Annotated in this window: 100 protein-coding genes and 1 tRNA gene (2 of these 101 only partly in view); 50 read left to right on the top strand and 51 right to left on the bottom strand. The window is 62.1% G+C overall.

Annotated features, from left to right (window positions below; all coding sequences use genetic code 11):
- The 4 genes from GRI55_RS00820 to GRI55_RS00835 form a co-directional block, all read right to left on the bottom strand.
- Positions 1–2,450, bottom strand: partial view of a relaxase/mobilization nuclease domain-containing protein gene (locus GRI55_RS00820; protein WP_160765885.1) — the 5' portion only. The gene continues 307 nt to the left of window position 1, outside the view; only the first 2,450 of its 2,757 coding nucleotides appear in the window; it begins with the start codon at positions 2,448–2,450; its stop codon lies off the left edge, out of view.
- Entirely contained in the window at positions 2,447–2,974 is a 528-nt protein-coding gene (locus GRI55_RS00825; protein ID WP_160765886.1) for a hypothetical protein, read from the bottom strand. The genes GRI55_RS00820 and GRI55_RS00825 overlap by 4 nt, the downstream gene beginning before the upstream one ends.
- A 121-nt stretch (positions 2,975–3,095) precedes the next feature.
- Positions 3,096–4,073: a hypothetical protein gene (locus GRI55_RS00830; protein ID WP_160765887.1), complete on the bottom strand. Its 978-nt coding sequence runs from the start codon at positions 4,071–4,073 to the stop codon at positions 3,096–3,098.
- A gap of 92 nt (positions 4,074–4,165) precedes the next feature.
- Positions 4,166–7,690 (bottom strand): class I SAM-dependent DNA methyltransferase, encoded by a 3,525-nt coding sequence (locus GRI55_RS00835; RefSeq protein ID WP_160765888.1) that lies wholly within the window; start codon positions 7,688–7,690, stop codon positions 4,166–4,168.
- Between the two features lie 211 nt (positions 7,691–7,901).
- On the opposite strand from GRI55_RS00835, the gene GRI55_RS00845 reads away from it, so the two are divergent.
- Complete coding sequence (locus GRI55_RS00845) at positions 7,902–8,903, top strand: dihydrolipoyl dehydrogenase family protein (RefSeq protein ID WP_307019689.1); 1,002 nt, start codon at positions 7,902–7,904, stop codon at positions 8,901–8,903.
- Positions 8,904–8,909: 6 nt separating this feature from the next.
- Positions 8,910–9,242: a hypothetical protein gene (locus GRI55_RS15215; protein ID WP_307019691.1), complete on the top strand. Its 333-nt coding sequence runs from the start codon at positions 8,910–8,912 to the stop codon at positions 9,240–9,242.
- Here GRI55_RS15215 and GRI55_RS00850 read toward each other — a convergent pair.
- Positions 9,239–9,643: a MerR family transcriptional regulator gene (locus GRI55_RS00850; protein WP_160765889.1), complete on the bottom strand. Its 405-nt coding sequence runs from the start codon at positions 9,641–9,643 to the stop codon at positions 9,239–9,241. The two genes, GRI55_RS15215 and GRI55_RS00850, sit on opposite strands and share 4 nt — an antisense overlap.
- Before the next feature lie 66 nt (positions 9,644–9,709).
- Here GRI55_RS00850 and GRI55_RS00855 point away from each other — a divergent pair, with 66 nt between their 5' ends.
- Positions 9,710–10,105, top strand: coding sequence for a hypothetical protein (locus GRI55_RS00855; protein WP_156787454.1), 396 nt, complete (start codon positions 9,710–9,712; stop codon positions 10,103–10,105).
- A complete protein-coding gene (locus tag GRI55_RS15120) occupies positions 10,105–10,326 on the top strand; it encodes a GDCCVxC domain-containing (seleno)protein (RefSeq protein WP_083800450.1) in 222 nt (73 codons plus the stop codon). The genes GRI55_RS00855 and GRI55_RS15120 overlap by 1 nt, the downstream gene beginning before the upstream one ends.
- A 21-nt stretch (positions 10,327–10,347) precedes the next feature.
- Here the strand turns inward: GRI55_RS15120 and GRI55_RS00860 are convergent, their stop codons facing one another.
- From GRI55_RS00860 to GRI55_RS00890, 7 genes are all read right to left on the bottom strand, one after another.
- Positions 10,348–10,797: a hypothetical protein gene (locus GRI55_RS00860; RefSeq protein ID WP_006834094.1), complete on the bottom strand. Its 450-nt coding sequence runs from the start codon at positions 10,795–10,797 to the stop codon at positions 10,348–10,350.
- On the bottom strand, positions 10,797–13,181 hold the full coding sequence (locus GRI55_RS00865) for a heavy metal translocating P-type ATPase (protein WP_160765890.1): 2,385 nt from the start codon (positions 13,179–13,181) through the stop codon (positions 10,797–10,799). The genes GRI55_RS00860 and GRI55_RS00865 overlap by 1 nt, the downstream gene beginning before the upstream one ends.
- Positions 13,182–13,299: 118 nt before the next feature.
- On the bottom strand, positions 13,300–13,773 hold the full coding sequence (locus tag GRI55_RS00870; protein WP_160765891.1) for a DUF6692 family protein: 474 nt from the start codon (positions 13,771–13,773) through the stop codon (positions 13,300–13,302).
- On the bottom strand, positions 13,770–14,288 hold the full coding sequence (locus GRI55_RS00875) for a DUF305 domain-containing protein (RefSeq protein WP_202392307.1): 519 nt from the start codon (positions 14,286–14,288) through the stop codon (positions 13,770–13,772). The genes GRI55_RS00870 and GRI55_RS00875 overlap by 4 nt, the downstream gene beginning before the upstream one ends.
- Positions 14,285–14,698 (bottom strand): potassium channel family protein, encoded by a 414-nt coding sequence (locus GRI55_RS00880; RefSeq protein ID WP_160765892.1) that lies wholly within the window; start codon positions 14,696–14,698, stop codon positions 14,285–14,287. The genes GRI55_RS00875 and GRI55_RS00880 overlap by 4 nt, the downstream gene beginning before the upstream one ends.
- Positions 14,695–14,970, bottom strand: a complete 276-nt coding sequence (locus GRI55_RS00885) for a DUF5676 family membrane protein (protein WP_160765893.1) — start codon at positions 14,968–14,970, stop codon at positions 14,695–14,697. Before GRI55_RS00885 ends, GRI55_RS00880 begins: the two co-directional genes overlap by 4 nt.
- A gap of 521 nt (positions 14,971–15,491) precedes the next feature.
- Entirely contained in the window at positions 15,492–16,142 is a 651-nt protein-coding gene (locus tag GRI55_RS00890) for a DUF2231 domain-containing protein (RefSeq protein WP_237452365.1), read from the bottom strand.
- A gap of 150 nt (positions 16,143–16,292) precedes the next feature.
- On the opposite strand from GRI55_RS00890, the gene GRI55_RS00895 reads away from it, so the two are divergent.
- From GRI55_RS00895 to GRI55_RS00930, 8 genes are all read left to right on the top strand, one after another.
- A complete protein-coding gene (locus GRI55_RS00895) occupies positions 16,293–16,574 on the top strand; it encodes a hypothetical protein (protein WP_160765894.1) in 282 nt (93 codons plus the stop codon).
- Entirely contained in the window at positions 16,571–17,011 is a 441-nt protein-coding gene (locus GRI55_RS00900; protein ID WP_160765895.1) for a periplasmic heavy metal sensor, read from the top strand. Before GRI55_RS00895 ends, GRI55_RS00900 begins: the two co-directional genes overlap by 4 nt.
- Before the next feature lie 7 nt (positions 17,012–17,018).
- Complete coding sequence (locus GRI55_RS00905; protein ID WP_307019695.1) at positions 17,019–17,579, top strand: RNA polymerase sigma factor; 561 nt, start codon at positions 17,019–17,021, stop codon at positions 17,577–17,579.
- A 55-nt stretch (positions 17,580–17,634) separates the two neighbouring features.
- The gene (locus GRI55_RS00910) at positions 17,635–19,458 is read left to right on the top strand and encodes a copper resistance system multicopper oxidase (protein ID WP_160765896.1); all 1,824 of its coding nucleotides are present in this window, start codon (positions 17,635–17,637) and stop codon (positions 19,456–19,458) included.
- Complete coding sequence (locus GRI55_RS00915; RefSeq protein WP_160765897.1) at positions 19,455–20,477, top strand: copper resistance protein B; 1,023 nt, start codon at positions 19,455–19,457, stop codon at positions 20,475–20,477. Before GRI55_RS00910 ends, GRI55_RS00915 begins: the two co-directional genes overlap by 4 nt.
- Before the next feature lie 14 nt (positions 20,478–20,491).
- Complete coding sequence (locus tag GRI55_RS00920; RefSeq protein WP_237452366.1) at positions 20,492–21,025, top strand: YybH family protein; 534 nt, start codon at positions 20,492–20,494, stop codon at positions 21,023–21,025.
- A 208-nt stretch (positions 21,026–21,233) separates the two neighbouring features.
- Complete coding sequence (locus tag GRI55_RS00925; protein WP_160765898.1) at positions 21,234–21,680, top strand: protein tyrosine phosphatase family protein; 447 nt, start codon at positions 21,234–21,236, stop codon at positions 21,678–21,680.
- Positions 21,677–22,429: an MBL fold metallo-hydrolase gene (locus tag GRI55_RS00930; protein ID WP_160765899.1), complete on the top strand. Its 753-nt coding sequence runs from the start codon at positions 21,677–21,679 to the stop codon at positions 22,427–22,429. Before GRI55_RS00925 ends, GRI55_RS00930 begins: the two co-directional genes overlap by 4 nt.
- Positions 22,430–22,448: 19 nt before the next feature.
- Here GRI55_RS00930 and GRI55_RS00935 read toward each other — a convergent pair whose 3' ends face one another.
- The 6 genes from GRI55_RS00935 to GRI55_RS00960 all read right to left on the bottom strand — a co-directional run bounded on the left by GRI55_RS00935 (position 22,449) and on the right by GRI55_RS00960 (position 31,462).
- The gene (locus tag GRI55_RS00935; RefSeq protein ID WP_160765900.1) at positions 22,449–23,975 is read right to left on the bottom strand and encodes a multicopper oxidase family protein; all 1,527 of its coding nucleotides are present in this window, start codon (positions 23,973–23,975) and stop codon (positions 22,449–22,451) included.
- A 176-nt stretch (positions 23,976–24,151) separates the two neighbouring features.
- Positions 24,152–24,550 (bottom strand): copper-binding protein, encoded by a 399-nt coding sequence (locus tag GRI55_RS00940; protein ID WP_202392308.1) that lies wholly within the window; start codon positions 24,548–24,550, stop codon positions 24,152–24,154.
- Positions 24,529–27,696: an efflux RND transporter permease subunit gene (locus GRI55_RS00945; protein WP_160765901.1), complete on the bottom strand. Its 3,168-nt coding sequence runs from the start codon at positions 27,694–27,696 to the stop codon at positions 24,529–24,531. The genes GRI55_RS00940 and GRI55_RS00945 overlap by 22 nt, the downstream gene beginning before the upstream one ends.
- Entirely contained in the window at positions 27,693–29,204 is a 1,512-nt protein-coding gene (locus GRI55_RS00950; RefSeq protein WP_160765902.1) for an efflux RND transporter periplasmic adaptor subunit, read from the bottom strand. Before GRI55_RS00950 ends, GRI55_RS00945 begins: the two co-directional genes overlap by 4 nt.
- The gene (locus GRI55_RS00955; RefSeq protein ID WP_160765903.1) at positions 29,201–30,436 is read right to left on the bottom strand and encodes a TolC family protein; all 1,236 of its coding nucleotides are present in this window, start codon (positions 30,434–30,436) and stop codon (positions 29,201–29,203) included. Before GRI55_RS00955 ends, GRI55_RS00950 begins: the two co-directional genes overlap by 4 nt.
- A 582-nt stretch (positions 30,437–31,018) precedes the next feature.
- The gene (locus GRI55_RS00960; protein WP_160765904.1) at positions 31,019–31,462 is read right to left on the bottom strand and encodes a CBS domain-containing protein; all 444 of its coding nucleotides are present in this window, start codon (positions 31,460–31,462) and stop codon (positions 31,019–31,021) included.
- A 346-nt stretch (positions 31,463–31,808) separates the two neighbouring features.
- Between GRI55_RS00960 and GRI55_RS00965 the strand changes: the two genes are divergently transcribed.
- Entirely contained in the window at positions 31,809–34,349 is a 2,541-nt protein-coding gene (locus GRI55_RS00965; RefSeq protein ID WP_050600431.1) for an NAD-dependent epimerase/dehydratase family protein, read from the top strand.
- A gap of 801 nt (positions 34,350–35,150) precedes the next feature.
- Here the strand turns inward: GRI55_RS00965 and GRI55_RS00970 are convergent.
- Positions 35,151–35,768, bottom strand: a complete 618-nt coding sequence (locus GRI55_RS00970; RefSeq protein ID WP_050600433.1) for a cation transporter — start codon at positions 35,766–35,768, stop codon at positions 35,151–35,153.
- Between the two features lie 74 nt (positions 35,769–35,842).
- On the opposite strand from GRI55_RS00970, the gene GRI55_RS00975 reads away from it, so the two are divergent.
- Complete coding sequence (locus GRI55_RS00975; protein ID WP_050600434.1) at positions 35,843–36,241, top strand: MerR family transcriptional regulator; 399 nt, start codon at positions 35,843–35,845, stop codon at positions 36,239–36,241.
- Positions 36,238–36,564 carry a YnfA family protein gene (locus GRI55_RS00980; protein ID WP_050600435.1) on the top strand — a complete coding sequence of 109 codons (327 nt, stop codon included), beginning with the start codon at positions 36,238–36,240 and terminating at the stop codon, positions 36,562–36,564. The genes GRI55_RS00975 and GRI55_RS00980 overlap by 4 nt, the downstream gene beginning before the upstream one ends.
- Before the next feature lie 246 nt (positions 36,565–36,810).
- Here GRI55_RS00980 and GRI55_RS00985 read toward each other — a convergent pair whose 3' ends face one another.
- The 11 genes from GRI55_RS00985 to GRI55_RS01035 all read right to left on the bottom strand — a co-directional run bounded on the left by GRI55_RS00985 (position 36,811) and on the right by GRI55_RS01035 (position 50,870).
- Positions 36,811–39,063, bottom strand: coding sequence for a TonB-dependent receptor family protein (locus tag GRI55_RS00985; protein WP_063506156.1), 2,253 nt, complete (start codon positions 39,061–39,063; stop codon positions 36,811–36,813).
- A 440-nt stretch (positions 39,064–39,503) separates the two neighbouring features.
- On the bottom strand, positions 39,504–40,463 hold the full coding sequence (locus tag GRI55_RS00990; protein WP_050600437.1) for a cation diffusion facilitator family transporter: 960 nt from the start codon (positions 40,461–40,463) through the stop codon (positions 39,504–39,506).
- On the bottom strand, positions 40,463–41,350 hold the full coding sequence (locus GRI55_RS00995) for a ZIP family metal transporter (RefSeq protein ID WP_050600438.1): 888 nt from the start codon (positions 41,348–41,350) through the stop codon (positions 40,463–40,465). Before GRI55_RS00995 ends, GRI55_RS00990 begins: the two co-directional genes overlap by 1 nt.
- 175 nt (positions 41,351–41,525) lie before the next feature.
- Positions 41,526–42,548 carry a sodium:calcium antiporter gene (locus GRI55_RS01000; protein ID WP_050600439.1) on the bottom strand — a complete coding sequence of 341 codons (1,023 nt, stop codon included), beginning with the start codon at positions 42,546–42,548 and terminating at the stop codon, positions 41,526–41,528.
- Positions 42,545–43,174 carry a cation diffusion facilitator family transporter gene (locus tag GRI55_RS01005; RefSeq protein ID WP_050600440.1) on the bottom strand — a complete coding sequence of 210 codons (630 nt, stop codon included), beginning with the start codon at positions 43,172–43,174 and terminating at the stop codon, positions 42,545–42,547. Before GRI55_RS01005 ends, GRI55_RS01000 begins: the two co-directional genes overlap by 4 nt.
- Positions 43,171–43,542 (bottom strand): SpoIIAA family protein, encoded by a 372-nt coding sequence (locus GRI55_RS01010; protein ID WP_050600441.1) that lies wholly within the window; start codon positions 43,540–43,542, stop codon positions 43,171–43,173. The genes GRI55_RS01005 and GRI55_RS01010 overlap by 4 nt, the downstream gene beginning before the upstream one ends.
- A gap of 440 nt (positions 43,543–43,982) precedes the next feature.
- Complete coding sequence (locus GRI55_RS01015; protein WP_050600442.1) at positions 43,983–47,279, bottom strand: efflux RND transporter permease subunit; 3,297 nt, start codon at positions 47,277–47,279, stop codon at positions 43,983–43,985.
- A gap of 22 nt (positions 47,280–47,301) precedes the next feature.
- Positions 47,302–48,450, bottom strand: a complete 1,149-nt coding sequence (locus tag GRI55_RS01020; protein ID WP_050600443.1) for an efflux RND transporter periplasmic adaptor subunit — start codon at positions 48,448–48,450, stop codon at positions 47,302–47,304.
- Between the two features lie 11 nt (positions 48,451–48,461).
- Entirely contained in the window at positions 48,462–49,592 is a 1,131-nt protein-coding gene (locus GRI55_RS01025) for a TolC family protein (RefSeq protein ID WP_228135261.1), read from the bottom strand.
- A 186-nt stretch (positions 49,593–49,778) separates the two neighbouring features.
- Positions 49,779–50,126: a hypothetical protein gene (locus GRI55_RS01030; protein WP_050600445.1), complete on the bottom strand. Its 348-nt coding sequence runs from the start codon at positions 50,124–50,126 to the stop codon at positions 49,779–49,781.
- Positions 50,127–50,456: 330 nt separating this feature from the next.
- Positions 50,457–50,870, bottom strand: coding sequence for a MerR family transcriptional regulator (locus tag GRI55_RS01035; protein WP_050600446.1), 414 nt, complete (start codon positions 50,868–50,870; stop codon positions 50,457–50,459).
- Between the two features lie 86 nt (positions 50,871–50,956).
- Between GRI55_RS01035 and GRI55_RS01040 the strand changes: the two genes are divergently transcribed.
- From GRI55_RS01040 to GRI55_RS01060, 5 genes are all read left to right on the top strand, one after another.
- A complete protein-coding gene (locus GRI55_RS01040) occupies positions 50,957–51,619 on the top strand; it encodes a cation transporter (RefSeq protein ID WP_063506155.1) in 663 nt (220 codons plus the stop codon).
- Positions 51,616–53,556 (top strand): cytochrome c/FTR1 family iron permease, encoded by a 1,941-nt coding sequence (locus GRI55_RS01045; protein ID WP_063506154.1) that lies wholly within the window; start codon positions 51,616–51,618, stop codon positions 53,554–53,556. Before GRI55_RS01040 ends, GRI55_RS01045 begins: the two co-directional genes overlap by 4 nt.
- A 26-nt stretch (positions 53,557–53,582) precedes the next feature.
- Entirely contained in the window at positions 53,583–53,849 is a 267-nt protein-coding gene (locus tag GRI55_RS14940; protein WP_160765905.1) for a hypothetical protein, read from the top strand.
- A gap of 14 nt (positions 53,850–53,863) precedes the next feature.
- Complete coding sequence (locus GRI55_RS01055; RefSeq protein WP_160765906.1) at positions 53,864–55,231, top strand: multicopper oxidase family protein; 1,368 nt, start codon at positions 53,864–53,866, stop codon at positions 55,229–55,231.
- 149 nt (positions 55,232–55,380) lie between these two features.
- Positions 55,381–55,776: a MerR family transcriptional regulator gene (locus tag GRI55_RS01060; protein WP_160765907.1), complete on the top strand. Its 396-nt coding sequence runs from the start codon at positions 55,381–55,383 to the stop codon at positions 55,774–55,776.
- A gap of 272 nt (positions 55,777–56,048) precedes the next feature.
- Here GRI55_RS01060 and GRI55_RS01065 read toward each other — a convergent pair whose 3' ends face one another.
- On the bottom strand, positions 56,049–57,230 hold the full coding sequence (locus GRI55_RS01065; RefSeq protein WP_160765908.1) for a tyrosine-type recombinase/integrase: 1,182 nt from the start codon (positions 57,228–57,230) through the stop codon (positions 56,049–56,051).
- A 45-nt stretch (positions 57,231–57,275) separates the two neighbouring features.
- On the opposite strand from GRI55_RS01065, the gene GRI55_RS01070 reads away from it, so the two are divergent.
- A tRNA-Val gene (locus GRI55_RS01070) sits at positions 57,276–57,413 on the top strand.
- 44 nt (positions 57,414–57,457) lie between these two features.
- Here GRI55_RS01070 and GRI55_RS01075 read toward each other — a convergent pair.
- The 5 genes from GRI55_RS01075 to GRI55_RS01095 all read right to left on the bottom strand — a co-directional run bounded on the left by GRI55_RS01075 (position 57,458) and on the right by GRI55_RS01095 (position 65,308).
- Positions 57,458–59,422 carry a tetratricopeptide repeat-containing sulfotransferase family protein gene (locus GRI55_RS01075; RefSeq protein WP_160765909.1) on the bottom strand — a complete coding sequence of 655 codons (1,965 nt, stop codon included), beginning with the start codon at positions 59,420–59,422 and terminating at the stop codon, positions 57,458–57,460.
- Between the two features lie 79 nt (positions 59,423–59,501).
- A complete protein-coding gene (locus GRI55_RS01080) occupies positions 59,502–62,150 on the bottom strand; it encodes a TonB-dependent receptor (protein WP_063506867.1) in 2,649 nt (882 codons plus the stop codon).
- Positions 62,151–62,525: 375 nt separating this feature from the next.
- Positions 62,526–64,208 (bottom strand): BCCT family transporter, encoded by a 1,683-nt coding sequence (locus GRI55_RS01085; RefSeq protein WP_050600858.1) that lies wholly within the window; start codon positions 64,206–64,208, stop codon positions 62,526–62,528.
- A 176-nt stretch (positions 64,209–64,384) separates the two neighbouring features.
- On the bottom strand, positions 64,385–64,636 hold the full coding sequence (locus GRI55_RS01090; RefSeq protein WP_063506866.1) for a hypothetical protein: 252 nt from the start codon (positions 64,634–64,636) through the stop codon (positions 64,385–64,387).
- 60 nt (positions 64,637–64,696) lie between these two features.
- Complete coding sequence (locus GRI55_RS01095; protein WP_156494010.1) at positions 64,697–65,308, bottom strand: TetR/AcrR family transcriptional regulator; 612 nt, start codon at positions 65,306–65,308, stop codon at positions 64,697–64,699.
- A 127-nt stretch (positions 65,309–65,435) separates the two neighbouring features.
- Between GRI55_RS01095 and GRI55_RS01100 the strand changes: the two genes are divergently transcribed.
- Positions 65,436–67,769, top strand: coding sequence for a TonB-dependent receptor (locus GRI55_RS01100; RefSeq protein WP_160765910.1), 2,334 nt, complete (start codon positions 65,436–65,438; stop codon positions 67,767–67,769).
- Between the two features lie 54 nt (positions 67,770–67,823).
- Here the strand turns inward: GRI55_RS01100 and GRI55_RS01105 are convergent, their stop codons facing one another.
- A complete protein-coding gene (locus GRI55_RS01105) occupies positions 67,824–69,125 on the bottom strand; it encodes a sulfotransferase family protein (protein WP_202392310.1) in 1,302 nt (433 codons plus the stop codon).
- Positions 69,126–69,256: 131 nt separating this feature from the next.
- Between GRI55_RS01105 and serS the strand changes: the two genes are divergently transcribed.
- From serS to GRI55_RS01120, 3 genes are read left to right on the top strand one after another with little or no spacing between them, the layout of a single operon-like run.
- Entirely contained in the window at positions 69,257–70,537 is a 1,281-nt protein-coding gene (gene serS / locus GRI55_RS01110) for a serine--tRNA ligase (protein WP_160765911.1), read from the top strand.
- A complete protein-coding gene (surE, locus tag GRI55_RS01115) occupies positions 70,537–71,301 on the top strand; it encodes a 5'/3'-nucleotidase SurE (RefSeq protein ID WP_160765912.1) in 765 nt (254 codons plus the stop codon). The genes serS and surE overlap by 1 nt, the downstream gene beginning before the upstream one ends.
- A gap of 52 nt (positions 71,302–71,353) precedes the next feature.
- Positions 71,354–72,472, top strand: coding sequence for a potassium channel family protein (locus GRI55_RS01120; protein WP_160765913.1), 1,119 nt, complete (start codon positions 71,354–71,356; stop codon positions 72,470–72,472).
- 3 nt (positions 72,473–72,475) lie between these two features.
- On the opposite strand, the gene GRI55_RS01125 is transcribed toward GRI55_RS01120, so the two are convergent.
- Positions 72,476–72,874 carry a DUF1761 domain-containing protein gene (locus tag GRI55_RS01125; RefSeq protein WP_063511433.1) on the bottom strand — a complete coding sequence of 133 codons (399 nt, stop codon included), beginning with the start codon at positions 72,872–72,874 and terminating at the stop codon, positions 72,476–72,478.
- Positions 72,875–72,951: 77 nt separating this feature from the next.
- Between GRI55_RS01125 and rimO the strand changes: the two genes are divergently transcribed.
- From rimO to GRI55_RS01160, 7 genes are all read left to right on the top strand, one after another.
- Positions 72,952–74,325, top strand: coding sequence for a 30S ribosomal protein S12 methylthiotransferase RimO (gene rimO / locus GRI55_RS01130; protein ID WP_160765914.1), 1,374 nt, complete (start codon positions 72,952–72,954; stop codon positions 74,323–74,325).
- Positions 74,326–74,565: 240 nt separating this feature from the next.
- A complete protein-coding gene (locus tag GRI55_RS01135; protein ID WP_160765915.1) occupies positions 74,566–76,932 on the top strand; it encodes an EAL domain-containing protein in 2,367 nt (788 codons plus the stop codon).
- A gap of 365 nt (positions 76,933–77,297) precedes the next feature.
- Positions 77,298–78,740, top strand: a complete 1,443-nt coding sequence (gene zwf / locus GRI55_RS01140; protein ID WP_160765916.1) for a glucose-6-phosphate dehydrogenase — start codon at positions 77,298–77,300, stop codon at positions 78,738–78,740.
- The gene (edd, locus tag GRI55_RS01145; RefSeq protein WP_160765917.1) at positions 78,730–80,553 is read left to right on the top strand and encodes a phosphogluconate dehydratase; all 1,824 of its coding nucleotides are present in this window, start codon (positions 78,730–78,732) and stop codon (positions 80,551–80,553) included. The genes zwf and edd overlap by 11 nt, the downstream gene beginning before the upstream one ends.
- Positions 80,550–81,524 (top strand): glucokinase, encoded by a 975-nt coding sequence (gene glk, locus GRI55_RS01150; RefSeq protein ID WP_063505912.1) that lies wholly within the window; start codon positions 80,550–80,552, stop codon positions 81,522–81,524. Before edd ends, glk begins: the two co-directional genes overlap by 4 nt.
- Positions 81,521–82,132: a bifunctional 4-hydroxy-2-oxoglutarate aldolase/2-dehydro-3-deoxy-phosphogluconate aldolase gene (eda, locus tag GRI55_RS01155; RefSeq protein WP_160765918.1), complete on the top strand. Its 612-nt coding sequence runs from the start codon at positions 81,521–81,523 to the stop codon at positions 82,130–82,132. Before glk ends, eda begins: the two co-directional genes overlap by 4 nt.
- An 83-nt stretch (positions 82,133–82,215) precedes the next feature.
- Positions 82,216–82,872, top strand: coding sequence for a L,D-transpeptidase family protein (locus tag GRI55_RS01160; protein WP_160765919.1), 657 nt, complete (start codon positions 82,216–82,218; stop codon positions 82,870–82,872).
- Between the two features lie 5 nt (positions 82,873–82,877).
- Here GRI55_RS01160 and tilS read toward each other — a convergent pair whose 3' ends face one another.
- From tilS to GRI55_RS01185, 5 genes are all read right to left on the bottom strand, one after another.
- Positions 82,878–83,735, bottom strand: coding sequence for a tRNA lysidine(34) synthetase TilS (gene tilS / locus GRI55_RS01165; protein ID WP_307019717.1), 858 nt, complete (start codon positions 83,733–83,735; stop codon positions 82,878–82,880).
- Positions 83,736–83,817: 82 nt separating this feature from the next.
- Entirely contained in the window at positions 83,818–84,729 is a 912-nt protein-coding gene (locus tag GRI55_RS01170; protein WP_202392311.1) for a tetratricopeptide repeat protein, read from the bottom strand.
- Between the two features lie 104 nt (positions 84,730–84,833).
- The gene (locus GRI55_RS01175; RefSeq protein WP_063511443.1) at positions 84,834–85,670 is read right to left on the bottom strand and encodes a helix-turn-helix domain-containing protein; all 837 of its coding nucleotides are present in this window, start codon (positions 85,668–85,670) and stop codon (positions 84,834–84,836) included.
- Between the two features lie 140 nt (positions 85,671–85,810).
- Positions 85,811–88,081 (bottom strand): phosphoenolpyruvate--protein phosphotransferase, encoded by a 2,271-nt coding sequence (gene ptsP / locus GRI55_RS01180; RefSeq protein ID WP_050600875.1) that lies wholly within the window; start codon positions 88,079–88,081, stop codon positions 85,811–85,813.
- Between the two features lie 71 nt (positions 88,082–88,152).
- Positions 88,153–88,308, bottom strand: a complete 156-nt coding sequence (locus GRI55_RS01185) for a YdcH family protein (protein ID WP_082835760.1) — start codon at positions 88,306–88,308, stop codon at positions 88,153–88,155.
- A gap of 165 nt (positions 88,309–88,473) precedes the next feature.
- Here GRI55_RS01185 and GRI55_RS01190 point away from each other — a divergent pair, with 165 nt between their 5' ends.
- Positions 88,474–88,683: a YdcH family protein gene (locus GRI55_RS01190; protein WP_050601010.1), complete on the top strand. Its 210-nt coding sequence runs from the start codon at positions 88,474–88,476 to the stop codon at positions 88,681–88,683.
- Between the two features lie 90 nt (positions 88,684–88,773).
- Positions 88,774–89,226 (top strand): DUF1465 family protein, encoded by a 453-nt coding sequence (locus tag GRI55_RS01195; protein ID WP_160765921.1) that lies wholly within the window; start codon positions 88,774–88,776, stop codon positions 89,224–89,226.
- Here GRI55_RS01195 and GRI55_RS01200 read toward each other — a convergent pair whose 3' ends face one another.
- On the bottom strand, positions 89,227–90,690 hold the full coding sequence (locus GRI55_RS01200) for a glycerol kinase (RefSeq protein WP_160765922.1): 1,464 nt from the start codon (positions 90,688–90,690) through the stop codon (positions 89,227–89,229).
- Between the two features lie 62 nt (positions 90,691–90,752).
- Here GRI55_RS01200 and GRI55_RS01205 point away from each other — a divergent pair, with 62 nt between their 5' ends.
- From GRI55_RS01205 to GRI55_RS01235, 7 genes are all read left to right on the top strand, one after another.
- Positions 90,753–91,625 carry an MBL fold metallo-hydrolase gene (locus tag GRI55_RS01205; RefSeq protein ID WP_160765923.1) on the top strand — a complete coding sequence of 291 codons (873 nt, stop codon included), beginning with the start codon at positions 90,753–90,755 and terminating at the stop codon, positions 91,623–91,625.
- On the top strand, positions 91,610–92,299 hold the full coding sequence (locus GRI55_RS01210) for a DUF4230 domain-containing protein (protein ID WP_160765924.1): 690 nt from the start codon (positions 91,610–91,612) through the stop codon (positions 92,297–92,299). The genes GRI55_RS01205 and GRI55_RS01210 overlap by 16 nt, the downstream gene beginning before the upstream one ends.
- A 70-nt stretch (positions 92,300–92,369) precedes the next feature.
- Positions 92,370–93,146 carry a hypothetical protein gene (locus tag GRI55_RS01215; RefSeq protein WP_160765925.1) on the top strand — a complete coding sequence of 259 codons (777 nt, stop codon included), beginning with the start codon at positions 92,370–92,372 and terminating at the stop codon, positions 93,144–93,146.
- Positions 93,147–93,211: 65 nt separating this feature from the next.
- Entirely contained in the window at positions 93,212–94,198 is a 987-nt protein-coding gene (gene nadA / locus GRI55_RS01220; protein ID WP_160765926.1) for a quinolinate synthase NadA, read from the top strand.
- Positions 94,199–94,222: 24 nt separating this feature from the next.
- Positions 94,223–96,343 (top strand): prolyl oligopeptidase family serine peptidase, encoded by a 2,121-nt coding sequence (locus GRI55_RS01225; RefSeq protein WP_160765927.1) that lies wholly within the window; start codon positions 94,223–94,225, stop codon positions 96,341–96,343.
- Positions 96,344–96,419: 76 nt separating this feature from the next.
- Positions 96,420–97,718, top strand: coding sequence for a DUF2254 family protein (locus tag GRI55_RS01230; protein ID WP_160765928.1), 1,299 nt, complete (start codon positions 96,420–96,422; stop codon positions 97,716–97,718).
- Entirely contained in the window at positions 97,715–99,037 is a 1,323-nt protein-coding gene (locus GRI55_RS01235) for a DUF2254 domain-containing protein (RefSeq protein WP_050600883.1), read from the top strand. The genes GRI55_RS01230 and GRI55_RS01235 overlap by 4 nt, the downstream gene beginning before the upstream one ends.
- Here GRI55_RS01235 and GRI55_RS01240 read toward each other — a convergent pair.
- Positions 99,034–99,939 carry a DMT family transporter gene (locus GRI55_RS01240; RefSeq protein ID WP_160765929.1) on the bottom strand — a complete coding sequence of 302 codons (906 nt, stop codon included), beginning with the start codon at positions 99,937–99,939 and terminating at the stop codon, positions 99,034–99,036. The genes GRI55_RS01235 and GRI55_RS01240 overlap by 4 nt on opposite strands.
- Positions 99,940–99,992: 53 nt before the next feature.
- Between GRI55_RS01240 and GRI55_RS01245 the strand changes: the two genes are divergently transcribed.
- Together GRI55_RS01245 and GRI55_RS01250 are read left to right on the top strand one after the other, a co-directional pair.
- Complete coding sequence (locus tag GRI55_RS01245; protein ID WP_050600885.1) at positions 99,993–101,105, top strand: alkene reductase; 1,113 nt, start codon at positions 99,993–99,995, stop codon at positions 101,103–101,105.
- A gap of 29 nt (positions 101,106–101,134) precedes the next feature.
- The gene (locus GRI55_RS01250) at positions 101,135–102,010 is read left to right on the top strand and encodes an HpcH/HpaI aldolase/citrate lyase family protein (RefSeq protein ID WP_160765930.1); all 876 of its coding nucleotides are present in this window, start codon (positions 101,135–101,137) and stop codon (positions 102,008–102,010) included.
- On the opposite strand, the gene GRI55_RS01255 is transcribed toward GRI55_RS01250, so the two are convergent.
- On the bottom strand, positions 102,007–102,333 hold the full coding sequence (locus tag GRI55_RS01255; RefSeq protein WP_160765931.1) for a hypothetical protein: 327 nt from the start codon (positions 102,331–102,333) through the stop codon (positions 102,007–102,009). The two genes, GRI55_RS01250 and GRI55_RS01255, sit on opposite strands and share 4 nt — an antisense overlap.
- Positions 102,330–103,001, bottom strand: coding sequence for a lipoyl(octanoyl) transferase LipB (gene lipB / locus GRI55_RS01260; protein WP_160765932.1), 672 nt, complete (start codon positions 102,999–103,001; stop codon positions 102,330–102,332). Before lipB ends, GRI55_RS01255 begins: the two co-directional genes overlap by 4 nt.
- 59 nt (positions 103,002–103,060) lie before the next feature.
- Here lipB and GRI55_RS01265 point away from each other — a divergent pair, with 59 nt between their 5' ends.
- The gene (locus tag GRI55_RS01265) at positions 103,061–103,885 is read left to right on the top strand and encodes a glycerophosphoryl diester phosphodiesterase membrane domain-containing protein (protein ID WP_160765933.1); all 825 of its coding nucleotides are present in this window, start codon (positions 103,061–103,063) and stop codon (positions 103,883–103,885) included.
- On the opposite strand, the gene GRI55_RS01270 is transcribed toward GRI55_RS01265, so the two are convergent.
- Positions 103,882–104,475 (bottom strand): class I SAM-dependent methyltransferase, encoded by a 594-nt coding sequence (locus GRI55_RS01270; protein ID WP_050601011.1) that lies wholly within the window; start codon positions 104,473–104,475, stop codon positions 103,882–103,884. The two genes, GRI55_RS01265 and GRI55_RS01270, sit on opposite strands and share 4 nt — an antisense overlap.
- Positions 104,476–104,612: 137 nt before the next feature.
- Between GRI55_RS01270 and GRI55_RS01275 the strand changes: the two genes are divergently transcribed.
- Entirely contained in the window at positions 104,613–105,971 is a 1,359-nt protein-coding gene (locus GRI55_RS01275) for an MFS transporter (RefSeq protein ID WP_160766436.1), read from the top strand.
- On the opposite strand, the gene arsC is transcribed toward GRI55_RS01275, so the two are convergent.
- On the bottom strand, positions 105,968–106,312 hold the full coding sequence (arsC, locus tag GRI55_RS01280) for an arsenate reductase (glutaredoxin) (RefSeq protein ID WP_160765934.1): 345 nt from the start codon (positions 106,310–106,312) through the stop codon (positions 105,968–105,970). The genes GRI55_RS01275 and arsC overlap by 4 nt on opposite strands.
- Before the next feature lie 151 nt (positions 106,313–106,463).
- On the opposite strand from arsC, the gene GRI55_RS01285 reads away from it, so the two are divergent.
- The 3 genes from GRI55_RS01285 (at position 106,464) to GRI55_RS01295 (ending at position 112,036) form a co-directional block, all read left to right on the top strand.
- Positions 106,464–108,731, top strand: coding sequence for a TonB-dependent hemoglobin/transferrin/lactoferrin family receptor (locus tag GRI55_RS01285; protein WP_160766437.1), 2,268 nt, complete (start codon positions 106,464–106,466; stop codon positions 108,729–108,731).
- 11 nt (positions 108,732–108,742) lie between these two features.
- Positions 108,743–109,768 (top strand): DUF6607 family protein, encoded by a 1,026-nt coding sequence (locus GRI55_RS01290; RefSeq protein ID WP_160765935.1) that lies wholly within the window; start codon positions 108,743–108,745, stop codon positions 109,766–109,768.
- 153 nt (positions 109,769–109,921) lie between these two features.
- Entirely contained in the window at positions 109,922–112,036 is a 2,115-nt protein-coding gene (locus tag GRI55_RS01295) for a TonB-dependent receptor (RefSeq protein ID WP_160765936.1), read from the top strand.
- Here the strand turns inward: GRI55_RS01295 and GRI55_RS01300 are convergent.
- The gene (locus GRI55_RS01300) at positions 112,033–112,581 is read right to left on the bottom strand and encodes a (2Fe-2S)-binding protein (RefSeq protein WP_160765937.1); all 549 of its coding nucleotides are present in this window, start codon (positions 112,579–112,581) and stop codon (positions 112,033–112,035) included. The two genes, GRI55_RS01295 and GRI55_RS01300, sit on opposite strands and share 4 nt — an antisense overlap.
- Before the next feature lie 23 nt (positions 112,582–112,604).
- The gene (locus tag GRI55_RS01305) at positions 112,605–113,372 is read right to left on the bottom strand and encodes a class II aldolase/adducin family protein (protein ID WP_063505933.1); all 768 of its coding nucleotides are present in this window, start codon (positions 113,370–113,372) and stop codon (positions 112,605–112,607) included.
- Between the two features lie 152 nt (positions 113,373–113,524).
- Here GRI55_RS01305 and GRI55_RS01310 point away from each other — a divergent pair, with 152 nt between their 5' ends.
- The gene (locus GRI55_RS01310) at positions 113,525–114,883 is read left to right on the top strand and encodes an MATE family efflux transporter (protein ID WP_307019732.1); all 1,359 of its coding nucleotides are present in this window, start codon (positions 113,525–113,527) and stop codon (positions 114,881–114,883) included.
- A gap of 46 nt (positions 114,884–114,929) precedes the next feature.
- Positions 114,930–115,343 carry the start of a chemotaxis protein CheA gene (locus GRI55_RS01315; RefSeq protein ID WP_160765939.1) on the top strand. 1,974 nt of this gene lie beyond the right edge of the window, so the window shows 414 of its 2,388 coding nt (coding positions 1–414); its start codon is at positions 114,930–114,932; its stop codon lies off the right edge, out of view.

Here is a 115,343-nt window from a genome sequence, read left to right on the forward strand (position 1 = left end):
CTAGCCACCTCGGCGTCCCCTTCCCGGTGGGCTTGCTGCCAAGCCGCAATTCCGGGGTGAACATCGAGATCCAAGGCAAATCGCTTCGGTGCCAAATTCGCGAGAAGTATTTTAGCCTGGAAGCGGGGATCGCTTCTTTGCTGATGATAGAATGCGGTTGCCCAGTCATCGACCTTTCTGGTCGTAAGAAATCCGTCCTTTTCGATCGTGACACGGGCGGATTGCGCAGCTGAAGCGATCCAGTGACGCTCGTGTGCCTGGATCGCAGCCAGCGCTTTCAGATGCTTCTGGATTTCGGGTAGCATCAGCCAGCGTTTCGGCGCGGTGAAGACCGTGGTTAGCACCTTATCGTCAAGAAAACGGTATCCTTTGTAGCATTCCTGCGAGGAAGCCAGCATCAGCCTGTTGGGATCAATGCTTTCAAGCTTCCTGCGAGCGCGAATGGATTCATTCGGGGGCGGGTTAGGGCCGCGGACATCTGCGGCACTCTCGTTGTCTTGTTGCAGCCAAGACATTTCGTAGGCAGGAAAGTGGCTCTCGACCCGATGCCGCCGCTCTCGACTGTCGCGCTGCACGAGGTAGCGCAGAGCGCTTAATTTTCGTTGTCTGTTTTTGCGCAGCGCGTGCGCTGCTTTGTCCGGGTTTTCGTCAATACCAGAGTCGCTCTGACTGCGGTTGACTTCTTGACGAGGCTCGGGCTGCGTCTCAAGACTTGGCTCGCTGATCCGCCCTCTTGATTGCTCTGATGCCGTCCTACGTTGAATTCTCTCGGCTTCGCCTTGGTGTGATCGATCAAGCGGAATATCCAGTTCTACGGCCAGTTTTATCAGTCGTTTCCGTTCCCTCCGGGAGCCCTCGATCCGAATGGTGCCGAACTTTTTCTGGGCGAGCAGCAGTGCATCGATCCTGTGCTGTTTTGAGCTGGAATGAAGCGCTACGAAATTGCGGGTTTCCGTGAACGCCAGAACCTCGCCGTCATAAAATTCCCGGACGCCGTTGAGGCGCATAGGATTATACTTGTCCAGCCATGCTGGTTGATCATCGACTACGCTGCTGCTGGCTCCCCATAGCAAGCCATCAATCGGTTTCGTTCTTTTGCGTCCACGCGTCGCGCCTCGTTCCTGCTTGATGGCGCGCTTGATCCCCTCGATGAAGTCGCGTTCGTATGTGCGATACTTGGCGCTTTGATCATTTAGAGGATCGTCATCTTGGTCCAGCGATAGACCAAGCTGTTTACGCTTTTTGGCGGCGCGCGCTTTTTGAGTAGCCCGGGCTGACAATCCATCGCGACCATGTCGTGCAGCAATTTCCGCAGTCAGCGTCGCAAGCCGTTTTTCTTCGGCTCTCTGTAGCTCTCGTTCGCGATCGCGGGCGTCGGCGTCTGCAGGAGGCTCACCGACATAACCCAGCGTTTGAAATGGCCTGAACCAGATATCCTTGGGCGGCTCCTGATATTCGGTCTGATTGAAACGATTGACGAGCTTCTTGTAGCCGGCTCCGATCGCGCTCGCCTTCACCCGCACCTTACTAGAATTATCGGCATCGACCGGAACGAAATAGCCACCGACAATCTTCCCCGCGGCTTCGTAAGGTTCGTAACGGAGGCCTACGCGGGCGAGACCACGGTGATACCCCTCCCAATCTCGAGCGCTTTCCCGCGCCGCTTTCGCAAGAATTTTGACTGAGGTTTCCGCCGGAACAGGTTTCCCCTCTTCGAGTCCATCCGGCGTGCGAAATTCATCTTCGATCTTGTGCTGTAAGCCAGGGACGCGAAGCATTCGCGAGGCATTTAGAATCCGTCCGTTCTCGTCGGCGACTTTGATACCGGACAAGGTGTGGTAGACCCCTGTTTCATCGGCCACGTACCGCCTGTTTGGTTCACACGGCAGCATGTCGTCGCGTTCGCACAGAGCCGACGCGATATGAAGGGCCTCGATTTCGAAGCCCTGCCCCCATTTACTCAGGTTTCTCTGCGTCAGATCATATGCGTTGATAGCAAGGTGAAAATGCGGACGTGCGGTATCTCCATGAAGCCCGTAAAAGCCTGCACAGTTTTCAGCGCCCAAGACGCGTAGGAATGTATCGCGATGACGTTCGGCCATTTCGAGAGATACGGGGCCTTCGCGATAGGACACAACGATGTGCTTGAGGGCCCGTGGTCCGTACTGCGCGGTTAGGTATGCAAATGCGAGCGCGCGTTGATCGTAATCCTCGCCCTCCAAATGCATTGATCCGCGATCACGGATGCGGTCTTCATCCCCTTTATCGTTGACCGGATATCTGCCCATCTGCCCCAGTTCGTGAAGGCGCTCGAGATCATCATGGTCGAGCGTCAACCCGGCAACGTATTTGGCTAGTGTCCAACCGTAATCGCGGACCTTTTGCGAGCCAGCGGCAAAGCTCGCACCGCTCATGAGCTGAGACTTTATTCCGATACGCTTCGCAATCATGGCTTCGGCCTCGGTCGAGACTGGATTTCATCGCTCAGTTTGCGGCTCGGCGCGCGAAGGAAATCTTGGGCCGCAAGGTGGTTGGCCAGCTGATGCAATTCAACGCTCAGATTGAGCAACCTATCTGCCTGTTCGCCGACCGGCCGAAAGGCGAACTCGATATCTTTCGGCAACCTTTCCCAGACTTCGTTCCTGCTGGTCGCGATTTGTCCGATGCTGTTGATCGTACGTCCAGCCTTTGCGGCCTGCACTTTTAGCTCATCCGCCGCTTCGATGACCTGGCCTACGGCCTGATATAGCGCGCCAATGGCACCAATGACGGTAACCATATTGGGGGAGGCATAAAACAGCTTGTCGCGAACAAATGCCGAGATCGTGGCGGATCCTGCTGCCTGCTCCAGATAGGCTTTCTGCGCACTTGTGAGCGCAATCCTCATTTCATGACGATATGGTCCTTCGCACGGACCTGGGGAGAGGACCGCCCTAGCCTTTGCGGAAAGCTCTTCTGAAAATTCAGGCTTCATTGTGAAACCTTTCCTTCAGACCCGTGCCACGAAGCGCAGCGACACGGCACGGGAAGGAGCACGGAGTGTTCCCATCCTGTAATTTCAAGACACAGAGAATGGGTGATGGGATCGGATTGGATCAGCATGGCAGATCGATCCCCAATGCGGCGCAGGCATCGCTGATGTCCTGAGCAAGCGAATCGCTCGCAGAGAGAGCCGCCGAAAGCTCATCCTTGTCCGCCAACAAGGTATGGGCCTTACGACGCAAGGATTCCTCTGCTTCCTTGTGATCGATAGCGAGCAAGAGGGCCCTCGCCTTTGCCTGAGGCAAATGCTCGATGTAGGGGGTCCGGATATCGAAGAGTTTGGCGGTCGAGCTACGGTCGTCGTCCCCGCCCTCAGCTTCGCCTACATCGTTCGCATGGTAATCGCAGGCGGCTTCACCGCCGCCCCCCAATTCGGCGAGGAGACCTTCGCATCGGTCCAACGCAGGGGACTGATCGAAAAGGTCGTCTACACCGGCGGAGCCATCCGATTTATCGACCCGCAGATTGGGCCGGTCGGTCCTCACCGGGGTCGATTGGGAGCCCTGTACACGCTTGGAAGAAGCCGGCTCCACGTCCAAGGAGCTTACATCTCCAGGACTGGAATCGAACACTTTCTGGGGTTTGGGATCTATCCGCGCAGCCGTCTGCTGCGGAGCCGATGGACTGCTTTTGGTGGGCATGTTTTCGGCGGCTTGCGATGCTTTGGCGGCTGCCAGAGCAGCGTACCCATCGCGTGCTCTCCAGCGGAAGTGATTGCGCATCAGCCAGGCAATACGCTCGGCCAGAAGCCTGGTTGCTACATCGGAAAGATCGGAACTTTTCGCAATTTTTCGAGCAAGCGTGATGGCCTTGATTGCCTTGGGACTCTTCGCTCCAGCGCCTTTGTTATTCTGTCCGGTCCCCGGCCACCCATGCTGGCGCAGTTGCGCGAGGATCGTCGCATCGTAGAGGCTTGTCCGCGCACAGAGCAGCACGGGAGGGTCCGGATCCAGTCCCGGCAGCAGCGTTGGTAGGCTGCTCATCTGGTGGCGATCGTAGGCCTTTCGGCCTGTTTCGTTGTTCGGATACACGCACTGACACTCCGTGGGATGATACGAAGTGCCTTTTAGGATGAGGGTGCAGGTCACCCCAAACCGGTCGCTGAGAAAATCGCGAGGCGGGCTTACGCCGCGTACTTGCCCTCGACAGTGCGGCGCGCCAGACCGACCCCTGTTAGCGCATCGAGGACCGGGCGTACAGTGGCCGCACGCTTGCCCTTGAAGGCGCGCGCGATGTCGTGTGCTGCGAGGGGTTCGGGCGAACTGGACAGGATGGACTGAACCGCGCCGATCTGTGCTGGCAGGTCCTTGGGCCAGGCAATGATATTGTCGGGTAGTGGGGCCACTGTCTCGCCCAGATCCAGCGTTTCGTTGATGGGGGCCTGATAGCCCGGATCCTGGAATTCGGGGCGGAGATAGCGGATCAGGCCGCGCGTTTCCTCGGCGGCACGTTCGCGGTTAAGCGCGACGAGGCGAGTGAGAATTTCCTCCTCCTTCAGGTCCGCCGGCCAGCCATAAGCTGCGGCCACGGCGGCATCGATAGCGTCGTGATGGTAACGGATCAGGGTGACGAGGCCGCGGTCGTGGATGTCCCGCTCGGTGTCGGTCAGCGGGCGGTCGGATCGCATCGCCTCGAGCACGTTATACAGCTTGGTAAGGGTCAGGTCGTCATGGTCGGCCAGCACGCGCTTCCGCAGCGCATCTAGCGCTTCCGCCTCGGTTCGGATCGTCATGGCAAGCGCTTCGGGCACGTCGGTCGGGAACGGGAATGGATCGAAGCAGCGCGATTTCACATATACTGGGTCGTTTCCCATGCCCAGCCATCCCCCGCTGGCGAGCGCCCATGGCAGGTGAAAGCGGCTGGACAGCACACCAAGATCGAACGCATCGGCCGACGCTATGGCGATAAGCTTGTTATCTGGGACAGTCCCATTGTGAAGAAACTGGAACACACGGTGCTTGGCCGTCTCCACAGTGGCGATGTAGCGTTCGCACCCGCGCAGAGCTTTGCGAATTTCGCTGCGCTGCTCGCCGAACAGCCACCAATTATCGCGATAGGATGCGCGGTTGTTGGTATCGCGGTGCGGCTTCACCTCGTCATGAATGTGCTGCCAGACAGCAGGATGCCGCTCACGCAGCTCGGCTTCGCTGAGGCCGTAGGTATCGATGACCATTACCCCGCGCGGGCGGGCCATCAGGTCCTTGCCGTTGCGGTAATCGAAGATGACCTGCGGTTCGTTGCCTTGACCGGATCGGATGCGCGGATCGACGTCAGTCTCTGCGCGAGCAATGGCCAGCGATTGCGGATCGAGCCGTTCCGCCTGCTCCGGGGTGACGATGAAGCCGGAGCCATGCAGCTTTACGCCGGGCGAGCAAAGATCATCATTCGCTCTCAGCGCAACCGCCTTGGTTACATCCGCTCCGACCCGCAAATCCGGTCCTATGCGGCCCGGTTCTTCGGCGAACAGGATAGTGTCGGGCGCGCTCCTCTCATCGCTCACCTTGCGCAGCAAACCTCCGATTTGCGCGGTCGCTGGAACGCCTACCGTCATGGCGATCCGCACGGCTGCGCCATCCTTCTCGTCCACCCATGGATGGTTGGGAATGGCATAGGCGATGGCGATGCCCTTCTTCGCATCGAGATGCTTGGCCGTGACCCTGCGACTGAAAATCTGCGTGATCGAATTGGTGGTGACGAAGCCGAAACGCTGGGCCTTACCAGCCCGAACTGCGCTGGCCGCGCGGTCCCACCAATGCATTACGAAATCCGCGCTTTCGGGAACGTCGGACACCTTGAACAGCGCATCGAAGTAACCATCGCCAAGTCTTTCGCGCACGTCCTTGCCGCCGATGAAAGGCGGGTTGCCGACGATGAAGTCCGCCGTGGGCCATTTGGCCGCTCTGGGGTTCGGATAGAGCCAGCTTTCGACGCGCGCGGTGTCATCCGGCACCGGCTTGCCTGTCACCGGATGCGGCTTCATCGTTTCGCCATCCCAACGAGAAATCGGCAGGTTGTCTTCGTCGCGCTCCAGCACTTTCTTGTCATAGTCGATCAGCGCATCACGGTGTTCGATGGTGCGCAGACTGGTGAGGATCGGCTCGTTCGGCACCCGCTCCTGCCCGTTTACGCGGAAGTGCCACTGCAGGTAACCGATCCACAGAACGAGCTGTGCGATTTCGACCGCGCGCGGGTTGATTTCTAGCCCAAGAAAGTTGTCCGGGGTGATGGTGTGACCGGTGAGGTCGGCCACATACTGCTTCTCGGTATCGCTGGACGACAGCTCCTCCAGCAGGTCCAGAACCTCGCCTTCCAGCTCTTTCATCCGCGCCATAGCGACATAGAGGAAGTTGCCCGTGCCGCAGGCCGGATCAAGCACCTTTGTGCCCGCTAGGCGCGTGTGGAACTGTTCCACCAGTAGGCGCGCGGAATCGGTTTTGCCATCATCGATCAAACTGGCCGCCGCCGTGCGAACACCATCCCAGTCGGCACGCAGCGGCTCCATGATTGTTGGGGCGATCAACCGCTCGACATAGGCGCGCGGCGTGTAATGCGCGCCGAGCTTGGCCCGTTCCTTTGGGTTCAATGCGCGTTCCAGCAGTGTGCCGAAGATCGCAGGTTCGACCTCCGTCCACTTATGTTCCGCCGCCTGTATCAGCACTTCCAGCTCGTCCGCTTCGAGGTCGAGCGCGGTGCGATCCTTAAACAAATAGCCGTTAAAACGCTTGACCGGCACGCCGAGCGCGGGCGCGAACTCACCCTTGTCCATCGCCTGCCAAAGGGCAGACAATTGCGGCGCGAGGTGTTCGGGATGCTGTCGCTGCGCCTTAAGCAGGCCGGTAAAACTCTCTTCGGGGATCAGCTTGCTGTCTTCGGCGAACATGGTGAACAGCAGCCGCATGAGGAAGCCGCTGACATGCTCAGGATTGTGATCACGGGCTTCGAGCCGCTTCGCCACCTTGGCCAATAGATCCGCAATTTGGCGGGTGACGCGCGCCGCTTTCGCTGCAGGATCAAGGCTGAGCGGATCAATCCAAATGCAGCGCAATCGCTCACGCACTTCCGGATCGCGCAGGTCCTCCAGCATGATGCGATATCGGGCGCGATCGGGAAACTGCGTGTAAGCCCTGCCCGTGCCGGAAAAGTCCGCCCATATATCGAGACAATAGCCTACATCAGTAACGATCAGGAACGGTGGCCAATCGTGGTCAACTGGCAGCGAGCGCGCATAGCGCTCTGCCTGTCCTTTTGCCGCGATCATCGCGGCGGTCCATCCACCCGTGCCCCGCCGCGCCGTGCCGCGTTTCATCCGCCGAGCGGCGGACTGGCCGAACAGATCGAGGTCTTCATCGCCCGCTTCGGCCGATCTACGGTCAGCATCCGAACCTTGCTTCGCTTCGAGGATAAACGCTCCCCGACGATAGCAGTCGATCCGACCAAAGTTCGTGGTGCCATCGCCATTATCAGCGAATACGCGACGCTCGAATACATAATCGTTCTCGGAGTCTTGAGGCTTGCTCCCGTCAGGCGCTGGGACGCCTATAAGGTCGCAAAGACCGTTGATGAAGCTCTGCGTATTCGCCAGCTCCGACCCACCGGTTTCACGCCAGGCCGCAATGAATTCTTCAATTTTGTCGGTGGCTTGCCCCATCGCTTCTACCTGCCGATGGATTAGTCGTAACGCAACGATTCATGCTTGCGACGTTGGTTGATGCGTTGGATTTCCACTGCTGTCGATTGGTCCCCTTGCAGACACGTCGTTACACGACAGCCATGCGGAGCAGTGGCCCCAATCTCTCGAAATCAATTAATTCTGAAACCCGTAGCCACTCCAGATTCATTGGTCGGTCAGGAGATTTAATATGGACTATGATCTGGCAGTAATCGGGACAGGAACAGCGGCGATGGTATGCGCGATGCGTGTAGCGAAAGCCGGTAAAAGCGTTGCGGTTATCGATGAGAAACCCTTTGGCGGGACTTGCGCACTTAGGGGCTGCGACCCCAAAAAAATGTTGGTGGCCGGCGTCGAAGTGATCGATGCGAAGCGACGCATGGCTCCCCACGGAGTTGTAGGGGACGTCCGGATCGACTGGCCCGAACTTATCGATTTCAAGCGCAGTTTCACTGATCCGGTGCCAGAAAAGCATGAGCAGCGATACAAAGAGGGTGGCATCGCCACGTTGCATGGCACCGCAAGTTTTTCCGGCCCCAATCGGCTGCGCGTAGGGGAGCGAGAATTGACCGCCAGCAATTTTCTCATCGCCACGGGGGCCAAGCCAAGGCGTCTCGACATTCCGGGCGAAGAACACCTCGTCGATAACGAGGACTTCCTCTCGCTGGCGGTCTTACCAAAGCGAATTGTCCTTGTCGGCGGCGGCTACATCGCTGCCGAGTTTGCACATATCGCTGCGCGCGCGGGGGCAAAGGTTACCGTGGTGCAGCGTGGACCCCGAATGTTGACTGGCTTCGAGCCGGAACTGGTGGAATGGCTGATGGATGCCTTTGATCGGATCGGAGTTTATGTGGAGACTGGCTTGAACGTCGCTGCGATCGAACAGCGAGGTGACGACTATGTCGTTCACGCCGAAGGTGACGGCAGGGCAATGCAATTCGATGCCGATCTCGTGGTTCACGCTGCAGGGCGGGTTCCTGCCCTCGATCGACTCGATCTCGATGCGGCGGGCATAGCTACCGAGAATGGCAGGCTTAGCCTGAACGACTTCCTGCAAAGCGAAAGCAATTCGGCAGTCTATGCAGCGGGCGATGCTGCTTCGAACGGACCCATGCTTACTCCGGTATCGAGCCACGATGCGAAGGTGGTTGCGGCCAACCTTATCGAGGGCAATCACAAGAAGCCCGACTAGACCGGGGTGCCAAGTGTCGCTTTCACGCTTCCTCCCCTCGCTCGCGTAGGGTTGAGCGAAGAGGAGGCGAACGAGGAAGGCCGAAGCTTTGAGGTTAAGTGCGGTCGCGCCTCGGATTGGTTTACCGCAAGACGGGTCGACGAACCCGTTTATGCCTACAAGACATTGGTCGAAGACGGTTCGGGTAAAATCCTCGGCGCCCATCTCGTCGGGCCGCATGCGGACGAGGTGATCAACATTTTCGGCCTCGCGATTCGGCACGGGCTGACGGTGGAGGATCTAAAGACTACCATGTTCGCATATCCGACGGGCGCTTCGGATATAGGCTATATGCTCTAGCCGACCGGCTCCTCCAGCATATCGATCACTGCACAGTCGCTCACATGCGAACCGGAACATCGGTCGACGGTGGAGGCCAGCAGCTCCTCGAGCCGCTTGAGGTCTTTTATCTTCCGGCGCACGTCTTCGAGGTGGTGCACCGCGATATCGCGCACTTCGTCACAACAAGCGTCTTCCGGGCCGCCCATATCGAGCAGCGCGCGAACTTCTTGGGGTGAGAATCCCAATTCTCGTGCTCGCTTGATGAACTTGAGCGATCGCAGATGCCTGTCGCCGAACACCCTGTGTCCGCCTTCGGTCCGCCCAGATGTTTCAAGCAAGCCGACCTTCTCGAAGTAGCGGATGGTTTCGATATGCACCCCGGTTTTTCGAGCGAGTTCGCCGATCGACCAATTTGCCATGTCGAATTTCCTTGATCCTGTAGTAGCTACAGGTGGCAATAGGCCACGGATCAACGGAGTTCAAACGTGACCGACCGAGTTTTTGATGAAATTGAAGCGGCGCAACCGGGCGAGCGCGTTCTCGCTGTGAGCAGTGCCTTCACCGGTCTGGCCGCATTGATTTCGGGCGCGGCCTGCTGCGTTTTGCCTTTGGCACTGGCAGCCTTCGGAATCGGGTCGGGGGCTTTAGGCTTTCTCGTCCCCTACCATTGGCCGCTGACCATCGCCGCCCTTATCATCCTCACGCTCGCCTGGGTGTTTCACTTACGAATATCGCGCAGCTGCGCGATGGATAATTGCGAAGCCTCATCGCGGATCAAAACGACTAGGATCGTCCTGATTGCTGCGACGGTTGTTATCTTGATTTCGGCCTCATGGGAATTGTTCGAACAACCGCTGATGCGGTGGATAGGAGGCACCTGATGCAGATCTGTTCGACCATTACCTGTCCCGAGTGCGGTCGGTCCACGACAGAGAGCATGCCGACAAATGCGTGCTGGTTTTTCTACACCTGTCCGCACTGCCAAGTACGCTTGAAACCGCTTGAGGGCGATTGTTGCGTGTTCTGCTCGTTTGGTGATGTACCATGCCCGCCGATCCAAGAGGCCCGAGAAGAGGGGCGCGAATCTTCCTGTTGCGGATAGCAAAGCCGATATTGTGTACCGTTACCGTTCAATTCGGTGGGCTACGGAGCGCGATGCCAGACCAAGCGCGATGAGAGGGACAACGATCCACATTACGATCGGCACTATGCCGATACCGAGAAGGGTGGGCATTCTCGCAGAATATCTCCACCCCCAAGCTGCGCCCGTTGCGAAGTGCTCCACCACCAGCGTGATGACCAATCCTGTCACAAGGAAGGCGATGACCGGCTTTCGGTTACGGCTACTTAGCCAATGGCGATCGTTCACGGTCCATGATGCAACGAAATAGGCAAATACCATAATGCCCGCGTCACCGAGTGAAGCGAGGCTGCAATTGATGGTTGTTTCCCATGCTGAGAGACGGCCCATCGCATAGAACGGCATCTGCAGCATTTCCCAGAGGAACGCGATCAGGTAGCCGTGAATCGCCAGCCAGGTTTCGGGTCTATCGAGTTTCTTCACCGCTTTCATCAGGCGGGCTGTTCTGCGACGCCGTCGCTGGTCGACAATCGCAGACCGCGCAGTCGCAGCGCATTGGCAATCACCGAGACTGACGACAGGCTCATCGCTGCTGCCGCGATCATCGGGTTCAGCAATAGCCCGAAAGCCGGGAACAGCACCCCTGCGGCGACCGGGATGCCAAGCGTGTTGTAGGCAAAGGCGAAAAACAGGTTTTGCCGAATGTTGCGCATCGTCGCCCTTGACAGGACGATAGCTTGCACCACGCCGGTCAGATCGCCGCGCACCAGCGTTACGCCGGCACTTTCGATCGCGACATCGGTGCCGGTTCCCATGGCAATACCGACATCGGCCGCTGCGAGCGCTGGGGCATCGTTGATACCGTCGCCTGCCATGGCGACCCGGCGTCCTTCGGATTTCAGCCTCTCGACCTCGCGGTGCTTGTCTTCGGGCGAGACGTTGGCGTGAACCTCGTCGATGCCCATTTCCTGCGCGACCGCTTCGGCAGTTCCGCGGCTGTCACCGGTCAGCATGACCACGCGAATGTCGCGCGCGTGCAATGCCGCGATGGCGTTTGCGCTGGTGGGTTTGATCGGGTCCGCCACGGCAATCAGACCAGCGGGCTTCCCGGCAAAAGCGACGAACATTACCGTCTGCCCCTTCGTCCGTCCGGCTTCGGCCGTACCCAGCCAGCTTTCGTCGCTGATCCCGACCCGGCGCATCATCTTTTCGTTCCCGATCGCGACCCGGCGACCGTTCACGTCCGCTTCGACACCCTCGCCCGTGGTCGAGGCAAGATCGGTCGCGTCTGCTGGCGACACCCCTCGTGACCGCGCGCCCTCGACTATCGCATGAGCCAAAGGATGCTCGCTACCCATCTCGACCCCGGCGACCGCGGCAAGAAACTCGGCTTCGTCGATGCCCTCGACAGGATTCACCGCCACCAGATCGGGCTTGCCCATCGTCAAGGTGCCGGTCTTGTCGACTACCAGCGTATCAATCTTCTCCAGCGTCTCCAGTGCTTCGGCATTGCGGATCAGGATCCCGTGCTGCGCGCCCTTACCCGTCCCGGTCATCACCGACATCGGCGTCGCAAGACCCAATGCGCACGGACACGCGATAATCAGGACCGCGATCGCGTTGACCAGTGCATAGGTTAGTGCGGGAGCGGGACCCCATATCGCCCAGACGGCAAATGTGACGACGGCGACCATCACCACGGCGGGCACGAACCAGCCTGCGACTTGATCGGCCAAACGCTGTATCGGTGCGCGGCTACGCTGCGCCTCGGCCACCATCTGGACGATTTTGGACAGCATGGTGTCCTTGCCCACGTTGGTCGCCCGCATGATGAACCCGCCGGTCTGGTTGACCGTCCCGCCGATCACCGTGTCGCCAGCGCCCTTCTTCACCGGAAGCGGTTCCCCGCTGACCATTGATTCGTCGATCGCGCTCGACCCTTCCTCGATCTCTCCATCCACGGGAACCTTATCTCCGGGGCGAACACGCAGTCGGTCGCCGGACTCTAGCTCGTCGAGCGGCACCTCCCGCTCGTCACCGCTCCCGAAGATTTTCACGGCTGACGGCGGTGCCAACTCGAGCAGAGCTCGCAATGCGCTCGACGTCGAACCGCGAGCTTTCAGTTCCAATACCTGGCCCAGCAAGACCAGCGCGGTGATGACCGCTGCCGCTTCGTAATAAACACCCACCCGTCCGGAATGATCACGGAAGGCCGGCGGAAAGAGCTCGGGCATCGCGGTCGCCACCAGGCTGAACAGATAAGCGATCCCGACGCCGATACCGATCAGTGTGAACATGTTGAGGTTGCGTGTTTTCAGCGACTCCCACGCGCGGACAAAGAATGGCCAGCCGCCCCACAACACCACCGGAGTGGCGAGCACGAACTGCGCCCATTGCGCCCGGGCAGGTTCGATCAACTGATCGAAACTGAGCCATGGGATCATGTCGCTCATCGCATAGACAAAGAGCGGCAGCGTAAGCAGCGCGCTCCACCAGAAGCGGCGGCGCATATCGACAAGCTCGGGATCGGGCCCGTCATCCAATGACACCGTTTCCGGTTCCAAAGCCATGCCACAGATCGGGCAGGAGCCCGGGCCAGTTTGGCGGATCTCGGGATGCATCGGACAGGTGTAGATCGTGCCCTCGGGCATATCCTCGACGGCGTTCAGGTGCTCGCCCGACAAGTACAGTTCGGGATCTGCACGAAACTTATCATGGCAGCGCGATGAGCAGAAATAATGCTGGACATTGTCGTGCTCAGTGACGTGTTTCGCACCGTCGATCTTAACATCCATGCCGCAAACTGGGTCGACCGCGATACCCTCAAGGACCGGCTCGCCGCCCCTATCGTTTGCGTGTGACCTGTCTTCGCTCATGGACGCCTCCTTCTTGAATTTCGCCGGAGGTCTCGCGCCAATTAGATCGGGCGCGAGACCCCCATCTTCCTATGTAACCCTGCAATTCGACGGATCCGAAGGAACGACCGCTTGCAGCTTAACTGGCGCAGTTCGAAAATCCACGGAACCCGAGTTCGTTTGAAGCTCCAGATATCCGGACAACCATCGTAGCTTCGTCATCAGTTCCTTCGCCTTCACGCATCTCGACTGTCAGGCCCTCGCCGGTGAAAGATTGGTCCTCGGTCGCGGGAATCATCACTAGCTTCCCATTCAGCTTGAGGGTGCCCTCCCGTTTGGTGCCGCCATAGACGAAGGTCGGGTAGCCCACGCGGTCCATGCGAAATACGCACCGCCCGCCCGTACCACCGATGCTGGCCACATCCGCTTCGGTCAAAATGCCGGGGTAAAGCGACCCGGGAGCGGCATTGGCGAGCGCAGACGCCGCATTCTCCTGCGGTGCGGCTTCCGGTGGAGATTCCAAATCTGCGCGGCGATCATTGCCCGGCGCGGAATTCGAGTTACAAGCTGCCAGTCCCAGAGCGAGCAGGCCAATCGTAATTGTTTTTGTCATTGTGCTTGCTCCTGTACTTTTTCGGTTGGTCGTGGGCCGTTCTCGGAAATATCCTCGATCAGGTAGCGCATCTCAGCAATTTCGCGACGCTGGGCGACAATAATGTCCTGTGCCAGCTTTCTGACACGTGGATCTCGTAAATTGGAGCGTTCGCTGGTCATAACGGCGATGGAATGATGCGGGATCATCCCCTTCATATAATTGATATCTGCAACTGTCGTCTGCGAACGAACCAGCCACAGGGCGAGCGAAAATACGACTGCGGCAACCCCGAGGATGATCAAGTTCTTGCTGATGTTGCCATACATTGACCACATGAATGCGAGCATGATGACAGCCATGACAGCGCCCATGACAAATGCCATCCAGAAGCGTGTCTCGCTGAAGAAGACGTGATCGATGGAATAGGTGTTCAAATACATCAGGCCGTACATGACGACGGTCGAGGTCGCGATCATCAGCATGAAGCGAACATAATTCCCTCCACCGCCAGAATGGGTTTTCGATTGATTCATTGTTTGTCCCCTTTCTTTGTCATGGACCAGAAAAGCTGCGCCGAGCAGCTGATAAGCGCGAAGCCGGTGAGTGCTTCAACACCTGCTATGACCCGCAGGTGTTGGGTCGGGTAGATGTCCCCAAGACCAAGCGTGGTGATATTGATCAGCGAGAAATAGAAGTAATCCATCCAGCCCATCGCGGAGACCTTGTCGAAGCTGCCAAGTCCCAATTCATTGCCGAACCAGAAACCGCCACCAAACCAAGCAGCGACGATCAGGTGAGAAAATAATACCAGCAAGGAGACAGCGGCTTTGGTCGCAACGCTGTCGCTCTTGCCGAGCCAATCATGGCCTCGCTGCAAGATTGACAGGTGCGAGAGTATCGCACCCAGGAACAGTGCTGTCGAAAGAAGGAGGGCCGTGATCAAGCGCTCTTCTCCCGTCCGGAAAACGCGTAGAGCGGCACGATCAGGATGGCGATGTACCAGCCATAAAGGAAGCTGCCGATAGCTCCTGCGATAAAGCCTTGCCAGGTTATCCACTCAAAGCCGGGCAGGAGTGGAGCCCAGGCTTCATGCATGTGGAAACGGTCGGGAGAAAGCAGGCCAAAGCCCACGCAGATCAGATAACTCAGCAGCAGGAAGGTGCCGAGTGTCCACCCCCACCTGACGATTGTTTTTCGCTTCGATCCAGCAATCACGGCTTATCTCCCTCCTTAAGCGCACTGGTGCAGGCGGACAGTGCAACCAACCCTAGCGTTGCTGCAGCTCGGCGCATCCTGCGCATTGGCTCGTCTGGAAAACTGAAATTCATTCGCGCCCCTCTTGCATATTGTCCATGTCGCGTTCGGACATTGATCCCATATCGTGACCCGCATGGGGATCGGGCGGTCCGGTGACCTCTGGTTCTACTGGGGTAAGCGGTGGAATTGCCGGGCTTCCGGAAGATGCAGGCAATGGCCGAGGATTGGCTGCGGTCGCGGGGCTGCTCGACGGCTCGGACGTGACTGTCGCCGGTCTGCTTGCGCTTCCCGGGATAGAGCCATTCTCGCCAGACTCAGGTACAACTTCTGAAAGCACGTCACCGTCAGGTGCGACAGCACCGTCGCTCTCTGCCAGCGGCGCAGATTGCTGGTCGCAGGCAGCGAGTCCGAACAGTGCAGCGCCGAGTAGTAAAGCCGCGGGGGTCTTAGAGAATGGGCCAGATGTCATGGAATTTCCTTCAGAGCCAAGAGAGGCCAAGGTGGTTTTGTCCCTGCGCGAGCTCACCGCCAAGAAACCCTTGGACGAGGATAAGGAGGGTCATGAGAAGCAGGCCTGCCCGCAGCGAAGTCCTCGTGGCACTTGTTCGCCTCACAATCAGAACAAGCGCCAGGCCAAGGATAGCGATTAGCATTCCGTTCCATCGGTGAATTTGCATCACCGTGTCGCCGCCAAACCATAAGCCGGTGTGTATCCATCCGAAGGTTGCCGCGAGTATCCCGCCAGCGGCGCCGCCATAGATCAGAACACTAACGGCAGGCTCCACAGTGTCCTTGCCACGAAGCACAAACAGCTCAGCCAGCGCCGCCATCAGGAACAGGGCCACCGGGAAATGCACAGTGGCTGGATGCAATTTGGTCAAAAATGCGAAGAAGCCTGCGTTGTCGCTTTCGTGTTCACCTGACTTACTGCCAGCGTTTCCTTCGCCCGGGACGGGTTCGCCTGGTGCAATCTGCGAACTGTGCATGCCCTCCATGCCTGCCATCTTGTCCGGTTGCGCGGGCACCTGCGCGCTTGGCGTTTCACCGTGAACTTCGTCGCCGTGCGCAAGAGCCGGGCTAGCCGAAAGGAACGCTGCGCAAATGAGCATGAAGATATGAGCTAATTTCATTTTGACTGTTGGTCTTTCACGGCGGGTTAACGGGCCTTATGCTTGCTGTTACGCAGCCCGTGCGGCCTTCCCTCACCAAAAATTTTTGAGGGAAGCTGGCTGACGGGACGTAATGGAAACGATTATCAAGCGAAGGGTCGGCCACCGCACGTGACACAAAAACTGGAACCTGTTCTGCATGCTCTTGCGAACGACACTTCATTGGATGTGTCGAGCAGCGGACTTATGGAAGGCGTGTGGGAACGCGTGGGCGCTGCGACAGCGCGGCGGGAACGCACGATGCGAAGCGCACTTTTCGTGGGCCTGTTCGTAATTGGGCTGGGCGTCGGGACACTGACCGTACAGCCGTCGGTTTACGCGAAGGACGCCTCGTACCTGGTTTTCAACGACGCACGACTTTCGCCCGCAGCATTGCTGCATGTCGATTCATGAAGCATTTGAAACTGCAGATCGCGCTGGCCATCTTGTTCGCCGCCTTGGCAGGCTTTCTGGGCGCGACAGCAGCCGAAAGATGGTTTGCTCCAGAACAAACCGGCGGCCTTCACGAATTCGTACACGAACAGCTCGAACTTAATCCAGAGCAGGAATCCTTGCTGGACGAGCTTGAAAAGCGTCATGCCCTAGAAAACGCGCAGCTCGAACTGGAAGTGCGACGCGCGAACGCGGAGCTGGCTGCAGCGATGGACAAGGAACATGAATACGGACCTGAAGTCAGTGCCGCTATCGACCAGGTCCACGCCAGCATGGGTGAATTACAGAAAGCGACCATCCGCCATGTGTTCGCAATGCGCTCCATTCTCGATCCGCAACAGCAGCGCGAATTCGATCAGCAGGTTTCCCGGTCGTTGACCGATTCACCGCCGGAATGACGGCGGGGTGTCCCGAATTCCCCACGCCCAGGAATCTGAACTGGTCGCCATGGTCATCGCAGGCGATCGCCGCGCATTTACCAATCTTGTGGAGCCACATCTGCCTCGATTACTGGCAACATCCCTCCGGATGGTGGGCATCCGTGAAGAGGCTGAGGATGCCGTTCAAAATGCGCTGGCATCGGCTTGGATCGCGCGTGCGCGTCTTGACCCGAGACGACCCGTGCTTCCAATTCTCACCACGATCACGCTGAACAAATGCCGTGACAAATTGCGCCGAAGAAAGGCGGCCCAGTTTTTGGGCTTTGGCAAATCGTCATCTTTTGAAATCGTTGCGGACGAGACCCCCTCGCCGGAAGTGGAAGCGTCGGACAGGCAATTTTTGCATGCCGCCTATGCCGAAATTCAGAAGCTTCCCCTGCGTATGCGCGAAGCGCTCATACTCGTTGCAATAGACGGCCGCAGTCAGAAAGAAGCGGCGGTACTGCTAGGCATTACCGAGAAGGCCGTGGAAGGTCTGGTCTATCGAGCGCGTAACACACTTAGAAAAAAACTTGATGTCGCATGAGGGGAAGGAGGATCGAGCGCGTAACATCCAGCATATGAAATTTGCAGGAAATCACATGCTGATGATGAACCGAAGAGGTCTTCTGGGTGCAGGGGCCGGCGCTGCTGGATTGTTGGGTGCCGCGGCCATCACACCCGCCTGGGCCCGCGGAGCAAGCCTGGATGGCCGGCACATTCGCGCCGGGTTCGATGAAGTTTCCGGAGGATCGATCGACCTCACCATCGGAGAGGGACCGCGCGTCGTGCAAGGGCGACGCGGCCATGCCATAGCAGTCAATGGCAGCGTGCCTGGTCCGCTCGTACGTTTGAAGGAAGGCGAGGCAGTACGCCTCAACGTTACCAACACGCTAGACGAGGATAGCTCGATCCATTGGCACGGCCTTTTGCTCCCGTTCCAGTTCGATGGTGTTCCAGGCGTGAGCTTTCCCGGAATAAGGCCGGGGGAGACCTTCACTTATGACCTTCCGCCCATCCGTCAAACGGGGACCTACTGGTGGCACAGCCATTCAGGCTTGCAAGAACAGGCGGGCCATTATGGACCAATCGTCATTGAACCGGCCGGTCCTGATCCGGTGCAGGCCGATCGCGACTATGTCCTGCTGCTCAGCGAATTTACGCCGATGCATCCGCACACGATCATGGACAAATTGAAGAAAGGCGAGGGCTATTTCAACTACCAGCGGACTACCTGGACAGATGACTACCCATTGAGCGGCGAAGATCGCCGTATGTGGGCGGAAATGAGGATGATGCCAACGGACATCCTCGATGTGACAGGTTCGACCTACACATATCTGGCCAACGGACATGGTCCGATGGAGGGCCTCGAGTTCCTCTTCAATCCCGGAGAACGGGTACGCATCCGAGTAATCAACGGGAGTGCGATGACCTTTTTTAACGTCCGCATTCCCGGCGCCCGCATCCATATCGTAGCAGCAGATGGGCAGAATGTGCGCCCGGTCCCGGTCGAAGAGTTCCAAATCGGCACGGCGGAAACCTATGATTTTATCGTTGAGCCAACCGGCGAAGCTATGACGATCGTAGCTGAATCTATGGACCGATCGGGCATGGCGGTAGCGACCTTGGCAAGTCGGCCCGGTGCGCGCGCGCCGGTCCCGGCACTTCGTGATGCGCCGCTTCTCACCATGGCCGATATGGGCATGAGCGGAATGGATCACGGCGCAAGTGGTGAAATGGACGGAATGGATCATGCAGCGATGGGACACGGGCCTCAAAATCCAGGTTCCACGCAGCAGCCTGAACAGCTGGAAGCGATGAATATGGAAGGCATGAACATGCGCGACACTTCCATGCTGCCGCCGGATGTCGAAGTCGGGCCTGGAATTGACATGGTCGCCATGAACCCGGTGGACCGAACGGGAGATCCAGGCATTGGATTGGACAAGGTTCCACATCGGGTTTTGACCTATCGCGATCTCGTCGCTCTTGAGCCCAATGACGATTTGCGAACGCCTTCCCGCCAGATGGAGATCCACCTGACCGGCAACATGGAACGGTTCATGTGGTCGTTTGACGGCAAGAAGTTCTCATCCGTTAGCGAAGACCCGATCCGCTTTGCTTATAACGAGCGGGTGCGGGTCAAGCTCGTCAACGACACAATGATGGCTCACCCGATCCATCTCCACGGCCACTTCTTCGAATTGGTCAACGGGGCGCCGGCCGACCGACAGCCACAAAAACACACGGTTATAGTGCAACCGGGCGGTAGTGCCTCATTCGACCTGACAGCTGACGAGAGCGGTGACTGGGCTTTTCATTGCCACCTCCTCTATCACATGCACGCCGGCATGTTTCAGATCGTGACCGTAGCTCCGCAAGGCGATGCGCCGGAGCAAGAGCGCGTGGGAGAGCACGGATGAAAACCCTGCTTGCAATCCTGCTCATCGGTACCGCGACGCCCGTTATGGCCCAGCATGCCGGCCATACGATGCCGGACCCGGAGCCAACACCCGCCCCCGCACAGGTAGAAACGCCCGATCCGGATGACACTGACCATTCCCAAATGGACCATTCAGCGATGGGGCATGACACTGGCCGGGTGGCACCTCCAGATGATTCAGTCAGGGAAGCAACTGATCAACCTGCCACGCACGGTCAATCGCAGATGGATCACGGCACGATGACGATGCCCATTCCCAGTTCGCCGCCACCCGCCTCGGCCGGATCAGGCCCGCCGCGCGCTGCCGATGCGATCTGGGGTGCAGATGCAATGCGCGCCAGTCGCGCTCAACTTCGCCATGAACAAGGCGGACAGACTTATTTCTGGTTTCAGGGCGATCGCGTCGAGTATCGAGCTCGCGAAGGCGGGGATGGCTACCTGTGGGACGTCCAAGGTTATTACGGCGGGGATATCGACAAGTTTTGGTTCAAATCAGAGGGCGAAGGCAGCTTCGGTGAAGAAATCGAAGGGGCCGAGGTGCAAGCGCTTTATAGCCGCGCCATCGCTCCTTTCTTCGATTTGCAAGCGGGGGTGCGGCAGGATTTTGCTCCCCGCGACCGGACTTATGCAGTCATCGGGATCCAAGGTCTCGCCCCTTATCAATTCGAGATCGATGCCGCTGCATTTCTGTCCAGCAAGGGTGATCTGACAGCGAGGATCGAAGCCGAACTGGACCAGCGAATAACACAGCGGTTGATCTTGCAGCCGCGCGCGGAAGTGAACTTATCGGCGCAGGACGTACCCGAGCTTGGGATTGGATTCGGCCTCGATACGGCTGAGCTTGGAATTCGTCTTCGATATGAATTTGCCCGAGAATTTGCGCCATACATTGGCGTCGAGCAAGAATGGCGGGTCGGCCAAAGCGCCGATTATGCCCGCGCCAATGGAGAAGACCCGAGCGTAACAAACTACGTCATCGGTTTGCGGTTTTGGTTCTAAAAAGAGGAAATATTATGCGTAACAAACTGCCCATAAGCGTGGCCGCTCTGGTCATGATCGCAAATGGCGTGCCGGCAATGGCGCAGTCCATGGATCATTCAGCACATGCCGAACAGGTAACTACGAAGCCGATGGACCATGCCGCGCATATGGCTGCCATGAACGATGATATCGCCGGAGCGGAAGCAGCGCTCACCTCCTACCGTCAAGCGCTGACAGCGCGCGATGCGGATGCCATGGCCGCGCTGTTTGCCGAGGACTCCTTCATCTATGAAAACGGCAAAGATGAAGGCAGCTTCACGCATTATATGGAACATCACCTCGGCCCCGAACTTGATGCGATTACCAGCTTCACCTTTGGCAATCCCACTCTTGCGGTGACGCGAATGGGGCACATGGCGTTTGGCCGCGAAACATACACTTACCGGATCGAACTTGCCGACGGACGCGTGATCGATCGCGAAGGCGTTGCCACCTCGGTTTTGACTCACGACGCTGATGGATGGAAGATCGTTCAGTACCATTCCTCTTCGCGCGCTCCGAGATAACCGCGATAACTCTACCGTGCGCGATTTGATGTCAGGTCGACCGCTCCCGGTTGGAACGCAGGCGGTCGGAATTCGCAGGTTGCGTGGCCCCAAATATCGACCGAGATCTGCGCCATCGAAGGGGGCGAAAGCTGGAACAGGCAAGCGGAACCCGGCTGCGAGGCAAAGGTTGGATTGTCGTATTCAAAACACCCAAAGGAAAGCCACGATGGACCGCGCGCAAATTGACGAGAACCTCTCCCTGCTGACATTCCCGCCCGCAGCAGACGACCTTCAAACCCTTGCGGACGATGGTTTCAAATCGATTGTCAATTTGAGGCAGGCAGGCGAGCAAGGCGAAAAGCTGAGCCCGCAGGCCGAAGCGGAAGAAGCGCGCGAAAACGGATTGGATTACCTTCACTATCCCGTTTCTCCACCAGATTTGACGGCTGAGAACGCGAAGGACTTTGCGACCAGACTTGTACAGCTTCCCCGTCCTGTGGCCATTCACTGCGCCAGTGGACGTCGGGCTAGCTTGATGGGTCTTGCGTCCTGGGCGCTTCAAAACGAGGGTGACGCCGCCACAGCAGCGAAAAGAGGCGGCGACGCCGGGCTGGAAATCAGTGAAGGTGATTTACTGCCACTGCTCAATGCAAATGAGGCAGGCGCGCAATGATTTTCAGGCAGCTCGTCGAACCGGAATCGTCGACTTACACCTATCTGATCGGATGCGAGAACACCGGCAAAGCCGTTTTACTCGATCCGGTAATCGAGACGTGCGACAGGGATATGGAGGCGGTCACTGCCCTAGGCCTAACCCTGTCTTTCACACTCGACACGCACATCCACGCTGACCACATCACGGGAGCGTGTCGGCTACGAAGCCTGACCGGGTGCAAGGTTGCCTATCCGGCTGATGACAATCTTTCTTGCGCCGATGTTGAAGTGAGCGAGGAAGCGCCGTTGTCCGTCGGCGAACTGACCATTCGCGCCTTGTTCACCCCCGGACATACCGACAAGCATCATAGTTACGTAATAGAGCAAGGCGGCCATACGCAGGTCTTCACCGGCGATGCGCTGCTCATTGATGGATGCGGTCGCACCGATTTCCAGAACGGCGATTCCGCGACCTTGTACAAGTCAGTTCGCGAAAAGCTGTTCGCTTTGCCGGAAGATACGCTGGTCTACCCCGCGCACGATTATTCAGGCCGCCGGGTCTCGACCATCATGCAAGAGCGTACGCGCAATCCTCGATTGAACGACGAAATTTCGCTTTCCGAGTTCCAGCGGATCATGGCCGAACTCGACTTGCCCTATCCCAAGAAGATCGATGTCGCCGTCCCTGCCAATTCAAAGTGCGGTGACTGCGTGGAAGAAGCGGTTGAGCATCTGCATAAGATCGGCGGAAAATCGCCGCAGGGCTAATACCCATCGTTGACCCTTCTTAGCTGTCCACGACGACGAACTGCCCCATCATTCCGGCATCCTCATGCTCGAGAATGTGGCAGTGATACATATACGGCAAATCCGGGTCCGTGTGTTCCTCAAACCGTAATAGCAGGCGCACTTGCTCGCGCGGGTCGACAATAACCGTATCCTTGTAACCAGTCTCCAATGGCGGCGGAGTTCGGCCGTTGCGGTCGATCACGCGAAACTGCGCGTTATGAATATGAAAGGGATGCGCCATCATCGAAGCATTGGCGATTTCCCAGATTTCCCACTGACCGACGGGCACCCGCTCGCTGATGACATTCATGTCCATGCTGGCACCATTGATAGACATCCCGCCGCCCATCATTCCCATATCGAGCACAAACCGCCGGGTTCGTACTGCAAGTGAAGGGTCGAGTGCTGGTAGCGGAGCAAGCTGCGACGGCAGTTTCCTTTGCGGCGAGGAGTCAGAGGGTCTGATGTCGAGGACGCGGAACGGCTCGTCCATCTCGGTATCGTCGCGGCGTCGGCCCATCATACCGCCGCCGTCGCCGCCCATCATGCCCATCGAATTGTCCGGACTGGTCGCCACAAGGCTGAGAGGGCGCCCCTCGGAAAGATCGACGAGGATCTGCGCCCGCTCACCTGGTGCGAGCCTGAGCGAGCGGACCGCACGCGGACGCTCCAGCAAGCCACCATCACTGGCGATGATCTGCATGGTCTGACCACCGGACAGCGAGAAATCGTAGAAACGAGCGTTCGATCCATTGAGGATACGCAAACGTAACAGGCCGGTCCGAGCGTCAAACACCGCGTTTTGCGTGCCATTGACGTAGAGTCGATCCCCGCGCACGCCCATCATTTGCGCATGCATATTCTGCGGATAGAGGAGCTTGCCGGAGTTATCGAGCACGCGGTCCTGAACGATAAGCGGAATATCATCCACGCCGTATTCGCTCGGCAGGTCCAGCGCGTCCTCTTCATCATCACGGACATAGATCGGCGCGGCAAGACCAGCATAGACCTGCGGTCCCGTGCCGCGATGCAGGTGCGAATGATACCAATAGAGAGAGGCACGCTGGCGAACTTCGAAAGACGGGCTCCAGCGCGCGCCGGGGCGGATAAGCTGGTGCGGTCCGCCATCCGCAGCGGCGGGAAGCTCGAACCCGTGCCAGTGGACTGTCGCGCCGTCGTCCAAGCCGTTGTCGACATGCAACCGGACCCGCTCGCCGCGGCGCATCTCCAATGTCGGACCAAGATAAGGCGCGTTTATACCGATCGTAGGCGAAACGACCCCGGGAACGAATTCCTTCTGCCCCGCGGATATCGACAGTCGAAAGACCCGTTCGCCTTGTTCGACAATTCCCTGATTGAGCTCGGGAATGGCGAGCGGATTGGCGCCGGCTCCATCGGCACTAAACAGCGAATTTTGCGCTTCGCATGCAGACAAGGGAAGTGCCACGAGGCCGGCAGCCGCTGTGCCAGCCCGTCGCAGCAAGGCACGACGGTTGAGGCTGGATGCAATCGACCACTGGTCCATCTTACTTGCTCCGGAGATATTTGATCAGCGCAGCGATGCCCAACACCAGCAGCATGGTCAGCAATAAGCAGAACAGACCCATGATCCCCATCATGGCCGCTGGCATGTCACCATTCATCATCGAACTTTTCCTAATTATACCGGCCCCGGAATACGATCCGGGGCCGGTTCGCAAATTACTGCTTGGTGATCGAAGTGATCGTGTTGCCGCCTTCACCGGTGGTGAAGTCGAACGAGATCGTGTCGCCAACCGCCACGTCCTGACGCAGCTGCTCGTCGGCGTCGAACGCCATCGTCATGGCGGGCCATTCGATCGCGGGGACAGCGCCGTGATCGACAGTGATCGTTCCTGCATCGGCATCGATGGCGGTCACGGTTCCTTCCGCACTGGCGGTCTGCATCGCGCTATCCGATCCCATCATAGGCATGTCGCCATCGCCCATCGGCATCTGACCGTCTGCCATCTGGCCGTCCGCCATGGCCGTGTCGTCCATCATTTCGGTGTCGTTGCCGGAGCCACACGCGGCGAGTGCCAAGGGCGCTGCCAGCAAGGTCACGAGGGTTGTAATACGCATTCTTCTTCTCCTTCGAGGGGTTTGGACCGATTGGTCCGGGGACGCCGCATCATCAGATAGGCGGCGGGAAGTACGAACATTGAAAGCAGCGGAGCGGTGATCATCCCGCCGATCATCGGGGCCGCAATACGGCTCATCACCTCGGATCCGGCACCGGCGCCGATCAGGATCGGGAACAGGCCGGCGAGGATAACGGCGACGGTCATCGCCTTGGGCCGGACGCGCAGCAGCGCGCCTTCGCGGATGGCTGCCGATACCTCGTCGGCATCCAGCTCGCCCTCTCTCCGTTCCAGCGCGGCCTTCAGGTAGATCAGCATGACCACTCCGAATTCCGCCGACACCCCTGCCAGCGCAATGAACCCGACGGCGGTGGCAACGGACTGGTTGTATCCCATCAGGTAGAGCAGCCAGAACCCGCCGGTAAGCGCAAATGGCAGCGTGCCCATGATCAGCAGCGCCTCGTCGAAGCGGCGGAAGATCAGGTAGAGCAGCAGGAAGATGATCGCGAGTGTTGCCGGTACGACGATCTGCAACCGCTCGTAAGCGCGCGTCAAATATTCGAACTGCCCAGCATAGGACAGGCTGACGCCGGCGGGCAGATCGACCTCGGCACCGATTGCCTCCTGCAAATCGCCCACCACCGAGGTGAGGTCGCGCCCGCGTACATCGACATAGACATAGCTCGTCGGCCGGCCTTGCTCGCTCTTGAGCATGGGCGGCCCGCTGGTCACGCGGACGTCCGCCACTGTACCAAGCGTAATCTGCTGTCCCGCGGGGGTTAGAACCGGAAGATTGCGCAGCTCATCGACGCTGTCGCGAATCTCGCGCGGATAGCGGACGTTGGCCGGATAACGGGCCAACCCCTCCACCGTACGCGCGACATTTGCGCCGCCGATCGCGCCCGATACAATCTGCTGCACATCGGCGATGTTGAGCCCGTAGCGGGCTGCTTCCAGACGATTGATATCGACATCGACATAGCGCCCGCCTGAAAGCCTTTCGGCCAGGGCCGAACTGACGCCCGGCACCTCCTTCGCAATCTGTTCGACCTGTAGCGCCACTCGTTCGATTTCGCCCAAATCTTCGCCCGAGACCTTGACCCCGATGGGGCTCTTTATGCCGGTGGCGAGCATGTCGATGCGGTTGCGGATTGGGGGCACCCAGACATTGGCGAGGCCCGGAACCCGGACCACGCGATCGAGTTCTTCCACCAGCTTGTCAGGCGTCATCCCTTCGCGCCATTCCTCACGCGGCTTGAAGCTGATCGTCGTCTCGAACATCGTCAGCGGCGCGGGATCGGTGGCCGTATCAGCGCGGCCCGCCTTGCCGAAAACGGTATCGACTTCGGGCACCGTTTTGATCAGGCGGTCGGTCCGCTGAAGCAGGGCCGAGGCTTCCCCCGGTGAAAGTCCGGGAAGCGCGCTCGGCATGTAGAGAAGATCGCCCTCGTCGAGCGGCGGGAGAAACTCGCCGCCCAGCCGCGTAAAAGGCACCAGCGTCGTCGCGAATATCAGTCCTGCGATGACCAGCGTCGCCTTCGGACGCCGCATCACCCAGTCGAGCCCCGGACGATAGGCACGGGTCAGCGCCTTGTTGATCGGGTTGCTGTCTTCCCGCGGTATCTTGCCGCGGATCAGCCATCCCATGAGGACCGGAACCAGCGTGATCGAGAGGATTGCAGCCGCTGCCATCGCGTAGGTCTTGGTGAAGGCCAGCGGAGCGAAGAGCCGTCCCTCCTGTGCCTGCAAAGTGAAGACCGGCAGGAACGAAAGGGTGATAATCAGCAGGCTGAAAAACAGCGCCGGACCGACTTCCTTGGAAGCATCTGCGACGATCCGCCAACGCTCCTCACCCGACATGACCGTATCGGGATTTTCCTCGGTCCATCGCTCGATGTGCTTGTGCGCGTTCTCGATCATCACGACCGCCGCATCGACCATCGCGCCGATCGCAATGGCGATGCCGCCAAGCGACATGATGTTGGCGTTCACGCCCTGGAAGCGCATCACCAGAAAGGCTGCCAGAACACCCAGCGGCAAGGTCACCACGGCGACCAGCGCAGAGCGGGCGTGCCACAGAAACAGCAGGCACACGAGCGCAACGACGACGAATTCCTCGATCAGCTTGGTGGTGAGGTTATCGACCGAGGCATCGATCAACTGCGAACGGTCATAGGTGGTGACGATCTCGACCCCGTCGGGCAGGCTCGCGCGCAGCTGTTCGAGCTTTGCCTCCACCGCCTCGATCGCACCGCGCGCGTCGGCGCCTTGCCGCAGAATGACGATGCCGCCTGCGACTTCGCCCTGGCCGTTCAGCTCGGCGATACCGCGGCGCAGTTCGGGGCCGATTTGCACATTGGCGACATCGCCAAGCGTCACCGGCACACCGCCCGCTTCGGCGCGCAAAGGGATCGAGCGGAAATCATCGAGACTGCCGAGATAGCCCGACGAACGCACCATGAATTCCGCTTCGCCCATCTCGACGATGGAACCGCCTGCCTCCTGGTTGCCTGCCTGGATCGCGCTCACGATTTGGCCGTGGGTCACTCCGAAGGAAGCCATGCGGTAGGGGTCGAGCACGATCTGGTACTGCTTGACCATGCCGCCCACACTGGCGACCTCGGCGATCCCAGGTATAGTCTTCAGCTCGTAGCGCAGGAACCAGTCCTGCAGGCTGCGCAGTCCGGCCAGATCGTGGCCGCCGCTGCGGTCGACCAAGGCGTATTCGTAGATCCATCCCACGCCGGTCGCGTCAGGGCCGAGAGTACTTTCGACTCCGTCAGGCAAGCGGTTCTGGACCTGGTTGAGGTATTCGAGCACGCGCGAGCGCGCCCAGTAGAGATCGGTCCCGTCCTCGAAAATCACATAGACATAGCTATCGCCGAAAAACGAATAGCCTCGCACGGTCTTCGCCCCCGGCACCGAGAGCATGGTCGTCGCCAGCGGATAGGTGACCTGGTCCTCGACGATACGCGGAGCCTGCCCGGCATAGTTCGAGCGGATGACAACCTGTACATCCGACAAATCGGGCAGCGCATCGACAGGAGTGGTCCGCACGGCCCAGAAGCCGGCGAGCGCCAGACCGATCGCCGCCAGAACCACGAACAGGCGGTTGGCAATCGAACTTTCAATGATCCGCGCGATCATTGGCCGGTCTTCCGGATCGAGACGATGCGCGGACCGGTGCTCGCCTGAACGAAGGTAAAGGTTACCCGGTCGCCGCGTTGGAAACCGCGAACCTGGGCCGGACCTTCAGTGGCAAAACCCATCGTCATGGCTGGCCATTCCAGGGCTTCGACCGGCCCGTGCCGCAAGGTGATGCTGCGGGCAGTGATGCGTTCGATCGTGCCGGTGGCTCGATAGGTGCGCGGTTCGTCAGCATCCGCCTGCGTTTCTTTTTCCCCGCCAGTGGTTGGTGCATCATCGATGGGACGCACATCGATACCGGCAAGGCTGGCTTCGGAATCAAGCAGGAACTGCCCGGAGGTAACCACCTCCTCCCCTTCCGCCAGCCCCGCAAGAACTTCGGTCCGACCGCCAGCTTCTCGCCCGATCCGGACTTCGGCAGGGCGGTATCCTCCGCCTTCCTGAGAAATCATAACCAGCGTGCGTTCGCCGGTGCGGATCACCGCCTCCGACGGGATGAGCAATGCTTCACGCCGTTCAGGAGCAATCATGACCTGCGCAAACATGCCCGGTTTCAGGCGAAGCCCGGGGTTGGGCATCGCCGCGCGCACGGTAATCGTCCTGCTTGCCTCCTGCGCACTGGGCAGGATGGCAATGATCCGTCCGGCAAATCGCTCTCCGGGAAAAGCCGTGAGCGTCGCGCTTACCGGCTGTCCCACGCGAGCGCTTCCCGCAAGCGCCTCGGGCACGGCGGCTTCGAGCCAGATTGAGCTATAGCCGCTGATCTCGGCGAGGCTTTGCCCTGCCATCACGGTCATGCCCGGCCTGACACCGAGCGAGGTAATCGCACCCGATTGCGGCGCGGTGACAGTGATTGTCGATTCCGGTCTGCCGCTTCGAGCCACCGAGGAGATCACGCCTTCCGGCATCCCAAGCAGTCGCAGACGTTGACGGGCAGCATTGGTAAGCGCCGCGTCGCCGGTAGCTGCTACGGCAAGAAATTCCTGCTGGGCGCCGCCCCACTCGGGCACCAGCAGGTCGACGATTGGCGCGCCTCGTGCGATAAGATCCTGCGGGGCGTGGCCATACGTCCGCTGAACATAGCCGCCCGCGCGAGGCTGGACGATCGCAACCTCGCTGCCATTGTAGGCAAGCGTGCCAGTTACCGTGGTTTCCGGTTCCAGCACGCCGTATTCGGCCTCGGCAGTGCGAATGCCGAAGTTCTGGACCAATGCGGAATCGATGCTGACACCCTCGCCGGCCTGCGCATCACCGCCCGCGCATTTCGGGACCAGCTGCATATCCATAAAGGGGGATTTGCCCGGCTCGTCGAAGCGCTGATCGGGCACCATCGGATCGTACCAGTAGAGCACTTCTTCGCAGCCGGTATCGGCAGCGGCGTCACCGCCATCGCTACCGCCGCCGAGCATCGACAGACCGTAGCCAGCCCCTAGGCTGACCAAGGCAATACCGGCCGCCGCTGCATAAGAGCGCTGGCGCGGAGAAAGACGTTCGAACACGGCTTTCATGGCCTGTCCTCCCCATAAGTAAGACTTAGAGTTGCAGCGGCTTCGACAGCCATCTGTTCGCGTTCGAGAATCTCGAGTTCGAGCAATGCCAGCGCAGATTTGGCCGCGATCACATCAACGAGGTCGGCGCGGCCAGCAGCGAAGCTGGCGGTTTCGAGTTCGGCACGGTCATGCGCGAGCGGTAGAAGCTCGTCCCTCGCACGTTCCCACTGCTGCACCGCGCTGCGCCACGCAGCCAGATCGGCTTCGAACCGGGCCCTGATCGCTCTCAGGCGATCGACGCGCTCAGCCGAGGCGGCAGCAGCGTCTGCTTCGGCTGCCGCGATGCGCGGGTTCTGCCGCCTGTCGGTGAAGATGGGCAAAGTGACCGATCCCATGACCGATACGGCACTGCCGAAATCGGGATTACGGTGACCATAAGTCACGCTGACACCGAAATCGGGCCGTTTTTCAGCGCGCGCCAGATCGGCTGCAGCCTCAGCACGACGTTGCTCTGCATCCGCCAAGCGCAATTGCGGATTGGCCTCCAACGTGAACCGAAGGCCTTCCGGGTCCACGGTAGCTCGGGGAGCGGCCCCCGCAGCGACAGGCTCGCTTTCGGCGATATAGCGCTGCAGCCGGGCGCGAGCGGTTGCGCGCGCGGCCTCGATCCGGGTAATGGCATCCTCGATTTCAAGAAGCTCACGCCGGATCGCGAGGCTTTCGGCAGGTCTGGCCGATCCTGAAGCCACGGCGCTGACGGCGACCGGAACGAAATCTCTCAAGCCGTCCAGAGCGTCGCGCGCAAGAGCGAGGCGTTGCTGGGCGTAATACAGGCCGATCCAAGCCGTCCCCGCGTCGACGAGGATCGAACGTTCGGACAAGCCAAGACGGGCTTCGGCAATACCGATTTCGGATCCGGCAAGGCCGTATCGCGCTCGCCGCCTGGCAAGGTTGGGAATTTCCTGTTCGACGCCAACCGCAAGCTGCGTCGGCAATTGCGCATACGGATCAAATGCGGCCGGTCCGGTGACCGGCAAGTTCATCACGCCTGCACGAACGCGTGGGTCGGGCAATTCGTCCGCTGCTTCGGCAGCATCGCGCCTCGCCTGTATGCGGAATGCGCCCGCTTCGAGCATGGGCTGTTCCGCCCGCGCCGCCGCAAGGGTTTCTTCATAGCCGACCGACTGCGCTTGCGCAGTCTGAGCGACGAGCAGCGCCGAAAACGGCACCCAACCAATTCGCCAATTCATAAATCTCACTCGTGCAGAGCGAGCTGACAAGACAAAACATACCGCACCGGCGATACCGGTTCGTGCGGTTGCATCGTTCGTCAGTCTCGCAAAAAGCGCAGCGCGCCTTCAGGAAAAACTAGACGGTGAGGATTGGTTTTGGAGGGGGTGATTCCGGTCGTGGTGAATCTGTTTGAAACCACGGGGCCGCAGAAACAAGGTAGCTCGGCATCAAGCGAAGGGGCGCGCCCTCCATTTCAGTCGCTGCCGACAGAGCCAGAGGCGGCAAGCAATTCATGGCAATCACGCAATCGAGCGTCATGTTGGAACATGGTCCTGCAGGATCGCGGGAAGTCTCGCTATCGGCCATCTCGGCACAATCGCTCATCGCCTCCGCCTCAATCTGAGGAAGGGCTGCTGCATTCGCCCCAACCTGGACGAAAAGTCCAAATCCGAAAAGGATTAAGGTCAAGGTACGAATGAACTTCACCGGCCCCAGATAGTCGGGGGCGAGGCGATTGGCAAGTAACGAGTGATGGCGGACGGGGACCAATCAGATCGCCCCGTCCGCATTAACCGCTTGAAATAAATAGTCTTTTGTGACTAGCAGCACCCCGCCGAAGCTGGCTCCGAACTAGCTTCGGATACCTCGCGCACGAGGTCGCCGGTTTCCTTCTTGGCTGCACTTCTGGCGATATCGGCCTGCGCAACGATGCCGCAACATTTGCCCTCGTTATCGACCACAGGAAGCCGACGGACCTGATTGTCTTCCATCTTAGTGCAGCATTCGTCGACGCTGACATCGGCGGTGACAGTAACAGGTGACGATGTCATCACCTCCTCGACGCGTTGATCGGAAGAATTCCCTTTGGCGACACAGCGGCATGCGATGTCCCTGTCGGTCACCACACCCACCAAAGCGCCGGAATCGTCGACAACGGGGATTTGGCCGCAATCATTATCGACCATCAGTAAAGCTGCCTCTTGCACGGTGCTCGATGGATTGCAGCATGCGGGGTTCGATGTCATTACGTCTTGGGCCTTCATGTCGCCTCCTACTCTTCGAAAATTGTAGTTTGATATGACAGAACTACGGTCTCCCCTTACCATGTGTTCCTATTTCAAAGCCGACTCGTTGGTCTTTCGCGCTGGTCCGTATTATCGGCTGCCGAGGAAACCCGAGGCTCGGCAGGAAGGGTGCCGTTAGTTAAATCCAATGCCCGCTCGCTGCGGAAATTGCTCTCGATGTGAGGGAAATCGATCGTTATTTCGTAACAGGGAGAAGGACTGCGTTTTCCCGCACGCTTTCGGGTTGGAAACTCTGTTAGATTGAGGTTTTTAGGCACCGCTCAAGGGTCGTGAGGTCGTTCAAAGTCGAAGCAAGGATCATATCTTGACTGACAACTCCGATAAACCTGTCGTGATCGTTACTGGCTCGAGCGGCTATATCGGCTCAGCCATCGTAAAGAAGCTTGCAGCGAGATACCGCGTGATCGGATTCGACCGCGACGCCGCTCCCCATCCCCCGGCAGAGGCCGAATGCGTCTGTGTCGATGTCACCGACCAGGCGAGCATCGATGCCGCCTTCGAACGCGTTCGAACCGCCTATGGCAAAAGGATCGCCTCCTTCGTCCACCTTGCTGCCTATTTCGATCTTACCGGTGAACCGAACCCCAAATATGACGCGGTGACGGTCAAGGGAACCGGTCGATTGCTCGACGCACTTCAGGATTTCGAAATCGACCAGTTCGTGTTCGTGAGCACGATGCTGGCCCATGCCCCCATCAAGGGCGGCGGGCTGATCGACGAGACCTCGCCGCTGGACACGGATCTGCCCTACCGCGAATCGAAGGTCCGCACCGAGCAGTTGATCCGCGAGAAGCGCGGCGACATCGATGCGGTCTTCGTGCGGCCTGCGGGCGTATACGACGATGAAGGCCATTCGGCGTTTCTGGCACAGCAGGTCGCGCGAATTTACGAGAAGCGGCCGAGCGCCCGCGTCTATCCCGGTGACCTCGACACCGGACAGCCATATTTGCACCTTGAGGATTTGCTCGACGGGATCGAGCGAATCGTCGACCGGCGGAGCGAGCTTCCCAGTGAATGGCCGGTTCTTCTCGGCGAAGATGACGTGATGTCCTATGGCGAACTGCAAAAGTCGCTTGGACGCCTGATCCACGATGAGGACTGGACGACGCGCACGGTGCCGAAGGGCCTCGCCAAGACCGGCGCCTGGGTCGAAAACGAAGTGCTTGGCGAAGAGACTTTCATCCGGCCGTGGATGGTGGACATTTCGGACGACCACTACGAACTCGATCTCAGCAATGCGCGGGAAAGGCTGGACTGGACGCCGCAGCACAGGCTGAGGACCGCCCTCCCGCGGATCGTCGAAGGTCTGAAAGCCGATCCTTCGGCCTGGTACGCTGAGAACAAGCTCAATGCCGCGCGGGTGGCCGGCAGCAATTTCGATGAAGCCGATGAGGCAGAGCCTGCCCCGCTAAGCGAAGATGCTCTGGCGGACCACGCCGGTCACATGCGCAAGATGCATTTCAACATGCTCTGGGTTCATTGGTTTACGATGTTGCTCGGCCTATGGCTCGCGACCACACCGTTTGTCTTCGGGACCTTCGACCAGAGCGAATTTACCGCTGCAGTCACGCGCATAACCGAGGATCGCGATCTCTGGGATCCCGCGCTACGAAGCTGGCTGACAGCCTGGAACGATTTGGTGAGCGGCGTGCTGATCATGATCTTCGCGGCCATTTCCCTTTCGCCGCGCGGAGGCTGGGCGCAATGGGCGAACACCTGTATCGGCATCTGGCTGCTCGGCGCCCCGTTGCTGTTCTGGACGCCCGATGCTGCCGTCTATGCCAACGACACTTTCATCGGCGCACTGGTGATCGCTTTCACCATCCTGGTGCCCATGATGCCGGGCATGGCTCCGGAAGGCATGATGGACGACAGCGACGTGCCGCCGGGTTGGACCTATTCGCCCTCGACCTATGTCCAGCGCATGCCGATCATTATTCTCGGCGCCGTCGGTTTCTTTCTTTCACGTATCCTCACGGCATATCAGCTCGGCCATATCGACGGCGTGTGGGAGCCGTTCTTCGCTTCGCCAAGCGCGCTCAACGGGACCGAATACATCATTACCTCCGATGTCTCCAAGGCCTGGCCGGTGGCCGATGGCGGCATCGGTGCGATGAGCTACATGTTCGAGATCCTGATGGGCGTCATGGGCGGCAGGGCCCGCTGGCGGACCATGCCCTGGATGGTGACACTGTTCGGCATCGTCGTCGTGCCCCTCGGCGTGATCAGCATCTACTTCATCATCATCCAGCCGATCATGATCGGCACCTATTGCACGATCTGCCTCATGGCGGCGGCCGCGATGCTGATCATGATCCCCTATTCGCTCGACGAGCTGGTCGCGATGGGCCAGTTCCTGGTTCTCAACACGCGGCGCGGGCGACCGTTCTGGCGCTCGTTCTTCCGCGGCGACGCGCTGCCAGGCGGCAGCAAGGACTCACATCCCGGTTTCGATGCTCCGCTCGCGGCGATCGGCGGTTCGGCGGCGCGCGGGGTCACGGTCCCATGGACATTGGCCATCAGTGTGCTGATCGGTGCTTTCCTGATGTTCTCCAGGCTCGTTCTTGGGAATGTACCGCCTCTTGCTGACAGCGACCATCTGGTCGGCGCGCTGGTCATCACGGTATCGGTAATTGCCATGGCGGAGGTCGCAAGGCCATTGCGCTTTCTCAACGTCGCGTTCGGTGCCTGGCTCATCGTGGCTCCGTGGCTTATGGACGGAGGCGCCAGTACTGTTGGCAACGTTGTCGGTACGATGCTCGGAGCGCTTCTGATTGTACTGAGCCTGCCAAGAGGGCATCGGAGCGACGAACATTACGGAAGCTGGGACCGGTTCGTTGTTTAGCGGATCGGCATGGCGATGGCGGAGCCAATGCAATAGGATGGTGAGCTTTGGAGCCTATTAATACGGGTAGGCCCGAAGCAGTGTGGCGGGGCGCGCATCCCGCCCTGTGGATCGCCATTTTCGGCGGACTGATTGCCTTCGCCTGGGAAATGTTCCAGCTCCCGTTCTACAGCACTGACGGGCTTGGTCCTGTTGAAGCCGCATACCGATGTGGTCTGGCATCGTTCGGTGACGCGGGTATCATGGTGGCGGCCTATCTGGGCGCCTCGTTGGGAAACCGCCGAACACCTTGGCTTGTCGACTGGCCAATATCCCGCTTCCTTATCTATCTCGCCATCGGTCTCGCGATAACATCCGTGGTCGAAATATTGGCCGTTGGGGCTGCCTGGGGCTGGACCTACAGTCCCACTATGCCGCTAGTCCCTGGGACAAAGATCGGACTCGTTCCCATAATCATGTGGGTTCTTGTCCCGACCGCGACCCTTTGGCTCTCACGAAAAATGGGACTTGGGTCAGCCTAGTCGAAGCGAGCGAAAGTGATTCCTAATGAGCAGCGGTCGCCGGGATGAGCAGCGCGACGAATTGCATCAAGACTGTCACCATCAGGAGAGACAATCGTTACCCGGCCGCCGAAAACATCACCGTCTCCGGAGTCCACCGCAAGGATGGTTTTGATGGACCAGTACTCATGCGGTCACCTGCAATAATTGAAAGCGGTTGGCCTTCAATGGGCTTTGAAAGGAAGTTAGCGTAAGCCAGCAGAGGTCGTGCTATCACGTAACTGCCTGTCGGAGTCCCTTCTCAAGCAGAGCGCAACTCACCGCGCGCTTGACCGAATACCTCAATACTGCCCCAAATTGCTAGGCTGGCCATAATGGCGGCCACGACCAGGTCGGGCCACGCGCGCCCGGTTCCGAAGACACCCAGCGCCGCGCCCAGAACCGCTACATTGCCGATCGCGTCGTTGCGCGAGCAAATCCACACCGAGCGCATGTTGGCATCACCCGTGCGAAACCGGAACAACATCGCGGCAACTGCGAGATTCACCGCAAGCGCGACGGTTCCGATAATGCCCATGGTCCCGGCGTCCGGCGAGGCACCGACAAAGAAACCCCAGATCGCGGAGCCAAGCACCCATAGCCCGAACGCCAGCATGGTCGCTGCTTTGGCAATGGCTGCGCAAGCGCGCCACGCAAGCGCCATTCCGGCAACGCAGAGACTTATGGCGTAATTTGCCGCATCGCCCAGAAAATCGAGTGCGTCAGCCTGCAATGCACGCGAATCAGCAGCAAGGCCCGCCACGATTTCGACGCTGAACATAACCGCATTGAGAATGAGAGCGATCCACAGGATACGGCGCCACAGCGGATCATTATTCGCCTCGACGTCCTCGACAGGACCGCAGCAATTTTTTCCCATTCGCTCGACTCCTTGTGTCGAATCGATTTATACACCTTGTAGTCGCTACAAGGTCAAGCGATCGAGGGAAGCCTATGCGGATCGGTGAACTCGCCCGCGCGGCGGGCGTAAAAGCGGAAACCATCCGTTACTATGAACGCGAGGGCGTTCTCGCGTCCCCGCCCCGCACACAGGCCAACTATCGCGACTACGGTCCCGAGCACGCCCGGAGACTGAATTTCATTCGCCGCGCGCGCGACCTGGGGTTTTCCATGACGCGCATTCGCGAACTTCTCGAACTGGCCGACGACCGGTCGCGGGCCTGCCATGCGGTCGACACGCTGGCACGAGCGCACCTGGGCGAAGTCAACCGCAAGATTGCCGATCTGGAGGCTCTCCGAAGGGAACTGCGCCGGATGCTGGAAAACTGCGAGCAAGGAACGGTCGGCACCTGTCTGGTCATTGAAGCGCTCGCCGAGGGGACTGAAGCGTGAACGCGATATGGATCTATCCCCTTGCCGCGCTCGCCGAGATTGCGGGGTGCTTTGCGTTCTGGGCCTGGTTCAGAATGGACAGGAGCGCCTGGTGGCTCCTTCCCGGAGTATTGGCGCTCGTGTTGTTCGCCTATCTCCTTGCTCGCATTGAGGCGGATGCTGCAGGGCGAGCCTTCGCCGCCTATGGCGGCGTCTATATCACCGCGTCGCTTGGCTGGCTCTGGCTCGTCGAAGATACACAGCCGGATCGCTGGGATCTGCTAGGAGCATTGATCTGCCTCGGCGGTGCCACAGTCATCCTTTTCGCGCCACGCGTGGCCTGAAAGATCGCGACGAATCCCTGATACTGAAAACACCGGTCGACTTTTCAGGGATACGATTGTCGTTCGAGAACCAGGATTCGCGGACGAGCTCACCCCCAGGCGTCCGCAACAGTCTTGGTGGGGAGTTCCGCCCTGCCCAATCCCGTCTGGCATTCGATCTAGGGTCAGCTTTCATCTCAGTTCTCGCCTCCAAGCACGCAAAATGAAGGGGGCGCGAACATCAACGCCAAAAGCCTCACGCGGAGTTTAAAAACTGACCCGAGCACCACCCACAATGCGCCGCGGAACCCCTGGTCGCAGACCGAACGGGCGCCTGCTCACGGCGTATTGATTGTCGAGAACATTGTCGACGCGCGCAAACAGGGAGAATTTGTCAGTCAGCGCGTAACTTCCCGCAATATCGAAGACGATGCGATCATCGATCCTCTCGTTTTCAGCAACGGCTCCGCTTCCTGGATTGTCGCGCAACTCGGAAACGTAGTTGGCGCCAACGGTAGCCGCCGCACGTCCCATGTTTACCCCCGCTTCGACATAGAGCTGATGGCGCGCGATGTACGGCAGGTCATCGCCTTCGTTTACGTCGCCAAAAAATTCGCTGTCGAAGCTGCTGTCGAATTCTGCATCCGTGAACGTGTAGGCAAGCGAGAGCGGGAACGAGACCGAATTGGAAAGGCGAGGTTCAACCGCCGCCGACAGTTCCAGCCCTTTGACCGTAACCGCGCCGCCATTGAACTGATCGCCAATATCACCGACGCTGCAGCCCACGGATTGAGTGCAGTTGCCCAGAAGGTTCGAGTAGTCGTTGTAGAAGCCGATCGCGGAGACCTGGACCTTGTCGCTCCGATAGCGGACCCCGGCTTCGTAGTTCCAGCTTTCCTCGGCCCGTGCATCAGGATTGCCTGGACCGGGAGGTGAGAAACCGCGCGACACACCTGCCAGCAATATGGCATCACCCAACTCGTAGGTGGCGCCAAGACCTGGCAACCACTGATCAATATTGGTCTGACGGACACGTGTCGGCCCATTTGAGCGATCCGGGTCCGACCCGGCATAGTCGAGCCGGGTCAGGTCAATCCCTTCATACCTCAAGCCGGGAGTCAGTGTCAGGGCACCGATCTCGATCCGGTCCTCGATATAGAACGCGATCGCCTTTGCTTTCGCTTCCCGGTTGGCTTGCTGACCAAGATCGGTCTGCCGTTCGAAGACGAGATCACCCCCGATCTGTGAGTAGAATTCCTCGTTTTGCAGCCTGTCTTCCTCATCCTCGTGGTAGCGGACAGATACGGCAAGGTTGTGCCTCGCGCCGCCCATCTCGAAGGGGCGCTCAAGCGAAATCTGAGCGCCTTCGCTGCGATAGACGCGGTTGTTGTTCCGTATGCGAACCGCGCCCTCGAAGCTATCCGCCCCGCGCAAGATGCTAAGCGCCCCGGCATTGTCCTCTGGATTAACGAAAACCGAGCTAATTGAATCGAAGCTGCCATCGCCGTCGAAGTCGATATCCTGGAGCTTGGACCAGCTGCGGGCAAAGTCGTTCCGGTACAGCGTAGCTGTGATCCTCGTTCCGTCAGAAAATGCCAAGCTGCCGGTAACGCGATATTGATCGTGCTCACCGGAAAAAGCGTCGCGCTGGCTTGCCGCATAGCGACGATAGGGCTCCGCGGCGAAATCGGTGTCGGCAAGTCCAAGGTACGTCTCGTTGGCTTCAAGGTCCGATCGGCCATAGACGAATTCCAGTCGCGCCTCGACAGGCGCGTCCGGTGCTGTGTGAACAGCCAAGCGTCCACGGTAATCCTGTCGCTCGAAACCGGTGTCGGCGTCGGGAAGCCCATCAATCGTCTTGAAGCCGTCGCTGCCCTGCTGGTAGGTTTCAAGCAGCGCGCCGACGTAGTCCGTGTCTCCACCGACCCAGGCCTGTCCCTGATAATAGTCGCGCGACCCGTATTGCCCGAAAGCGTAGCCAGCCAGCCCGTCGGCCGGAATGTCGGTCGACCGAAGATTGACCGCCCCGCCGATCGTACGGGGCCCATAGCGAATGGCGGCGGCCCCTTTCGTGACTTCGACCGCCTGCATGCGCCCGATGGCCGGGAAATAATACGCTGCCGGCGCGGCATAGGGAGCAGGCGCGATCAGCACGCCGTCTTCCATGAGCGTGATGTTGCTCGAACGTTCGACCGGACTGCCGCGCAGACCGATATTCGGGAACAAGCCGAACCCGTCTTCCTCCTGCGTGTTGATGCCGGGGACCTGCCGCAGGACGCGATTTACATCCCCGTAATCGAACCGGCGCAGATCCTCGCTGTCGATAAGATCGGCCGATCCCGCGATACGGTAGGGATCGATCCGGCCGCCGACCACGATGATCGAATCCACCGGATTCTCCCGGCGCTCGTCTGCAATCTGTTCGGCGCGCACCTCTCCGTCATCAGGCCCGGTAGTCTCTTGTGCCACCGCCGGTGCGGACAAAGCGATTGCGAGGGACGAGACGGTAGTACGATACATAAAAACTTCCTGTTCTCCGAGTGTGGAAATCCGGGCCCTAACCTTATTGCGATTGCCTCGCAAGAGCAAAAACACGCTTTGGGAAAACTTCTCGGTAGCGCTCGTGCGCGTAGCTGTGCAGCGCAGCGCGGGGGATTTGCGACACCGATGAGGCAAGGATGTGGTGATTTACCTGAGCTTCAAAGAGTAAGCCTGCGGTCGGCTGTTTTCCTTTGTAACCGAGCAACTGCAACGCATTTAACACCTTGCGCAGCGCGGTCCTTTTTGCACGAGCAGGGCCAGGCCGATGGCAAGCCCGACAATCCTCGCAAGCCTGAGTTAGGGTTGTTCAACGAACACTCGTACGCACCCAAACCTTGCGGCCGAGCTTTGACGGCCCGGGTTTCCGGTTTTTCAGCAATTATCGTGGTCTGCAGACGTCATCGAATACGCACACAAATCTAAGGCTGATGGGGTCCGCCAACTTCATGCGGATGTGCGGTTTGATGCGCGGGAACGAGATCGGCTTCGCAGTCCGTTTCAAAGCACGCTTCGAATGTCGCATGCTCAATTTGAAATTCTTCTTTCAACATCGACCTAGCCCGGCCCTTCACTTTCTCGAATTGCTCAAGTGAAGCGCCTTCAGGGGTTACATGCGTTTCCAGCGCCCGGTGATGCTCGCCGATCGACCAAACATGAACATGATGTACTCCGTCGATCCCATCCAACTTTTCGAGTGCCAAAACGATCCGATCAAACTCCAGCTCGTCGGGAACCGCGCCCATCAAGAGCCGGACTGTCCGCGGCATCAGGGTCACCCCCTGCCAGATGACATAACCGGCGATGATTAGGGTGATGATCAGATCCGCGATGTAGAGATCGTATAGCAGGATCAGCGCGCCAGCAACGATCACACCGACCGACGCGAGAGCATCGGAGACGTTGTGCAGAAAGGCCGCCTTCATGTTGATGCTGTCATGCGAACCGCGATAGACGATGAAGGCAGTCACCAGATCGATGACCAGCGCTATGCCCGCCACGCCTATGACGGTCCATCCCTCGACCGGTTGGGGATCGGCGAACCGGTTGATTGCCTCCACCAACAGGTAGAAGCCGATGATAAGCAGCGTCGTGAGGTTGATGAGTGCGGCGACGACTTCGCCTTGCGCATAACCGAAGGTCATAAGTTTGTCGGCGGGTCGCCGCCCGATTTTGCGCGCGAACCAGGCCAGGCCAAGCGAAGCCGCATCGCTGAAATTGTGCAAGGCGTCGGCTATGAGCGCGAGCGACCCTGAGACGATCCCGCCAATGATTTGGGCAACTGTAAGCAAAACGTTGATCGCCACTGCAAAGATCAGCTGGCGATCGCTGAGATTTTCTTCGCCGTGACTATGTCCGGCGTGACCGTGGGATTGCTCCATTACTCGCGTCCCATTGTGAAGGGTTCAATGCTAAACGCGACTGCCGGTCGCTCTGCGGGATGCTCCAAACCCGAATTCGGAAGATCCACCGCGTCTGATAATTCATCAAGCCCGGCGAAAATGAGTGCGAGAAGGGCGAACCCGACGAGAAAAACAAGAAGCGATTTGAAGTGCCCCGCTGTGTGTGCCGCTTGATGAAGAAGCAAAGCTCTTACCGCCGCAGCCAGGAGCAACCCTGCAAGGACGGTGAGGAGCCAAGGCAGCCCGAAACTATCGACACTGTGTACCATCCAGAATGCCAACAGCGCAGAACCGATGAAGGCCAGAGCGAGACCGACCTGTAGCGCGATGCGGTCCATTCGGCTTGAGCTAGCGGCTATGAACCTGGAGCCAATCTGACGACTGACCAAGACATTCGCCATGGCCAACCCTGCCGCGGTGACTATTGCCAAAGTCACGGAAGCGGCTGCTGCAATACCGAGGGTCAAACCATAGCCGATCAGATCGACGATGGAGAAGATCGACGATACAGCAACATTGGACAAATCCTCGTCATGATCATGCTGCTTTCTTTTGCCGTCCGCGAAACGGCCTCTGAGATAGCCGGCTGCCTTGCACAGAAGAACATAGGCTCCTCCACCGAGCAAAAAGAGCACAGGGATGGCCCAGCTGTCGACTGCCGATTGGACGAACGGCGTAACCGCTAGCGCAGCGGTCGCAAACAGAACGCCCGCAGCAGCAGGATACAACAGATCGGACCGGCGCAATCCCGCCCCCACACGTTCGACCCACAACGTCCCTACGACCAAGCCGGTGCTTGCGAATATCGCAAGAAGCAAAACATGCGATCGGCTTTGTGTCTCAAAGATAGTGTCGAAAAGGCTCATTAGCTTTTCAAACCCCGTACCGCCGGAAGTTCGTCTGCGACTTTCTTCCGCGCGACAGGCAAATCTCCATCAAAATCTTTTCGGGGAGATGTCCTCATAAGCAAGGGCTGATCGTCATGATCCTCTTCGCGGTGGCTATGGCCGCTCCGTTCACCCTGATCTCGGTTGTCATTGCTCATCCGGCTCCTCCGGAGACTTGCAAAGGCTTCACCCACAGGAATATTACGGCAATAAAAGCCGCATTGGCTGCCCAGAACGCGAAGATGTGCCATCGACCAAAGCCTCTTTTCTCTTCGTCTCCCAACGAAAGAAAGAGAGCGTATAGCGCGGCCATCAGCACGACGAACGCGAGACTGACCCAGAAGAGTTGAAAATTCTCGATCGGCGTTCCGATGATGGTGAGCGGGATGAAGGCGAGCGTCATGGTCACGACATGGTCGCCGATCACGCTTGTGCTGGCGGAGGTCACCTGACCGGAGCGCGCGACGCTCCAGGTCGTGAACACCTCGGGCAGCGATGCGACGGCGGCAGTGATGAAAAGACCGCCGACGATATTCGGGATGCCGAGTGCGCTCACGATCCTTTCGGTCGAGAATACGGTGAAGTAGGCCCCGACCGCCAGGGCGCCGACGCCCGCTATGGCCATCCATTTCTCCTTTAGACTCCACTCTACCTCCTCTCCCTTCTCTCGGCCCCGAACGAGAGCCTGAAGGAGATAGGCGAGATACGCGATCAGCAGCAGCCATCCATCGATCGGCTGCAACCCGCGCCAAGGGGCGGGAAGCGTCAGTAGAGCGAAGACCGCGAGGATCGCCAGGTAAGGCAGCGCCTGGACGGTAAGAGCCCCCTTATCGACCGCGACGTAATGATCACGACGATGCTTCTTGTGCTCCTTGTCAGCACCTTCAAGGGCCCCTTTACGGGTCGCCAGATAAGCGGTCGTCACGATCACCGGAATCACCAGAACGGTCGAACCCAGCATGGCGCCAAGGCCGATATCGGACACATCACGAGCAGCGCTCGTCACATTGATGCCCATCTCTGGCGAAGCGGCGGCTAGACCTAAAAAGGAGCCCCCCGCCGCGACGGAGAACCCCCATTGCTTGCGTAATTTCTTGAGCGGTGCGGACAGGCGTTCCGCGCCCCAATGAGCGGCCCAGACGGCGGCGAGGAGAACCGCTGCCCAGACCGCGATCACTTGCGCCAGCCCTCGTGCTCTGTGCCCTCTTCCTCATGGATGTCCATATGCGCATCGCGCAGGATCTCGATGCCGCCGTAGATCGCTATGCAGGCCACACCGATCCCGACGACGAGATCGGGCCAATTCGATCCGGTGAAAAACACTACGATACCCGCTATGATAATCCCGCCGTTCGAAACGAAATCATTCAAACTGAACGTGGTGGCTGCACGTAAATTGACATCCTTATTCTGCAAACGTTTCAGCAGGTAAAGGCACCAGAGGTTCACCGCACCGGCAACCAGCGCCATCACCATCATGACGCCGCCGATCGGATCCGAACCCTCCATGAAGCGCCGGATGGCATCGAGAATCACACCGCCTGCGAACACAAGCAGCATGACCCCGGAAAAACGCGCGGCTCCGCGCTTCCAGACCCGGGAGCGGGTGAGCGCAAGCAGGCTCAATGCATAGACAATCGCGTCCGACGAATTGTCGAGCCCATTGGCAATCAGCGCGTTGGAATCGCCGATTACCCCGGTGATGAAAAACCCTATCGCAATCGCCACATTGAGCCAGAAAACGATCCAGAGAGTGCGGCGCTTTTCGGCCGAATCGAGGTTGAGTTCGCCTTCGCCGCTCATGACGCATTCCTTCCGTCTCTCGCCCAGCTTTCGGCGGCAACCCGCTCGACAGGTGTGAAAAACCTCATCTCCGCGCGGAATAGCGGATCGAAAAGCTTGGTGCCCCACTCTTCCCAACTACTATCGCCGACCATCGCGATCCGGCCGAAGCTGTCCTTGTGCTTCGCATCGAATTTCAGGTCGCGCCAGAGACCGCCCATATCCCAGCCAGAAAAGTCGGGAGCAAGTTCGATAAGCATCGGAACCGTCCCAGGAACTCGCGCCGCGACGCGCTCGAAAAACGGAACGAAGCGGTCATAGTCGCTATCGGAAAGCGTTCCGTCCGCCCTGATGAGCAACAGACCGTTATCTTCGATTGCGGTGAGCATGGCGATTTCTCCTCTTGAATGTTCCGCGCGACCGTCGAGCGGCTTTGGCGCGTCCTCTGGACAGCGGTAAAAGATGCGCTCGAAACCTCGATAGTTGCAGGTGAAGGGCCGTCCCGGGCTACAATCTTCGATCGTAAGATGGCGCACTTGCATTGGCCGCGCATGCCGTTCGAAGGGCTTATGGTCATGGTATATGCGATGGCCTCACCCTCATCGCGCCAGATGCCGACAGCGGACAGATCACCGTCCGAAGGTTGCACCTCTGCATAGAAGCCATCGGCGAAAAACACCCACGCCGTGCCCGTATCGCAGCCGGGCGTTCTGCCGAGGCTCCGCGCGCCCGCAATTGAGTCCGATACCGGATCGCTTCGAGACTTGTCAGTCCCGAAGCGATCTGAGGCAGACAAATTGACCTAGCTAACTTCAATTAGCCCTCCCCTTCAAGTAACATCCCGAAGTTCTTTACGTTCCTCAGGCGTGACGTTGCGACGCAGGCGGTCCCACCATCTTTGGCGCCAGCTTCGCTTCTCCTTGCCATCATCGAGTACCAGGCGAGCGATCGCTGGCAAAACGAACAGCGTGAGCGCAGTGGCTGTGATCAGCCCGCCGATAACCACCGTAGCCAAGGGACGTTGCACCTCAGCACCTGTTCCTGTGGCAATCGCCATCGGCACAAAACCCAGCGACGCCACCAACGCGGTCATGAGCACCGGTCGCAGTCGCGCCAGCGCGCCATCGGCAATCGCCTCATCCAGTGACATCCCGCTGTCGAGTCGCTGCCGGATCGCGGTCATCATGACGAGACCGTTGAGCACCGCCACGCCGGAAAGCGCGATAAAGCCGACCGCTGCCGACACCGAGAATGGCAAGCCTCGCAGCGCCAGAGCGAACACCCCGCCAGCCAAGGCCATGGGAATGGCACTGAACACGGCAAGCGCTGGAACCCATCCACCCAAAGCCATGAACAGCAAGAGGAGAACCAGAGCGAAGGCAATCGGGACGACGATGGTGAGCCGCGCCTGCGCTTCCTGCAGGTTCTGATACTGTCCGCCCCATTCGATGAAGGAGGCCGGCGGCATATCGACGCCGGTCGAAACCCTTTCCTGCGCTTCCTCAACAAAGGAGCCGAGATCGCGCTCGCGTACGTTGGCCGAGACGATCACAAGCCTTCGGCCCTGCTCTCGCCGAACCTCGGCAAGGCCATCGACGACCTGAAAATCGGCCAATGTCCGCAAAGGAACGGTGACCCCGTTTTCAAGCACGATCGGGAGCGCGCCGAGCTGGTCGAAATCGTCGCGCGTAGCATCCTCGAGGCGCACGACAACATCGAAACGGCGATCGCCCTCGAACACCAGTCCTGCTGGCCGCCCGCCGAGCGCGATAGCAACCGACTGTGCCACTTCCTCGACGGTCAGACCATAGCGCGCGATGGTCGGGCGATCGAAGGCGATGTCCAGCGTAGGAAAGCCGGTCACCTGCTGCACCTTCACGTCCGCGGCGCCTTCGACACCTCCAAGCACGCCCGCGACCTCGCCCGCAGCTTCGGTGAGCGCAGTGAGGTCATCGCCGTAGAGCTTGACCGCGACATCGCCGCGCACACCGGCGATCAGCTCGTTGAAGCGCAGCTCGATAGGCTGGCTGAACTCGTAGAGATTGCCGATGAGGCCTCCGAGCGCGCTTTCCATTTCACCAACAAGCTCATCTTTCGGCAAATCGGGATCGGGCCATTCGTCGCGAGGCTTCAGGATGACATAAGCGTCCGAAGCATTGGGGGGCATTGGATCGCTGGCGACTTCGGCCGTGCCCGTCCGTGAGAACACAAGATCAACTTGGGGAAACTCTTCGAGCCGGTCTTCGACCCGCCGCTGCATCGCCAGCGAGCGTTCGAGCGATGTCGAGGGGATGCGCAAGGATTGCACCGCGATGTCGCGTTCATCGAGCTGCGGGGTGAACTCGCTGCCCAGAAAGCCGAACACAAAAACCGCTACTGTGAAGAGACCAACCCCGGCACCAATCATCGGCCAGGGCCGCGCAATGACCTTGCGCACGGCGGGACCGTAGCGCTCTTTGGCCCAGCGAATGGGCTTCACCTCCTTTTCGGTCAGCTTCTTGTTGAGCAGGACCGCAATCATCGCTGGCACGAAGGTCAATGAAAGAACGAAGGCCGAAGCCAGCGCGAGCATCATCGTGATCGCCATGGGCGAGAACGTCTTGCCCTCGACCCCGGTAAAGGTCAGCAGCGGCGCGAAGACGAGGAAGATAATCGCCTGACCGTAGACGGTCGGTTTGATCATTTCCTGCGCTGCGAGACGCGTTTCGGTCAGCCGCTCACCCAAGGTAAGCAAGCGTCCTTCGCGATGTTGCCGGGCCGCAAGCCGGGCGACGCTGTTCTCGACAATGATGACCGCACCATCGACGATCAGCCCGAAGTCGAGCGCGCCCAGGCTCATCAGATTACCTGAGACACCAAGCCGGTTCATCCCCACCGCTGCCATCAGCATCGAAACGGGAATGACCAGTGCGGTGATTATGGCGGCGCGGATATTGCCGAGCAAGAGGAACAGGACGGCGATCACGAGCAATGCGCCTTCGAGCAGGTTCTTTTCGACGGTGGAGATCGTCGCATCGACTAGTGAGGAACGATTGTAGACAATCTCAGCGACAACTCCGTCCGGAAGCGATGCGCGGACCTCTTCAAGTCTCTCGGCAGCACCAGCCGCAACGGTCCGGCTGTTCTCGCCCGCGCGCATCAACACGGTTCCCACCACCGCCTCTTCACCGTTCAGTGAAGCAGCACCGGTTCGCAGGTCGCCGCCGATCTCCACATCGGCCACATCGCCGATGCGGATGGGCACGCCCTCGCGGGTCGCAATGACGGCTTCTTCGATGTCGGCAATGCTGCCCAGCCTCGCGTCCACGCGGACAAGCAGGGCTTCGTCGGCACGATCGACGAAATTGGCGCCTGCCGCCAGATTGGCGGCTTCTAGAGCATCGATGAGTGAGTCGAATGACAGGCCATAGCCGGTGAGACGTGCCGGATCGGGCTGAACAAGGAATTGCTTTTCGAACCCGCCAATCGAATCCACGCCGGCCACGCCGTCGATCGAGCGCATCAACGGCGCGACCACCCAATCCTGCACAGTGCGCAGATAGGCCGCCTTAGCCACCTCACTCTCGAGGCGGTCGCCGCGTTCGGTGATGAAGCTGCCATCGGACTGCCAGCCTGTGCGGCCACCAGTGGTCGCACCCTTGCCACCGGGATGCTCATACTCGATCGTATACATCAGCACTTCGCCAAGGCCGGTGGAGATCGGCCCCATGGTAGGCTCCGCTCCTTCGGGCAATGAAGCGCCAATCGGCGCGAGCCGTTCGTTCACCTGCTGCCGGGCGAAGTAGAGGTCGGTGCCCTCCTCGAAAATCGCGGTGACCTGGCTGAAGCCGTTGCGCGAAATCGATCGTGTCATCTCCAGGCCTTCGATCCCGGCAAGTCCGGTTTCGATGGGGAAGGTCACCTGCGTCTCGACCTGCGAAGGTGAGAGCGCGGCAGCGCTGGTGTTGATCTGGACCTGCGTGTTGGTGATGTCGGGAACCGCGTCGATCGGCAGGCGCACCAGATTGAACGCTCCGTAGATCGCTGCGAACACGGTCAGGACGATGATCGCCCAGCGGAAACGAACGGCGACATCGAGGATGACTCCGATCGGGCCGTGACGGTGGCTACCTTCGTCCGAAGACATGGGAGAAGATGCCGTGGTTTGATCAATGGCCATGTTCTGCGCCCTCCTTTTCGAGCTCGGACTTCAACAGGAAGGCATTGGCAGTCGCGATCCGCTGACCGGGCTCGAGCCCGGAGAGGATCGTCACCATTCCGGCAGACCGGCTGCCGATCTCGACCTCCCGAGCCTGAAATCCGCGTCGTGTCCGCACGAAGACAACATCGCGTCCTTCGAGCACCTGCACAGCATCTTCGGGTACCGCGATACGGCTCTGGTCCAATTCGCCCGAGGGGCGAATACGCGCCTGAAGGAACGATCCGGGCTGCAGACCGGGAACGGCGCGCGTCAAGGTAAGAACCGCTGTCGCGCTACGGCTCTCGGCATCGAGCGAAGGCGTTACCGACCGGACGCGAGCGCCGATCTCCCTTCCATCGCCGAGGATCAACGCAGCCTCGTCGCCAGGCTGGATGCGTGAAGCATCTTCGGAAGGCAGCGCAACCTCGATCTGCAAGCCGCTGGGATTGACCACGCTGTAAAGCTCCTCCCCGGCGTCGACGAACGAGCCGAGCACGATTGGAGCGGCGGTCACACGGCCCGAAAGCGGACTGGTGACAGCGAGCGAGCGTCCATCGCCGCTCACGCCTGCCGCGGCGACGGCCGCCTGCGACCGGTTCAGTTCGGAACGGGCAACGTCAAGATTGGCGCGCGCCGCTTCGAGATCCTGGCGTGCGGTCACGTTGGCTTCGAATAGCCGGCGCTCCCGTTCATAGGCCGCCGAAAGCTCGGTTACGCGGGCGCGGGCGGCACTAAGCTGGGAAGCGAGTGCAGCCGCATCGGCGCTTTCGATCCGAGCGACGGTCTCGCCCTGCCGGACATAATCGCCAAGCGTCTTGCCAACGCTGCGCACGACACCGGAAGCCCGTGCATCGATGCGTGCGCTGGCGGTCGGACTTGCCGCAACCGTTGCAGGAAATACGAGTTCGACAGCGGCACCCGTTTGCACCGCTGCGACCTCGATCTCGGCGGTGCGGATCTGCTCTTGCTCGATTAGCACGAGCCCCTCGGGCAGTTCTGTCTCTGCGACCTCTTCGTCCGCGTGGGTGTCGACCTGGCTGTCAGGCCAGAACATCAGCATCAAGGCCGAAACAAGTATGACAATTCCGGCGATGATCGCCAGTCTTTTGCGGTTCATTTTGGTATTCCTCATTGTGCGGCCAGCCTGATCAGTTCGGCGGCAGCTTGTCCCCGGTCTTCTTGCGCAGCAATCAACGCCTCGCGAATGGCATCGCGCGCTTCGGCTGCGCTCAACACTTCGATCAACGGAAAACGGCCATTGCGATAACCGATGCGGACGAGCCGAAGAGCCTCCTCGGCCTGGGGGAGTGATGTCGTGGAAAGCGTCTCGACGCGCGCTTCGGCAGCAAGATATTGCGATCGTGCGCGCGTCACGGCTTGCTCGAAATCGGCCAACGCTACAGCCTCGCGAGCATTGGCGGCGCGCAGCCTTGCTTCGGCTGCAGCGATATTGCCCTGATTACGATTCAAGAAGGGAAGCGGGATCGAGACACCGAGAAGAAAGGCACTGTCATTGCTTTCCTCGAAGCGTCGAACACCGGCGGAAACGACGGGATCGGGAATGCGCAGGCTGCGCTCACGATCGATCTCGGCGGCGGCGGCGGTGCTTTCCGCACGCGCCACTCGCAATTGCAGACCGCTTGCTGTCGCCATTACAGCACCGGGCGGTTCGATCCCGGGGAACCTGCTCGGAACAAGCGGCGGCGCCCCCTGATCGCCCCATAGCGAGGCGAGGGCCGTTCGGGCTGCAAGACTTGTCGCTTCGGCGGCCTGAAGTTCGGCTTGCGCTTCCGCCAAGGCCGCTTCGGCCCGAAGAGCACGGAGCGGGGGCTCGCGCCCGACTTCTACGAGGAGACCGGCAATGCGGGCGAGCTCTTCGTTTCGCTCAACCACATCGAGGGCCAGTTCGACGCGCGAGGCTGCTGCAGCCGCTGCTACGTAGCGTTCACGGACAAGAAATCCGAGTTCGGCCCCCGCAAGGTCAGCCCGCAGATCCGCCAGCTGTGCCTGCGCCCGGGCAGCCTCGACGCGTGTGCCGCGTTTACCTCCAAGTTCGAGCCGCTGTCCGACAGCAAGCGTATATTCGGTGGCGCTTAGCCCGGAGAAGGCCCCACTCCCGGCGATGTTCTCGACCTCGAGCGATATTTCAGGGTTGGGCCGCAACCGCGCCTGTCCGACAAGAGCCTGCGCCGCCTCGGCTTCCGCTCGAGGGCCGACGATGCGCGGGTTTAACTCGGTGTTAGCGGGTTCGGCAACCACGCCTGTCCGGCCCAACGCCTCGTCGAGCGTCAGAAGCTCCCGCTCCTGCGCTGCCACAGGCGTGACAATTGCGGCGAGGGTTAGCCCTGCTATCAGGGCCCCTCGCCATTTGATGGCTGGCATTTTTCAAAACTCTCTCTGCTGACAAATCGAAATGCGCTGCGTCAAGCAGCGCAGTGACGGTCGTCAGGCGCGAGGAGGGCGTTTGGGTAAATTGCTCGCATCGCCGAATAATTCTTCGGCCATATGCGACCCAACCGTGATGTTAAGCCGGTCGGGCATGTCGTTTAAAAGCTTCGATTTCAGTGCTGCGGCGACGTGATGGCAATGCCCGTGGGCGCATTCCTGCTGCTCCGGGCTTTCGTTTTGCGGGCTCTCGTCCGCATCAATGTCGAACATCTGGACCGAATAGGCTATTTCTGACAGCTCGTCCGCACATTGCGCTGCTTCGACCGCCGGAGACGCCATCAGCGCTGCGACCGCCAAAAGGGCGGCGACAATCCTGACGGGAATCAAGGCGTTCAGATCGAACATCCTGTGGCCCCTAACAAGGTGAAACGAAAGTTGAAACAAAAATCTTCTCGGTTGCTGTAATGTGATATTGTCACGAAGCGTCCGGACAATGAATATTGTTCGAGTAGTTTCTTTTTCGACCAAATTCCATGGAATGAATGCAGCGTTCTTATAAGGCGAAAGCTGATTAATATTCAAATTACCCAAGTTCCGTCATAATCAGCCATCCAATCCTAGATCACGACATCAGAATCTGGATTATCACGATGATAACGCTTCCAGCGACTGGAGGTGCAAGCACTTTTTTTGCTGTCTGGGTTCGGTGTCCATAGTCCCATTATAGCTTTCGCGTCAGCGACCCGCGGAAGAGGCGGCTGGGTTTCGAGAAAGCGTTTCGATGATTTTGCATTCGGAAACCTCGCCGCCCGTGCAGGCCGCGACCACACTTCTCAGTTCGGAACGAAGCGCTTGTAGCCGACTGATGCGCTCGTCCACGGCTCGAAGGTGCCGCAAAGCGATGTCACCCGCCTCGTCACAGCTCTGATCCGGTCTCGCCTTCACGCTTAAAAGCGAGCGTGTTTCATCGATCGAAAACCCCAATTTTCGAGCATGCCGAATAAAGGAAAGGCGCTCGACGTCCTGCTCTTTGTAGGTTCGCTGCCCCGCTGCCGTACGCGCGGCTTCGGGCATCAGTCCGATATCCTCATAAAACCTTATCGTATTGACCTTGGTGCCCGTCGCCTTCGAAAGACCTCCGATAAGCATGAACTCACTCCTCCAGCTCCGAAACCGCGAACCATTCGCAATTTTGGCTTGCTCCTACAGTTGCTAGAGGTGTTACCTAATGCCTCATGTCGAATAACGAAACATCGGATTGCGGCTGCACAGGCGATACGCAAAGAGCAGGCGCAGACCCCGCCTATCGCCGCGCCCTTTGGATCGTCGTATTGCTCAATCTGGGCTTTGGCGTTTTCGAGGCCTTCGGCGGGTTTCTGGCGGACAGCCAAGCGCTCAAGGCCGACGCTCTCGACTTCATCGGCGATGGATCGATCACGCTCATCGGCATCCTTGCTCTTGCGTGGACTGCCCGCACGCGCGCCCGGGTCGCGCTGGCACAGGGGCTGTTTCTGGGCGTACTAGGCCTCGGAGTGATCGGTCTGGCGGTCTGGCGATCGCTTAACGCGGTCGCGCCGGAAGCCGGCTTGATGGGCGGGATCGCCGTCGCAGCCTTGATAGTCAACATCGCGGCGGCGCTTGTGCTGATGCGGTTTCGCGAAGGCGACGCACATGTATCCGCGATCTGGCTGTTCAGCCGCAATGACGCGATCGCCAATGTCGGAGTGATCATCGCTGCTGCCCTGGTCGCCTGGACCGGGCAAGCCTGGCCCGATCTGCTGGTCGCAGCGGTGATCGCACTGATCTTCCTGCATTCGGCCTATCTTATTGTCCGGCGTGCCACCGAGGAACTTCGCGCGCAGCATGTTTCGGCTCTCGGAAAGGCCGCCTCCAAATGACGCTACGTGCTTTTGCGGTCCAATTGATCGCTTTCCTGTCGATCGCAGTCGCAATGCCCGCTTCTGCAGGCACGCATGACGCGGTTCAGACGACCTGGCGCCTGCTCGATTACATCGCCGTGGATTACACCGAAGCCGTTAGCGGCGGTGAAGTCACGAACGAGCTGGAGTATGCCGAAATGCAGGAATTTTCTGCCTCGGTAGCCGAACGCATGGCTGCCCTGCCCGCAAACGCGCACCGTGCCCAGCTGGTTGCGGAGGCAGAGGCTCTCGTCGAGTCAATCTCGACGAAGGTGGAGCCTGCTGTCGTCGCACGAGACGCGCGCAGATTGGCAAGCGAGCTGATCGCGGCGTTTCCCGTTCCGCTTGCTCCCGAGGCGGCACCCGACCTCGCGCGAGGTGCCGCGCTGTACGCCCAGAACTGCGCAAGCTGTCATGGCGTGAGCGGAGGAGGCGACGGCCCCGCGGCAGAGGGACTCGATCCCCCGCCAATCGCGTTCGACGACGTCGTCCGTGCCCGCGAGCGAAGCGCTTTCGCGCTCTACCAGGTCATTGGACAGGGTCTGGAGGGAACGGCCATGCCGGGCTTTTCCGATCTCGGGGCGGAAGATCGCTGGAGCCTGGCCTACTATTCAGGGTCGATCGCATTTGAGGATGTGGAGCGCGGCAGACGGATCTGGAACGACGATCCGGAAATCCGGGCGCGTATTCCTGACCTCGCCGCTCTATCCGGCCTTACGCCGGCAACCCTTGGCGAGGCGATCAGCACCGAGCGTGCCGATGCCGTTATGGCCTATTTGCGGGCTCATCCCGAAGCCATGGCGAGCGATACGACCGGCTCACTCGCTTTGGCACGCAAACGCTTGCAGCAAAGTCTTGCCGCTTACGAAGCGGGTAATGAGGCCGAAGCGCGCGAACTCGCACTCTCGGCCTATCTGGATGGCTTCGAACCATTGGAAGCCGTTTTAAGCACGCGCGATGCAGACCTGCTCGCATCTGTCGAAACCGGCATGGCGGAGCTTCGAGCGGCAATAGGTCGCGGGGATCCGCTGGCCGCCGTCGCCCAAAGGGTGAATGCGCTCGACGTTCTTTTCTACCGCGCCGAGACGGTCCTCGCCCCGGACAATGCCAGTGAGGCGTCGGCATTCGCAGGAGCCTTTGCGATCCTGTTGCGCGAAGGGCTCGAGGCATTGCTGATCGTGATCGCGATGATCGCGTTCCTGCGCAAGGCCGAGAGAACGGAAGTTCTGCCCTTCGTCCATGGCGGATGGCTGTCGGCCCTTGTCGCCGGTGGCCTGACTTGGGTGGCAGCGACTTACCTGATCGGCATAAGTGGAGCAGGCCGTGAACTCGTAGAGGGGTTCGGATCGCTTTTTGCCGCGCTCGTCCTGCTGTCGGTCGGTATTTGGATGCACGGCAAGTCGCAGGCCGGCGAATGGCAACGCTATATCCAGAAAACCATGCAGCACGCTCTCTCGCGCAGGTCCGCATGGTTTCTGTTCGGGCTGGCGTTTCTGGTGGTTTATCGGGAGGTCTTTGAAACGATTCTCTTCTTCGCGGCGCTCTGGACTCAGGGGCATGCCGACGCAATTCTCGGCGGCGCCGCCTCCGCAGTCGTGTTGCTCGGACTAATCGCCTGGGCGATGCTGCGCTACAGCCGCCGACTGCCGATCGGAACCTTCTTCGCGTACAGCTCGATCCTGATCGGCATTCTTGCCGTCGTTCTGGCCGGGAAGGGCATTTCGGGCCTCCAGGAAGCCGGTCTGCTGGGCATCACCCCGCTTCCGGACCTGCCCCGCGTTCCGATTCTGGGCATTGCACCAGCACTCGAGCCGGTGGCAGCGCAAATCCTCACACTCGCCCTGATCACGCTGGGTTATTGGCGCAACAGAACGAAAGGCCTGCAAGTGCGGACGCCGCAAGCCGAATCCGGCTAGCGGCGCTCCGGTCGCAGGAAAGCGATATGATCGACAGACGTTCCATTCTTGGCGGTGCGATGCTTGGCGCAGGTGCATTGGGGATAGCCGCATATGCCGGGCGCGACCTATTGATAGGCAAGAAAGCAACGCTTGCTTCGGGAACGGCACGCTCGCAACTTCTCATTCCTCCTCTTTATTCAGGCGAACGAGATAGTGGCGAGCGGGTTTTCGATCTCAATCTGCGCCACGGCGTCTCGCAATTTTTGACGGGCTCGAAACGCCGACCATCGGTATCAACCAATCCTATCTAGGCCCCACGCTTGAGATGTACGCGGGCGACACGGTGCGGATGAATGTCACGAGCGATCTGTCCGAAACGGCAACCGTCCACTGGCACGGTTTTCATCTGCCGGCGCGCGCCGATGGCGGACCGCATCAACCGATCGAGCCGGGAGGCAGCTGGACCGCGCGTTTCGATGTCCGCCAGCGCGCATCGATGTTCTGGTATCATTCGCATGCGCACCGCCGCTCGGGGCCGCAAGTCTATCAGGGTCTGGCCGGAATGATCTACGTCCGCGACAGCGCGAGCGAAGCGCTCGACCTTCCGAACGATTATGGCGTCGATGATATACCGCTGGTCGTTCAGGACCGCGCTTTCGCGAGCGATGGAAGCCTCATTTACTCCACACGTATGCACAATGTGATGATGGGGATGATGGGTGATACGATGCTGGTCAATGGCATCGTCGAACCCGTCTTTGAAGCAAAGTCTGATCGCCTTCGGCTGCGCCTGGTCAATGGCTCGAACGCACGCTTTTACCGTTTCGGGTTCGACGATGGCCGCAGCTTCCATCAGATCGGAACCGACGGCGGTTTGCTCGCCGCGCCGCTGCCAACCGACAATGTCGTTCTCGCTCCCGGCGAACGCGCGCAGGTAATCGTCGATGTCAGCGACGGAAGGCCGGTCTCGCTGGTTGCGGACGGCCTCGAAATCATGGGTATGGGAAATATGGGCCGGCGAATGAGAGGGTCCGGGCCCATGCGCGATTCCGACCGGCCGGTGGACAATTGGATGATGGGCGACCGAGGCGGCCGTGGCGGTATGATGGGCGAACGGGAGCGTCGCGATGGGATGATGGGCGAACGGGAGCGTCGCGATGGGATGATGGGCGGCATGATGGATGAAAGGCGTCGCTTTACCGTGCTGGACATCCGGCCGGCCGCAAGCCGCAGGCGGGCGATCGCTATGCCCCGCCAGCTCGCTACCTTGCCTCAGATCGATCCAGGCGACGCGGTCCGGACGCGCCGTTTCGTTCTCGATATGGGCATGGGAATGCGCATGATGCGTGGAGGCGGTTTTACCATCAACGGCAAATCGATGGACATGCAGCGTATCGACGAGACAGTGCGGGTCGATACCACCGAAATCTGGCAGGTCGAGAATGCCTCGATGATGGCGCATCCGTTCCACATTCACGATGTGCAGTTCCGTATCCTCGACCGGAACGGCCGGCCGCCTGATGCGGCGGAGCAGGGGCTAAAGGACACGGTCGTCGTCTATCCGGGCGAGACCGTGCGGCTCCTTTTGCGGTTCGAGGACTACACCGACCCGGATTTGCCTTACATGTATCACTGCCACATCCTCGAGCACGAAGATGCCGGCATGATGGGGCAATTCACCGTCACAGCCTGAATCATTAGCCGGGCAGAAGACCTGCCACCGACAGCCTCCAGGCCCTCACCAATGCGAGAACCAGGCAGCAGGAATTTGCCATGCCGCTCTCCTTGCAACGTTCGAGTCGCAATGACATATGCACCTTGTAGTAACTACAAGGTCAAGTGATGCGTATCGGCGAACTGGCGAAAGCAACCGGCACCAAGGCGGAAACCATCCGCTACTACGAGCGGGAAGGGATCCTGCCTGCAGCGGACCGAACAGACAGCAACTATCGTGACTATTCTGACGAACATCTCGCAACGTTGATTTTCGTGCGACGCGCCCGGGCGCTAGGGTTCACGATGGCCCAAGTGCGTGAACTGCTCGCCCTGTCTGACCACGAAGACAAACCATGCCGAGATGTGGACCAGCTCGTCCAGCGCCAGTTGGGCGAGGTCGCGCGCAAGATCGCCGATCTGACGTCATTGCAAGACGAACTCCAGCACATGCTGCGATCATGCCAGGCAGACCGCATTGGTGAATGCCGGATCGTCGAAAGTTTGGCGCGGCCATTGCGGTGATGGAGACGTCACGGAAGTCAATTTGCGGCGCACAGCGGACCCTACAATTGCAGCGGACGCGACGACACGGAGTGGGAAAGGGGGTATTATAGGATGTATAAATCGAGAGCATCCGTAGCCCGACTCACAGTATTAGCGGGTTAAATTCATCGTTCGAATCCCTCCGCCGGATTCGATTGCGCTGACAGCGAATTCTAGGCCGAGGCTCCGCACAAGGTTTGCTCATTGTCGATGGGTTACGACGACAATCATTCGCGCGAAGCCCGATACAGCTAGTCTACATCTTCAAGCAGGAGCGTAGACAGTGCATCCTCTGAATCATCGTGCACTAGGTGCCCATAATGCTTCTCGATCATGGCGACGCTCGTGCCCGATAACTGTGCAACGGTGAGTATAGGAAGGCGAGCGCGGATCAGGTCCGTAATGACGCTATGTCGAAGCGTATAAGCACAAACGGCAATTGGCAGATTGGCTGCTTTGGTCGCCTCTTTGATAGGGCGCTTCCATGAGTCCTTAGCCCAGGCCTTACCGCTCGATCGAACAAAGATGTAAGAGGCGGGTGGCTTTTGCTCGACTTGTTCGGCGAAGAAATCTGTCGTGTCTTTGGGCAGGGAAATCTGACGTGACCTATCATTCTTGTCTTTGCCAACGATCAAGGAACGGGTGCGCTGATCAAATTCGCGCGCAGTCAGAGCTGCGAGCGCACCGGGCCGAAGTGGCAACAAACATAGCCCCTTCACGAAAGGTCGCGCCTCATCGCTGACGGCATCGATCAGCCGCTTGCGCTCAACCCGGTCCAGATAGAGATCACGAGGCTTGCCGGCGCCCTTGAAGGGTTTTAACGCTTCTTGCCAAGCGGCATCACTGCCTGGTCTACCGGGCTCCAGCACTTGCCGTAGTGCTGCCCGCAACGGAACCATATCCCGGTTGACGGTCGACTTAGCTCGTTCCTTCCATCGCTTCTCTCCAGTTTTGCTCCGGCTGACCAGTGCGGGCGCCTGTTCCAGTCGCTTGCGCCAACTCCGCAAATGGTGTCGGCGCAGTTTTTCGAGCTTCACCTTGGCGATGGGATCGGAATAGACATGCCGTCGAAAAACGCCTTCGGCAATCGATCCGGGCTTTTGCTCCAGGTAAGCTTCGCAGGCATCCCTCACCGTCACCATGCTGCGGGCAAGTTCGCCGCCAGATTCGACGGTGGCAGCCCATACCTCTGCGTCAGCCTTCGCCTGTCTAAAAACATCATGACCTGACAAGGTGCCATAATCGCCGAGCCGCTTTCGCTTATTGCGATTATTATCCGCGTCATAAAACCTGGCGAACCACGTGCCGCCAGCCGTCTTCTTCGACGGCCGATAACCGAGGTAGACGCCTTGGCGTAGACGATGCCAATGCGGTTCATCGCCCGCTTTTGGTTTCAACTTTTCACGATCCCCGATGCGGCTCAAATCTGGCATTCGGAATCGCTATCCTAAAATCCATGAAAAAACCATGAAAAACTTGGGTGGACAGCGGCGAACACCGACGAGCTTCAAGCTTTGTTTTTATTGGATTTTACGCTTTTCGAAAACCGCAGATTTCCGTTATTCCCATCCTTCACACGGGTGGGGTCGCAAGTTCAATCCTTGCCGCGCCCACCATTTCCGCCAGACGCTATCGGATCGATCCCCGCCGCAAATCCGGCTCAGCCGTGCTGGCCCAGCGCTTCGCGTAGCGGTGCGAGCCATGGATCGTAGGGCTTCCAGGCGTCCTGCCCGCTGCGGTTGATCGGTCGCCGGACCTGTTCGCTGCTTGCCGTGCGTACTGCCCGGCGGGTCTTGTGGAACTCGAGACACTGCTCCTCGAACGGCAGGCCGAGGTAATCGAGCATCCGCCGGGTCTGGCCTTCGAGGTCATCGAGCACGTCTTCGTGCTGCACCCTCAGCACCTTTCCCGGCAGCACCGTGTCCCAGTGATCCATCAGATCGACATAATCGGCGTAATAGCGTCCGACCTCGGCGAGGCCGTAGGTGAACTCCTGCCCCTCGGCGAAGAGTTGCTTGAAGCCCGAGAAACAGCAGTCGAGCGGCGCGCGGCGCGCGTCGATGATCTTGGCATTGGGGAGGATCAGGTGGATCAGGCCGATGTGGCGGAAATTGTTCGGCATCTTGTCGATGAAGAACGGCGCGTTCTGCCGGTGAACCTGCGTATCCTCGATGAACTTCGCGCCAAAGGCAGCGAGCTGGTCGCTGCCGAGGTCGTGCAGGATTTCGGGATAGCGTGACTGGCCGGCCTTGCGCCCGCGCAGGCGGTGCGCCAGCGCTAGGATATTGGGCAGTTCCAGCGTACCGTCCACCTGGCTGTGACTGGCGAGGATCTGTTCGAGCAAGGTCGATCCCGCGCGTGGGAGACCCACAATGAAGATCGGATCGGGCGCATCGTGCCCGCTGCCGGCATGCCTGGCGAAGAGATCGGCAGTGCACAGCTCGCGCTGCTTCGCCAGCTCCGCAGTCATGGCGTCGGCGCTGTACCGGGTCTGCGCCCGTTTCAGCGCATTGCCGCGTTCGTAATGCGCGAAACTGTCGGCGTAGTCGGCACGATCTTCGAGCGCCTTGCCCAGCGCGAAAGACAGGTGGACGCGGTCCATGAAGGCAAGGTCGGGCCGCCCGGCCTGTTCGCGCATGCGCACGATTTCATCCTCGGTGAAGCGATAGGTCTTGAGGTTCGCCAGTGCGTACCACGCATCGCCATGGTCAGGCTTGCCAGCAATGGCGGCCTGATAGCTGGCCACCGCGTCTTCCTGCGCCCCGGTGGTCTTGAGCGCGTGGCCCTTGCTGGTGAGCGTCGCCGGATCGCCGGGTAGCTTGGCAAGAATGGCATCGAACAATTCGAAGGCCCGGTCGTAGTCGCTCGTCTGCATGCTTTCGATCGCCAGATGCGACTGGAACAGCGGGTTTTCGGGATCGCGCGCATGAAGGGCTTCGGCCTCGGTCCGCGCCTGAGCAAATTTCTGGCGGCGCCGCAGCGCGTCGATATAGTCGAGCCGGACCTGGATGTTGTCGGGCTCGAAAGCCCTGGCGCTGTCGAGCAGGAATTCGGCGTCATCGAGAATGCCCAGCTTGATGCCGATCTGGGCCAGCAATCGCATGCCTTCGACATTGCGCGGGTTGGCGCGCAGGAAATGGCGGCAGATCTCCTCCGCGCGCAGCAGTCGGCCCTCGTGAAGATGGTGCATCACCGCGACCAGTTCGCGCGGCAGGCGGGCGACACGCTCGGCCTGTGCGCGCGCCGCTTCGGCGGCGGTTGGGCGACCGGCCGCCTGTTCCAGCTCGGCCAGCGCGCGCCAGCTGGCTTCGAGCGCGGGATTGAACCGTGTGGCACGGCCGAAGGCCGCAATTGCAGCGGCCCTGTCGCCCTGCGCACGGGCGAGATGCCCTGCCTCCTGCCATGCGCGCCCGTATTCGGGCATCGCCGCGTGCAACGCCGCAAGGTGCCGTTCGGCCTCGACGAAGCGCTTGAGATAGCGCGCGGCGACGGCGGCCATGTAGAGCGCTTCGCTGTCGCCCGGATCCTCGTCCACCAGCGCGGCAGCGAGCGCCATTCCTTTCTCGAAGTAGCCTGCCTGCAGCGCCTTCTGCGCCTGCGCCAATCTGTCGTCGCGTGTCGTCATTGCCTGCGACCCTTACAAAGGAAAACGGCGGAGGCGAACCCGTGTTCGCCCCCGCCGTCCTGTTTCCCGGTGAACCGGATCAGTAGTCGTAGCCGACCCGGAAACCGACCGTCAGCGGACGGTTGGTGGTGATCCGCGCACGGTCGTTGACGTAATTGCCCGAGATCTGCGCGCGTTCGTCGAACAGATTGTCGCCGAAGACTTCGAACTTCCAGTTGTTCGACATGACGCCGGCAGCGAAATCCACGACGGTGTAGCTGTCGAGCTCGAGCTTGTTGATTTCGACCACATCGGTGAATTTCGACGCCGAATAGCTGACCTGCGGCTGGACATAGGCTTCCAGCGTATCGGACAGGTCCCATTCGTAGCGCACGCGCAAATTGCCCTGGAAGGACGGGGCGAATGCGAGGTCCGAACCCGCGACGACATCGTTGGTCGGGATCAGCACTTCGGTGATCTCGGTGTCGAGGATCGAGAATGCACCTGCAACGGTCAGACCCGGCGCCGAATAGGGCGCGAAGGTGAAGTCCGCTTCCACGCCCTTGATCTCTGCATCCGCGGCGTTGGCCGAGAAGAAGAGATTGGTGATCGAGGGGTCGAAGATGGTGGTCTGCAGCCGGCTGATGTCGACATAGAAGGCGCTGCCGTTGAAACGCACCTGACCATCGGCGAGATCGAGCTTCCAGCCCAGTTCGTAGTTCTTGACCTCGTCGGTCTCGAGTTCGAACGGGACGGTGAAGCCGGCACCATTGGTCGCGCCGCCCGGACGGTTGAGCAGGCCCGGACGGAAACCTTCCGAATAGGTCGCGTAGAACAGCAGGTCCTGCGTCGGGGTCACGGTAACCGTGCCCTTGTAGATGAACCCGTCGGTCTTCGCCGCATCGGGAGCGCGCACTGCGTTGAAGACCTGCTGCGCCTGCGTGGGGGTCAGGCCCGCAGCCTGGATATCGGCCAGGCTGTCGTTCAGGTCGAAGGTCTGGCGCAGCGAAGCGTCGCACGAACCGATGAAGGTGTATTCGCCGTCACCGTCGTACAGATCGTTGAGATCGGTACCGAAGGCGTTGGCATCGGTAGCCGCGCCGCTGTTGCAGAAGCTGCCGTTCGCGCTGCCTTCGAAATCGACTTCGATGTCGTAATACCGCGCGCCGAGCGTGACTGTCAGCAAGTCGGGTACGATGTCGAAGCTGGCTTCGCCGAAAATGCCGAACTGTTCATCGGTACGACGGATGTCGTTGCGGAAGATCGTGTCGGCCGGGAACGGACCCGGGGCGCTGGTGAAGCCGTCCTGCGGGAAGTTCGGCGCAAACGGGCCGAAGGGCTGCGCGAGGACATTGCCCGGATAAGCGAAGTCGTTGCGTTCCTGCAGTTCGAGATCCGAATAGAAACCGCCTGCGGTCACGCGCCAGCGGTTTTCCGCCGGCGTGCTGAAGCGCAGTTCCTGCGTGAACACGGTCGTCTTGCTGGCCGAGGTCACATAGAGATTGGGTGCCTGGCAGGTGCCGCTGGGATCGTTGCCGGCACCGGGATAGCTGACGCTGCCGTCGCAGATGTAATACGGCAGGTACTGGCCGACGAAGAGATAGTCGGAATAGTCGACGCGCTGTTCGGTCTCACGATCGGTGTAGGCGCCGGTATAGACGACATCGAGCATCGCCAGCCGGCCCTCGACCGTCCAGCTGGTGTTCGAGAAATCGTCTTCGAGGCGGTCTTCCTCGTAGCGCTGGATCTCGAGGTCATCGAGGCCGCCGAGTTCGGGATCGGCGAAGAACACGCCATCGCTTTCGACGCTCTGGCGCGAATGCGCGACCGTCACCGTCCAGTCGGGCGTGACTTCCCACAGCGCGGTCGCACGGAAGCCGGCATATTGCGTGTCGTTGAAATCGTCTTCGACCATGCCGGCGTTGTCGGCATTGATGAAGTTCACGTTCGATAGGTCGGCGCCGGCCTGGAAGCCGCCGCGCAGCGGGCTGACGGGCACGCCGTTCGAACGGACGGTCCCGGCCGGGCGGAAGCGCGCGCTTTCGCTGGCGTTGCGGGTGCCGGCGACATTGTCGATGTAACCGCCCTGGTCGTCGAGATAGAAGACCCCGCGCAGACCGAATGTGTCGGTGACCGGCACGTTGATCATCGCATCGGCCTTGTAGCTGGTTTCGCCGCCCTTGGTGAAGGACACGCCGGCATTCACGCCCGCATCGAAGCCGCCGAGATCGGGCTTGTTGGTGATCAGGCGAACGACGCCCGCCTGCGAACTGGCACCGAACAGCGTACCCTGCGGTCCCGACAGCACTTCGATCCGCGCAAGGTCGGCGGCATAGACGTCGAGGTTGCGGCCCGGCTGTGCGAGCGGCTGTTCGTCGAGATACATCGCGACGTTGGGCGCGAGGCCGGCGACACCGGCGGTGGTTAGATTGGGCGTGGTCGAGGCCAGGCCGCGGATGTAGATGGTGTTCTGGCCCGGCCCGCTGCCGCCTGCTGTCACGGTCGGCAGCTGTTCGAGGTAATCCTCGAAGGTGTCGATGGCGAGCTCTTCGAGCCCTTCTTCACCGATCGCCGAAACCGACACGGGAACATCCTGCAGGTCTTCGCTGCGCTTTTGCGCGGTCACGATGATGACGTTGACGCCGCCCTGCCGCTGTTCGGCTGCAGGAGCCACGTCCTGCGCGGCCACGGGCGCTGCGGTTGCGATAGCCAGCGCGCCAAGCGACGCGCCGCTGACGAGATATTTCATGTCGGGGATTCCCTCATTCTCGATTAATGCTCGGGTGCCGGCTCACAGACCAGGGTCCGGCTGGCAAAAAGACGGGCGCGAATTCACTGGGGAACCGTCGCCTCGGGAGCCAATAACAAGGCGAAGGAAAGGCGGCCACCGTCCAGCGGGCCGCTGCGCAAGATTAACCGCAGGGCTGTTGCATCAAAACAACATTCAAATCTTCGTCCCGCGTTACTTCCAGAACAGCCCATGTATGAAGCAAATATTCATTTTTTGGACTTGTTCTATTCAAATGCAGTTCTCACGGTACTATTGGATGACCAAGTGCCATTCAAATGACGGCCAGACTGCACTGCTGGGCCCCGCCAAGAAGGCGGCGCATTAGTGCGCGCGTTACTTGCCCTCGGCCGCTTCCGCGCATCCCTGGGCCGTGGTCGGCACGCCATGGTGCTTGCGGAACAGGTCGTAAATCACCGCCTTGAGGATCGCGACCCCCATGATGGCGACGACAAAGCTGAATGGCAGCGCCCCGATGATCATTGTTATGCGGATCGCATCGATGCCCCCGAGGATCAGCATGCTGCCGACGACGAAGGCCAGCGCCACACCCCAGAACAGGATGTGATGGTTGCGCTCGCTTTCGCTTTCCCCGGCCCCATTGATCGTGTTGACGATGAGGATCGCGCTGTCGGCGGAGGTGATGAGATAGGTCATCAACAGAAGGACGACGAGGCCCGACACGACTGCGGCGACAGCCGGATCGAGCAGGACGGCCAGCGTCGCGAAGAGCTGGTCCGACATCGCTGCATTGACGATGCTCCCCTGCGCGGCGCCGCTCAGTTCGAGATCGATCGCGGTTCCCCCGACCATGGCCATCCAGAAGAAACACATCAGCGACGGCACCAGCACCACGCCGAACACATACTCCCGGATGGTGCGCCCGCGCGAAATGCGCGCGATGAACATGCCGACGAAGGGGGCGAAGGCAATCCACCAGGCCCAGTAGAACACCGACCAGTCGAGCTGCCATTGCACCAGCGCATCCCCGAATTCGCCGCCTGCGTCGAACAGCGTCAGCGAGTTGGGCACCAGCGTGCGCAGGTAATCCCACACGCCCACGCCCAGCAACTTGAGGCCGCCGAACGCCGAGCCGACGATTGCGAACAGGGCAAGCAAGGCGAAAGACAGCCCCATATTTAGGTTCGAGAGCCATTTGATCCCGCGGCCCACGCCCGAAAGCGCGCTTATCGTCGAAGCCCCGACGAGAACCAGCAGCGACAGGATGACCGCCGCGATCGAGGAAGAACCGTCCGGATCCAGCAGCCAGTCGCCCACACCCAGCCGGGCGAGACCCATGACGAACTGCTCCACGCCGATCCCCATGGTAACCGCGACGCCCAGGATCGTCGCCACTACGGCCACGATATCGACCAGATGCCCCCAGACGCCCGACAGGCGCAGGCCGAACAGCGGCGCGAGCGCCGAACGGATCGTCAGCGGCAGATTGCGGCGATAGGCGACATAGCCAATCGCCAGGCCGACCAGCGCATAGGTGCCCCAGGCTGCAAAGCCCCAGTGGAGAAAGGTGTAGATATAGGCCGGACGCACCGCTTCGGCGGTCCGCGCGTCCACCAAGCCGCGGATGATGTCCGGATTGTTCGAGAAGTGCGCCAGCGGTTCGCCGGTCGAATAGGTGAGCATGCCGATGCCGATGCCCGCGCCGAACAGCATGGCAAACCAGGAGAAGCGACCGAACTCGGGCTTTTCACCCGGATTGCCTATCCGCAGCGTACCCGATTGAGGGAACAGCGCGAGCACGAAGCAGGTGAACATCAGGAAAGCGACGAGGTAAACGTACCAGCCGGAGAAGGTGGCGATGATGCTCGAATTGGCCGCAGACAGTGTTTCGCTGGCGCTGACCGGGAAGAAGATCGCCCACATGATCAGGAGGGAGACGATCACCTTCGACGGGATCGTGACCTCGCGGCTGAAGCCGTCGTAAAAGCCGCGCGACGCGGTCTTGATGGGTAAGTCTATCAGCGGAGGATCGATTGGGTGATCGGGCTCTGCTGGCATGTCGTCTCCTGCGCAAGCGCACCGGGGTGCGGCGCGATTTTGTCTGACTTTTTGGGGGGAATCCCTGGAGCGACCATAGAAAGGGTTCGGCGATATGCAAACCCGTTGTTCCCCTGATAGCAAAAGGGCTGCCCCTTCCGGGACAGCCCTTTTGCGCGCTTCGCTGCGACTTCGGCCTAGGCGGCCTTGGTCGCCGGAGCCGTCGAAGTCTTAGGCGGGGAAGCACTGTCGCTGCCCTCCTCGCGCTTGTCGAGGACGCGCTTGGCGACATAGCCGCCGACGCCCAGGGCCAGCATTGCGGGCAGGCTCATGCGCCGCAGGACTGTCGTGGCGACGACACCCAGTGCCGCGCCGCTGGCGCCGCCAATGCCGCCGGTCTGCTTGGCGAGCCTGTCGCCGACGAATGCTCCGATTACCTTGCCGATCATATTGTATCTCCTTTGCCAGACCAACGGCCCCGCACGCCCGCGGTTCCGCGATCGCAGGAGCTAGCTGGCGATGCCCCGGGTCAGCAACATGTTGGCCCGGCGCGCGATTTCTTCGAAGTCCGGATCGCCTTCGCGGCCCCAGATGACGTAGCGCAGGCCCAGGAAAACGTTCATGCCCATCACGGCCCAGGCCTCGGGCGTCCCCAGCCCCGGCGCGAACTCGCCGCTCTCACCGCCCAGCTTCAGGCGCTCTTCGATCCTCGAGCCGATGGTCTCGTAATGTGCGCGGTAGCTGTCCGGATCGACGAATTCGGCCTCGTCGATAATCCGGTAGATCTCCTTATGCTCGGCAGCGAACTCGAGAAAGGCGCGCAGTGCCACCCGCTCGATCTCCAGCGCCCCCATCGACGGGTCGAGCGCCTCGCGCGCAGCCTTCCCGACACCCGCGCTCATATCCGATACGAGCGCACGGAAGACCGCATCCTTGCTGTCGAAATAGGTATAGAAAGTGCCAAGGGCGACGCCGGCACTGCGGGTTATTCCGCTGATCGAGGCTTCGTGAAATCCCTTCTCGGCGAATTCGGTCGCAGCCGCATCGAGCAGTTTGCGCAAGGTCTTTCGGCCCCGCTCGGTACGCGGCGTCTTGTCGCCCTGGCTGTGCGTTGCGGCCACTGTTCGCCCCCTTCGAATAGATTGCTTGCCTAGCAAATCGCATCCTCCGCGCAACAACAAACTTGAAAGGTGGTTCAGGTTTCAGTATCAGCTTGCTGCATAAGACAATCGGGAGGGAGAAACCGAAATGCGTCCGACACAGATTCTTACCGCCAGCCTGCTGTGCGGTGCGGCGACCGCGGCGCTTGGCGCGGCCCCTGCGCAGGCTCAGTCCGCCGACACGGAGCCGCTGGAGGCTGCGCCGGCGACGGCTGCAGAGGATGTCATCATCGTCACCGCACGCCGGCGTGAGGAGCGACTGGTCGAGGTGCCGGTGGCGGTCACCGCGATCAGCGGCGAAGAGCTTTCACGGCGCGGCGCGCTGGACATCACCGATGTCGGGCAGAGCGTACCCAACGTCACGCTGGAGGCCAGCCGAGCCACCAATTCGACGCTGTCGGCCTTTATCCGCGGCATCGGCCAACAGGACCCCGTTTCGGGGTTCGAGCAGGGCGTCGGCATCTATCTCGACGACGTCTATCTCAACCGGCCGCAGGCCGCGGTGCTGGATATCTACGATGTCGAGCGCATCGAGGTGCTGCGCGGGCCGCAGGGCACGCTCTATGGCCGCAACACGATCGGCGGGGCCGTAAAATACGTCACGCGCCGCCTGCCGCAGGATCCCTCGGTGCGCGTTCGCGCTACCTATGGCACTTACGACCAGGCCGAAGGCGTGATCACCGCTTCGGCACCGATCAGCGACCTGGTCCGCGTCGGCGGCTCGGTTGCGCGGCTTTCGCGGGGCGGTTTCGGTGACAATCTCACCACGGGCCTCGAAAACTACAACAAGGATATCTGGGGCGGCCGTATGAGCCTGGAGGTGGGCGGCTATGGCGAACCTGCCTTCATCCGGATCCAGGGGGACTATACCAAGGACAGCAGCGATCCGCGTGGTGGCCACCGGTTGATCCCCGGGCTGGTATCCGGCGCGCCCGTGCTCGACAATGTCTTCGACACGCGCGGAGCGCTCAACGATCCCGAACAGGAAGTGGAATCCTACGGCTTGGCGATGCATGCCGAAGTCGAATTGAGCAGCGCGCTGACGCTGCGGTCGATATCCGCCTGGCGCAAGGACGACAGCTATTCGCCGATCGATTTCGATGCGCTTCCGGCGGTCGATCTCGATGTGCCCGGCGCTTACCTCAACGAGCAAATCAGCCAGGAATTCCAGCTGCTGTGGGACGATGGCGGCGCGTTCGCCGGCCTGCTCGGATTCTACTATCTCGACGCGAAGGCGGACACTCTGTTCGATGTCCGCATCTTCACCACTTTCGCCGGGCTGACCGCGTTCACACAGGCAAATGTCGACACCGAAACCTATGCCATCTTCGGCGATCTCACCTACGATCTGACCGATCAGCTCAGCCTGTCTCTCGGCGGTCGTTACACTTGGGATGAACGCAGCGCCGAAATCCTGCGGCAGAACTATCTCGGCGGCGGTTCGCCCGAATTCGGCGGCGCGGGTGTGCCCTTCGGAGCGGCGAGCACCGATTTTCAGGGTAGCCGGCAGTTCAAGAAATTCACCCCGCGGGCTTCGCTCAGTTTCATGCCGACGCCCGACCACAATATCTACGCCAGCTATTCGAAGGGCTTCAAGGGCGGCGGCTTCGACCCCCGCGGGGTCGGCACCAACGCCCCGGCGGCCACACCGGGCGCACCAACCGATGCGGAAGTCGCCGCCTTCCTCAGCTTCTCCCCCGAAGAGGTCGACAGCTACGAGATCGGCTACAAGGGCAATCTCGGCATTTTCAACATCGCTGCCGCAGCCTTCTATGCCGACTACACCGACGTACAGATTCCGGGTTCCGTCGCGTGCGAAGTGGGCGGCCTGCCCAGCTTCTGCGGCGTGGTGTCGAATGCCGGCAAGGCGACGTTCAAGGGGCTCGAACTGGAAGCCAGCGCCCGTTTCGGCGGCGGCTTCGGCCTTGCCGGTTCGCTGGGCTATATCGATGCGCAATACGACGAATACATCACCAATATCGGCAACACCCCGACCGATGTCGCCGCATTCCGCGTCGTCCAGAACACGCCAGAGGTAACCGGCAGCATCACGGCCAGCTACGATACGCCCGTGGGACCGGGCGATCTCTATCTGGGAACGACGCTGTCCTATCGCAGCAAGACCAGCCAGTTCGAAATCCCCAACCCCTATCTCGACCAAGGCGGCTACGCGCTGCTCGATGCGAGCATCGTCTACAGTGCCCCCGGCGATCGCTGGAGCGTGGGCGTTTACGGGAAGAACCTGCTCGACAAGGAATACAAGACCAGCGGCTACACCTTCGTTGCGACCGACCCGGTGACCGGCGACATAGTCAATGGCGCCAACGGTTTTCCCGTCCCGACGCTCGGGCCAGAAGGCACGCTGACGGCATTCTACGGCAACCCGCGGCAGGTCTTCGCCACGCTCACCTTCAGCTACTGAGCGACCGCAATTACAAGAGGGGCGGGGTCTGCGTACCCCGCCCCTTTCGCATGGCTATTTGGCGAGCCGCGTGCGTGCCGCCGCGGTGGGTGCGCCAACCGGTATGCCGAAGGTTTCGGTGTAATCGGCGAACCGTTCGTTCACCTCGTCTTCGCGCAGGCCGAACTCGGCGAGGCTGTAGCGATGCGGGTGCCGCTTGAGCCGGGCCGAACGGTCGAGATAGTCTTCCATCCCCGCGACCGCGGGTTCCATCTCGAGATCGAGGAAGCGGTAGACGCGCTCCATCGTGCCGCGCCAGTCGGTTTCCATGTCCTCGTACTGGACATCGATCATCCTTTCGCGCGGGATCGCGTCGCGCGCCGCGCGCATCCGGGCGATCATGGTCGCGGTCTTGCCCAGCCAGTCGTGGCCGGTCTGCGCGGGATCGTTGTGATCCGAATAGATAATGGTCTGGTTCCAGGCGAGCGAGGCAGCGCTGCCGACCACCTGCTTGGGATCGCGGTGGGTGAAGATCAGCCGTGCATCGGGGAAGACCTCGAGCAGTGCGGGCAGGTCGAGCATGTGCTGCGGGGTCTTGAGGATCCACGGGCGCAGCGAACTTTCCTGCTGCGACCAGCCGATCAGCCGCAGCAGGTTGGCCATGTGCCGATAGGCGGGAATGGCGCTCTCCTCGTGGCACCATTCGGCATAGGACGGCACATTCCACTGAGCTTCCCACTTCATGCCGTACATCGACGCGGCAACGAGGCCGAGTTCCTCCTCCGGCTCATAGGCGCCGGTCGGATGGATCGAGAGCGTGCGCGGATTGGCGAGCCGCGCGACCTTCAGAATGCGCGCGGCCAGCTTGGGCCGGAAATCCTCCGCCTCGCCGGCGAGCACCTGCTCGAACTCGGGCCGGGGCACCGGGCTGATCGTTTCGAAACTGCGGAGATGGGCAAAGCGCTGGTCGGCTGCGAGCAGGCGATGAAGCCGCGTGGTACCCGATCGCATCGGGCCGACGATAACCACCGGGTTCTTAAGCGGGCGGGCGAGGATTTCCGGGTGTCGCTTGAACCACATCTGCGTGTAGAGCCGGTCGCGCAGCACGTGGTGAAACATCTTCGTGGCGGAAAATTCGCCCGCCGCGTTGAGCTGCGCTTCGTGCTTCACGCTGTCGAGCAGCACCTCGAAGGGCTTTTCGAACCAGCGGTCGCCGAAATCGTTGAGCCCCGTGGCCGCTGCCGCTTCTTCCAGCAGGGCATCCTTGTCGAGGCGCGGAGGGCCGAACACCCCCAGCTTGCGTCCGCCCCGGATCACCCCGTCCGCAATATCGATAAAGCGCGTGCGGCGCGGCGGCTGGATCGGCTGGTCGTTCAAGCTGGCAGCCCTTTCAAGCTCTTCGATGTCCCCCTGAACGTCCGGGGCCTAATGCGGTGCCCGCAAAAGGACAAGGTCGCCCCGCGGGAAGTGGCTGGCCAAGCGGGAAGCGAAAAGGCATAGGCCGCGCCATGCACGACATCGCTTACATCCGCAGCAATCCGCAGGAATTCGACGCCGCCCTCGCCCGCCGCGGGGCCGAACCGGTGGCCGACCGCATCATCGCGCTCGACGCGCACAAGCGCGAGGCGACAACCAGGGTCCAGCAGGCGCAGAGCCGCCGCAACGAAGCGTCGAAAGCGATCGGCCAGGCAATGGGTCAGGGCAATAAGGACAAGGCCGAGGCGCTCAAGGCCGAAGTCGCCGAGATCAAGACCTCGATGCCCGAATGGGAAGAGGCCGAACGCGCTGCGGCGGCAGAGCTCGACCATCTGCTGGCGACTTTGCCAAACCTCCCCGCGGCCGATGTGCCCGACGGCGCGGACGAGAGCGACAATGTCGAAATCGCGCAATGGGGCGAGAAGCGCAGTTTCGATTTCGAACCCCGCGAACATGCCGATATCGGCCCCGCGCTGGGAATGGATTTCGAAACCGGCACCAAGCTGTCGGGCGCGCGCTTTACCTTCCTGCGCGGCGACATCGCACGCCTCCACCGCGCGCTGGCGCAGTTCATGCTCGACAAGCAGACGCGCGAGAACGGCTATACCGAATGCAACCCGCCCGTGCTGGTGGGTGACGAGGCGATGTACGGCACCGACAAGCTGCCCAAGTTCGCCGAGGACAGTTTCCGTACCACCGATGATCGCTGGCTGGTCCCGACCTCCGAAGTCCCGCTGACCTATTCGGTCGCAGGCGACATCCTGCCCGACCTCGCGCAGCCGATCCGGCTGACCGCGCATACGCTGTGCTTTCGCTCCGAAGCGGGATCGGCGGGCCGCGACACACGCGGCTTCATTCGCCAGCACCAGTTCGAAAAGGTCGAGATGGTCAGCATCTGCCTCCCCGAGGACAGCGATGCGGAGCATGAGCGCATGACCAAATGCGCCGAGGGTATCCTCGAAGCGCTGGAGCTGCCCTATCGCCGCATGCTGCTGTGCACGGGCGACATGGGCTTCGGCGCGCGCAAGACCTACGACCTCGAAGTCTGGCTGCCCGGCCAGGGTGCCTATCGCGAGATTTCCTCCTGCTCGAACACGGGCGATTTCCAGGCCCGCCGGATGAATGCGCGCTATCGCCCCGAGGGTGAGAAAAAGACCGCGTTCGTCCATACACTCAACGGTTCGGGCCTCGCGGTCGGCCGGACGCTGGTGGCGGTGATGGAAAACTACCAGCAGGCCGATGGCAGCGTCACCGTGCCCGAAGCGCTGGCCCCCTATATGGGCGGTGTCACCAAACTGGAGCCTGCAGCCTGATGCGTATCCTTCTGACCAATGACGACGGTATCCACGCCCCGGGCCTCGCGGTGCTCGAGAAAATCGCGCGGCAGTTCTCCGACGATATCTGGATCTGCGCGCCCGACGAGGAACAGTCGGGCATGGGCCATGCGCTCACCCTCACCCGCCCCGTGCGCCTGCGCAAACATGGCGAACGCCGTTTCTCGGTGACCGGCACGCCGACCGATGCAGTAACCATGGGCCTGCGCAAGGTGATCGAGGCGCAGCCCGACGTGATCCTGTCCGGCGTCAATCGCGGCGCGAACCTGGCCGACGACATTACCTATTCGGGCACGGTCTCGGCGGCGATCGAGGGTGCGTTGGCGGGGGTGCGCTCGATCGCGATGAGCCAGGTCTATACCAAGGAAACCCGCAACAGCCACTCCGCCTTCGCCGCTGCGACCGAATGGGGCGCCAAGGTACTGGGCCCGCTGCTCGACACGCCGCTGCCCAAGCGCACGCTGGTCAATGTGAACTTCCCCCCGATCGCGCCCGATGCGGTCAAGGGTATCCGCGCGGTGCGGCAGGGGTTCCACGACTATTCGCGCGGCACGGTCGTCGAAGGCCGCGACCCGCGCGGCTTCCAGTATTACTGGTTCGGGCTCGAGGCGATCGAACATACGCTCGACCATGGCACCGATCTCGAAGCGGTCGACGATGGCTATATCGCAGTGACCCCGCTCCAGCTCGACCTGACCCACCATTCGTCGCTGGGCGCGCTGGCAGCCCGGTACGAGAGCTGAGTGCACGCTATGCTATTGACCCTGCGGATTTCCGCGCGCACCTAGGCCGGGCATGAGGAGCGACAAACAGGTCGACCGGATCGCCGCAAGCACGCGGGTGCGGACTTATCGGGGGCCCCGTTTCCAGCCCCTTCGCCGTGCAGTGAAACTGCCCGTATGGGGCGATCTCGGCATTCGGCTGGGCGCGGCGCTATTCCTCATCTTCATCGTGATCATGGTCCATTGGTGGGACCGCGAAGGGCTGGTCGACAATCTCGACGGCGAGGTCAGCTTCCTCGACGTGGTCTATTTCACCATGATCTCGATCACCACCACGGGGTTCGGCGACATCGCCCCGATTTCGGATCGCGCACGGCTGGTCGAAGCAGTGATCGTGACACCGATCCGGTTTGCGGTGTTCTTCATTTTCGTCGGCACGGCCTATAACTTCATCATCAAGCGCAGCTGGGAGAAATGGCGGATGGCCCGCATCCAGGAACAGCTATCGGATCACATCGTGGTCCTCGGCTACGGCATCTCCGGCTCGGAAGCGGTCGGCGAGCTGATCGAACGCGGCACCGACCCGAGCTGCATCGTCGTGATCGACCCCAGCGAGGACCGGTTGCACGAGGCCGAAGCGCTCGGCTGCAACATCATGGCCGCGGACGCCACCCGCGACCAGACGCTGAAGGCGGTTCGCATCGCCAAGGCACAGAACGTGCTGGTGTCCGCAGGACGCGACGATACCACGATCCTGATCACGCTGACCGTGCGCGCGCTCGCGCCGCATGTTCCGATCAGCGCGGTGGTCCGCGCCGACGACAACGAATCGCTCGCGCGGCAGGCGGGCGCGAACAACGTCATCAACCCGGTCCGCTTTACCGGGCTGCTGCTTGCCGGCAGTGCCAAGGGCGAGCATATTGCCGACTACCTCGCCGATCTTGCCAGTGTGTCGGGGCGTGTCCAGCTGGTCGAGCGCGAGGTCACTGCGACCGAGTGCGGCAAGGCGATCGGCGAGCTGAACACGGGCGGGCGCGGCCTGCGCGTCTATCGCGACGGCAAGGCGCTGGGGTTCTGGGAAGCCGAATGCCAGAAACTGCAGACCGGCGACATCGTGGTAGAAATCGTGCCGACCACCAATGGCGAAACCAAGGGCGATGGCCACGACCGGGACGACCAGAGCGACGACTGAACCCTAGCGGAAGAGCAGGAACACCCCGCCCATCGCTGCCATCCCGACGATGAAATGGCCCGCGTCGATCAGGAAGTGGCGCAGCGTCTTGCGCAAGTAGAGGTAATTGATCCCCAGCGCCGGGGCCATGACCGTGGCGCCGAAGCCGATCGCCATCATCATCACGGCCCGGTCGCTTGCGCCGCTGCGCGCGATCCCGTGCCACAGCGTCAATGCTATCACCAGTTCGGCAAGGAAGGTCAGCCCGAAGATCAGCGGGAGATTGCCGCTGCGGATCTTTTCGTCGCTGAGGCCGGCAGCCTTTTGCCAGGCCTTGGCGAACAGCACCCCGTACCAGAGCGCGCCGACCGCGAAGAATGCGAGCGTCCCAAGCAGAACCGCCAACCAGTTGATTTCGCCCATGTCCCGTACCCCTCGCGCCTTTCGATGCGCAGGAAGCTAGCGTAAATCGCCTTACGCGTGTAGGGGCGCGCGCAATCATGAACACGACCACCACCGCAATCCCCGACCAGAAGAAGGTCGGCATGGTATCCCTCGGCTGTCCCAAGGCACTGGTCGACAGCGAGCGCATCCTCACGCGGTTGCGCGCCGACGGCTATGCGATGAGCGCCGATTATGCCGGGGCCGACGTGGTGCTGGTCAACACCTGCGGCTTCCTCGATTCCGCCAAGGAAGAGAGCCTGCAGGCGATCGGCGAGGCGATCGCGGAGAACGGCCGCGTCATCGTGACCGGCTGCATGGGCGAAGAAGCCGACGCGATCCGCGCCGCGCATCCGCAGGTGCTGGCAGTGACCGGCGCGCATCAGTACGAACAGGTGGTCGATGCAGTGCATACGCACGCCCCGCCCAGCCAGGGGCCCTATGTCGACCTGATCCCCCAGCCCGACATCAAGCTGACCCCGCGCCACTACAGCTACCTGAAGATTTCGGAGGGCTGCAACCATTCCTGCGCCTTCTGCATCATTCCCGACCTGCGCGGAAAGCTCGCCAGCCGCCGGATCGACGCGGTGCTGCGCGAAGCCGAGAAGCTGGTTGCGGCGGGGACGAAGGAACTGCTGGTCATCAGCCAGGACACCAGCGCCTACGGTGTCGATACGCGCCACGAGGAACGGCTGTGGAAGGGCCAGCCCGTCCGCGCGCATATGACCGACCTCGCCCGCGAACTGGGCCAGCTCGACATCGGCGGCGGCATCCCGCCGTGGGTGCGGCTGCACTATGTCTATCCCTATCCGCATGTCGATGCGGTGATACCGCTGATGGCCGAAGGGCTGCTGACGCCCTATCTCGACATTCCCTTCCAGCACGCGAGCCCCAAGGTGCTGCGCGCGATGCGGCGCCCCGCAAACGAAGCCAAGGTGCTCGAACGGCTGAAGGGCTGGCGCGAGATCTGTCCCGAGATCGCGATCCGCTCCAGCTTCGTGGTCGGCTTCCCCGGCGAGACCGAGGACGATTTCAAATATCTGCTCGACTGGCTCGAAGAGGCGCAGCTCGACCGGGTTGGCGCGTTCCGCTTCGAACCGGTCGAAGGCGCGCGGGCCAACACCCTGCCCGACCCGGTGCCCGAGGCTGTCAAGGAAGAGCGTTACGCAAGGGTAATGGAAGTTACCGAGCGGATCAGCGCTGCCAAGCTGGCCGCCAAGGTCGGGACGCGCATTCCCGTGATTATCGACGAAGTCGGCGAACCCGACGAGGATGGCGATATCGGGGCAACCGGCCGCAGCCAGGCGGACGCCCCCGAGATCGATGGCGCGGTCTATTTGCGCAACGTCCCGCAGAGCCTCGCGGCTGGCGATATTGCAACTGTCTCAATTGAGGACAGTGACGCGCACGACCTGTTCGGCGCGGTAGCCTGATAACGCGGCGGCGCCGCTAGACGCGCGTGCTTCTGCGCGGCGGCAAGCGCGGAAACCTTTCGGATTAAACGATAAGTTCGGCGCGCTCGGGCCGACGGCGGCTTATTGCCCCGCCAAGCGTTAACGGCGCTCGTTCGAGTTTCATTTACTTTCGCAACCGGCTGGCAAGCTGGCTTGCCGTGGTTTCGCGGCTGCGGCATCAAATCTTTCTTAAACCTAAGAGCGGCATAAGGGCGCTCAATGGGTAAAACACGCATCTCAAGACTGGCAGCGCCAGTGCTCGTCCGCGGACGATCGCTTTTCAGCGGTCGCCTGTTCGAGCGCTTGCGTCACGTCCTGTGGGCGGCGCTGATCAGTCTGGCGCTCTACGCTGTGTTTCTGCTCCAACCAATCGACCAGTTTTTATGGCTTTTCCAATCTCGCGTAGCGGACCGGAACCCAACTGGCGACGTTGTCTTCGTTTCTTCGAATGAAGCCCTGAACGATACCGACAACCCGCAGACGCGTTTTCGGGTCGCAGCAGCTTTGGACGAACTCGATCGCCAGGGCGTGGGGAAAGTCTTTCTCGACATTCCATTCTCCACTTCAGAAAACGCGGCCGCCGACGCTCGCTTGGCTCGAGCGATTGCAGATTTGGGTCCTCGGATATCCCTCGTCGATCGGATACTAGAGGGCCCGACCGGCGAGAGAATTCGTCGTACTACTTCACCGACAATCGCTGGCCCCGCGACCCGAGTAGTCTCTGACCAAACCGATCGCGACTGGTACGGTTTCGCATGGCGACTGCATTATGCGTATCAAAACGACGGGCGGGTAACGCGATCCCTTGGGGCCGCTATCGCAGGGGTGGAAGGCAACCCGAATGAAACATTCTCGGTGGACTACGGGTTCGCCGTCGATCGCATCCCCACGCTTCAACTCGATGAGCTGTCGGGTAACGCTAGAAGCCTATCAGAGCTCGCCGCAGAAGTTACTGGAAAAACTGTCGTAATCGGACACTCAGGCTTGGTGGCTGGTAGCCAGCAACCAATGCCCCGCAAGATGGATGCGGCCGTCAGTTACGTTGACATATACGCGGGCGAATCGCTTAAGGCAGGACATACCGGAAGCTTGAGAGGGCCTATCGTACTCTCTTTCTTCGCGGCACTTCTATTGATTTCAATAGTCTTTAGCCGAGCTCGGAGACAGCGCTGGGTCGCCTATTCCGCGACCGTGCTCGTTGCCCCGGCGCTTTTGTACGCGGCAGCGAAGATCGGCATTCGTCTCGAGCTTTCGTACGCGCTGACTTTTCTGGCGATCTATGCAGCTTTGCGCTCGAGAATGCGATGGAAACGTCGGGTCGAAATGGTCAATCAGGAAACCGGGCTGGCGAAGCTGCGCGCTTTGGAAGCCCGGCTCATTCGTGACTCGGTGACCAATGGCCACATCGTCATCGCCAAGATTCAGAACTACGAGCGCGTGCTTAAGACACTGAGGGCCGATGACAAGGGCAGCTACGTGCTCAAACTCGTCGATCGGCTGCGCGCTGCCGATAGCAATTTGGTCGTTTACAGCGACGGCCACCATCTCGGCTGGCATGTCGCAAACGATGACACCGATGCAGTGGTCGAGCACCTCGAAGGGCTTCGCGCCATATTTGCCGCCCCGATCCAGGTAGGTGGATTTTCCGTCGATGTCGGCATCACATTCGGCATCGCCGGTGTCGAAGGCGACCCTTCTGCCCGATTGGCGGCTGCGGTTGCTGCAGCAGAGGAAACCTCCGAAGCGCACAATCCGATTGCGATTGCCGAAACCGGTTCGCAAACCGACCTGCTGTGGGACATTTCGCTGCGGGCGCGCATCGACGATGCGATGGAAGCAGGCGAGATTTACTGCGTCTATCAGCCCAAGATCGACCTTCAGTCAAACGCAGTCGTCGGGGTGGAGGCACTGGTCCGCTGGCACGATCCGGCACGCGGCTTTATCTCGCCAATGCATTTCATTCAGCAGTGCGAAAAAGCCGGACGGATGGAACATCTCACGCGCTACGTGCTGCAGAGCGCATGTTCCGCCGGACAACTCCTGCATTTCCGCGGGCATATGATTTCCATGTCGGTCAATATTTCGGCCACCCTGCTCAGCGACATGCGAGTGGTCGGCCTCGTGCGAAATGTGCTGCAGGCCACCCGTTTCGATCCCTGTTTCCTGACATTGGAAATTACCGAGACCGCGCGTATTTCGGACCATGAAGTAGCTGCGACCATTCTCAACGAATTGCGCTCTATCGGCGTGCGGATCTCGATGGATGACTTTGGCGTTGGAGCCGCGAATTACGAAGCCTTTTACGAGTTGCCGTTCGACGAGATCAAGATCGACCGCATGTTCGTCGCGAATATTGCGAAGGATCCCAAGGCCCGCGCTATCGTGGCCAGTATCGCTGCCATGGGGCGCGGAGCCCGAATCACTGTCGTCGCCGAAGGGCTCGAGAACCCGCAGGATATCCCAATGCTACAGGAAGCCGGTTGCCAACAGGTTCAGGGGTTCGCGTTCTCGCGCCCCCTCTCATTATCCAATTTGCTTGAATATCAGGAGCTTGCCCCCGAGCAAACGTTATCAAACATAGTTTAGACTTTACAAACATACATGGTTAATGGCACTTAACTCTTGAGCAATCAGGAGTTGTGATCATGTGGAATATCTGGGAATGGCTGTTCGACGGTTGATCGAACACGACTAGAATTACGAAGGGCCCCTTTCCGGGGCCCTTTTTCGTGGTCGCGCCGCAGCGGCTTGCTCGTGGAAACGAAGCTCCCGGCAGCTCGTTGATTGATAATGCTGCCAATCCGCCCCTGTGCTTCGCTGTTCTGCCCTGGTGGAAACACTCGTACGATCTTTACTCTGAAGAATAGGAATGCAGCCGACTGGCATGCCGGCTCCTGCGCTGATAACCGCTGCAGCCATGGATATCGCTGCATGATCCTCCGGTCCTTCGCATGAACCTGCCTGCAGATCGCTTGCTGCTGTTCGGCGCCACCGGGGACCTCGCCCAGCGCATGCTGCTCCCCTCGCTCTGTGCGCTCGACGCTGACGGCTTGCTCGACAACGATCTAAAGATCGTCGCCACGGCACGTTCCGAAATGTCGACGCGCGACTATCGCGACTTTGCGCGCGCCGCGCTGGAGAAATACCTTCCCGATCACCGCCGGGGCGGGGTTGCCGAATTCCTCAACCGGCTTAGCTATGTCCCCGTCGATGCCACCACGCGCGAGGGATACGATGCCCTTGCGACCGAAGTCGGCGCATATGACAAGGGACTGGCCATCTTCCTTTCGACCGCGCCCAGCCTGTTCGAACCCACGATCGAGGGTCTCGTCCACGCCGGCCTGGCGCAGGGCAATGTTCGCATCGGGCTCGAAAAACCGTTGGGAACCGACCTCGCCTCGAGCGAGGAGATCAACGACGCCGTCGCCAAGGCGTTCAGCGAAGACCGCATTTTCCGTATCGACCATTACCTCGGCAAGGAAACGGTCCAGAACCTGCTCGCCCTGCGCTTTGCCAATATGCTGTTCGAGCCGGTCTGGAATGCGACCTATATCGACCATGTGCAGATCACCGTTGCCGAGACGGTCGGCCTGGAATCGCGGGTGGCCTATTACGACGACAGCGGCGCGCTGCGTGACATGGTGCAGAACCACATGCTGCAACTGCTGGCGCTTGTCGCGATGGAACCGCCGACCAGCTTCGATGCAACGGCGGTCCGCGACGAGAAGGTAAAGGTGCTGCGCGCGCTGCGCCCGATCGCGCGGGAGGAGACCGTTACCGGGCAATACCGCGCCGGTGCCGTCGAAGGCACCGCCGTGCCCGGCTACGACCAGGAACTGGGCAAGGACAGCGATACCGAGACCTTTGTGGCCTTGAAGGCGCATGTCGACAACTGGCGCTGGAAGGGCGTTCCCTTCTACCTGCGGACGGGCAAACGGCTGCCCGAGCGCGTGACCGAAATCGTCGTCCAGTTCCGCTGCGTTCCGCATTCCATATTCGAAGGACGCGGCGCCAGCACCAAGCCCAATCGGCTGGTGATCGGGATCCAGCCCGAAGAGAATGTCCAGCTGTCGATGATGGCCAAGGTCCCCGGGCTGGACCGCGACGGGATCCGGCTGCGGCAGATCCCGCTCGACATCGCCATGCCGGACGCGTTTTCGGGTACGGTCCGCAGGATCGCCTACGAACGGTTGCTGCTCGACCTGATTGAGGGCGACCAGACGCTGTTCGTGCGCCGCGACGAGGTCGAGGCGCAATGGGAATGGATCGACGCCATCCGCACCCTGTGGGAGCGCGAGGACATCAAGCCGAAAGCCTATGGTGCGGGCAGCTGGGGGCCCAGCGCCGCCATCGCCCTTGCCGAACGCGACGGAGTAAGCTGGCATGACGAATAAGCCGCTCAACGACACGATCCACCGCGTGACCCAGCGCGTCATTGCAAATTCGCGCGACAGCCGCGCCGCCTATCTCGACCTGATGGACCGCGAGAGCGAGCGGCAGGTGGATCGGACGTCGCTGTCCTGCTCCAACCTCGCCCACGCATTTGCCGGGGCCGAGGAAGACCAGACGGCCATCATGGCAGCCAAGGGCCCGAACCTGGGTATTGTCACCGCCTACAACGACATGCTGTCGGCGCATCAGCCCTATCACCGCTATCCCGAACGCATGAAGATCTGGGCGCGCGAAGTCGGCGCCACGGCGCAGGTCGCCGGCGGCACGCCGGCCATGTGCGACGGCGTGACGCAGGGCGAAGCCGGCATGGAATTGTCGCTGTTCAGCCGCGACACGATTGCCCTGTCGACCACTGTAGCGCTCAGCCATGCGATGTACGATGGGGTCGCGCTGCTCGGCATATGCGACAAGATCGTCCCCGGCCTGCTGATGGGCGCGCTGCGCTTTGGCCACCTGCCGGCCATTTTCGTACCCTCGGGCCCGATGGGGACGGGTATCTCGAACAAGGAAAAGCAGCGCGTGCGCCAGCTTTATGCCGAGGGCAAGGCAACACGTGAGGAATTGCTTGCCAGCGAAATGGGCAGCTACCATTCGCCCGGCACATGCACTTTCTACGGCACTGCCAATTCCAACCAGATGATGATGGAGATGATGGGTCTCCATGTCCCCGGAGCGGCGTTCGTCCAGCCGGGGGCGAAATTGCGGCAGCAACTCAGCCGCGCCGCCACGCATCGGCTGGCCGCCATCGGCCAGGCGGGCGATGATTTTCGTCCGCTGAGCCGCGTGGTCGACGAAAGGGCGATCGTGAATGCGGCAGTCGGCTTGCTGGCCACGGGCGGGTCAACCAATCACGCGATCCACATCCCGGCCATGGCGCGGGCGGCGGGCATTCGTTTCGACTGGACCGACCTGTCGGAACTGTCGTCTGCAGTCCCGCTGGTTGCGCGCGTCTATCCCAATGGCGCGGGCGATGTGAATCACTTCCACGAAGCCGGGGGGATGGGTTTCGTCGTCGGCACGCTGCTCGAGGAAGGACTGGCGCATGCCGATATCCTCACCGTGTGGGATGGCGGGTTCGAAAGCTACAGCCGCGAACCGGGCGTCGATAGCGACGGCGACACACTGGTCTGGCGCGATCCCGGGCCGTCCGGCGACAACGACATGCTTCGCCCGGCATCGGCACCGTTCCAGGCGGACGGCGGGATGCGACTGGTCGAAGGCACGCTGGGCCGCGCCTGTTTCAAATCCTCGGCCGTCGAACGCGAACGGTGGACCATCGAGGCGCCGTGCCGCGTGTTCGACACCCAGCGCGCCGTCAATGAGGCCTTCACGAGAGGTGAACTCGATCGCGACGTGATCGTCGTGGTCCGCTTCCAGGGGCCGCGCGCCAATGGCATGCCCGAGCTGCACAAGCTGACCCCCGCGCTCGGCGTGTTGCAGGATCGCGGCTACCGCGTCGCCCTGGTCACCGATGGCCGCATGTCGGGAGCCTCGGGCAAGGTGCCGGCGGCCATCCATTGCACTCCCGAAGCGCTTGGCGGCGGGCCGCTCGCCAAATTGCGGGACGAAGATGTCATCCGCATCTGCGCCGCTACCGGCGAGCTGTCGACCACCGCCGATCTCTCCAGCCGCGAGCCTGCCGAGGCCCCGCCGCCCGAGACCGGCATGGGCCGCGAATTGTTCGCCATGTTCCGTGCCGGCGCCGACGGCGCCGAACAGGGCGCTTCGGCCATGCTGGCGATGGCGGGCCTGTGAGCACCGACCTCGTCACTGTCGATATCGGCGGAACGCATGCGCGCTTCGCTATCGCCACGATCGGGGAAGATGGCGCGATCACGCTGGGCGAGCCCGAGACGCTGCACACCGATGACCATGCCAGCTTCCAGACCGCGTGGGAGGACTTTCGCAAGCGGATGGGCGGGACGCTGCCGCCGCGCATCGCCATGGCGATTGCCGGCCCGGTCGGTGATGATGTCATTCGGTTCACCAACAATCCATGGATCATCCGCCCGGCGCTGGTCCGCCAGAAACTGGGCGTGGACGATTACTGCATCGTCAACGATTTCGAAGCGGTGGCCCATGCAGTCGCGCGCGCGCCCGAGGACCAGTTCCTTCACCTCGCGGGCCCCGACCAGCCATTGACGGACGACGGCACGATCAGCGTCATGGGCCCGGGTACCGGGCTCGGCGTCGCGCATCTCTGGCGGTCAGCGGGGGAATACCGCGTCCAGGCGACCGAGGGCGGCCATATCGATTTCGCCCCGCTCGATACTATCGAGGACGCGATCCTCGCGCGGCTGCGCAAACGCCACCGGCGGGTGTCGGTCGAACGCGTCGTTTCTGGTCCGGCCATTGTCGACATCTACGAAACGCTTGCGGCGATGGAAAATCGCAAGACGCGCGAAGAGGATGACATTGCGATCTGGACCCGCGCCCTGGAGGATGGCGAAGGCCTGGCCGCAGCGGCGCTCGACCGGTTCTGCCTGTCGCTGGGTAGCGTGGCCGGCGATATCGCGCTGGCACAGGGCGGTTTCGGGGGCGTCGTGATCGCCGGCGGTCTTGGGTATCGCCTGCGCGACCATCTGCCCAAATCCGGCTTCGCCCAGCGGTTTCGCGCCAAGGGCCGGTTCGGAGAACTCATGGCGACCATTCCCGTAAAATTGATCACCCACCCCCAGCCGGGCCTGTTTGGCGCGGCAGCTGCCTTTGCCAGGAACCTGCGATGACCATTGCCGATATCATGCAGACTGCACCGGTCATTCCGGTGATCGTCGTCGACGAAATCGAGCAGGCGCAACCGCTTGCGCGCGCGCTTGTCGCGGGCGGGCTGCGCGTGCTCGAAGTCACGCTGCGCACCCCGGCAGCGCTCGACGCTATCAGCGCCATGCGCGAAGTCGACGGCGCGATCGTCGGCGCCGGTACGGTGACCAACCAGCAGGAGCTGGCCGACGCGATCGCGGCAGGGAGCGAATTCATCGTATCGCCCGGACTGACCGAACCGCTGGGCAAGGCCGCGATTCGCGAAGACATTCCCTTCCTGCCCGGCGTAGCGACTGCGGGCGACGTCATGCGCGGGCTCGATCTCGGCCTGACCCACTTCAAGTTCTTTCCCGCGATGGCCGCTGGCGGCCTGCCCGCGCTCAAGGCGCTGGCAGCTCCCTTCGGCCAGTGCCGCTTCTGCCCGACCGGAGGGATCACACTCGCCAATGCGCCCGAATGGCTGGCGTTCGATCCGGTGCTGTGTGTCGGGGGCAGCTGGGTCGCCCCGCGGGGGCCGGTGGACGAAACGAATGTATCCCACCTCGCCCGCGAAGCTGCCGACCTCTCGCGTTAAGGGTTCGGTGCCGAGTGTGCGAAAACGGCACGCGGCGGCAGGCATAGGTGGAAAATTCACCTCTTTATGCGCATAAGGTGCGCATGGATGTCATTCTGAAATGGATCGGCGGTGGCACAGTCGCGGCTGCGCTGGTGCTCTCCGGCATCGCTATCGGCGGCAGCGCGACCGCGGAGAGCGAGGTCGTGACGACCGAACGGGCTGCGCCGCAGCCTGTCGCCAAGCCGCTTGCCCCGCATGGCGCGATTGCAGCCAAGGCGGTCGCCGATGCGAAACGCCTCTACACCGTGCGCCGGGTGCTGCCGATCGACGGTCCGATCCGCTATGGCGAGTGGCACTGGGACGACGAAGGCGTGCCCGAAGGCCCGCTGCTGGTAACGGTCGACCTGCAGGCGCGGGTCATTTCGATCTTCCGTGGCGGCTACGAAATCGGTGCCGCCGCCGTGCTGCTGGGTACCGATGAGCATCCCACGCCCACCGGTGTCTTCCCGATCCTGTGGAAGCAGCGCCACAACGTGTCGGAGAAATACGGCAACGCACCGATGCCGTGGAGCATGTTCCTGACGAGCGACGGCGTGGCTATCCACGGCGGCAGCGAAGTCGAAAACGGATACGCCAGCCACGGATGCATCGGCGTGCCCGATCCCATCGCCGAGCGGCTTTTCGCGATTGCGAAAGAGGGTGACAAGATCGTGATCACCGACGGCGCACGGCTGGGCCTGGGCGACGCCATCATCTGATCGCGCTACCCGCCGCGACGCGGCGGCTCGGGGGTACAGACGTACCGGTCCGAGCGTCGTTCGATCAGCACGCCGCCGATGTTGCCGCGCGTACCCATCGTTTTGAGGAACGCCTGCGCCTCCCCCGTGGAAACCGTCCCGCCCACGGTCCGCACTGCCCTTGCGATCAGCCTCGCAGCAAGATCGGGCTGTGACGGGACTCGAATTTCCACCTTCTGCCCGCTTTCGACAGCCGCGGCATTCCAGAGTTCTTCGGCCAGTGACTCCAGGGTTTGCTCCGCTTCGGACAGGTGCGCGGCACTGCGGGCAAATGCCTTGCGGTCGATCCAGTCCACTCCGGCGATCTGTTGCCGAATCCGCACCCGGTCGTATCGGTCATCGCGATTGCTCGGGTCCTGAACCACGGGCAGGCTTAGACAGCCCACGACGGTTTGCAGCTCACCCTTCGTGAAGCCCAGCAGTGGGCGCAAGACGGGGACGGGACAGCCCTCGATTTCCGCTCGCGCGCGAATGCCCGCGAGACCGGCCAGCCCGCTCCCCCGGTTGAGCCGCATTAGCAGCGTTTCGACCTGGTCGTCCGCATGATGCGCGGTCGCGATGGCAGCAAAGCCGCGTTGGCCCGCCCAGCGGCCCAGCGCTGCGTAACGCGCCGCGCGCGCGCGGTCCTGGCGATTGCCTTCTGCCACGGTGATTCGCAGCGTCGTGCACGGGATCGACCGCTCTGCGCATACGCGCTCGACCAGCGCGCACTCCTCGGCAGCCTCTTTCCGCAGGCCGTGATCCACGGTCGCGACCTCGACCGCCCCATCGAAGCTCGCGGCTGCAAGACCCAGCAAGGCCATGCTGTCTGGACCACCGGACACCGCCAGGCCCAGTTTGCCTTCTGGGCGAATGGCGGCAAGATCGGCCCTGAAGCGTGCTAGCAGCGGCGGGTCGATCGCCGGGTCAATCGCAGGTCACCTTGGCGCGATTGGCTTCATACTGACCCTGCAGCCGTCCGGCGGCCAGTGCAGGATAGGTTTCGGAAAATTCGGCCAGCGCGATGCAGGCGCGGCGGGTGTCGTCGAGCGCGATCATCGCCTCGGCCAGATACAGCAGGCTGTCACCGGCGCGGGCGCCCGTCTTGTCTTCCTGGTAGTTCTTGAGGAACCAGGGCGCGGCTTCCTTGGCCTTGCCGTCGTCCAGATAGGCGCGCCCGAGCAGGTTGCGGCCATAGGTCGTGCGCCAGTGATCCGGGTGCTGTTCGACGAACATGGTCAGCTGCTGCTGCGCTTCGGGGAAAAAGCCGGCATCCCACAGACGGAAACCGTAGGAATATTCGTCGTCTGCCGGATCCTCGGTCTGCGGCTTGGCAATCGCCTGCACTGCGGCCAGCCGTTCCGCGCTGGGGCCCGACGCCTGTGTCGCCGCGACCGTTCGCGCGGCGCCAGCGCTGCCCGTCGTCGCGGCCATGCCACCGGCCGGTGCGCTTGCAGTGGTACGGGTACCCGAGGCTTCCAGAGCGTCGATGCGTTCGGTCAACTGACGCAGCGCATTGGAGTTTTCCTCGTTCTGCGCGGTCTGCCGCTGGAGCTGCGCTTCGAGCGCGTCGAGCCGGGCGAGGATATCGGTCACTGCAGTGGTCGATGCCCCGGTGGTGCTTGGGCGGGTCGCCGGCTGGGCGCTGATTTCGGGTTCGAAGAAACGGCCGTCGCCGCCCGGGAATACCGTGCGCTGCAGGGCGCGCACTTCGGCTTCCAGCCGGCGCAGGCGCGCTTCGTCGTTGCCGTCCTGCGGCAAGGCGGGTGCGGCCGTGGCAAGCAGGGCGAAACCGGCGCCGAAGAACGACAGGTTACGGGCGAGCGATGCGAAAGTCATCGAGGGCTCCTGGTGGAAAATCGGTAGCGGAAGAAAACTGCCCTAGCGCCGCGTCGCTGTCGAGGGCGCGAGGCGCGCTTATCCCCTTAACAAAGCAGGGTTCGTTAACCCTCGCCAGCCGCGGCTGCGGCGGGCTGCGCGGGTGCAGCACCGTCTTGGCCACGTGCCAGCAGCGCTTCGGCGGTGATCGGTGCGTCCTTGATCACTTCGTCCTCTTCGGAAAGCTTGGGCACCGACCGGCCGCCGACCGTGATCGCCAGGGCATAGGGACGCCCCGTCCACACTTGCGGCCCTTCGGCATCGCTGGGCACCGTGAAGCTGTCGCCGGCATCCATCTGCGCTTCGTAGAGGCGTTCGCCGTTGGCATCGTAGAACTTGACCCAGGTCCCGTCCATTTCGCTGGTGAAGACGACGGGGCCCGATGCAGCGGGCGCTGCCGCCTGGCGCGGCGCAGCATCATTCTCTTGTGCGGCCGATGCTGTGCGGTCTTCGGGAGCCTCGAGGGGTGCCGGGCCGAGGCCCGGAGCGAAATAGCTGCTGTAGAAGGCGTATATCCCGCCAATCAGCAGGATCCCCGCGAACAGCGCGAACCACGCCAGCCCCCGGCCCGGCACCCGTGCCGGATCGCCCGGCTCGAACTTGTCTGGCGAAGCGGTGCGTTCTTCGTCTTCGGCGAGTTCCATGCGCGCCTGATCGACGATCTCGCGTTCGTCGAGCCCGACGAGCCGCGCATAGGTGCGCGAAAAACCCACGGCGTAGGTGCGCGCGGGCAAGTCCGACAGCGCACCATTTTCGATGGTGAGGAGGTGGCGCTGCGGAATCCGGGTCTCCGCGGCAACCTGCGTCAAATCGAGCCCCCGCTCTTCGCGCGCAGCCTTGAGCCGTGCGCCGACACCGGTGTGCGTAACCACTTCCTCTTCAAGGTATTCTTCGTCGCTCATGCGATCCCCGATAATGCGAACCTGCGGTTTACCCGCATGTTGTCTTGACGCAGGCAAAGCGAAGCGCGGGCAGCCCTGTCAAGCACGCATCATAGCACAGATGCGCACGACCGACGAAAAGAGCCGCTTTCGCGGTGAAATCATTCAACCTCGATATCCCGTTCACCGGCCCATTGCTGCAAGGCGCCGCGCATATCCGGCGGCGGGGCGGCAAGCCAGCGGCTCATCTGCGCAGTAAGCTCGCCCAGATCGACCTTGCGCACCAGTTCCTTGATCGGACCGACCGCGGCCGGAGTGATCGAAAGCCGGCGATAGCCGATACCCAGCAGCGCCAGCGCTTCGAGCCGACGTCCGCCCATCTCGCCGCACACGCCAAGCTGGACATCGTGGCCGACGAAGGATCGCGACACCCGGGCAAGAAAGCGCAGGATCGCCGGACTCAGCCAGTCGTAACGCTCCGCCAGCTTGGGATTGGCGCGATCCGCCGCAAAGAGGAACTGGGTCAGGTCGTTGGTGCCCACCGACACGAAGGACAGCTTCGGCAGCAGCACGTCGAGCATATCGGCGAGCGCCGGCACCTCGAGCATGCAGCCATAGCGAATCGTTTCGGGGACCTGCCTGCGCCTGTCGCGCTGGAACGCGAGTTGGTCTTCGAACACTTTCTTGCCCGCATCGAATTCCCACGGTTCGCTGACCATCGGGAACATCACCGACAGTGACCGCCCCGCCGCAGCTTCAAGCAGCGCGCGCGCCTGAGCCTTGAGCAGGCCCTCGCGCTCGAGCGACAAGCGCAGCGCGCGCCAGCCCATCGCGGGGTTCTCGTCGCGTTCGGCCACCGCCGTGTCGAGATAGGGGACCGCCTTGTCGCCGCCGATATCGACAGTGCGGAAGATCACCGGCTTGTCTCCCGCCGCGTCGAGCACGTCGCGGTAGAGCCGCATCTGGCGGTCGCGCTGCGGCAGCGTGGAGGACACCAGGAACTGGAACTCGGTCCGGAACAGGCCGACCCCGTCGGCCCCGCTCATCGCGAGCGCGCTCATGTCGTCGCGCAGCCCCGCATTCATCATCACCGTGATCCGGGTTCCATCGCGCGTGAAGGGTTCGACATCGCGCAATTCGGCATAGGCGGCCTGCTTCTCGCGCGAGCGGGCGAAGCGCGTTTCGAACGCCTCGAGCACCTGCTGGTTGGGCCTGAGCGTGACCGTGCCGTGATCGGCATCGAGGATCACCTCGTCGCCTTCGGCCACGCGGGTGCGCAGTCCCGATACGCGGCCGAGCACGGGCACCCCCATCGCACGCGCCACGATCACGACATGCGCGGTGAGCGAACCTTCCTCCAGCACCACGCCCTTGAGCCGGCGCCGGTCATATTCGAGCAGTTCCGCAGGCCCCAGATTGCGTGCGAACAGCACCGTGTCGCGCCGCAGACCCTGCGTCGCCGCCGTGCCCAGCTGTCCCGAGACGATCCGCAGCAACCGGTTCGACAGATCCTCGAGATCGTGCATGCGATCGGCCAGCAGCGGATCGTCGATCTCGCGCATGCGCATCCGCGTACGCTGCTGTACCCGTTCGATCGCCGCCTCGGCTGTCAGCCCGCTGTCGATCGCCTCGTTGATGCGCCGGCTCCAGCCTTCGTCATAGGCGAACATCTTGTAGGTTTCGAGCACCTCGACATGTTCGCCGCCCTTGCCGAATTCGGGCTCGCGCGCCAGCGCATCGATCTGGTCGCGCATCTTGTCGAAGGCGCGGTACACACGCTGGCGTTCCGCCTCGACATCCTCTGCCACTACCTGGTCGATCTCGATCCGCGGCTGGTGAAAAACCGCCTGCCCCGCCGCGAGTCCTTTGACCAGCGGCAGTCCTTCGAGGATGTCGTTTTCGACATGCGAGATCTCGAGGTCGATCACGCTTTCGCCGTCGACCAGTTCCTTGTGTGCGATCAGTTCCGACAGCACCATTGCGGTGGTCTGCAGCGCTTCGATCTCGACATCTTCATAGCGCCGCGGATCGACATGCTGGACGCACAGGACACCGACCGCCCGTTCGCGGTAGACGATCGGGACACCCGCGAAGGAGTGGAACTGTTCCTCGCCCGTTTCGGGGCGGTAGGCGAAATCGGGATGCGCCTTGGCCTCGGCCAGATTGAGCGTCTCGATATTGTTCGCGATCGTGCCGGTGAGCCCCTCGCCCACGGCCAGCCGCGTCACATGCACTGCTTCGGGATTGAGGCCCTGCGTCGCATAAAGCTCCAGCGCACCTTCGCGCAGCAGGTAGATCGAGCAGACCTCGCTCGACAGGCTTTCGGCAATGATCTCGACCACCCGGTCGAGCTTGTACTGCGCATGCGTGCGCCCGGCCATCACCTCGTGCAGGCGGGTAAGTATCTGGCGGGCGGAGGCTGCAGCTGTCATGGCTGCAGCCTATAGCAAATTGATGGGAGGGCGGAAGCGGGATGCCAATCCCCGCTTCCCGAAAGATCCGATCAGCTCGACGCGATCTCTTCCTTGATCCGCAGCTTCTGCTTCTTGATCTGGCGGATCATCGCAATGTCAGGCGCAGGCCGGATTTCTTCTTCGTGCAGGCGAGCCTCGAGCCCGGCGTGCTTGGCTTTGAGCGCGTCGACATGAGATGAGTGCATCGAATTGTCTCCTAGACGGTTGTGCGACCTCTGGAGCGACTCGTGCGCTTGCGCGGCACGCGCCGCAGGGGAGTATCAAACCACAGGATTGCCGATTTACAAAACGCAGAGTTGGGGCCATGCGGCGAAACGGTCGCGAAGGGCGATCATCCGGGAAAGGTTCGCGTGAACGAACAGGAACTGCGCAAACGGCTGGCCCTGCTCCGCAGCGAGCACCGCGATCTCGACGTCGCGATTGCGGCGCTGATCCAGACCGGCGCGCAGAGCGGCTTCGTCGACCAGCTGCAAATGGCCCGCCTTAAAAAGCGCAAACTGGCTCTGAGGGACCGCATCGCGGCGATCGAGGACGTGCTGATCCCCGATATAATCGCCTGATCACAACGACTTCGCCGCAAGGCGTCCCATCGCAGGACTGCCATGGTAAACGCAGTGGCGAGCCCCCCGGCCGGGGCGTAGGGTGCATCCATGCCCACACGCGACATCAACTGCGAAATTATCGAAGAACTGTATTCGCAAGCGCTCGTGCTTGCCGATGACGCGCGCACCGTGTTCGATCTGCGGCGGACCGACACCGCGGTCCAGCCCGACGATCTGACGCGCGTCGCGCTGTCGATCGAGGGCCTGCGCACGACCACGCGGTTGATGCATGTGCTTGCCTGGCTGCTCAACCAGCGGGCCTATCGCTCCGGCGAACTGTCTGCAGGCCAGCTGGCCCGCAGCGGGCGGCTGCCCGACGAGCCCCCTGCCGATGCGGACAATCTCGCGCTGCTGGAGCCCGCCACGCGGGCGCTGATCGAAGAGGGCGAGACGCTGCATGCACGCGTTGCCCGACTCGACCGCGAATGGCGCGCAAACGCCGGGGAGCCACCGGTGGAAGAACTGCGCGGACGCATCACCGCGGCCTTCGCGCGCGGCTGATCAGGCCGCGGCCAACGCCTTGGCATAGCGCGCCAGCCGCGCGTCGCGTACATCCTTCGCCATTTCGGCAGCAAAGCACCGCGTGCCGCCGCGCATCGCCGGCGCCGCGTCATCGAGCGTGGCGAACAATCCGCAGCCGACCGCTGCAAGGATCGCCGCGCCAAGCGCCGTGGTCTCGACGAAATCGGGCCGTTCGACGGGCAGGTCGAGGATATTCGCCAGGTCCTGCGCCATCCAGTCGTTGACGCTCATGCCGCCATCGATGTTGAGCCGGCACCAGGGCGCCCCATCGGCCGCAAAGGCGCTTGCCAAGTCATGCGTCTGGTGCGCCATCGCCTCGAGCGCCGCGCGCGCGATCTGCGCCCGCCCGCTGGCAAAGCTGAGCCCCGAAATCACGCCGCGCGCATCGGGCTTCCAGTGCGGAGCGCCCAGCCCGGCCAGAGCGGGCACGATCACAACCTCGCCGCTATCCTCGATCGAACGGGCCAGCTCCTCTGTTTCCGCAGCGCTGCCGATCAGCCCGAGCTGGTCGCGCAGGTACTGGACCAAACTGCCCGCAACGAAACACGACCCCTCGATCGCATAGGTCCTTACGCCATCCTGCTGGTAGAGCACGGTACCCAGCAGGCGGTGGTCCGACCGCGGAATCGCCTGCCCCATATTGGTCAGTACGAAAGCGCCGGTGCCGTAGGTAGCCTTGGTTTCGCCGAAACCGAGGCAGCCTTGCCCGATCGTGGCCGCTTGCTGATCGCCCGCCAGGCCGCAGATGGGTATCGCCCTGCCGAGCCATTCGGGCTCGCTCGTCGCCAATGATCCGTGCGTATCGACGACCTCGGGCAGCGCTGCACGCGGCACGCCGAACAGTTCACACAGATCCTCGTCGAACTGCGCCCCGTCGAGCGCCAGCAACTGCGTCCGGCTGGCATTGCTCGCATCGCTCAGATGCGCGCCGCCCGACAGTTTGTAGACCAGCCAGCTTTCTACCGTGCCGAAGGCGAGCGCCCCGTTCTGCGCCGCGGCCTGGACGGTTTCGTCATGGTCGAGCATCCAGCGCATCTTGGTGCCCGAAAAATAGGGGTCGAGCAGCAGCCCGGTGCGCTGCTGCACGGCGGCTTCGTGGCCATAGTCTTTCATGTCGGCGCAGAACTGCGCGGTCCGGCGGTCCTGCCACACGATGGCGCGGGCCAGCGGCTCGCCCGTATGGCGGTCCCACGCGACGACCGTTTCGCGCTGGTTGGTGATTCCGATCGCTGCGATCGCACCGGCCGCCTCGCCAGTGACTTGCCGCGCGCAGGCAAGCGTCTTGGTCCATATCTCGGACGCATCGTGTTCGACCCATGCGGGGCGCGGATAATGCTGGGTCAGCTCCTCCTGGGCGACCGCTTCCATCGTCCCGTCGGGTGCGAAAATCATCGCGCGGGTGGAGGTGGTCCCCGCGTCGAGGACGAGAATGCGATCGGCCATGCTCTCTCCCTTGCGAATGGCGGGTGGTGACATGGCGCAAGCAAACCCCCATATGCAAGACCATGGCAGGACCTCCTCCCAAACCGTGGCCCACCGGGCAGGCGATGCAGCTCGAACCGCTGGTGCGCCGCGTGCTCGCCCCCAACCCCTCGCCCTACACCTACACGGGGACGCAGTCCTACATCGTCGGTATCGGCGATGGCTGCGCGGTGATCGATCCCGGCCCGGACGAGAAGGACCACCTGCTCGCGCTCGATGCTGCGATCGGCGAGGAACACGTCTGCGCGATCATGTGCACGCATACCCACCGCGACCATTCGCCCGCAGCGAAGACGCTCGCCGCGCGCACCGGCGCGCCGATCGTCGGCTGTGCCCCGCTGGTGCTCGACGACAGCGGACCGCGCGCCGATGCCTCGTTCGACCGCACATATGAACCCGACAGGGTCATGGAAGATGGCGAACAGATGACCGGCCCCGGCTGGACGCTGACCGCGGTCGCCACGCCCGGACACGTGTCGAACCACCTCTGCTTCGCGCTAGAGGAAAGCGGCGCGCTGTTCACCGGCGACCATATCATGGGCTGGTCGACCAGCGTCGTGATCCCGCCCGATGGCGACATGGGCGATTACATGAAGAGCCTCGAGCGGCTTTATGCGCGCGAGGACCGGGTGTTCTACCCTGCGCATGGCGAGGCAGTCGACAAGCCGCGCCAGCTCGTGCGCGGGATGATCGGGCACCGCCGCCAGCGCGAGAACCAGATCGTCCGCTTGCTGGGTGAAGGCCCGCACGAAGCCCCCGATTTCGTCGGCAAGATGTACAAGGGCCTCGACCCCAAGCTGCACAAGGCCGCCGAGATGTCGGTGACCGCGCATCTGATCGATCTGGAACAGCGCGGCCTCGTCGCCCGTTCGGGCAAGACATGGCAGACGATCTGAAACGAAGCGAGCGCACGGTCGCACCTGAAGTCCAGCAGGACCGCCCGCTCGCGCGCGTCCAGGCGGTGCCGTGGCTGATCGTCATCGTTCTGCTCGCGGCAGTCGCGTGGCTCGGCTGGCGCGCGTTTTTCTACCAAGAGGAAGGCGACCCGGTGGGAAGCGCCCTGCTGGCGTTCGAGAAGCAGAATTCGCTGACCGTCTTTTCCAGCCGCTTCGAGGTTGTTGCCGAAAGCGTCGACCGGCGCGGCGTGCTCAACATCGACCTGCTTGAAAGCCGGCAGGCGGCGATCATTCCCGCCACGGTCGAATACCGCCTCGACCTGTCGAACATGGACCGCGACCGGTTCGCATGGGATGCGGAAAGCGAGACCCTTTCGGTGGTGCTGCCGGCGCTGCGCATCTCGCGGCCCAATCTCGACGAAGCGGCGCAGACAACCTTCACCGAAGGCACCTATGTCACTCGCGATGCCAGCACCGACCTCGCGCGCAACAATTCGCAGCAGGCGGAGCGTAAGGCCACCGCCTTCGCCAAGAACCCCGAAGTCCTCGCGCTGGCACGGCAGGCGGCAAAGGATGCGGTACGGCAGAACCTCGCCATTCCGTTACAGATTGCCGGCTATGGCGATGTGACGGTCGCAGTGCGGTTCGACGGGGAAGCCCCTCCCGGAAATTGACGCTCCCCGAACCGCCGGGTAACCTCCTCCAAAAATAGCCAGGTCGCGTTTTTGGAGGAGATACGGGATCATGGCGACCATTCATCCGCCGCAGGTTGCAGCGCCGCGCGAACAGACGCGGTTTTTCTTTGTCATGGCTTTGGTCATGGCGCTGGTGATCGTGGGCGGCTTCACCCTCCAGCTGGCGATGGGCCGGTCCAGCTTTGCAGTCCCTGCCGCCTATCACCTGCATGCCGCGGTCTTCATGGGCTGGATCGGGATCTACCTGACACAGCACGTCACCGCACTGCGCGGGCAATGGGGATTGCATGCCGGTTTCGGCCGGATCGCCTATCTCTGGATCCCGCTGATGCTGGTCTTCGGCAGCGTGCTGATGGTGGTGGTCGCGCGGCGCACCGGCGGGCCCTTCTTCTTCCACGTGAGCGAGTTCCTGTGGAGCAATATGATGCTGCTGTGGTGCTTCGGCGGCCTTGCCTTCTGGGCGCTGCGCCGGCGGCGCTACACCGGCTGGCACAGGCGCTTGATGCTGTGCGCCATGGCGATCCTGACTGGACCCGGTCTCGGCCGGATCCTGCCCCTGCCGCTGATGATCCCGCATGCATGGACGATCACCACGCTGGCTACGATGGTGTTTCCCGTAATCGGCATGATCGCCGACAAGCGCGCGACGGGACGCGTGCACCCCGCCTATCTGTGGGGCCTCGGCATCTACGCCGCCGTGTTCGTCCTGTCGCTGGTGCTGGCCCATTCGGAGACGGGGATGGCGATTACCCGCAGCGTGATCGCGGACACGCCGGGCGAACTGCGTCCGATGGAGGCGTTTCTGCCACCCGGCTTCACAATGTAGGAACGCCCTCGCCTTCCGGGCCGTTCGGTCTATAAGCGCCCCAAACGTAGCAGACGGGACCCCACATGACCGCACAGACCGACCTGCCGACCGGCCAGGACCTGCTCGCCGAGATCAATCGCCTCCGCAAGGAGAAGAACGCGATCATTCTCGCGCATTACTACCAGACCGCCGATATCCAGGACCTTGCCGATTTCGTCGGCGACAGCCTGGAATTGAGCAAGAAGGCCGCCGAAACCGATGCCGATGTGATCGCCTTTTGCGGCGTGAAGTTCATGGCCGACACGGCGAAGATCCTCAGCCCCGAAAAGATCGTGGTGCTGCCCGACATGGACGCGGGCTGCAGCCTCGAGGACAGCTGTCCGCCGGAAAAGTTCAAGGCTTTTCGCGAAGCGCATCCCGACCATATCGCGCTGACCTACATCAATTGCTCGACCGAAGTGAAAGCGCTCAGCGACGTGATCGTCACCAGCTCAAGCGCGGAAACGATCATCAGCCAAATCCCCGAGGACCAGAAGATCATCTTCGGACCCGACCGGCACCTGGGCGGCTATATGAGCCGCAAGTTCAACCGCGAGATGCTGCTGTGGCCGGGCGTGTGCATCGTGCACGAGGCGTTCAGCGAGACCGAGCTTCTGAAGCTCAAGGCGCAGCATCCCGATGCGCCGGTCGCCGCGCACCCCGAATGCCCGCCGACCATCGTCGATCATGCCGATTACGTCGGTTCGACCAGCGGCATATTGCAATTCGCGGAGACCTTCGAGGGCGATACGCTGATCGTGGCGACCGAGCCGCACATCATGCACCAGATGGAAAAGGCGCTGCCCAACAAGACCTTCATCGGCGCGCCCGGTGCCGACGGCAACTGCAGCTGCAACATCTGCCCCTATATGGCGCTGAACACGATGGAAAAGCTCTACGCCTGCCTGCGCGATCTCGAACCGCGGATCGAGATCGAGGAAGGGCTGCGCCTCAAGGCCAAGCAGAGCCTCGACCGCATGCTCGAAATGGCCAGCGGCACGATCGGCAAGGGCGATCTGGGCCGCGTCTAGGATACTAATTCAGGGAGAGAATTGATGGTCGCACGTCTGGCGCTGGCCGCCGCGCTCGTTTTCGCCGCCGCACCGATCGCGGCGCAGGAGAGCGATGCGGAGGATCCGTATATCTGGCTCGAGGAAATCCAAGGCGAGCGCGCGCTGGCCAAGGTCGACCAGTGGAATGCCGATACCGAGGCGGTGCTGACCGCGCAGGCCGAATATCCGCTGGCCAAGGCCTGGGCCAGGCAGATCCTCGACGATACGCGGCAGATCGCGATGCCCGATGCGGTGATGGGCAATCAGGTCACCAATCTGTGGCGCGACGCGGTCAATCCGCGCGGGTTGTGGCGCACCGCGACGCTCGAGAGCTATCTGGCGGGCGCCCCCGAATGGCGCACACTCATCGATGTCGACCAGCTGGGCGAGGACGAGGGCCAGAGCTGGGTCTGGCACGGCGCCGATTGCCTCGCGCCCGAATACACCCGCTGCCTGGTCTCGCTTAGCCCGGGCGGCACCGATGCGGATGTGGTCCGCGAGTTCGACATTGCGACCGGCGCTTTTGTCGAAGGCGGGTTCACCCTGCCCGAAGCCAAGTCGAACGTCGCCTGGTATGACGAGAACACGCTTTTCGTCGGCACCGACGAAGGCGCCGGATCGCTGACCGATTCGGGCTATCCGCGGCTGGTCAAATTGTGGCAGCGCGGGACAGATTTCGCCCAGGCACGGCTGATTGCCGAAGGCCAGCAGACCGATATCAGCATGAGCGGCTTCTCGGTGCTCGATGGTGAAACGCGGTGGCGGTTCGTCCGCCGGGGCCCCGATTTCTGGACGGGCGAATACAGCCTCGTCGCCGAGGACGGATCGCTGATTGCCCTGCCGCTGCCTCGGGACGCGGGCTTCGAGGCCGTGCTCGACGGCCATGTGATTGCCAAGATGAACTCGCTGCAGGTGTCGAGCGCCGGGTGGAGCGCGCCGATGGGCGCGTTGGTCGCCTGGTCGCTTGCGGATATCGCAGCCGGCCGCAGCGTTGCGCCGACCGTGATTTTCAGACCGAGCGAAACGCAGGCGGTCGAAGATGTCGCGGCGTCGGAAACCAAGCTGTGGGTCAAGGTGCTGGACGATGTGTCGGGCAAACTGATCGAGCTGACGCCGGGCGCCGAAGGCTGGGCCCAGCGTACCATGGACCTGCCTGCCAACAGCACGATCCAGATCGCCGAGACCAGCGGCAAGGGCGACACCGCCTTCGTCACGGTCGAGAGCATGCTGACTCCGCCCACGCTCTATGCGGTGCCCAGCGATGGCGCACCAGAAGCGATCGCGAGCGAGCCGGCGCAGTTCGATGCGGGCAAGTTCACGGTCGAACAGAAGTTCGCCATTTCGAAGGACGGCACCAAGGTGCCCTATTACCTCGTTCGTCCGAAAGATGCCGAAGGCCCGCTACCCACGCTGATCCACGCCTACGGCGGCTTCCGCGCGGCGCAGACGCCGAAATATCTGACCGCCGAACCCTATCGGAGCGGGCCGCTGGGCCTGTTCTGGGTCGAAAGCGGCAATGCCTATGTCCTCGCCAATATTCGCGGGGGCGGCGAATACGGGCCCAGCTGGCATGAAGACGCGCTGCGCGAAAAACGCCAGAACAGCTTCGACGATTTCCATGCAGTGGCCGACGATCTCGTCGCCAACCGGCTGGCTACCCCGGGCCGTATCGCCGCTTCGGGCCGCTCGAACGGCGGCGTGCTGGTCGGCGCGGTCGCGAACCAGCGCCCCGATCTCTACGGCGCGATCATTTCGGGCAGTCCGCTGATCGACATGAAGCGCTACAACAAGCTGCTCGCGGGCGCATCGTGGATGGCCGAATACGGCAATCCCGACGTACCATCGGACTGGGCCTTTATGCGCGAATGGTCGCCCTACCAGAACATGCGCGATATACCGGACGTCCCCGCGGCGTTCTACTACCTCTCGACGCTCGACGACCGCGTACATCCGGGCCATGCGCGCAAGGCGGCGGCCAAGCACGAAGCCTGGGGCCAGACCTTCTATTATCACGAGTACCGCGAGGGCGGCCATTCGGTCGGATCGGACCACGAGGAAGATGCGAAACGCGCGGCATTGCTGCTCGCCTATCTCAACTGCGAGATCGGGACGGGCGCGGAGTAAGGCACGCATTCCGGGCTGGCGCGTTACTGTCCCTGTCCTTTAGGATAGGGGCGTCCGCTATGAGAAGGAACGGCATTTGGCCGCCAAGGGCCCGCTTCGCGGCATCTCGCAATATGTGATCCACCGGCTGGTGGCCAATTACTGGTCGCTGCCGCTGATCGCCGTGTTCGGAGCCCCGCTGCTGGGTGCGGCGGTTCTGTGGACGGACCGCGCCTTTGCCGGGGAATGGCTGTTCGAGCGCGGAGTCACCCTGCTCGTCGCCGGCGATGCGGCGCAGGACCTCGCGATCGCGATTGTCGGGGTGAACGCGGCGCTGCTGACGCTCTACTGGTCGGTCACGCTGATCGTGTTGACGCTGGCCACGGCCAATCTGGGCGTACGGCTGGTCGATCGCTGGCTCGACAAGGTGCTTACCCGCGTCTCGGTTGCCGGGCTGACCTTCTGCCTCGTCTTCTCGATCGTGGTGCTGTCGCGGATCGATCCCGAAGCAAGCCTTGCCGAATTGCCGCACTTCGCGCTGGCGGTGCTGTTCGCGCTCGAACTGGTCAACATCGCCATGCTGGGCGTGGCAATCCACGATCTGGGGCGTACGATGTTCGTCGACCGCTCGATCGCGCATCTTGGTACCGAAGCGTCGAGCATTGCCATCCCGGTCGTGGCGGCAGAACCTTTCGCGGGCGAATGGCGCTTCGCCCTGCCCGCCCCGCGCGAAGGCTATGTCGAGGGAATGGACCTCGAGCGGTTGCGCAAGCGCCTGGCCACGCACGAAGGGCAGGTCCGCTTCTGCGCGGCACCGGGCCAGCATGTCCTGAAGGGCGAACCGCTGGTCCAGTTCGAATATGAACCTCGCAAGACCAAACCCGTGCTGCGCACCGTGGCAATCGGCGATTTTCGTTCCAGCGTGCAGTCGACGGTCTATCAGGTCCGGCTGCTGGTCGAAGTGGCCAGCCGCGCCCTCTCGCCCGGGATCAACGATTTCTACACCGCGCTGGCCTGCGCTGACCAGCTCGCCGCCGCGATGGCGGGCCATGCGCAAACTTGGGTCGATGACGGGCTGGTCGCAGTGTACGAACACGATCCCCGGTTCGAACTGCCGGGGCAGGATTTCCGCGGGCTGTTCGAAGGCCCTCTCAAGGCGTTTCGCCAGGCCGCCGCCGATTATCCTTCGGTCTCGATACGGATCATCGAAAATCTCGCGCGGTTGAGAACGCTGCTGGCCGAACAGGGCTGCCCGGGCGCGCTGCTGCAGTTCTTCCAGACATGCGCAGCGGAAATGCATGCCCATGCCCGCGCCAATGCCGAACACGATTCCGACCGGGCGGACATCGATCGTGCTTTCGACAAGTGCCTGCTTGCGGTAGCCGGCGAAGCATGATCGCACGGCTGCGCAAATTCTGGCACGACATCAATGCCAGCTACTGGTTCCTGCCGGCGCTCTTTTCGATCGTCTGCGTGGCACTGGCGCTTGGTACGATCTGGCTCGACCGCAGCGGATGGGCCGATTTCCTCAACGACGTGGATTGGCTCGAACCGGCGCGCCCCGACGGGGCGAGCAACATCCTAACGGTCATCGCCGGGTCAATGATCGGGGTCGCATCGACCGTGTTCTCGATCACCATCGCCGCAGTCGCCTATGCCAGCGGCAATTACGGCCCGCGCTTGCTGACCAATTTCATGGAAGACCGCGGCAACCAGTTCAGCCTGGCGACCTTCATCGGCACATTCGTTTATGCCATCACCGTGCTGCGCAGCGTGCGGGCGGAAGACGAGGTGGCGACCAATCTGGAAGACGCCGCCGCAACCGCGCTGCCGGGCTTCGTCCCGCAGCTGTCGCTGCTGGTCGCCTTCGGCCTGATGGCGCTTTCGGTCGCGGTACTCGTCTATTTCCTCAACCACATTCCTGCCTCGATCCGCATCAACACGGTCCTGAAGGACATCGGCGCGCGCCTGCTGACCGATATCGAGGCGCGGTTTCCCGATCCCAACACCGGCCAGCGCGCCGGGACGGCGCCCGACGGCAGCCCGATAACCGCGCGCGAAACGGGATACGTACAAGCGATTTCCTTCTCGCGGCTCGAACGGATCGCGCAGCGCGAGAACGGCAAGCTCAAGCTGGCCGTCCGCACGGGGGACTTCGTCCACCCCAAGGTCGTGATCGCCTATTGGGCGGACATGGATGTGGTCGAGGATTGCCCCGACGCGGATGTCCGCGAATGCTTTACGCTGGGCAGCATGCGTACGCCGAGCCAGGACATGCAGTTCCTGATCGACGAATTGGTGGAGATCGGCTTGCGCGCGCTCTCGCCCGGGATCAACGATCCCTTCACTGCCGTAACCGCGGTCCACTGGCTCGGCGCGGCGACGGCCGAACTGGGACGGCGGGACCTCACGCGCAGCTATGCCAGCAATGGCGAAGAGCCGCGCGTGGTCCTGCTCGAGGACGATTTCGAACATTTCGTCAGCCGCGGTTTCGGCGCGATGCGCGGCGGGCTGGCCAACAACCGGATCGCCGCCCAGGTCGCGTTCGAGGCGATGGTCGATGCGGCGTCCACGCTCGATGACGAGACGCGGCGCGAAACCCTCGCCCGCGAAGGCAACCTGCTGATGCTGCAGGCGCGCGAGCATCTGGTCGGCCCCGAGCTCGACATGGTGGAGGCACGCTACCAGCGCTTCCTCCAGGATATCGAGCGCTAGCGCATGCGCGGCTTGCGCTTCACCCGCGCCAGCACCAGCGCCGTACCGACAAGCACCATGCCGACCACATCGAGCGGCACCAGCGTTTCGCCGAAAACGAGCCAGCCGACGAGGGCAGCCAGCGCGGGCTGGGTCAGCAAGGCCATGCCGATGATCAGCGGCGGAAAATGCCCGAGCGCGAAGACCAGCAGGCCCTGCCCGACGATCTGGCTGCTCAGCGCCAGGATCAGCACGGGGCCCCAACCCGCCGTGCCCGGCCACACCGGCTCACCTGCCACCAGCGCAATTCCGAGCAGTATCGGTGCCGCTGCGAGGCTGACCAAGAGCAGGACCGTCCACTGCCCCAGCTGCGCGCGCGCGCGCTGGGCCGGGAGCAGGTAGAAAGCGTAGAACACGCCCGCGAGCAGGCAGAACAAATCACCCGCGAAGCTGGTCGGCGAGATCTCGAGGCTGCGGCCCAGCAGTATGCCGGCCCCCGCCAATGCGGCAAACACCCCGATGCCTTCCTGGCCCGTCGGCGCCCGCCGCGCCGCGATCAGGCCCCAGATCATCAGGATCACGCTGCCCGAATTGCCGAACAGCGTCGCGTTGGCGAGCCGGGTCTGCTCGATCCCGACATGCCAGCTGGCAAGATCGACTGCGAAGAACGCGCCTGCCAGCAGGCAGAGCAGCGCCAGGCCGCGATCGAGCGCCAGCGGTGAACGCCCCCGCCACGCCAACAGGGCGAGCAGCGGGATCGGCAGCAGCAGGCGCCAGAATCCGGCCGACACCGGCCCGGTGTCCGCCAGCCGCACGAGCCAGGGCCCCAGCGCCAGCGCGACATTGCCGGCGATCAGCGCCGCGAAGTGCCATGCGCTCGCCTGATAGCCATTTTTGTCGCGGGGAGCGGTTGCGCTGGTCATTGGCGGCCCCTAGCTCTTTGATCCAAACGCGTCAGCAAGAAGGATTGCCCCGCATGCACGAAAGCCTGTTCCAGCCGCTCACCATGGGTGCCCTCGAAACCCCGAACCGGATTTTCATGGCACCGCTCACGCGGGGGCGTTCGACCCAGCCGGGATCGGTGCCCAACGAGATGATGGCGACATATTACCGGCAGCGGGCAAGTGCCGGGCTGATCATCTCCGAAGCCACGGGGATCAGCGTCGAAGGACTGGGCTGGCCCGCCGCCCCCGGTATCTGGAGCGATGAACAGGTCGAGGGCTGGAAGCAGGTGACTCAGGCGGTCCACGATGAAGGCGGGCTGATCGTGCTGCAGATGTGGCACATGGGCCGGCTGGTGCATCCCGATTTCCTCGGCGGCAATCCGCCGGTTTCCGCCAGCGCGACGACCGCGCCGGGCCACGCGCACACATTCGAAGGCCGCAAGGACTATGAACAGGCAAGAGCGGCCACCGTCGAGGACATCGCGCGCATCGTGGAGGACTACCGCAAGGCGGCCGAGAATGCGAAGAAGGCCGGCTTCGACGGGGTCCAGCTTCACGCCGCCAATGGCTATCTGATCGACCAGTTCCTGCGCGACAGCACCAATCTGCGCGAAGACGAATATGGCGGCAGCGCCGAAAACCGCACCCGGATCCTGCGCGAAGTGCTGACCGCGCTGATCGATGTATGGGGCAAGGACCGGGTCGGCGTCCGGCTGTCGCCCAATGGCGAAACGCAGGGCTGCGACGATAGCGATCCGGCAACCACCTTCGGCGCGGCCGCCAAGGTCGTCGAGGAACTCGGCGTGGCCTTTCTCGAACTGCGCGAGCCCGGACCGGATGGCACTTTCGGCAGCACCGACGTGCCCAAGCAGAGCCCCCTGATCCGCAAGATCTATTCGGGCACCCTCGTTCTCAACAGCGACTATTCGGCCGCAGAGGCGGTGGCCGACATCGATGCGGGCCGCGCCGATGCGATCAGCTGGGGCCGCGATTTCATTGCCAATCCCGACCTGCCTGAGCGCTTCAAGCTGGGGGCGGACATCGCCCCGAATGTGGATGTCCCGCGCAGCTGGTATGGTAAGGGTCCACACGGATACATCGATTACCCTAAACTAACCGATGAGGATCAAGCTGCAGTGGGCTGATTTGCCCTTGGCGATAGTCTGGAGGTTCAATGCGATCGTGGATCCTGATCCCGGCAGAGAATGACAAGGCTATCGCCGCGGCCGCCGGATCGGGTGCGGGTGCCATCGTCATCGACCTCGCCCGTCCGCTGGCGCCCGGCTTGCAGGCTGCGGCCCGGATGGCGGCGAGCGCATGGCTGCGCGCGCATCGCGAACAGGTGGTCGCCGAACGCCGGTTCGAACGGTGGGCGCGCATTCCGGGGCTCGATACGGCGGACTGGCGCGAGGCGCTCGGCGCCGCGATGGAAGGGTCCCCGCATGGCATCGTGCTCGCCAATTGCCGCGGCGCCGAGGACATCCGCCAGCTGGCCTCGGTGCTCTACGAAATGGAAGACCGGCTGGGGCTGGCCGCCAACATCACGCGGATAATCCCCCAGCTCGGATCGCGTCCGGTCGATGCACTGGCGATCGGCCGTCTGGCGGACGATCTGCACCCGCGCGTGTCCGGGCTGACATGGGATGCGATCGGCCTCGCCCGAGCAATCGGCGCGCGGCGCCTGCGCGGCCCCGGCGGACGCTGGAGCGACCCGCTGGCCCATGTCCGGGCGCAGGTGGTCCTGATCGCGCATGCCCGCGGCATCGATGCCATCGAACATCCCTTCCGCGACGTGCAGGACGCCGATACCGGCCGCCGGGTGGCGGAAACAGCGCGGGCCGACGGCTTCACCGGCATGGTCGCGGTCCATCCCGCGCAGGTTCCCTGGATCAATTCCGCCTTCGCTCCGCTGGAAAGCGAGCTATCCGAAGCCTTCAGGATCGTTGCCGCCTTCCGCGCCGATCCCGATGCGCCGTTCCTGGTGGTGGGAGACCGCCGGGTCGAACGGTCCGAGTTGCAACGCGCCAGGCGGTTGCTGGGCGAAGACTAGCCCACGGGGCTATCCTGCCCTGCGTCGTCGGGCTGCGCCGGCACATCGTCCGCATCGTCATTCCGTTCGGCCACGGCAGGCGCGCTCGGAGCGGGATCCCCCGCGCCCGCACCCTGCGAAGCGGCAGGCGCATCGGCCACCGGAGGCGATTGCGAACGCAGCCGGTCGAGCGGGATCATGTCGTCGCTGATCGTCCCGCCGAGCACCTCGCCCTTGGCGGCGCGGTCGGCCTCGTCGGCGTTTTCCTCGAGCGGGGCCTCGTCCTGACAGGCCGACAGGGCGAGCGGGCCAGCGACGAGCAGGACCATCGAACGAAATCTCATGGCAGCGCAGAGCCCTTCCCTTCGAGCGCTTCGAGGAAATCACCGAAGCGCCGGTGCAATGCCTCATCGAATGCCGCAGGCGCAAGCGCGATTCCCAAACGCTCGAGACTGGTTACGCCGAAATCCTCGATGCCGCAGGGCACGATGCCGCCGAAATGGGCAAGATCGGGGGCCAGGTTTACCGAGAAGCCGTGCATCGTCACCCAGCGCCGCACGCGCACGCCGATGGCTCCGATCTTCGCCTCGCGCCCATCGATATCGCGCGTCCAGATGCCGATCCGGCCTTCGCTGCGCCAGCTGTCGACGCCGATATCTGCCAGCGTGGCGATCACCCAGCCTTCGAGCGAATGGACGAAACAGCGCACGTCGCGGCCGCGTTGCTTCAGGTCGAGCATGACATAGCCGATCCGCTGGCCCGGACCGTGATAGGTGTACCGTCCCCCGCGCCCCGCCTCGACGACATCGAACCGCGGATCGAGCAATTCGGCGCCATCGGCACTGGTCCCGGCCGTATAGACCGGGGGATGTTCGAGCAGCCAGACCAGTTCGCCCGCTGCGCCTTCGGCGATCGCATGATTGCGCGCAGTCATGCTTTCGAGCGCGGTGCGGTAGTCGATCCGGCCCGGCTCGGCGCGCCATTCGACGGTTTCGGGTGAAGCAGTGGACATAGGCGATTGCGTGGCGACTGGCGGAACGCTTATCAAGGGGCAAACGGGAGTAGCGCTGCATGAAATTCAACCTCGATACCGCCTGGAAGGACGCCTCGCGATTGCTGTCGCGCAACCTGGGGCTGCTGGCGGTCGTCGCCGGGGTCTTCTTCTTCCTGCCCTATGCCGGTGTCGCCATGGCCCTGCCCGAGATGGGCGATCTGCAGGCCGCGCAGGCCAGCGGCAATTTCGACCTGATGGCAGCGGCCGCAAGCGATCTGTACGCCAGCTATTGGTGGCTGTTCCTGGTCCTCGCGATCATCCAGGGGATCGGCCTGCTGGCCATGCTCGCGCTGGTCCGGCAGCGCGCCAATCCCACGGTGGGCGAGGCGCTGGCCGCAGGCGGGCGGTCGGTGCTCAGCTATATTGCCGCGCAACTGCTGCAGGTGGCGCTGATCGTCTTCGTCGCCGTCCTGCTGACCGCGATCGGCGCATTGACCGGGTTGCAGGCGCTCGCGGTGCTTGGCGGTATCGTCGCCTTCGTCGTCACTTGCTATATCGTGGTCAAGCTGTCGCTGGTCGCGCCGGTCATCGCGATCGAGGGGGAACGCAATCCGGTCCGGGCGCTCAGGCGGTCCTGGACGCTTACCCGCGGGCAAAGCTTCCGCCTGTTCCTGTTCTACCTGCTGCTGCTGGTCGCCTTCATGGTTCTGTCTGTGGTCATCACGCTGGTGCTGGGCCTGCCCTTCGCGCTGGCCGGGGAACAGGCCGCGCTGCTTGGCGAAGGCGTGCTTTCGGGGCTGGTAAATGCCGTGATGGTGGTGGTGGCGGTGTGCGTGCTGGCTGCGGTGCACACGCAGCTGGCCCGGCTGGGCCATGAACGGACGCCGTCAGCCGACGGCTAGTCGGCGGGGTCTTTCCAGCCCCAGAACAGCTGGCACGGCAGGACATTCCAGAATTCGAACCCGCGATCGATCCGGCGGAAATGCTTGGCCATGAAATCGCGTGCCTTGGCCGAGAACTGATAGACGAGGAACGCCCCGCCCGGGCGGATCACGTCATGGGTGGCCTTGGCGATTGCAGGTCCGACGCCATCGGGCAGGGTCGAGAACGGCAGGCCGGAAAGGACATAGTCGGCGCCGTCATGGCCGTGTGCCCTGACGATTTCGACCACGTCGGCCGCCGAGCCGTGTACCGCGTGGAAACGGCTGTCGCGGAAGTGCTTGCGCAGATAGTCGATGTACAGCGGGTTGGTGTCGATCACGATCAGCGTGCCATCGCGCCGCAACCGGTCGAGCACGGGTTGGCAGAAAGTGCCAACTCCCGGGCCGTATTCGACAAACACCTCGCAGCGGTCCCAGTCGACCGGCGCCAGCATCTTGCGGATGGTGAAGCGCGAAGAGGGAATGATCGACCCGACCATCCGCGGTTCTTCGATGAACCCGCGAAAGAACACGCCCCACTGGCCGAAAGCCCGCGCGAGCCGTTTGCGCATGTTCGGCCGCGCGATCACGCCAGCGCCCTGATGTCCGGTCAAAATTGCCAACCCTATGACAGTTCGATGAAGCCGCCGGTTTGCCAGTCCCGCTAGTCCATTGCAAGGATGCGGGCGCGCGCCTACCGCTGGTGCCGATGGCCGATATCGATCCCGCCCGCCCCCTGACGGAGCCGCCTGCCGAACGCGCGCGCGCCATCCCGCGGGGACGGATGGCGTTGCTGTTCGCCGTGATGCTGACCACCGCTGCTGGCAATACGGCGATGCAGTCGGTGATGCCTTCGATCGGCACATCGCTGGGCGTGGACGACGTCTGGATCAGCCTGGCCTACAGCTGGTCGGCGCTGCTGTGGGTGGTGTGCGCACCGTTCTGGGCGCGGAAATCGGACCAGCGCGGACGCAAGGCGATGATGGCGCTCGGAATGCTCGGTTTCATCGCCAGCTTCGTCCTGTGCGGATTGATCCTGTGGCTGGGCCTGGCGGGCATCTTCCCCGCGCTCTGGTGCCTCCTGCTGTTTGCTGCGGCGCGCAGCCTCTATGGCGGTTTCGGCAGCGCCGCCCCGCCGGCAGTGCAGGCCTATGTCGCCAGCCGGACGCCGCGCGCCGAACGCACGCAGGCGCTGTCGCTGATTGCGTCGAGTTTCGGGCTGGGCACGGTCATCGGCCCTGCCCTTGCCCCATTGATGGTCCTGCCAGTGGTGGGGCTGGCCGGGCCGTTCCTGGTGTTTGCGCTGATCGGCGCGATCACACTGGTCGCCGTGCGGTGGCGGCTGCCCAATGACGAGCCGCAATTCCCGGCGCGCGGCACCGCCTACGAATCGCCCCATTCGGGCAGTCCGCCCAACGAGGTCGGCAAGGACGAGAGCGACGAAGAAGATGCGGTTGGGGCCGAGCCGGGCAAGCTGCGCTGGTTCGAACCGCGGCTGCGGCCGTGGGTCGTATCGGGCCTTCTCGGCGGCCATGCTCAGGCGATGGTGCTCGGGATCGCGGGCTTTCTTGTGCTCGACCGCCTGGGCCTGCGCGGCGACCCCGCTGCGGGGGCGGGCCCCGTGGGGCTGGTGCTGATGGCCGGTGCCATTGCCACGCTGCTGGCGCAATGGGGCCTGATCCCGCGTCTCGACCTCGGTCCGCGCGCCGCATCGTTATGGGGCATTGCCATCGCTGCTGTGGGGACTGTGGTGCTCGGCCTCGGACAGACGATCCACACCATCGCGCTGGGCTATTCGATCGCCTCGCTCGGCTTCGGGCTGTTCCGTCCGGGGAACACCTCGGGCACTTCGCTGGCCGTCAGCCGCGCCGAACAGGGGCAGGCTGGCGGGGTGACCGCTTCCGTCGCGGGGGCGAGCTTCATCTATGCCCCCGCGCTCGGCGTGTGGCTGTACAACCATTCGGATTGGCTGGGCTTCGGTTTGATCGTCAGCCTGTGCGCAATCGTTTTCGCCTATGGCTGGCTGGCCTTGCAGCCGGACGTCGCGCTCACCAGCGAACGCCGCTAGAGGATTTCAAGCACCCGTTCCTGCGGCCGGCACAGCCGCGCACCCTTCTCGGTTTCGACCAGCGGCCGTTCGATCAGGCTCGGTTCGGCTGCCATCGCCGCCAGAACATCCTCGGCAGGTGCATCGACCAGCCCGCGTTCCTGCGCATCGGTCCCGCGTGTGCGCAGGCCTTCGTTGGGAGTGATGCCGGCATCGCGATAGAGCTGCCGCAGCTTGTCCGCAGTGGGCGGGTGCTTGAGATACTCGATCACTTCCACCTCTAGCCGGGACAGATTCTCCAGGATGGCCAGCGTCTTGCGCGAGGTGCCGCATTTCGGGTTGTGCCAGATTGTCGCTTTCATCGAATGGATCTCCTTTTCGCACAGTTGGCTAATCGAGCTGCGCGGGGGAGAAAAGGGCACAAAACCGATCCCGCCTCATTTTCCATCTTGCGAATGCGAGTGATTCTCAATATCAGCCCGGCGCACACCAACGGACACCACAGGGGATATGATGAGATCGACACTCGAACCGGCCACGCGCATTTTCGGCGCGCCCGTCAGGAACCGCAGCGCTGGCTGGAAAACGGGATCGGCCCTCGCTGCTCTGGCCGCTGCCTGCACGCCCGCAGCGGCGCTTGCGGCGGATGAGGCGGCCACGGAAAATGACGAACAGATCGTTGTCACGGCGACCCGCATTCCGCTGCAGATTGCGGACGCCCCGGCGACGGTAACCGTGATCGACGACGAGCAGATCGCCGACGAACTGGCCACCGACATCAAGGACCTCGTGCGCTACGAACCCGGCGTTTCGGTGCGCCGCGCACCGGCCCGCTTCGGTGCCGCGCTGGGCGCGACCGGGCGTGCCCGGAACGAAGACTTCATCATCCGCGGGATCGGCGGGAACCGGGTGCTCATTCAGGTCGATGGCATCCGCAGCCCGCAGGGCTTTTCCTTCGGCGCGCAGGATGCGGGGCGCGGCGGGTACACCGATGTAAGCCTCGTCAAATCGGTCGAGATCCTGCGCGGTCCGGCTTCCGCACTTTACGGCAGCGACGGGCTGGCCGGCGCGATCAGCTTCACCACCAGCGACCCGGTCGATCTCATCGAACCCGGCAGCAGGTTCGGCGGATTTGTCCGTGCCTCCTATTCGAGCGCCGATGAGGAGTTCACCGAGACCGCGGCGCTTGCCGGCATCTTCGGCGATGTCTCGGCGATGCTGTCCTACACCCGGCGCGACTTCCAGGAACTGGAAAACCGCGGCGAAATCGGCGGCCTTGGCAGCACGCGCACGCTGCCCAATCCGCAGGACGGCAATTCGAACGCCGTCCTGGGCAAGCTGGTGTGGGATACCGGCGCGCACCGGGTGCGGCTGACGGGCGAATATCTCGAAACCGAAGTCGCCACCGATGTCCTCTCCGGGCAGGGGCCGGCCTTCCTCTTCGGCCCCTTCCCCAGCTGGATCGTCGACGATCTGACCGCACTCGACACCACCGAACGCGGCCGCGTGTCGCTCGACTGGACCTATGTCGGCGAAGGCGCGATCGATTACGCGCATGCCGCGGCCTATTATCAGGACGGGCAGGACGTGCAGTTCACCGACGAGGACCGCTCGCCCGTCGGCGCCACCCCGCGCCCCGATCGCGAACGGCTGAACACGTTCGAGAACGAAGTCTACGGCGCATCGGCAGAAGCGCGCAGCGTCTTCGGCAACGACGCCTTCCGCACCACGCTGGCCTTCGGCGGCGATATCAGCTGGACCCGGCAGGAAGGCCTGCGCGACGGCACCGAACCGCCCTTCGGCGAAGTCTTCCCGACCCGCGCCTTCCCCGCGACCGACTTCATGCTGGGCGGGCTGTTCCTGGCGAGCGAATTCACCTTTTTCGACGGCGCGCTGACGGTCTTTCCCGCGCTGCGGTACGACTTCTACGATCTCGATCCGACCGACGATCCGCTACTGCCCGAATTCGCCGGCTCTGCGCAGAGCGACGACCGCCTGTCACCCAAGCTGGGCGTGACGGTCAAGCTGGCGGACGACGTCCTGCTCTACGCCAATTACGCGCAGGGTTTCCGCGCGCCGACGCCGTACCAGGTGAACAACTTCTTCGAGAACCTGGCCTATGGCTACACCTCGCTGCCCAATCCGGACCTGGGCCCCGAAACCAGCGAGAGCTGGGAGGGCGGGATCAAGTTCTCGACCGAGGCAGTGTCGCTGCAGCTTGCCGCCTTCACTGCCGACTATGACGACTTCATCAGCCAGCAGGTCGTGGGCGGGTCGTTCACCCCGATGGACCCGGCACAGTACCAGTTCGTCAATTACGATGCAGTCGCAATCGAGGGCGTCGAGGCCAAGGCGAATTTCCGCATGGAGAACGGCTTCTACAGCCGCTTCGCAATCGCCTATGCCGATGGTGATATTCTCTCGCCAGGTCAGGCCCCCGCCCCGCTCGACACGATCGACCCGCTCAACCTGGTTCTGGGAATCGGCTATCGCCAGCCGCAAGGGCGCTTCGGCGGCGAGCTGATCGCGACGCATCACGCACGCAAGCCGCTCGACGAGACCGACGGCGGCTATCGCCCCGATGCCTTCACCATCCTCGATGCCACGGCTTTCTTCGCCGTGACCGACGCGCTCAAACTGCGCGCGGGCATCTTCAACATCTTCGACGAGAAATACGCCTACTGGCAGGACGTCAGGGGCCTCTCGGCCACTTCCACCACGACCGATGCCTATACCCGGCCCGGCCGCAATGCGAGCGTTTCGCTCAGCTTCCAGTTCTGAGGGAGGACACCATGACCAACGTACGAACTTTCTTCCGCACCGCCCTTCTCGCCACCGCGCTCGTCGCCGCCCCCGCATTGGCCGACGGCCCGATCGCGGACCGCGGCGAAGCGGTCGAGAACGCCCATTTCGAGCGCGACCGCGAAACCATCCTGAGCATGGCAGGCGATTACAAGGTCCGCTTCGACATGCAGGAATCGACCCCGTGGATGACGGGCTACGAACCACTCGACCGCAAGATTTCGGGCGGGCACGAATCGGTCCGCGTGGTCGAGGATACCGGCACCAGGATCGTCCTCCAGCACCTGCTCGTCGTGGGCGAGGAAGGCGAGGAATTCGTCATCAAGCACTGGCGCCAGGACTGGGAATACGAGCCCGAGAAAATCCTCGCCTATACCGGCCCCAACAAATGGGAATGGGTCGAAATGCCCGAACGGCTGCGCAATGGCCGCTGGTCGCAGACGGTCTATCAGGTCGACGACAGCCCGCGCTATGCCGGCTGGGGCGAATGGCAGGACAGCCAGGGCATCCGCCGCTGGCGTTCGAACTGGACGTGGCGCCCGCTCGCCCGCCGCGATGCGGTGCGCGACCCGGTCTACGATCGGTATGCGTCGATCAACCGCCACCAGCTGACCCCCACCGGCTGGATCCACTGGCAGGACAACACCAAGATGATGCCCGATGGCTCCGCCGCGGAAGGCCTCACGCCGGTGGTTCAGGAATATGTCCTCAACACCTATGACGCCTTCGACGACTACAATGTCGCAGCGGCGGATGCCTATTGGGCGGACACTGCAAGCTACTGGAAAGCGGTTCGCGCCGAATGGGATGCGGTGGCGCAGGCGCGCGGCGGCATCACCATCGCCGAGGAAGCGCAGACCGGGACGGTGATCAGCGGCCGCCTGCTGACCATCGCGAACGAGATCCGGTCGGGCGATCTCGGCGAAGCGGCAGCGATTGCCGAAGCGCGCGAATTGATTCGCACGGCGACGGCCCCGAGGGCTGCGGCGAATGCGGCAACCGCAGCCGGATACTGATGCGCTGAGGCAACACTATCGCAGGGCGGCACGGGTGAAAGCCGTGTCGCCCTGCGCGAAGACTACGGGATATCCCCGAGTGCCCTTGCAAGTGCGAATACTTCTCAATAGCTGACCGGGGCAATTGAGACCTCTATCACTTGCGAGATCCGGATGCCCCATCTTCACCGCCGCGCCGCCCTGCTTGCCGGTGCCGCCCTGCTCTTCCCCGCCGTGGCCCACGCCGACGACGACGTGCAGCCCGAGCGCAGTTACCTGCCGACCGACATCGTGGTCACGGGCAATGGCGAGTCGGATTACGGCATGCAGGACGGATCGAGCGCGACCAAGACCCCGACCCCGCTGATCGACGTACCGCAGGGCGTCAGCTATATCACCGAGGACCAGCTGGAAGACCAGTCGATCCGCCAGCTGAACGAAGCGCTGCGTTATGTCCCCGGCATCAGCATGGAGACCGGTGAAGGCCACCGCGACGAGGTGTTCATCCGCGGGCAGGAAAGCACCGCCGATTTCTACATCGACGGGCTGCGCGACGATGCGCAATACTACCGCTCGCTCTACAACATCGAACGCGTCGAAGTGCTCAAGGGCGCCAATGCGCTGATCTTCGGCCGCGGCGCGGGCGGCGGGGCGATCAACCGCGTCGCCAAGCGCGCGGAACTGAACGGCCAGGCAGTGTCGGGCGAAGCCAGCATCGACAGCTTCGGTGCCTTCGCGCTGCTGGCCGATGTCAACCAGCCGCTGTCCGGCAGCGCCGCGCTCCGGCTCAATGCCACCTATGAGGAATTCGACAGCCACCGCGACTTCTACGAAGGCCGCTTCTTCGGCATCTCGCCGACCCTGACGGCCGAGCTCGGCCCGCAGACCACGCTGGTCGCCAGCTACACCTATGACGACGACCGCCGCGTAACCGATCGGGGCGTGCCCTCGGTCGCTGGGACCGGCCCGCTGCGCGGCTACGACGAAACCTTCTTCGGCGATCCCGGCTTCAACCAGGCCGAAGCGCAAGTGCATATCGGCCGCGTCCGGATCGAACACGAATTCGGCGGCGGGCTCAGCGCCAATGGCACGATCCAGTATGCCGATTACGACAAGGTCTATGCCAACATCCTGCCGAGCGGGCTCGACAGCACGGCCGATACCGTGTTCCTCGGCGGCTATCGGGACTATACCGACCGCGAAAACTGGATCGGCCAGGGCAATCTGGTCTGGCAGGCGGGCGGGGATACGCTTGAATCCACGCTGCTGCTGGGTTTCGAGGTCAGCCGGCAGGACACGCGCAACGGACGCGATACGGTCAGCTTCACCCGTGCCCCGGGAACCGGCGGGCTGGCTCCGAACGAGACGCCCCTTGGCGAGACGATCTTCATCCCGCCCTACACGCTCGATGCAGGTGCGCGGCTGCGCGATTCGCAGCTGGAAACACTGAGTTTCTATTTGCAGGAGCAGCTCCAGATCGGTGACCACGTCGAACTGGTCGGCGGTCTTCGGTGGGACCGTTTCGACCTCGACACGCTCGATCTGGTGGGCGGCGTTGCGGGTGACCGGGTGGACGAAAAGGTCAGCCCGCGCTTCGGCGTGATCGTGAAGCCCAACCGCGACCTGTCGATCTACGCTTCCTATGCGGAAAGCTTCCTGCCGCAGGCGGGCGACCAGTTTCTCGTGCTCAGCCCGACCTCGGCGCAGTTCGAACCGGAAAAGTTCACCAATTACGAACTGGGCGTGAAATGGGCGCCGCTGGCAAAGGTCCTGGTGACTGCCGCGGTGTTCCGCCTCGACCGCAGCAAGACCCCCTTCACCGACAGCACCGGCGTAACCACCCTGACCGGTGAAAGCCGCGTCGAAGGGTTCGAGATCGGCGCGGTGGGCGAAATCACCGACTTCTGGAAAGCCAATATCGGCTACACCCATCTCGACGGCGAACTGCGCACGGCGAGCAGCTTCGGCCCCGCGGGCCAACGCCTGCAGCAGACGCCCAAGCACCAGATCGCCGCGTGGAACCGCTTCGATGTCACCGAACAACTGGGCTTCGGCTTCGGCGTGATCCACCAGTCCGACCAGTTCGCGAGTTTCTCGAACACGGTCGAACTGCCGAGCTACTGGCGGGTCGATGCCGCGGCGTTCTACACGGTCAGCGATCGCCTGAGCCTGCAGCTCAACATCGAGAACCTGTTCGACGAAACCTATTACCCGAGCGCGCACGGCAACAACAACATCCAGCCCGCCGAACCCTTCAGCGCGCGGATCGGCGTGCGCTTCGCGCTCTAGTCGCGCGTCGCCGGGGCGCTGATCGCGGGAACTTCCCGCGCGGCGTCCCGGGCATCGATGCCGGGCGCGGGCGCGGCGCTGATCGTCTCCGCCCGCCGGGCCACCCGGCCGGCCCGCTCGATCGCGCGAACCAGCCGCGGATAGACCCCGCAGCGGCACAGATTGGGGATGGCCGCCTTTATTTCCGCTTCACTCGGCGCGGCGGTCTTGGCCAGCAGCGCGCTGGCGGCCATCGCGATGCCGGGCGTGCAATAGCCGCACTGGATCGCCTGCTGGGCCACCAGCGCCTGCTGCACCGGATGCGACCGGTCACGGCTGAGCCCCTCGATCGTGGTGATGAACCGCCCTTCGGCCTCGGAAATGGTGATCAGGCACGATCGCAGCGCCTCGCCATCGACATGCACCATGCAGGCGCCGCAATCCCCCTCGCCGCAGCCATATTTGGTGCCGGTCAGATTGGCCGCATCGCGCAAAGCCCACAACAGGGGGGTATCGGGATCCATCAGGAAGCGCATCGGCTTCCCGTTCACGGTCATGCTGGTCATGCGCGGCGCGGCCTAGTGAGGCTTCAGTGTTTCCAGCTGTCGTCGATCTTCGACACGCGGCGCTTCCACGCTTCGAAGTCGAACACGCCGGCGCCGCCCTGCGATTGCATCACCGACAGATCGCGCTGGTGCACATCTACGACTTCCTGCGAGATGACATTGGCTTCACCCTGGCTCAGCGTGGCAACCTGGATTTCGCAGGCGCGTTGCAACGCCCACATCTTCACGAACATCCCCTGGATGGTCTTGTCCATAACCACCGGCCCGTGGTTGCGCAGCATCAGGATCGAATTGTTGCCGAGGTTCTGGACCAGCCGTTCGCCTTCCTCGGCGCGAACGGTGACGCCTTCGAAATCGTGATAGCCGATCTGCCCCTGGAAATTGCAGGCATAGAAATTGGTCGGCAGCAATCCGTCCTTGTGGCTGCACACCGCCATCGTCGCGGTGGTGTGGACATGACAGATCGCATTGGCCCGCGCGCCCAGCTTCTCGTGGAAATAGGCATGCTGCGTAAAGCCCGCCTTGTTGACCATGTATTGCGACGGGCCGACATTGTTGCCCTCGACATCGATCTTGACCAGGTTCGACGCGGTAACTTCGTCATAGAGCAGGCCGAAGGGGTTGATGAGGAAGACGTTTTCCTCACCCGGGACGGCAACCGAGATATGGTTGTAGATGCTCTCGCCCCAGCCGAGGTGATCGAAGATGCGGTAACAGGCCGCCAGGTCCTGCCGCGCCTGCCATTCGGCATCGCTGCATTCGAAATCGCGGGTTTTCATCTGGGTGGCCATGGCTCGCTCTCTCCGTAAGCGGTTTCGTTTGAAGACCTGTATCGCACGCCCGAAGGCTTCTTCGCAAGCGCCCGAAGGCTTCTACGCGAGCGGGAAGAGTTCGCGCTAGGCAAGCGCGCGAGCGGGCGCTAACGCCCGCAGCGATGAGCGAGATGGCCAAATTAGCCAGCGGCAGTATCCGCGGCCATCTGGTGGGACAGACGCTGCCGATGGTCTTCGGCGTTGCGGCGATCATGTCGGTCGGCCTGATCGACGCCTATTTCATCGGCCAGCTCGGCGCGCAGGAACTCGCTGCGGTGAGTTTCATCTTCCCGATCACCATCGCGCTTTCGAGCCTCGGCGTCGGGGTCATGGTCGGCATCAATTCGGTGATCGCGCGCGCACTGGGCGAAGGCGATGCCGAACGCGCCGGCCGGCGGGCCAATTTCGGCGCGGTGTTCGCGCTTGCGACCGGGGTGGCGCTGGGCGCGATCCTCTATCTGCTGCTCGATCCGCTGTTCCGGCTGATGCAGGCATCCGAAGAGCTGCTGCCGCTGATCGGCGAATACATGCGTCCCTATGCGCTCGGCCTGCCAGTCATGCTGCTCCAGATGGGGCTGAACGGCGTGCTGCGCGGCCAGGGCGAGGCGCGCAAGACCAGCTATGTCTCGCTGACCTATTCGGTGGCCAACTGGGCGCTCGACCCGATCCTGATAACGGGCGCTTTCGGGATCGGGGGCTTCGGCGTGGCGGGCGCGGCCTATGCGACGATCGCCGGGTTCTTCATAGCGATCCTTGTCGCCCTGTGGCTGATCAAGGGCGCGCGCCTGCAGATCAACCCCGCAGCGATCCGCGACTGCAACGTCGCGGGATCGAGCAAGGCCATCCTCTCGGTTGCCGGTCCGGCGGCGTTCTCCAACGCGATCAACCCGATCGGCCTCTCGGTACTCACCGCGCTGCTGGCCAGCCAGGGCGAGGCCGCAGTCGCCGGGTTCGGCGCGGCAGGGCGGTTGCAAAGCTTCGCAGTGGTGCCGCTGCTGGCGCTGTCGGGATCGATCGGGGCGATCGTCGGGCAGAACTGGGGCGCAGGCCACGCCGACCGCGCACGCCGCGCCATGTGGTGGTCGGGCCTGTTCTGCGTCGGCTACGGCCTCGCAATCGCCGTGGTGCTGTTCTTCACCGGCGACTGGTTCGCGGATATCTTTACCGACGATCCGGCCGTGATCGAGGAGTTCTCGCGCTATCTGGCGATTTCGGTATGGGGCTATGCCGGCTTCGGCCTGCTGATCGTGGCCAATGGCGCGCTCAATGCGGTCGACAAGGCCGGACTTGCGCTGGCGCAAAGCGCGGCGCGGGTCTTCCTGGTCATGCTGCCGTTCGGCTGGGTGCTGCGCTCCGGCTGGGGTTCCTCGGCGATCTACGCAGCGGAGCTGGTCGCCAATCTCGCCGGCGGCGCGCTGGCCGCTTTCATCGTCTGGCGCGTGCTGCGGGCAGGCCCCGATCGAGGGCGTCAGGCTCAAACCAATACTTAACCATCATGGTCCATAGCCCTTCCGATCGTACGAGGGGCAATGATACATGGATGACCTGTTGGCGGACTTCGTCGCCGAAACTCGCGAGATGCTGGAAGCCAGCAGCGGCGAAATCGTCGCGTGGGAAGCCGATCCGTCCGATACGGCGCGGCTCGATACCATTTTCCGTTTCGTCCACACGGTTAAGGGAAACTGCGGCTTCTTCGACTTCCCGCAGCTCGAGAAGCTCAGCCATGCGGCGGAGGATGCCCTGTCCGAATGCCGCAGCGGACGCCGCGAACCCGACCGTGCGCTGGTATCGGCAGTGCTCGCGATAATCGACCGGATCGGCGTGATGACCGATTCGATCGAGGCCGGCGAGGAATGTTCAGCCGAGGGCGACGATGACTTGATCGCCGCGCTGCAACCCGGCGAGATCACCAGCGTCGTCGGCGAACCCAAGGCCGCGACGCCGCAGCAG

Source organism: Qipengyuania citrea (assembly GCF_009828015.1).
Taxonomy (GTDB): Bacteria; Pseudomonadota; Alphaproteobacteria; order Sphingomonadales; family Sphingomonadaceae; genus Qipengyuania; species Qipengyuania citrea.

Excerpts from the sequence above, each read along its gene's own strand:
- GRI55_RS01250 (WP_160765930.1), top strand. The coding sequence starts at position 101,135 with ATGCGATCGTGGATCCTGATCCCGGCAGAGAATGACAAGGCTATCGCC.
- GRI55_RS01090 (WP_063506866.1), bottom strand. The coding sequence starts at position 64,636 with ATGATCGGCAAGGTAATCGGAGCATTCGTCGGCGACAGGCTCGCCAAG.
- GRI55_RS01205 (WP_160765923.1), top strand. The coding sequence starts at position 90,753 with ATGGCAGGACCTCCTCCCAAACCGTGGCCCACCGGGCAGGCGATGCAG.
- GRI55_RS00970 (WP_050600433.1), bottom strand. The coding sequence starts at position 35,768 with ATGGGAAAAAATTGCTGCGGTCCTGTCGAGGACGTCGAGGCGAATAAT.
- GRI55_RS01215 (WP_160765925.1), top strand. The coding sequence starts at position 92,370 with ATGGCGACCATTCATCCGCCGCAGGTTGCAGCGCCGCGCGAACAGACG.
- GRI55_RS00925 (WP_160765898.1), top strand. The coding sequence starts at position 21,234 with ATGGACCGCGCGCAAATTGACGAGAACCTCTCCCTGCTGACATTCCCG.
- GRI55_RS01270 (WP_050601011.1), bottom strand. The coding sequence starts at position 104,475 with ATGCGCAAACGGCTCGCGCGGGCTTTCGGCCAGTGGGGCGTGTTCTTT.
- GRI55_RS00915 (WP_160765897.1), top strand. The coding sequence starts at position 19,455 with ATGAAAACCCTGCTTGCAATCCTGCTCATCGGTACCGCGACGCCCGTT.
- GRI55_RS00935 (WP_160765900.1), bottom strand. The coding sequence starts at position 23,975 with ATGGACCAGTGGTCGATTGCATCCAGCCTCAACCGTCGTGCCTTGCTG.
- GRI55_RS01100 (WP_160765910.1), top strand. The coding sequence starts at position 65,436 with ATGCGTCCGACACAGATTCTTACCGCCAGCCTGCTGTGCGGTGCGGCG.
- GRI55_RS00875 (WP_202392307.1), bottom strand. The coding sequence starts at position 14,288 with ATGAATCAATCGAAAACCCATTCTGGCGGTGGAGGGAATTATGTTCGC.
- GRI55_RS00865 (WP_160765890.1), bottom strand. The coding sequence starts at position 13,181 with ATGAGCGAAGACAGGTCACACGCAAACGATAGGGGCGGCGAGCCGGTC.
- GRI55_RS00930 (WP_160765899.1), top strand. The coding sequence starts at position 21,677 with ATGATTTTCAGGCAGCTCGTCGAACCGGAATCGTCGACTTACACCTAT.
- GRI55_RS01060 (WP_160765907.1), top strand. The coding sequence starts at position 55,381 with ATGCGTATCGGCGAACTGGCGAAAGCAACCGGCACCAAGGCGGAAACC.
- GRI55_RS00995 (WP_050600438.1), bottom strand. The coding sequence starts at position 41,350 with ATGAGCCTTTTCGACACTATCTTTGAGACACAAAGCCGATCGCATGTT.
- GRI55_RS01300 (WP_160765937.1), bottom strand. The coding sequence starts at position 112,581 with ATGACCAGCATGACCGTGAACGGGAAGCCGATGCGCTTCCTGATGGAT.
- GRI55_RS01255 (WP_160765931.1), bottom strand. The coding sequence starts at position 102,333 with ATGAGATTTCGTTCGATGGTCCTGCTCGTCGCTGGCCCGCTCGCCCTG.
- GRI55_RS00945 (WP_160765901.1), bottom strand. The coding sequence starts at position 27,696 with ATGATCGCGCGGATCATTGAAAGTTCGATTGCCAACCGCCTGTTCGTG.
- GRI55_RS00850 (WP_160765889.1), bottom strand. The coding sequence starts at position 9,643 with ATGGCAAATTGGTCGATCGGCGAACTCGCTCGAAAAACCGGGGTGCAT.
- GRI55_RS00950 (WP_160765902.1), bottom strand. The coding sequence starts at position 29,204 with ATGAAAGCCGTGTTCGAACGTCTTTCTCCGCGCCAGCGCTCTTATGCA.
- rimO (WP_160765914.1), top strand. The coding sequence starts at position 72,952 with ATGAACACGACCACCACCGCAATCCCCGACCAGAAGAAGGTCGGCATG.
- GRI55_RS01275 (WP_160766436.1), top strand. The coding sequence starts at position 104,613 with ATGGCCGATATCGATCCCGCCCGCCCCCTGACGGAGCCGCCTGCCGAA.
- GRI55_RS00990 (WP_050600437.1), bottom strand. The coding sequence starts at position 40,463 with ATGGAGCAATCCCACGGTCACGCCGGACATAGTCACGGCGAAGAAAAT.
- GRI55_RS01020 (WP_050600443.1), bottom strand. The coding sequence starts at position 48,450 with ATGAACCGCAAAAGACTGGCGATCATCGCCGGAATTGTCATACTTGTT.
- GRI55_RS00910 (WP_160765896.1), top strand. The coding sequence starts at position 17,635 with ATGCTGATGATGAACCGAAGAGGTCTTCTGGGTGCAGGGGCCGGCGCT.
- GRI55_RS01065 (WP_160765908.1), bottom strand. The coding sequence starts at position 57,230 with ATGCCAGATTTGAGCCGCATCGGGGATCGTGAAAAGTTGAAACCAAAA.
- GRI55_RS00985 (WP_063506156.1), bottom strand. The coding sequence starts at position 39,063 with ATGTATCGTACTACCGTCTCGTCCCTCGCAATCGCTTTGTCCGCACCG.
- GRI55_RS01005 (WP_050600440.1), bottom strand. The coding sequence starts at position 43,174 with ATGAGCGGCGAAGGCGAACTCAACCTCGATTCGGCCGAAAAGCGCCGC.
- surE (WP_160765912.1), top strand. The coding sequence starts at position 70,537 with ATGCGTATCCTTCTGACCAATGACGACGGTATCCACGCCCCGGGCCTC.
- GRI55_RS01030 (WP_050600445.1), bottom strand. The coding sequence starts at position 50,126 with ATGTTCGATCTGAACGCCTTGATTCCCGTCAGGATTGTCGCCGCCCTT.
- GRI55_RS15120 (WP_083800450.1), top strand. The coding sequence starts at position 10,105 with ATGCAGATCTGTTCGACCATTACCTGTCCCGAGTGCGGTCGGTCCACG.
- GRI55_RS01125 (WP_063511433.1), bottom strand. The coding sequence starts at position 72,874 with ATGGGCGAAATCAACTGGTTGGCGGTTCTGCTTGGGACGCTCGCATTC.
- GRI55_RS00890 (WP_237452365.1), bottom strand. The coding sequence starts at position 16,142 with ATGAAATTAGCTCATATCTTCATGCTCATTTGCGCAGCGTTCCTTTCG.
- GRI55_RS01135 (WP_160765915.1), top strand. The coding sequence starts at position 74,566 with ATGGGTAAAACACGCATCTCAAGACTGGCAGCGCCAGTGCTCGTCCGC.
- GRI55_RS01055 (WP_160765906.1), top strand. The coding sequence starts at position 53,864 with ATGTACGCGGGCGACACGGTGCGGATGAATGTCACGAGCGATCTGTCC.
- GRI55_RS01035 (WP_050600446.1), bottom strand. The coding sequence starts at position 50,870 with ATGCTTATCGGAGGTCTTTCGAAGGCGACGGGCACCAAGGTCAATACG.
- GRI55_RS00940 (WP_202392308.1), bottom strand. The coding sequence starts at position 24,550 with ATGCGTATTACAACCCTCGTGACCTTGCTGGCAGCGCCCTTGGCACTC.
- GRI55_RS01160 (WP_160765919.1), top strand. The coding sequence starts at position 82,216 with ATGGATGTCATTCTGAAATGGATCGGCGGTGGCACAGTCGCGGCTGCG.
- GRI55_RS01045 (WP_063506154.1), top strand. The coding sequence starts at position 51,616 with ATGACGCTACGTGCTTTTGCGGTCCAATTGATCGCTTTCCTGTCGATC.
- GRI55_RS01195 (WP_160765921.1), top strand. The coding sequence starts at position 88,774 with ATGCCCACACGCGACATCAACTGCGAAATTATCGAAGAACTGTATTCG.
- GRI55_RS00870 (WP_160765891.1), bottom strand. The coding sequence starts at position 13,773 with ATGACAAAAACAATTACGATTGGCCTGCTCGCTCTGGGACTGGCAGCT.
- GRI55_RS00955 (WP_160765903.1), bottom strand. The coding sequence starts at position 30,436 with ATGAATTGGCGAATTGGTTGGGTGCCGTTTTCGGCGCTGCTCGTCGCT.
- GRI55_RS01235 (WP_050600883.1), top strand. The coding sequence starts at position 97,715 with ATGATCGCACGGCTGCGCAAATTCTGGCACGACATCAATGCCAGCTAC.
- edd (WP_160765917.1), top strand. The coding sequence starts at position 78,730 with ATGACGAATAAGCCGCTCAACGACACGATCCACCGCGTGACCCAGCGC.
- GRI55_RS01305 (WP_063505933.1), bottom strand. The coding sequence starts at position 113,372 with ATGGCCACCCAGATGAAAACCCGCGATTTCGAATGCAGCGATGCCGAA.
- GRI55_RS00860 (WP_006834094.1), bottom strand. The coding sequence starts at position 10,797 with ATGAAAGCGGTGAAGAAACTCGATAGACCCGAAACCTGGCTGGCGATT.
- GRI55_RS00920 (WP_237452366.1), top strand. The coding sequence starts at position 20,492 with ATGCGTAACAAACTGCCCATAAGCGTGGCCGCTCTGGTCATGATCGCA.
- GRI55_RS01240 (WP_160765929.1), bottom strand. The coding sequence starts at position 99,939 with ATGACCAGCGCAACCGCTCCCCGCGACAAAAATGGCTATCAGGCGAGC.
- GRI55_RS01310 (WP_307019732.1), top strand. The coding sequence starts at position 113,525 with ATGGCCAAATTAGCCAGCGGCAGTATCCGCGGCCATCTGGTGGGACAG.
- GRI55_RS01290 (WP_160765935.1), top strand. The coding sequence starts at position 108,743 with ATGACCAACGTACGAACTTTCTTCCGCACCGCCCTTCTCGCCACCGCG.
- GRI55_RS01285 (WP_160766437.1), top strand. The coding sequence starts at position 106,464 with ATGAGATCGACACTCGAACCGGCCACGCGCATTTTCGGCGCGCCCGTC.
- nadA (WP_160765926.1), top strand. The coding sequence starts at position 93,212 with ATGACCGCACAGACCGACCTGCCGACCGGCCAGGACCTGCTCGCCGAG.
- GRI55_RS00960 (WP_160765904.1), bottom strand. The coding sequence starts at position 31,462 with ATGAAGGCCCAAGACGTAATGACATCGAACCCCGCATGCTGCAATCCA.
- GRI55_RS01245 (WP_050600885.1), top strand. The coding sequence starts at position 99,993 with ATGCACGAAAGCCTGTTCCAGCCGCTCACCATGGGTGCCCTCGAAACC.
- GRI55_RS01075 (WP_160765909.1), bottom strand. The coding sequence starts at position 59,422 with ATGACGACACGCGACGACAGATTGGCGCAGGCGCAGAAGGCGCTGCAG.
- GRI55_RS01265 (WP_160765933.1), top strand. The coding sequence starts at position 103,061 with ATGAAATTCAACCTCGATACCGCCTGGAAGGACGCCTCGCGATTGCTG.
- GRI55_RS01185 (WP_082835760.1), bottom strand. The coding sequence starts at position 88,308 with ATGCACTCATCTCATGTCGACGCGCTCAAAGCCAAGCACGCCGGGCTC.
- serS (WP_160765911.1), top strand. The coding sequence starts at position 69,257 with ATGCACGACATCGCTTACATCCGCAGCAATCCGCAGGAATTCGACGCC.
- GRI55_RS00900 (WP_160765895.1), top strand. The coding sequence starts at position 16,571 with ATGAAGCATTTGAAACTGCAGATCGCGCTGGCCATCTTGTTCGCCGCC.
- GRI55_RS01040 (WP_063506155.1), top strand. The coding sequence starts at position 50,957 with ATGTCGAATAACGAAACATCGGATTGCGGCTGCACAGGCGATACGCAA.
- GRI55_RS00825 (WP_160765886.1), bottom strand. The coding sequence starts at position 2,974 with ATGAAGCCTGAATTTTCAGAAGAGCTTTCCGCAAAGGCTAGGGCGGTC.
- lipB (WP_160765932.1), bottom strand. The coding sequence starts at position 103,001 with ATGTCCACTGCTTCACCCGAAACCGTCGAATGGCGCGCCGAGCCGGGC.
- GRI55_RS01200 (WP_160765922.1), bottom strand. The coding sequence starts at position 90,690 with ATGGCCGATCGCATTCTCGTCCTCGACGCGGGGACCACCTCCACCCGC.
- GRI55_RS14940 (WP_160765905.1), top strand. The coding sequence starts at position 53,583 with ATGATCGACAGACGTTCCATTCTTGGCGGTGCGATGCTTGGCGCAGGT.
- GRI55_RS01295 (WP_160765936.1), top strand. The coding sequence starts at position 109,922 with ATGCCCCATCTTCACCGCCGCGCCGCCCTGCTTGCCGGTGCCGCCCTG.
- GRI55_RS01210 (WP_160765924.1), top strand. The coding sequence starts at position 91,610 with ATGGCAGACGATCTGAAACGAAGCGAGCGCACGGTCGCACCTGAAGTC.
- eda (WP_160765918.1), top strand. The coding sequence starts at position 81,521 with ATGACCATTGCCGATATCATGCAGACTGCACCGGTCATTCCGGTGATC.
- GRI55_RS00975 (WP_050600434.1), top strand. The coding sequence starts at position 35,843 with ATGCGGATCGGTGAACTCGCCCGCGCGGCGGGCGTAAAAGCGGAAACC.
- arsC (WP_160765934.1), bottom strand. The coding sequence starts at position 106,312 with ATGAAAGCGACAATCTGGCACAACCCGAAATGCGGCACCTCGCGCAAG.
- GRI55_RS01085 (WP_050600858.1), bottom strand. The coding sequence starts at position 64,208 with ATGCCAGCAGAGCCCGATCACCCAATCGATCCTCCGCTGATAGACTTA.
- GRI55_RS01015 (WP_050600442.1), bottom strand. The coding sequence starts at position 47,279 with ATGTCTTCGGACGAAGGTAGCCACCGTCACGGCCCGATCGGAGTCATC.
- GRI55_RS00845 (WP_307019689.1), top strand. The coding sequence starts at position 7,902 with ATGGACTATGATCTGGCAGTAATCGGGACAGGAACAGCGGCGATGGTA.
- GRI55_RS01120 (WP_160765913.1), top strand. The coding sequence starts at position 71,354 with ATGAGGAGCGACAAACAGGTCGACCGGATCGCCGCAAGCACGCGGGTG.
- GRI55_RS01080 (WP_063506867.1), bottom strand. The coding sequence starts at position 62,150 with ATGAAATATCTCGTCAGCGGCGCGTCGCTTGGCGCGCTGGCTATCGCA.
- GRI55_RS01010 (WP_050600441.1), bottom strand. The coding sequence starts at position 43,542 with ATGCTCACCGCAATCGAAGATAACGGTCTGTTGCTCATCAGGGCGGAC.
- zwf (WP_160765916.1), top strand. The coding sequence starts at position 77,298 with ATGAACCTGCCTGCAGATCGCTTGCTGCTGTTCGGCGCCACCGGGGAC.
- ptsP (WP_050600875.1), bottom strand. The coding sequence starts at position 88,081 with ATGACAGCTGCAGCCTCCGCCCGCCAGATACTTACCCGCCTGCACGAG.
- GRI55_RS01170 (WP_202392311.1), bottom strand. The coding sequence starts at position 84,729 with ATGACTTTCGCATCGCTCGCCCGTAACCTGTCGTTCTTCGGCGCCGGT.
- GRI55_RS01175 (WP_063511443.1), bottom strand. The coding sequence starts at position 85,670 with ATGAGCGACGAAGAATACCTTGAAGAGGAAGTGGTTACGCACACCGGT.
- GRI55_RS00835 (WP_160765888.1), bottom strand. The coding sequence starts at position 7,690 with ATGGGGCAAGCCACCGACAAAATTGAAGAATTCATTGCGGCCTGGCGT.
- GRI55_RS01225 (WP_160765927.1), top strand. The coding sequence starts at position 94,223 with ATGGTCGCACGTCTGGCGCTGGCCGCCGCGCTCGTTTTCGCCGCCGCA.